The following is a 110,813-nucleotide window of genomic DNA, read 5'->3' on the forward strand; positions in this document are numbered from 1 at the left end:
TCCATGGCGATGCCCAGGCCCTGCTCGGCCAGCGGTTCCTCGCGACCGACCACCCGGGCATCGCCGGACAGCTTCACCGTGGACGGCGGCAGTTCACGCACGCTGATCAGGCCACGCGGCACGCCCACCTTGCCGCTGACGGCCAGATGCTGCTCGCGCAACTGCAGGCGCAGGTCGGGCTCGACCTCCAGCTCGGCGTAGGGCTCCACCTTGACCGGCAGGCGCTGGCCTTGCAGGGTCAGCTCTGCGCTCAGCCCGGCGGCCCAGTTCAGTTGCCCGTTCAGCAGGCCACTGCCCTGCTCCCCACTGCGCCAGTTGCCGGACAGCTGCACCTGCTCACCGGCGATCAGCGCCTGTACCTGCAGTGCCTCGAGGCTCACCGGCAACGCGCTTCCGGCCAGTGCACCGCCCTCCAGACGCAGCTGGCCATCGATCTGCGGCGCCAGCAACCCGCCCGCCAGCCTGCCAGCGCCCTGCAGGCGGCCTTCGAGTGTTTCCGCCATCGGCACGAAGGGGCGCAGCACGGCCAGGTCGAAGCCGCTCAGGCGGAACTCGCCGCTGATCGGCTTGCTCTGCGGCCGTGGGTCGATCCGCGCCTGCAGCGACAGCTCACCCAGGCGCTCGCTGAGGAAACGCAGCTGGCTGTCGACCCGTTGCGGGCGCAGGCTGCTCTCCAGACGCAGGCTGTCATAGGGGAAATCCAGCCACTGCTCCTGCTCCGGCTGCCGGATACGCAGGGTGCCGGCACCGGCGTCGAGGGTGATCTCGCCATTGGGGCCGCTTTCGCGCAGATCGACCTTGAGCCGGCCGTCCAGCTGCCCTTGCCAGGCAAAATCCTCGGGCAGCCAGGGTTGCAGGCTGGCCAGTGGGAAGTCCTGCAGGCGCCAGTCGAGACTGGGCTGCGGCATCAGCCGCTGCTGGCCACCACACAGGCTGGCCGCACCGGACTGCCAGCAGTGTGCACCCAGGTTCAGCCGGCCGCTGGCCAGGCGTTCCAGGCTGGCGGCCTGTTGCAGCTGCCAGTCCTGGCCACCGCTCTGGACACGGCCGCTGGCGATACGCCCTCGCCAGTCGCCCTGCTCACCGAGCCGGCCATCCAGCGCCAGCGCCAGTGTCAGCAACGGCCCTTGCAGGTCCAGCTGCAGCGCCTGGCGTTGCAGGTCGCCACGCGCTTCGGCCTGCAAGCGCCCGAGCAGGGTGTCACCAATGCGGATACCCCGCAGGTTCAAGGCGATGTCCGCCTGCTGGCGGGCATCCAGCGTCGCATCCAGTTGCAGGCGACGCACGCTGGGCTCGCCGAATGCCAGCCGCTCCCCGGTCAAGGCCAACTGCCCCTGTGCAGCCTGCCGGCTGCCGGCCAGCGCCAGGCGCCCCTGCAGCTGCCCCTGCAGGCCGGGCCAGAGCTGCCCGAGACGTGGCAACGCCAGGTCCAGCTGGCCACGCAAGCGCTGCTCGAGCGCGCCCTGGCCGCTGATGCGATTGTCGCCCAGGCGCACCGACAGCCGATCCAGCTGCCAGTGTTCGCCACTCCCGGCCCCCTGCACCTGAAGCTGCGCAGGCTGGCCGCGCAGACGACCGTTGAGGTCGATATCGGCGCGCGCCTGCAATACGTCCGCGGCGAAGCGCCCCGAGGTGTTCAGCGGGCCTGCCAGCCTGCCCGGCATCTCCGCCAGCCAGTAGCCGGGATCGAACTCGCTGAGCTGCAGCATCGCCTGCCAGTCGATGCCCGTGGCGAAGCCAAGCCTGACCACACCCTCCGCTCGTCCCTGCCCGGCCACCAGCTGCAACTGGGGCAGACTGACCTGGCCAAGATCGCCGCTGACCGGGCTGCTCAGGCTGAACTCACCGGCCGGCCCCTGCAGCTGTGCGCTGAAGTTACCCAGGTAGTTGCCCTCGCTGAAACTCATCTCGGCCTGCAGGCGGTGCAGCGCCACCGGGGGCGGCTGGTCCAGCGGGTAGAGGCGCTGCCAGGGAAAGTCCTGCCAGTCCAGCCGCGCATCGATGCTGAACACGTCGCTCCAGTCCAGTGTGCCGTCGAGCTGCACATGCTGCTCCTCGGCCTGGATGCGCAGCGCGTCGATCTTCGCCCCCTGGGCATCGACGCGGCCGCTGAGCTGCACCGGCATGGGCGCCTGCTCGGCCGGCAGGCTGGCCGTGCCGTCGATGCGATAGCCGGCAGCCAGGTCGCCCCTGGCCTGCAGGTCCAGGTCGCGCAGCTGCAGGGTCGCCGGCAAGGCGCTGCTGGCCTGGAACTCGCGACTGCTTAGATGCAGTTCCGCCGGCAGCTGCTCGGCCAGCGCCTGCACCTTGCCCTGAATGCGCGCATCCAGGTAGCCGCTGCTGTTTGCGCTGAGTTGCAGGGTGCCCTGCAGCTCGCCCGCCACCTGCAAGGCGACCTGCCAGGGCCTGTCATCGATCTGCGGCAGTTGCAGACGACCACTCAGGGCCAGCGGCCAGTCGCCCTGTGGCGTCAGTTGACCGCTGACCTCCAGCTGCAGCTCGTCACGCTGCAAGGTCAGGCGCTGCAGATCGACGGCCTGCTCGTTCCAGTTGCCGATCAGCTGCAACTCCGTCAACTGCGACTGTCCGTCCAGGCGCAGCTCACCCAGACGGACATCTCCGAGCTGCAGGCGCAGGGGCAACTTCAGGCTCGGCAGGCGCAGCGGTGCGGCGCTCGCCTCGCTCGGCGGCACGCTCAGCGCGGCCTGCTTGAGATGCACGCGGTCGAGGCACAGGGTCAGGCGCAGCAGGCAGGAAGGTGACCAGGCGAAGTCCACTCGCTGCAACTGCAGCTGCGTATCCGCCTGTTGCCAACGCACACGTTCAGCCTGCCAGGCGCCGCCCAGACGACCGCTGAAGTGCTCGACCTCGAGCCCCGGCACTTGGGCCAGCAGCCAGCGACTGCCTCCCTGCGTACCGAGCAGCCCCGCCAGCGTGGTGCCCAGTACCAGCAGCAGCCCCAGTGAAGCGGCCAGCAGGCCTTTCAGCAGGCGCCGCGTCATAGCTCGGGCCCCATGGAGAAATGCAGGCGGATGTCGCCATCGTCGTCCAGGGCGTGGGCCAGGTCCAGGCGCAGCGGCCCGACGGGCGACACCCAGCGCACGCCGAAGCCGACCCCGGTCTTCAGCGTTGGCAGCTCCAGCGAGTTGAAGGCATTGCCCTGGTCGATGAAGGTCGCCAGGCGCCATTTGTCCGTGAGGCTGTACTGGTACTCGGCGCTGACGGCGAACAGGTAGCGGCCGCCGATCTTGTCGCCCTGGTTGTTCTCCGGCGACAGGGTCTGGTAGTCGTAGCCCCGCACGCTCTGGTCGCCGCCGGCGAAGAAGCGCAAGGACGGCGGCACGGCGGTGAAGCCGTTGGTCTCGGTGCCGCCGAACTGCACGCGACCGAGCAGGCGATGGTTGTCGAACAGCGTGGTCAGCCCCTTGAGCATGACGTTGCCGTGCAGCACATTGGCGTCGGACAGCACCCCGTCCACGGCGCCACGCAGATCGAACTGCAGGCGATAGCCCTGATTCGGATCGAGCCGGTTGTCGCTGCGCAGCAACGAATAGCTGGCGCCCGGCATCAGCAGGGTACTGAGGCCGGAATCGTCGCCCAGGCGATACTCCTCGCGCTGCCACTTGACCGAGAGCACCCGCTGCCAGCCTCCGGAGCGCTGGCTGTGCCATTCCGGCCCCAGGGTGAGCAGGCGGCTGAGGCTGTCCTTGCTGGCCAGTTCCTCGTACTGATAGCCACCCGCCAGGCGCAGCTTGTCCGTCAGCGGCGGATCGCCCGGTATGTCGTACCACAGCCCGACGTTCTGCCGTGGCGCCGACAACTCGCTTTCTATGCCATAGCTATGCCCTTGCGGGTTGCGCCAGTGGCGTGTCCAGTTGGCCCGCAGGCGCGGCCCGACGTCGGTGGAGAAACCCAGGCCCAGCCCCATGGTGCGCGGCTCGCGCACCTGCAGTGCCACCGTGACGGGAATGCGCTGCTGATCAGCCTGCGTGGGGATGGCGTCGACCCGTACCGATTCGAAGTAGCCGCTGGATTGCAACGCCTGGTACAGCTCGGCGATCAGTTCGGAGTCGTAGGGCGTGTCCGCCTCGAACGGCGCCATGCGCCGCAGCAGCGCTTCGTCGAAGGGGAAATCGCCAGTGAAGCTGAGATCACCCAGGCGGTAGCGCGGCCCGCTGACGAACACCAGCTCGATGTCGGCCACCCCGGCGTCCGGGTCGATCAGCAGACTCTGCCGGGAAAAACGGCCATCGAAGAAGCCATAGCGCGAGGCCTGGTTCTGGATCAGTCGCTTGGCATCCTCGTAGCGCCCATGGTTGAGCACCGCGCCCGGCTGCAGACGGCTGGCGCTGGGCACGCGAAAGGCCGCCAGGTCACTCGCCGGCCCCTCGATTCGGATATCGACGGTGCGCAGGCGTACACGCTCGCCGGGCTCGACCTCCAGCACCAGGCGCGGCGGCTCACCGTCGTCAACATGGCTGCGGATACGTGCCTGGTAGTAGCCCAGCGCCTGGGCGGCCTTGTCGGCCTCGCCCTCGACGATGCGCCGCAGACGGCGCAATGCCTGCCGGTCGCGCCCGTCCAGGCTGCCGACATAACCTTCGATATTGGCTTTCAGAGCGGCGTTGCTCGGGGTAATCCGTACGTCCAGTTCGTTCGCGGCGAAAGCCCCCGAACTGATCAGCAACAGCGCCAGGCTGCGCCTGATATGTCCATATACACTCATGGCGGGGGATGCTACCACGGAGCAGAGCCCCAGCCAGAGCCGTCGCGTGCCGGGCAGACAGCCGGGGTTCAGGCGCTGGCGCGCACCACCGGCTGCGGGTTGGGATGAAAGAACACGTGCTCCACCACCGGGCCGAGCGCCAGTTCACCGATTTCCTCGTAGCCCTGGCGGCGATAGAACTCCAGGTGCCTGGCGTTCCCGGTATCCAGCACCACCCCCTGCGACCCGCTGTCCTGCGCGCACCAGTCATGCAGCGCCTCGAGCAGCTGCTCACCACGGTGCTGGCCCTGGAACTCGGGATGAACGCCGAGCAATGGCAATACGTGGTAGGGACCCGGCGGCAGGCAGGCGAGCACGGCATCGTGGTAGTCGAGATAGCGACGGGTGCAGCTGAAGCCGGTGGTCAGCAGCATGCGCAGGCGCCAGCTCCAGCTTTCGGTGATGTCCAGCCGCCGCTGCGGCGGTGCGATCAGGGCCGCACCGATCAGACGATCGTCGATCAGCAGGCCGATGGCCGGCAGGTCCTCGGAAAAGTGCTGCTGCACCAGCTCGCGAATCGTCGCGCGAACGCGCTGATCGAACCCCGGCCGATCCGCGTCGAACAGATAGCCGAAGGTGGGTTCGTGGCGGTAGGCATGGTAGAGCAGCGAGCGCACCTCACGGGCGTAACCACCATCGAGCATGCGCACTTCTGCAGGAGCGTTGTGGGGCATGGCGGACCTCTGTTGTTATAGGTTGTGGGCCAGATGGTTCTCGGATGACTCAGGCGCTGTCCGTTCCGGCCTGTTGATGCACGGCCCGGACTTCGCCCGCTGACTTTTCGTACAGACCCTAGCACCGCCATGCCATGCTCGCCAGGCGCTGGCCGCAGCCGTGAAGGATCGGCTAGCATCGCCTTTTGCCCAGGACCCGCTGCCCATGAAAATCGTTTCTTTCAATATCAATGGCCTGCGCGCGCGCCCTCATCAACTGCAGGCGCTGATCGAGAAACACCAGCCAGACGTGATCGGCCTGCAGGAAACCAAGGTGTCCGATGAACAGTTCCCGGAGGCCGAGATCCGTCAGCTCGGCTATCACGTGCACTACCACGGGCAAAAGGGCCACTACGGCGTCGCCCTGCTCTCGCGCCAGGAGCCGCTGAGCCTGCACAAGGGTTTCCCGGGCGATGACGAGGAGGCCCAGCGACGTTTCATCTACGCCACCTTCGCCGACGCCGCAGGCAAACCGGTCACAGTGATGAACGGCTACTTCCCCCAGGGCGAAAGCCGCGACCACCCCGTGAAGTTCCCGGCCAAGCAACGCTTCTACGCCGACCTGCAGCAGCTGCTGACGGAAGGTTTCGATCCGCAGCAGGCGCTGGTGGTGATGGGCGACATCAACATCAGCCCCGAGGATTGCGACATCGGCATCGGCGAACCCAATCGCCTGCGCTGGCTGAAGACCGGCAAGTGCAGCTTCCTGCCGGAAGAGCGCGAGTGGCTGGCGACCCTGAAGAACTGGGGCCTGGTGGACAGCTTCCGCCACCTCAACCCCGAGGTGAACGACCGCTTCAGCTGGTTCGACTATCGCAGCCGCGGTTTCGAGGACGAACCCAAGCGCGGCCTGCGCATCGACGTGATTCTCGCCAGCCAGGCGCTGCAACCACGCCTGCTCGAAGCCGGTATCGACTACGAACTGCGTGGCATGGAGAAACCTTCGGATCACGCGCCGATCTGGCTGCAGATTGCTGAATGATCCACGCAGGCTAGGCTAATTCGATAACGCCATCATTTTCTCCGGTGGCGATCTCGAGGGTCCGGCCATGAGCAGTTCCGCCACCTCACCTCCCGACGCCCGCCACTGCGCAGCGGGCGTTGCAGCCCTGGTTTGCCTGCTGGTACTCGGTGCTTGCCTGTTGGGTATCCTCACCCGCCCGATCGGCCACCTGGCGGCGCTGTGGCCGGCCAACGCCGTACTGCTCGGTGCCCTGGTCCGGTTTCCCCGCCTGGCTCGTCCGGCCGGCTGGTGCGGCGCGCTGTGCGCCTATCTGCTGGCCGATCTGCTGGCCGGCAGCAGCCTGCAGCAGACCCTGCTGCTGAGCGCCGGCAACCTGTCGGGGGTGGTCGTCGGCTTCCTCCTGCTCAGGCGCCTGCACGCCGGTCATCGCAGCCTGCGCACGCCCGCCTCGGTGCCTTACCTGGTGCTGGCCATCGTCGCGGCGGCCGCTGCCTCCGGCTGCTTCGGCGCAATCACCGACCCGCTGCTGTACGGCGGCAAGCCGATGGGTGGCTGGGTGTTCTGGTTCATGACCGAGCTGGTCAACTACATGCTGTTCCTGCCGGTCATGCTCACCCTGCCCGCATGCCGGGCCGTGCGCACCGAGCGGCGGCGCCGCCCGCTGTGGACGGCCGAACAGGCGCGCAAGCTCCTGCCACTGCTCGGGCTGCTCGTCTCCGCGGCGCTGTGCCTGCTGATCGGCGGCCCCGGCGTGGTCGCCTTCCCGGTGCCGGCGTTGCTGTGGTGCGCCCTGAGCTACCGACTGTTCAGCACCGCCTTGCTGACGTTCCTGGCCAGTGGCTGGGTGCTGGTGTCGATCGCCCTGAACGGCCTGTCGCTGGCGCCGCTGGACGTCAACTCACGGCCGGTGCTGCTGTCGCTGCGCCTGGGCGTGTCGCTGATCGCCCTGGCACCGCTGACCGTGGCCAGTGTGATGTCGGCGCGCAACGAACTGCTGCAACGCATGCGCTACCTGGCCAGCCATGACCAGCTGAGCAGCCTGCTCAACCGCTGGGCCTTTCGTGAGCAGGCCAGCGAACAACTGAGTCTGCTGGCTCAGCAACAGCGCCCCCTGGCGTTGCTGATGCTGGACATCGACCATTTCAAGCGCATCAACGACAACCATGGCCATGCCGCTGGCGACCAGGTCCTCAAGGCCTTCGCCAACCTGGCGGGCAGCGGCCTGCGCAAGGACGAACTGCTGGCGCGCATCGGTGGCGAGGAGTTCGCCCTGCTGCTGCCCGGCTGTGACCTCGAACAGGCACGGGAAATCGCCGAACGCATTCGCCAGCGCTTCGGCGACACCCAGGTGCAGCTGGACAGGCAGACGATCAGTTGCACCCTGAGCATCGGGGCAGTGGTCGCCTGGCCACCCTTCGGCGACCTGGACGGCCTGCTGCTGGCGGCCGACCGCATGCTCTACCAGGCCAAGGCGCTTGGCCGCAACCGCTGCGAGATCACCTTCCTCGGCGGCGCCGCGGAGCCCGGTGCAGAGCCACCCGGCGGCCCGCTGTAACCTGACTGTCATTCAATCGACTTATTCTGCGCGACACTTTCTCCCACCCACTAGAAGGTGCCTGCCGCATGCCGCGCGCCCTGTCCTACGCTGATCGCGACCTCTGGGGTCGTACCCTGTCCCTGCTGCTCATCGGTTTCATCTGCTACGCCCTGCCCCTGTCGGTGTTCGCCGCCCTGCCCGCTTCCCAGGGCAACCAGCCGGTCCTGCGCATCCAGGGCTCCAACACCATCGGTGCCAAGCTCGGTCCGGAACTGGTCAAGGGCCTGTTCGAGGCCCAGGGGCTGCGCGACATCCGCAGCGAAGCCGGCGCCCGGGAAAACGAGCAGCGCATCGTCGGCCGTCAGGCCAACGGCCGCAGCGTGATCGTCGAGGTGGCGGCCCATGGTTCCGGCACCGGCTTCGCCTCGCTGCAGAACGGCAGTACCGACCTGGCCGCCTCGTCCCGCCCGATCAAGGACAGCGAAGCCGCCAGCCTGGCGAGCCTGGGCGACCTGCACAGCCCGCAGAGCGAACAGATCATCGCCATCGACGGCCTGGCGATCATCGTCCACCCCGGCAACCCGATCAGCGCCCTCAGCGTCGAGCAGATCGCCCAGCTGTTCTCCGGCGAGATCAGCGACTGGGCCGCCCTCGGCGGCAAGCCTGGCAAGGTGCAGGCCTACGCGCGTGACGACAACTCCGGCACCTACGACACCTTCAAGGAACTGGTCCTGGCGCCAGGTGGCCGGGCGCTGGCCGCCAGCGCCCGGCGCTTCGAGTCCAGTAACCAGCTCTCCGACCTGGTCAGCGGCGATCCCAACGGCATCGGCTTCATCGGCCTGCCCTACGTTCGCCAGGCCAAGGCCATCGCCGTGGCCGCGGGCGAATCGCATCCGATGCTGCCGAGCACCTCGCTGATCGCCACCGAGGACTACCCGCTCGCACGCCGCCTGTTCATCTACAACGATCCGCAACTGGAAAACCCCTGGGCCCGCGCACTGATCGACTTCGCGCACAGCCCTCGTGGCCAGGCGATCGTCGACAGCGCCGGCTTCATCGCCCAGACCGTGCAGGCGATCAAGGTCACCCCGGAAACGCAGATGCCGAGCGACTACCGCCAGCTCGCCGAGCAGGCGCAGCGTCTGTCGGTGAACTTCCGTTTCCAGGAAGGCAGCGCGACCCTGGACAACAAGGCCTACCGTGACCTGCAGCGGGTCATGGACTACCTCAAGCAGCACGACAAGCTGCGGAACAAGGTGGTACTGGTCGGCTTCGGCGACCCCAAGAGCGACCCCGAGCGCGCCGCACTGCTCTCCAAGCTGCGGGCGATGGCCGTACGTCGGGAACTGGCCAAGCAGGGCGTACTGTTCCGCGAGATCACCGGCCTGGGCAGCGAACTGCCGGTAGCGGCCAACGACCAGGACAGCGGGCGCATCCGCAATCGCCGCGTCGAGGTGTGGGTCTACTGACCACGCCAACAATCCTCGTCAGGGGGCTTGGCAGTTTCTCGGCGCGGCGTTAGCCTTTGCTCCGCGTGACGCCGGGCCCCTCTGGCGGTGAGCTGCTCACCGTGATGTCGGAGTCACTGAGTCGATTTCTTTCAACTCAGGCAGACACAGGGAGGGCTCATGGACGCTCTACTCGCCTTTTTGACATCCCCACTCTTCGGCACACCCGGCTGGTTCTGGCTGGCCTTCCTGCTGCTGATCATCGCCCTGCTGGTACTCGACCTCGGCGTGCTGCACCGCGACCAGCATGAAATCGAGGTGAGTGAAAGCCTGCTGCTGTACGCCGGCTACTTCAGCGTCGGCGTTGCCTTCGGCGGCTGGATCTGGTGGCAGCTCGGCGGCACCAAGGCCATGGAGTACTACACCGGCTTCCTGGTGGAGCAGTCGCTGTCGATGGACAACGTCTTCGTCATGGCGATGATCCTCGGCTACTTCAACATCCCCCGCCGCTACCAGCACCGCGTGCTGTTCTGGGGCATCCTCGGCGTCATCGTGCTGCGCGCACTGATGATCGGCCTGGGCACGGCGCTGGTGCAGCAGTTCGACTGGATTCTCTACCTGTTCGGCGCCTTCCTGCTGTTCAGCGGCGTGAAGATGCTGCGCAGCAACGATGAAGAGGCGCACCCGGACCTGGCGCAGAACCCGTTGCTGCGCTTCGTGCGCACGCGCATCCGCGTCACCGACGACCTGCACAGCGGCCGCTTCCTGGTGCGCCTGAAGGATCAGGCCAGCGGCAGAGCCCTGCTCTACGCCACGCCACTGCTGCTGGCGCTGGTGCTGATCGAACTGGCCGACCTGGTGTTCGCGGTCGACAGCGTGCCCGCCGTCCTGGCCATCTCGCAGGACCCGTTCATCGTCTACACCTCGAACATCTTCGCCATCCTCGGCCTGCGCGCGCTGTACTTTGCCCTGGCCGCACTGATGCACCGCTTCATCTATCTGAAGTACGCCCTGGCGCTGGTGCTGATGTACATCGGCGGCAAGATCTTCCTGCATGACCTGGTCAAGGTTCCCGCCCTGCTCTCACTTGGCGTAACCTTGGGCTTGCTGGCCGGCGGCGTGTTGCTTTCCCTGCTCAAGACACGCGACCGGAAGGCCATCGACTAGCCAGGAGTCGCGATGCCTGACGTCTGCATAGAACTCATCGAGCGCCAGGGTCAACGCCTCTGGCAGGTACGCCTCGGCCGTCGCGCGCTGACGTTCCAGGACGAGCTGGCAGCCCGTCATTTCGCCGCGCAACTGCACATGCGCCTCGGCTGGCTGGGCCAGACCCAGCCAGCCGAAGACCGCCTGCCCTGAGGCGCAAACGCAGAGGCCCGCAGAATGCGGGCCTCTTCATCTACAGCGGCTGATTCAGCGGCTGGCTTTCATCATTTCGCGCGGCACGTACTTGCCGATCTCGTACTTGCCGATCGCCGCACGGTGCACTTCATCCGGACCGTCCGCCAGGCGCAGGGTACGCTGCATGGCGTACCAGTAGGCCAGCGGGAAGTCGTTGGAGACCCCGGCGCCACCGTGCATCTGGATCGCCCGGTCGATCACCTTGAGCGCCACGTTGGGCGCGACAACCTTGATCTGGGCGATCTCGCTGGCGGCGATCTTGTTGCCCACCGTGTCCATCATGTAGGCCGCGTTCAGCGTCAACAGGCGCGCCTGGTTGATCTCCATGCGCGAATCGGCGATGTGATCGATGTTGCCACCCAGGCGGGCCAGCGGCTTGCCGAACGCCGTACGGCTCACGGCGCGCTTGCACATCAGTTCCAGGGCGCGCTCGGCCATGCCGATCGAACGCATGCAGTGGTGGATACGGCCCGGGCCGAGGCGGCCCTGAGCGATCTCGAAGCCGCGCCCCTCGCCCAGCAGCACGCTGTCGTAAGGCACCCGCACGTTCTCGAACAGCACCTCGGCATGGCCGTGCGGGGCGTCGTCATAGCCGAACACCGGCAGCGGCCGCAGTACCGTCACGCCGGGCGCGTCCATCGGCACCAGGATCATCGAGTGCTGCTGATGGCGCGGCGCGTCCGGGTTGGTCAGGCCCATGAAGATCATCACCTTGCAGCGTGGGTCGCAGGCGCCGGACGTCCACCACTTGCGCCCGTTGATGACCCACTCGTCGCCCTCGCGACGCGCATTGGCCTGCATGTTGGTGGCGTCCGACGAGGCCACCCCCGGCTCGGTCATGGCGAACGCGGAGCGGATCTCGCCGGACAGCAGCGGCTCCAGCCATTGCCGCTTCTGCGCCTCGCTGCCGTAGCGCACCAGGACTTCCATGTTGCCGGTGTCCGGCGCCGCGCAGTTGAAGGGCTCCGGGCCGATCAGCGAACGGCCCATGATTTCCGCCAGCGGTGCGTATTCGGTGTTGGTCAGGCCGGCGCCGTAGTCCGACTCGGGCAGGAACAGGTTCCACAATCCCTCGGCCTTGGCCTTGTTCTTCAGCTCTTCCATGATCGCGGTCGGCTGCCAGCGGTCACCTTCGGCCACCTGCTGCTCGAATACCGCTTCGGCCGGATAGACGTGCGCTTCCATGAATGCGCTGACGCGCTCACGCAGCTCTTGAACCTTCGGGGAATAGGCGAAATCCATGGGCAATACCTTCTGGCGGATCGGGTGTGATGTCGGTGTGGAAATGATGCTAGAACAGCGCTTAAGATTTATCTAACCTATTTTCAGCGTGTATGAACATTCATAACCGATATATGATCGATTGATATCGACAGCCCTGGAGTGCTTGCGGCATGAACTTGACCAAGGTGGATCTCAACCTCTTCATCGTCTTCGACGCCATCTACACCGAGGCCAATCTGACACGTGCCGGACAGATCGTCGGCATCACCCAGCCGGCGGTTTCCAACGCCCTCGCCCGCCTGCGCGAAACCTTCAACGACCCGCTGTTCGTGCGCACCGCCCAGGGCATGGTGCCCACGCCGATGGCGCAGAACATCATCGGTCCGGTGCGCAACGCTCTGCAGCTGCTGCGCGTGTCGGTGCAGGAGAGCCGCACCTTCAACCCGCAGCAGGCCGGCAAGACCTACCGCATCAGCATGACCGACCTCTCCGAGCAGATTCTCCTGCCGCCGCTGTTCCAGCGCCTGCGTCGCCTGGCGCCGAGCGTGTGCATCGAGAGTTTCCTGGCCAAGCGCCGCGAAACCACCAAGGAGCTGGCCGCCGGGCGCCTGGACTTCGCCGTCGACGCCCCTCTCAACACCGACCCGCAGGTGCGCCACGTCAAGCTGCTGGATGACCGCTACGTCTGCGCCATGCGCCCTGGCCACCCGCTGGCCAAGGAGAAGATCAGCCTCGACGAATACCTGTCGCTGACCCACATCCACATCTCCAGCCGCCGCAGCGGCCTCGGCTATGTCGACCTGGCCCTGGGCAAGATGGGGATTCAGCGCAAGATCGCCCTGCGCTCGCAGCACTACCTGATGGCCAGCAGCGTGATGCAGCAGACCGATATGGTGATGACCGTGCCGGAGCGCTTCGCCCGCCGCCACAACCTGCACCATGTGACCTTGCCGGTGGGCGACGTGCCGGCACTGGAAACGCACCTGTACTGGCATGAAAGCACCGACCAGGACCCGGCCAACCGCTGGATGCGCGAGCAGATGATCGAACTGGCGCAGCAGGTCGCCGCGCAGGAGAAGAAGGCCGAGCAAGCGCCGGCAGCATGATCGCCCGGCGCTGAACGCAAGAAGGCCCGCATTGGCGGGCCTTCCTGTTGCTGCGGAAGCGAATCAGCCAGCGATCTTGCCGTCGACCGACAGCTTGCCGGCACCTTCGAACACCAGCGCGATGCTGATCGCCAGCAGCGCCAGGGCGAACTCGTAGCCGTTGTTGCTCATGAAGAAGCCATTGGCCAGGTGCACGCTGAAGATCGCCACCAGCATGGTCACCGCCAGCACCGCAGCTGCCGGACGCACCAGCAGGCCGATGATCAGTGCCACACCGCCGAAGAATTCGGCGCTACCGGCCATCAGCGCCATCAGGTAGCCCGGCGCCAGACCGATGCTTTCCATCCACTGCGCGACACCGGCCAGACCATAGCCGCCGAACCAGCCGAACAGCTTCTGCGAACCATGCGCGGCGAAGGTGAGGCCGGCGATCACGCGCAGAATGGTGATACCCATGCCGGCCTGGCTGGCGGTGATGCTCTTGATCAGGTTGTTCATTGCAAGGCTTCCTTTGATGTGTGAGGTAGATGGCGCACAGAATATCCAATTTATTCGATTTAAAAATCGCAAAATACCGCTAACGATAATCGAAAAAATAGATACCTATTTAACCGTCAGACGCTGTCCTTGCGGTTCGAGCAAATAGCGCTCGCGGTCATAAGCAAGGTAGTACTTATTCACCGAGTTCACATAGCTCACGACCCCCATCCCCATCTGCTCCATGGCCACCCGCTCGACCTGGAAGAACCACTGATTGGGATTGAGGCCACGCCGACGCGCTTCCGCCCGCAGGCTCTGCACCCGTTGCGGCCCGAGGTTGTATCCCGCCAGGACGAAGGCCATGCGCTCACGCTCGTTGAGCTGCGGGCTGTTGAAGAAGTTGCGCCGAATCATCGCCAGGTACTTGCTGCTGGCCTGGACGTTGGCGTCGACCTGCGTGATGTTGCTGACGCCGACGCTGCGCGCCGCCGCCGGCGTGATCTGCATCAGCCCGGTCGCCCCGCTGGCACCGCGCGCCGCAGGATTGAGGGTCGACTCCTTGAATGCCAGCGCCGCCAGCAGCAGCCAGTCGAAGCCCTGCTGCTCGGCATGTTTCTGCAATACCGGGCGCACCTTCTCCAGACGCTGGCGCTCGGTTCGCCCCAGGGGCGAATGCACCTTGTACAGGCGCCGATAGACGCGCTGGAAGGCACTGTCCTGATCGGCCGGGGCCTGATAGCTGCTGAAGAAGCGGTCGATACTGGCGCGCAGCATCGGCGCGTCGGGGCGCACGAACCACTTCATCTCGCCGTCACGCGCCAGCACCAGGTGCTTGTCGACACGCAGCCTGGGCATCACCTTGGCCCAACGCTCGGCGATCGGCAGCTCCACCGCCGTGCGTTCGAAGATGCCGGCCTGGACCATTTCCAGAACGTCCTCGACCGCCAGGCTGGGGTCGACCCACTCGACCACGATGGGCGGCAGCTTGCGCTCCGCCAGTTGCTGATTGATCCGCCGCAGCGCCTCGCCGACCGCACTGCCCGCCGGCAGCGAAAGACTGCGCCCGGCCAGCTGTTCGAGGCTGCGGTAATGCCGGTTGCCCTGCTTGGACACCAGCACCAGCGGTACCTGACGGCGAATCGCGGCACTGGCGCTGACGTCATGACCGGCGCGCACGCTGAGCAGCTCCCCGGGGGCGACGAGATCGCCCTCGCCGCGCTGCAGGGCGCCAAGCAACTGGTCCTTGGCCTTGGGGACGATCTTCAGGGTGATGCTGCGCCCGTCGCGGGCGTTGCGATTGAGGTACTGCTCGAACGCGCGCAAACGGTGGTACTCGACACCGATGCTCTGCCCTTTCACCAGACCCGAACTGTTGCGGCTCTGATTGACCAGGACGCGCAGCTCGCCGCTGGCGCGAATCGCCGACAGGTCACGGGCGCTGCGCGTCTGGCTGCCGACCTCGGGCGGGCCTGCCAGGCGTGCGCTGACCGGCAGCGGCAGCGCGACCAGCAGGCACAGGATCAGCAGCAATCGCGACATCGACTCTCCAACAATGGCAGCAGGCCAGCGAAGCCTCGCGGGGGTGCTTGATCTGCTGCTCGCGGATGCGCGACAGACGGCAACTGACTGCGAAGCTGCCAAACAAGTTCCCTGGGCCGACACGGGGGCGCGGAGATTGGCACAGGCGAGCCCCGCCACGCCAGCCCATGCCCCTCCGCCGGTCCTGAAAACAACTACCAAGCCGTTGTTTTCAATCGACTTCCTGACGAACGGATGGCGTCTGCTATTCTGCCCCCCTCGCGCTAATCAGGTGGCACCATGCAACTCGTCGACATCGCCGTCAATCTCACCCACCCCAGCCTGGCCGCCCAGGCCGAGGCGCTGCTCGAGCGCGCCTCTGCAGCCGGCGTCTGCCAGATGGTGCTGACCGGCACCAGTCTGAAGGAAAGCGAGGCCAGCCTGGCACTTTGCCGACAGCTGGACGCCAGCGGCCAGCGACTGTTCAGCACGGCCGGCATCCACCCGCACGATGCCAGCAGCTGGAGCACGACCAGCAGCACCGCCCTGAAAGCACTGCTGAACGAGCCCGAGGTCCGTGCCGTCGGCGAATGCGGCCTGGATTTCGACCGCGACTTTTCACCCCGGCCCATCCAGGAGAAGGTCCTGGAAGAACAGCTGGCGCTGGCGGTGGAACTGCGGATGCCGGTGTTCCTGCACGAGCGCGAAGCCAGCCAGCGCCTGCTGGATATTCTGCGCGGCTATCGTGACCAGTTGCCCGCTGCGGTGGTGCACTGCTTTACCGGCGAGCGCCGTGCCCTCTATGCCTATCTCGACCTCGACCTGCACATCGGCATCACCGGCTGGGTCTGCGACGAACGCCGTGGCACCCATCTGCATCCATTGCTCAAGGACATCCCCGCCGAGCGCCTGATGCTGGAGACCGATGCCCCCTTCCTGCTGCCACGCAGCCTGCGGCCCAAGCCCAGGAGCGGGCGCAACGAGCCGGCCTACCTCGGCGAGGTCCTGCGCGAAGTGGCACTGCATCGTGGCCAGAGCGAACAGCAGCTGGCGGCACAGTCGACGGCATGCGCACGGGCATTCTTCGCCATGCCGACCATACTGGAGAGTGGCAGCACGGACTCTTGATTGACGTCAAGACTCTGACCTTGCCCCAAGGCATACTACTGGCACATAGCCAATAGTGAACGCAGCGAAACGGATAACGACAGCATGGGCGCCTGGATCAGCGATCTTTCTCTCAAGTACAAATTCTGGGCGGTCAACGCCGTCGCATTCGTCATCAGCCTGATGCTGGTGCTGTTCGCCCTGCACACCGAGCAGGCGGCCCGCAGCCTCGATGCGCGCCAGGCAGCCAGCGCCCAGGCACGTCTGCTTCAGCAGTGGCCGCAGCAGGCGACACTGCCCAGCTCCGGCAATATCCAGACACTGCAAGGCGATGCCTCGCTGGCGAATGCCCAGGGTGCGGCCGATGCCAGCGGCTGGCAGGTGCTGAAACACGACACCTGGTTCGACAGCATGCCAGCGGTTGGCGCGCAGCGGGTTTCGCTCGCCGACGGACGCAACCTCGCCGTAGTGGCGCGGGCGCCGAGCCTGTTCGACCTGTTCACCGAGCACGCGCTGTCCTATGCCCTGGCGGTGGCGGTGCTCATGCTGCTGTTGCTGGCGGCCTCGCAGTTGCTGATCCGCTTCCTGCTCAGCCACCTCAACACCCTCAAGGACGTGATGCTGCAGGCAGAACGCAGCGGCGACCTGTCATTGCGCGTACCGCTGGACAGCCGCGACGAGGTCGGCCAGATGGCTGCCGCCTTCAACGCCATGCAGGCCGGCTACCAGCGTGTGGTCGGCACCGTCGGCCAGGTCGCCAGCGAACTCGACAGCGGCACGCGCAACATGGCCCAGCGCATGGGCGCGGTACGCCAGGGCATGCTCAGCCAGCAGAGCGAAACCGACCAGGCCGCCACGGCGATCAACGAAATGTCGGCGACCGTGCAGCACATCGCCGATCACGCCGGCACGACCCGCGACCAGTCGCTCAGCGCCGACCAGCTGGCACGCGCCGGCCAGCAGGTGGTCGAACGCGTGGAGCAGTCCATCGCCGCCCTCTCCCAGGGCGTGCGCCAGAGCGCCGGCAGCATCGAGCGCCTGGCCGAGGATAGCCAGCACATCAGTCGCGTGGTCGGCGTCATTCATGGCATCGCCGAACAGACCAACCTGCTCGCCCTCAATGCGGCCATCGAGGCTGCCCGCGCTGGCGAAATGGGTCGCGGCTTCGCCGTGGTCGCCGACGAGGTGCGCAACCTGGCCAAGCGCGTACAGGACTCCACCGACGAGATCACCCAGATGATCGGCAACCTGCAAGGCGGCACCCGTGACGCCGTGGAATTCATGCGCGAGAGCTCGGAGAACGCCAACCAGTGCGTGCAGCTGGCACAGGAAGCCGGAGAGTCGCTGGAAGCGATCACCGCCGCCGTGGCCCTGATGCGTGACAGCAACACGCAGATCGCCGTGGCAGCTGCGCAGCAGAGCCAGGTGGCCGAGGAAATGAGCCGCTCGGTCGTCGGCATCCGCGACGTCACCGAGCAGACTGTTGGCCAGACGCTGGAATCGGCAGCCACCAGCCAGCAACTGGCCACATTGGCGGCCCAGCTCAACCAGGCGATCCGCCAGCTCAAGCTGTAGGGTCGCTGGAGGCTATGCCGGTCATAGCCAGAAACGATTCGTCGCCCGCGCCGGAGCGCTCATAGACTGGTTGCAACCCCCCGAGGAATGCAACATGAGCGCCCTTCTGCTTGCCCCGTACAGCACCGCCCGCGCCATTCAGCAATTGGCGGCGTGCCTGCTGCTGCTCGCCGTGGCCCTGCTGGTGACGGCCGCCTGCCAGCCCAGCGCGCTGGCCCTGGCTCTGGCCGGCATCGGCCTGCGCGCCGCCTTCGTCCTGCGTCGCCATGCCGGCGCGAGCCAGGCAACGCCCTGAATCCGCGCGCCTCCGTTCGTCGGGCCAATTCAGGCGCCCAGGCTAAACCACGATAGCATCGACAATATATTGACCGATGGCAGCCGCTTTTTTATGTCACGACATTTTATTGTCACATGTTGCGTGACGTTTTTCTGTCTGACCGCGGTCAAGGCGGAGCCCGTTCCCTACCCGCAGGACCGGACGGCACTGCGCCTGTACCTGGCCGACGGCCGCCAGCAGAGTTTCACCCTGCACCAGTTGCAGCGTTTCCCGCAGAGCACCATTCGCCTGCGTGACGCCAGCGGCAAGGAGCAGCTGTGGATGGGCGTGTCCCTGCCGTGGCTGCTGCAATCCATGGATGAAGAAACGCACGACAGGCCGGTGTACACCCGCTCGCTCAATCACTACTCGGTGGTGATCCCGGCGGCCGATATCCAGCGCTACCAGCCGTTGATCGCCTACCAGCGCGACGGCCAGTTCCTCTCCATCCGCGACCTCGGGCCGCTGTACCTCATCTATCCGCTCGACGACTACCCCGAACTGCACCAACAGGTGTTCTACAACCGCTCCGTCTGGCAGCTCAGCGAGATTCACGTCGAATGAGTTCGATTGCAACGCCCCCCGTTTCGCCCTCCCGTCACCGCCTGAAACTGTCCGCCCTGATCACCCTGGTGCTGGCCATGGCACTGGTCACGCTCGGCTCGCTCTGGCTGGTGCAGGAGCAGGCACGCCAACTGGCCCTGCCGACGCTGCACAACGAGCTCTGGCAGGCGTACCAGATCGACAACGAGATGAACCACTTGCTCGACGCGGCGCACAGCCTGCGCAAGGGTGAGCTGGACAGCGACGATCTGGTGGTGCGCATCCAGGTGCTGCGCAGCCTGACCCAGTCACTGGAACGCCACCATCTGTTCGACTTCCTGCCCGAGTCGCAGTCGATCACCCAGGGCACGCTCGATCAGATCATCGGCCTGAGCCGCGACTGGGATGCACGCGCGCGTTGGGGTGACCCGCAGGGTGTCCGGCAACTGGCCGAGGAAATCCATCAACGCCTGCCGCAGCTGCTCAAGCCGATGCACGAGGTGATGGTGGCCAGCAAGATTTCCCTGGCCAACAAGATCGACGCCAAGCGCCAGCTCCTGCACCGCTGCTTCATCGGCCTGGGCTGGACACTGCTCGGCCTTCTGCTCGGCGGCGCCCTGCTGGTGTCGCGCCTGGTCAGCGACTACCGCAAGGCGCGCATGCTGTCGCACAACCTGGCCGAGCTCAACCAGCACCTGGAACAACGCGTCAGCGAACGCACCGCCGAGCTCAGCGAGGGCCAGGCGCTGCTGCGGCAGATCCTCGACACCAGCCCCAGTGACGTGGCGCTGATCAGCGACGACGGCAAGCAGGTGCATTTCGTCAACCAGCGGCTGCGCGAGCGCCTGGAGCTCGATGCCAGCAGCGACTTCTCGCTGAGTCGCCTGTTCAGCAACGCCCGCGAGGCCGTGCATTTCAGCGAGGCCTTGCAGGCCCGCCAGCGCCTGGACGGCTGGGAGACCCAGTTGGCCGGAGCCGAACCTTACTGGGGCGTGGTCTCGGGACGCGTGCTGGAGTATCACGGCAGGCCTGCGTTGCTGATCTGGAGCTACGACATCAGCCTGCGCAAGCAGATGGAACAGGAGCTGCTGGTGCTGGCCACCACCGATGCGCTCACCGGCCTGAACAACCGCCACGCGTTCCTGCAGCGCGCCGGCGAGCTGTTCAAGAGCGCCGAACGCTTCGACCAGCCCTGTACCCTGCTGATGCTCGACATCGACCATTTCAAGGCGATCAACGACAACCACGGCCACCAGAGCGGCGACGAGGCCCTCGCCCGCCTGGGCGAGTTGCTGCGCCAGGTGCTGCGTGAAGTGGACATCATCGGCCGCCTCGGCGGCGAGGAGTTCGCCGCCCTGCTGACCCAGACCGACCGTTGCGATGCCCTGCAGGTGGCCGAGCGTCTGCGCCTGAGTGCCGAGGCACTGGCCCTGAACGGCGCCGACGGCCAGCAACTGGGCATCACGCTGAGCATCGGCCTGGCCGAGCGCCGCCCCGCGGAGCCTCTGGAAGGTGTGCTGGCGCGCGCCGACAGCGCGCTGTACCGGGCCAAGGCAGAGGGCCGTAACCGCACCGCCCAGGCCGTCGACTGAGGCCGCTCAGCCGAACACCGTCACCGTCTGCCGGCTCAGCGCCAGCAGGTCGCCCGCCGGGCTCCACATGGCTGCGGCGACATGCCCATAGCCATCGCGTGCATGCTCGATCTCGGCGCGGTACAGGCACCACTGCTCGGTCGTCAGCGCCTGCAAAGGCTGGACGAACTCGATCGTCCAGGTCAGCGAGCTACCGGGCGCCGGGCTGCTCAGGTGTGGCAGTACCGCCGGCGGCCAGGCGTCGACCAGCGCCAGCAGGTAGGCCTCGTCCAGCGGCTGGGCCGCCTGCTCGCCGCGCAGGCGCACCCAGCCGCCCATCTGCCGCGAAGGATTGTTGCTGAACGGCATGCCGCCAATGCCCCAGCGCATGGCCAGGTAACGGGTGAATTCCGGCGTCACGCCCGGCACGTAAGGCAACTCCTGGCACTGCTCGACCGGCGTGATCTCCGGGGCTGCCAGCGCCGCCACGTCGACCGCGGAGGCACGCGACGCGCCAAAGCTGCCCTGCACCACCGTCACCACCTGGCCATCCTGGACCGCGCGCAGGAGCATCTGGCTGACGGCCTTGCCCTCGCGCAGCACTTCCGCCTGGAAGCTCACCGGCACGTGCGGGGCGACGGGACCGACGAAGGTGATCGCCAGCGAACGCACCGGGCGCCCTTGCGGGACCTTGGCACGCATGGCCTCGAACGCCAGGGCGGCGACCAGGCCACCGAAACTGGCACGCCCCTGGCCCCATTCGGCCGGTATCACCACGGCATCGGGATCGCGGCGCACCGCGTCGAGCAATTGCAAAAGCGTCATACGGACCTCGCGCGTCATCAAGGGCGATGATCTTAGGGGATGGCGCAGCCTGGAAGATAGGCCGGCAAGATGCCGATTCGGTCATATTGCCGGCGAAAATGTCGCCTCATTCGCTCAGGGGAAAGTCGCCGAACAACGCGATCAGGGCCCCGTCCGCACGCTCCTCGGCAGCCAGCTGCCCCTGCAGCCAGGCCTCCCGGCAGGGATGCAGCGCCTCGATCACCTCGCTCTGCGCCAGCCACTGCAGGTGGTCGTGCCAGTCGCCCAGCGCGCTCTGGGCGCGCCTGAGCCGCGCCAGCGCCGCCCTGTCCAGGCCGCTCTGCAAGGGATAGGTCTCGCCCGCGTAGCGCACCCGCTTGATCAGCAGGCGCAGGCGATGGCGGTCGTGCGCAGGATCACGCAGGGCCTGCGCCAGCTGCGCCTGCTGACGCCGCAGGCGACGCTGGATGCGTTTGCTGACGCTACGCAGCTGGCCACGCCGTGCTGCCTCGCGCCAGGCAACCGGCCAGTTGTCGAGCAAGGCGATCAGTTCGGCCAGTTCACGACTGCTGGCCACTGCCGCAAAAGCCCTGGCATGTGCCTCCTGGTCAAAGGCGAGCAAGTCGGTCCGGCCCATGCGCTCGAGTTCGGCCATCAACACCTCGCGATCGCGCAAGGGACCGGTCAGCCGGCCCAGTACCGCGGCGGCCTGCTCCAGGGCATCCACCGTCGCCAGGCCGCGCATGGGGCGCAGCAGGCTGCGCAGCTGGCGCAAGGTGATGCGCAGGTCGTGCAACGCCTCGGCGTCGGTGAATCCGCTCAGGCGGGCCTGGCAGGCATATAGCCGTACCTGCAAGGCCAGCACACGTTGCAGGCTGCGCTCGATCAGATCGCTCATGCTCGCTACTCCTTGACGCTCAGGGTGACGACCAACAAACCCGTCGCGCCCGAAAAATCCTAATTCAGCCAGCGCCAGGGCAACGCCTGGCGCAACTTACCCAGCGCCTGACGCAGCGCGGCCGGCGCCACGGCCTGGCCGGCGTACTGCTGGCGCTCGAAACACGCGGCGAACGCCTGGATCTGCGCCGCCTGCGCCGGCAGTTCCTGGCTGGCGCGCCGGGCGAAGGCACGCATGCCCTCGCCGGCCTGCCGATGCACGCCATGCCGTGCCAGCAGACGCTCGAACCGTCGCAGCACCTGACGCAGAGGGTCACGCCGCTGGTGCCAGGGCTTGAGCAGCCACAGGGCCAGCAGGCCGAGCAGCACCGCACCACCCCCGACCAGCGCCAGGGCGAGACGCTGCCAGTCGAGACTGCCGAACCAGCTCTGCAGCAGGCTGAGCTGTTGCTCCCCCTGATAACCCAGCACCCAGCGCTGCCAACCGTAGTTGAGACGCTCCCAGCTCAGGCGCAACTGGTTGAGCCAGGCCAGTTCCCGGTAACGCAGCGGCGAGAAGGGTTGGTCGTCGAGAAAACCGTCCTCTTCGCTCAACGCCTCCTGCAGGCCCTGCTCGATGCGCTCGGGAGCGACCTGGAAGGTCGGGTCGACGCTGCGCCAGCCGGTCCCGGGTTGCCAGTACTCGACCCAGGCATGGGCATCGAACTGGCGAACCTGGATGTAGTTGCCCGAGGGGTTGAGCTCGCCACCCTGGTAGCCGGTCACGACACGCGCCGGGATGCCGGCGGCACGCAGGACGAAAGTCATGGCCCCGGCGTAGTGGGCACAGAAGCCACTGCGGGTGTCGAACAGGAATTCGTCGACGCTGTCCTGCCCCAGCGTTTGCGGACGCAGGGTGTAGGCGAACGGCTCACGATTGAAATGCCGCAACAGCGCGTCCACCAGCGCATCGGCCTGCGGGTACTGGCGCTGCAGTTGGGCGGCCCAGGCGCGGCTGCGCGGATCGCCCTGCGCCGGCAGTTGCAGGGCATGGCGCAGCGCCGAGGGTTGCGCCTCGGCCTCGCGCAGGGCCTGCGGCCAGGAACGCACCTGGTAGAGCAGGCTGCGGTCCACGGGGCGACGGTTCTGCCAGCGGAAGTCGCTCATCATGCGCGTGCCATCCTGGGCGACCTCGCCGACATCGAGCGCGAACAGCCAGGGTTTGCCGCTGGGCTGCATGATGATGCTGTAGTCCAGCGGTTGCCCGGCCTTGCTCCACTGCGGCGCCCTGGGCAGCTGCGCCAGGCTCGATTGCGACCAGCGCCGACCATCGAATCGGTCCAGCGTCAGCGCCCGCCAGTACAGCTGGTTGCGGGGCGGCACGGCGCCTTCGAAACTGGCGCGAAACGCCAGCTCCGAGGAGCGGCTGAGCTCGGCGATATCGGCTGGTTCCATGCTGTCGGAGAGGCCGGTCCGGCCCTTGTCGCTGGGCATCGGCAACGACCACAGCGGTCCCATGCGCGGAAAGAACACGAACAGCAGCAGCATCAGCGGCAACGCCTGCAGCAGCAGGCCGCCGGCAAGACGCAGGGTGGGCCAGGGCCGCTCGGCAACGCCGCTCTGCTGCAGACCGACCAGGGCAGCCAGCAGCGCCGTGACCGGCAGCAGGCTGTAGAGCGCGGCGACCATGCCATCCTCGAACAGGTAGGCGGTGACCACGCAGAAGAAGCCAAGGAAGACCAGCACCAGCGCGTCACGCCGCGTGCGCATCTCCAGCAGCTTGAGGATGAAGGTGGCGATCAGCAGCACCACGGCGGCATCCAGCCCGACCAGGGTCCCCCGCGAGAACAGGATGCCGATCAGGACCAGCAGCACCAGGCCGCCCTTGACCCAGCCACCGGGGTAGCGCGCACGCATGCGGAAGATCTGCACCCGCCAGCTCGCAGCGCCCAGCCACAGGGCGATCATCCACATGGGCAGATGCACCAGGTGCGGCACGATCACCAGCACCTGCGCCACCAGCAACCAGGTCAGGGCAATGCGCGGAATGCCTGGCAGCCGGCTCATGGACGTTGCCCGAACAGCGCCAGGGCGCGCAGGCAGGCATCGCGATGCGCCTCGCCAACGTCCGCAGCGATCGACGTGCCCGGCAACTGCAGGCCGAAGGGCTGCTGCCGCGCGGAGAACTGCAGCACCCAGTGGCACAGCAGCGACAGGCGCATTTCGCTGTCGCCAGCCAGGCTCTCGTAGTCGAGCCACAGGTCCCGCCCACTGAGCATGGCGAAGTCCTTGACCAGCAGCCCCTGGCCGCGCGAATAGGCCTTCCAGTCCAGCCGCCGCTTGGAATCGCCCGGCTGGTAGTCACGCAGCCCCTGGAAGTCATCGGCACCCTGGCCACGCGCCCGCATGCCTTCGTCATCGTCCTCGCCGAGACCGGCGGACACGGGCAGATCGCCTTCCAGCGGGCGCGGGTAGACCAGTACCGCCTGGTCCAGGTCGACCCAGCTCCACGCCACCAGCAAGCCCAGCGGGAAGCGGCTCTCGACCCGCAGACGACCGGGCCGCAACCAGCCACGTCGCCGCGCCGGCAGGCTCACCTCCACCTCGCACTGGCCTTCGCGCGGCACATCACGCAGCACCAGCTCGGCCGGTGGCCAGCCCAGGGCCACGGCCTGGTGCTCACGCCCGCGACTCTCCAGGCGCACGCGAAAGACGGCCTGCTCACCCACGAACACCGCCCCGCCGCCGCCCGCCTTCAGCACCAGCCCGGCAAGATTGCGATAGGTGTGCAGGATGGCGACGACGAACACCGCCATCAGCAGGAACGTCAGGCCATACGCCAGGCTGTTCTGGTAGTTGATGGCGACCAGCAGCATCAGCACCAGGGCGACGGCGAAGGCCGCCCCGACCCGACTCGGCACGATGAAGATGCGCCGCTGATTGAGGCGAACGCTGGCCGCAGGCGGGATGCGCCGAGCCAGCCAGCGTGCCCAGAGGGGCCTCAGCGCCGTGCGCATCAGAGCGCCGGAACTTCGCGCAGCAGCCACTGCACCAGGCTGCCGCCGCCATGGCCGGCCGGATCGGCGCGTTCGCGCAGGCGGTGACCGACCACAGCGGGCAACACCGCCTGCACGTCCTCGGGAATCACGTAATCACGTTCGGCGAGCAGCGCCCAGGCCCTGGCAGCAGCCAGCAGCGCCAGGCTGGCACGGGGCGACAGGCCCCAGGCGAACTGCGGCTGGCTGCGGGTAGCCTCCACCAGGCGCAGTACGTAGTCGATCAGGGCATCGCTGGCGCGAATCTTCGGCACCTCGGCCTGCAGGCGCGCCAGTTCGGCATGGTCGAGCACCGGCTCGAGCTTGGGCAGGATGTCGCGCCGCGCATCGCCAAGCAGCAGCGCACGCTCTGCCGCCTGGGCCGGATAGCCGAGCGACAGGCGCATGAGAAAACGGTCGAGCTGGGATTCGGGCAGCGCGAAGGTGCCGCCGCTGCTGACCGGGTTCTGCGTGGCGATGACGAAGAACGGCTCGGGCAACGGCCGGGTCGCCCCCTCGATGGTGACCTGCCCTTCCTCCATGGCTTCGAGCAATGCGCTCTGGCTCTTCGGCGTGGCGCGATTGATCTCGTCCGCCAGCACCAGTTCGGCGAAGATCGGCCCCTGGTGAAACACGAACTGCCCGGTGTCCTTGTCGAACACGGAGGTGCCGAGAATGTCGCCCGGCAACAGATCGGAAGTGAACTGGATGCGCTGGAAACTCAGCCCCAACACCCGCGCCAGAGCATGGCTGAGGGTGGTCTTGCCCATGCCGGGCAGGTCCTCGATCAGCAGGTGACCACGCGCCAGCAGACAGGTCAGCGCCAGACGCACCTGCGCCTCTTTGCCCAGTACCACCTGATTGACCGAGTCGAGGCAGGCATCCAGTTTGGTTCGCATCGTTTGCTCCTTGTACGGACTGCCGATGCTACTGGGCCACTCGGCCGGGGCAAAGCGCCATGTAACCTTTGCTCACGAAACTGTGAATGGCCGTCCAAAGTGCGCCGCGGGCGAACAGCGCGGCCTCACAGGCGGAAGTGCCCTGCCATGCCCTGCAGTTCGCGCCCCAGTTCGGCCAGCTGAATGCTGGACGCCGCCGTCTCGTCCATCGCCGTGGCCGACTGATCGGCGATGTCGCGGATCGAGGTGACGCTGCGATTGATCTCTTCGGCGACGGCCGTCTGCTGCTCGGCCGCCGCGGCGATCTGCTGGTTCATCTCGGAAATCAGCGTCACTGCCTCGGCAATGGCCAGCAGGGCGACTTCGGTCTGGCTGGCGTCGTCGACGGTCTTCTCGACCAGGCCGGCGCTCTGCTCCATGTCTGCCACCGCACGCCGGCTGCCCTCGCGCAAGGCGGAGATCAGCGACTCGATTTCCGCCGTCGATTGCTGGGTACGCTTGGCCAGCGCCCGCACCTCGTCGGCGACCACCGCGAAGCCGCGGCCCTGCTCGCCCGCACGGGCCGCCTCGATGGCGGCATTGAGGGCAAGCAGGTTGGTCTGTTCCGCAACGCTCTTGATCACCTCCAGCACCGCGTCGATACGCTGGGTATCCTGGCTCAGGCGCTGGATGCTGGCGGTCGTGGTGTCCATCGCCCGGGCCAGCTGTTCGATGCGCTGCAGGGTCTGGCGAACCACCTGGCTGCCATTGCCCACGCGCTGGTCGGCCTGCTCCGTCGAAGCGGCTGCCGCCTCGGCGTTGCGCGCCACTTCGTGCACGGTGGCGGTCATCTCGCTCATGGCCGTGGCCACCTGATCGGTCTCCAGTTTCTGCCCGTTGACGCCCTGGCGGGTCTGCTCGGCGGTCGCCGAGAGCGACTGAGCCGAGTTGGAAATCTGCGCCACGCCACCCTGCAGGCGGCCGACCATGTCGCGCAGGTTGCCGGCCATGCGCTGCATGGCGGCGAGCAGCTGGCCGATCTCATCGCGGCGGTCCTGTTCGAGGTGCACGCTCAGGTCACCGCCGGCGACCGACTCGGCCAGCGCAATGACGCGCTTGAGCGGCCTGACGATGACCAGGCTGATGATGATCGCCGCCGCAAGGCCGAAGAGCAGCGCCAGCGCCGCAGCCACCACGATCAGGCCGCTGCTGGCCTTGCGCTCCGCCTGCATGGCCTGCTGCTGCGCCTGCAGTGCCTGATCGACACGCTGCAGCAACAGTTCGACCTGGGCGACGAGCTGGGCGTAGACCGCCTTCTGCTGCTGCAACTGGCTGGCGTACTCCTGCAGGCGTTCGTTGAACGAGTCGACGTTGACCACCACCTCACCGAGCACGGCGGAATAGCCGGGGTCGTCCAGCGCATCGCGCAGCTCTGCCGCCAGGGCCTGCGCCTCGCCCGCCTGGGCGATCTCCGCCTGTTCGGTGGTGTCCGCACGGCGGCTGGCTTCCAGACGCTGGCGCGCCTGATCCAGCGCCTGCAGCAGCAACTGGTGGATCTTGCCGACCTGCCCTGCCTGCAGCACCGAGTCGCCGCCCCGCTCGCCCTGGGAGCTTTTCAGCAGGTCGACGCCATCCTCGGACAGCCCCTCCTGCAGCAGGTCCAGGCTGTTGGCCGCAGCGACCACCAGCCAGTCGGCAGCCTGCAAGGACAGCTGCATGTTGTCGGTCAGTTCGACATAGCGCGCGAAGGCCGTGCGGTAGTCGGCCAGGGCCGGCTCGACCTGCGCCAGGATCGCCGCGCTGTCGCTGTCCAGCTCGCCCTGCAGCGCCTGGCTGGCCTGGAGGATGGCATCGGCCTGCTCGTTGAGCCGTTCTGCATGCTGACTGTCGCCGGCCAGGGCGAAGGCCTGCTCGCTCTGGCGCATGCGCAGCACCTGTTCACCGAGAGCGCTCATGCGCTGCTGCAGCTCGGCACCGGCGCTGACCTCGCGCAACGCCAGCAGGCCGGTGGCGGCCACCAGCGCGGTCAACAGCAGCACCAGGGCGAAGCCCAGCATCAGTTTGCTGGCCGTACTCAAGCTGGCCAGCCGCTTGGTCAATGAGCTACCCATGACATCCCCCTGCCTACTGCAGCCAGCCCAGAATCCTGAAACATAGGAGCACCGCCCTGCTGGCGACAAGCCAGCAGGCGGCAGGATGGCCGGAACAGTTAACTGGAGGTCGTTTTCAGAACGAATTCAAGGGCGTTGCATATTGAATACATCGCGCGTGCGGCAATAGGCGCTGCCGCCCAGGCGACCGACCAGATCGAGCTGCAGCGGGTCGAGACGGCCCTGCTCGGTCAGCAGCGCGTCGTCGATATGGGCCAGCAGCACTTCGGCGAAGATCAGGTGACTGTTGGGCTGCTGCGCGGGGTACGGCTGGATCTGCGCGACGCGGCACTCGAAGGTCACCGGGGCGCCGACGACACGGGGCACGTCGATGCGCTCGCAGGGCACGCTGGCGATGGCGCAATGCTCGAACTCGCTGACCTCGTGGGGCAACACCGCGGCGCTGGCATTCATCGCTTCGGCCTGCGCGAAGCTCACCAGCTGAATCGCCAGTTCGCCACTGGCCTGGGCGTTGCGCAGCGTGTCCTTGAGACTGCCGTCGTCACGGGTGTTGACGTTGACCAGCAGCGTGGGTGGATTGTCGCTGATCACCTGGAAGAAACTGAACGGTGCCAGGTTGGCGACGCCCTCGGGCGAACGACTCGACACCCAGGCGATGGGGCGCGGCGTGACGCTGGACGCCAGCCAGCGATAGGCATCCAGAGGGCTCAGGGCAGAGAAGTCGAGCTGCATCAGCGCCCCGCTCGCGATTCGCGGATGTAGAAGCGCGCGCGCTCGGCCTTGCTGGTACAGCCTTCGTAGGCCTCGAACTGCTGCTGGGTCTTGGCGGCCGTCAGCAGCGACAACGCCTTGGAATAGCTCACGGTGCCGGCGAAGCCTTCGGCCTCGGCGATGCTCAGCTCCTTCCAGGCGGCATCCAGCTGGTTGGCGCAGGTATCGCGGTAAACCGTCTTGCCGGCACAGCCGGTCAACGCTACCGCGAGCAGCGGCAAACAGATCCAGTGTTTCATCAACCACACTCCTCGAACGGACATGACTACGGATTGGCCCAGTCTATGACGCTAAGGCCGGGCGAAAGTGCCCGGTTCAGCATTCGCTGCGACTGCGCAGGTACTCCACCACCGCCTGCTGCTCGCCCGCGAACTCGATGCGCCCGGACTTGCTTTCACGTTGGAACACATACATAGGATCGTAGTACTCAACCAGCAAAGCTTCGATCCAACCGCGATGGCTGTCGACCACGCCATCGTTCTGCTGCTCGTGCAGCGCCTGCTCCATGATCGCGGCCAGGCGCTGATAACGCTCGCCGCCCAGGCGCCGGGTGATATTGGCCAGGCTCTCGCGCAGCCGCGCGGCGAATGCGGGAAATCCCTCCTCCGCCCCCTGCACCGCGACGAACTCCGCGCACAGTTCGACGACGTAGGCCTGCAGGATGCGCTCGATGCGGTTCTCCAGGCTGTCTTCCAGCCACACCAGGGGGTAGTTCTGCATGGCCTGGTGCAGCGACAGCGGCAAAGAGCAACGACCGATCAGGCGTGCCTCGTCCTCCAGCACGAACTGGCGCTGGCCAGTCGCCTGGCGCTTGAGCAGATCGATGGCCAGGGCGTTCTCGAAGTCGATCTGCGCCGGCTGGCCACTGGCACGCTTGCCGAAGCTGGAGCCGCGGTGATTGGCATGCGCCTCCAGGTCGAGGCTGTTGCCCAGCTGGCTGATCACCTCGGTCTTGCCGGTACCGGTCATGCCGCCCACGAGGACGAAATCGCACTCCTCCACGGCCTGTTCGGTGATGTGCAGGAGGTAGTTGCGCATCGCCTTGTAACCGCCGACCACGCGCGGATAGTCGATGCCGGCCTCGCTCTTCAGCCATTGCTGGACGATCTGCGAACGCAGGCCGCCGCGAAAGCAGTACAGGTAACCTTCGGGGTTGGCCTTGGCGAAGCGGGCCCAGGCCTCGATGCGTTCGTCCTTGCTGCGCCCGCTGACCAGCTGGTGACCCAGCTCGATGGCGGCCTCCTGGCCATGCTGCTTGTAGCAGGTGCCGACCTTCTGCCGCTCCACATCGTTCATCAGCGGCAGGTTGATCACGCCCGGGAAGGCGCCCTTGTGAAACTCGACCGGCGCACGGGCATCCATCATCGGCCGGTCGTGCAGGAAGATGTCGCGGTAATCGGTGCAGTTGTCACGCATTACAGCACCTCGACCGCGTAACGCTGTCGCTCGACCATCTCGCCGATCGGCGCCAGGTCCAGCCCCAGTTCGGCGGCGACCGCCAGGAACTGCGCCTCGCCCTCCGGCGCCACGGCCACCAGCAGCCCGCCGCTGGTCTGCGGATCGCACAGCAGCAGCTTGCTCAGCTCGGGCAGCGGCGCGATCCGCTCGCCGTAGCTGTCGAAGTTGCGCAGGGTGCCGCCCGGCACGCAACCTTCCTGCAGGTAGTATTCCGCGCTCTCCAGGCGCGGCACGCGGGCGAACTCGATGCGCGCACTGAGGTGGCTGCCGTCCGCCATCTCCACCAGGTGGCCGAGCAGACCGAAGCCAGTGACATCGGTCATCGCCCGCACGCCTTCCAGCTTGCCGAAACGGCTGCCAGGCTTGTTCAGCGTGCACATCCAGTCCCGCGCCAGGCCAATGTCGGCGTCGCGCAGCTTGGCCTTCTTCTCGGCCGTGGTGAGGATACCGATGCCCAGTGGCTTGGTGAGGTACAGCTTGCAGCCGACCGTCGCGGTGTCATTGCGCTTCATGTTGCCCTTGCTCACCAGCCCGGTGACGGCGAGGCCGAAGATCGGCTCGGGGGCATCGATGGAATGGCCGCCGGCCAGTGCGATACCGGCTTCGTCGCAGACCGCGCGGCCGCCACGGATCACCTCGCGGGCGACTTCGGGCGCCAGCACGTTGACCGGCCAGCCGAGGATGGCGATCGCCATCAGCGGGTCCCCGCCCATGGCGTAGATGTCGCTGATGGCGTTGGTCGCGGCGATACGGCCGAAGTCGAACGGATCATCGACGATCGGCATGAAGAAGTCGGTGGTCGACACCACTCCGCGCTCCTCATCGATGGCATACACCGCGGCATCGTCGCGCGATGCATTGCCCACCCACAGCTTGGGGTCGAGATTCTGTGCGCCACTGCCGGCAAGAATCACCTCGAGCACCTTGGGCGCGATCTTGCAGCCGCAACCGGCACCGTGGCTGTACTGGGTCAAACGAATGGGTTCGCTCATGCTTCTCTCTCACTGCGACGACTGGCGACGGATTCTAGCAAAGACCGCCTTGGCGCAGCGTCATCGCGCGAGTAAGGTCGTGGCCTGAACGGGGGATTTTTCACATGAGCAAGAAAGTGGCGCTGGTACTGGGCTCGGGGGGAGCGCGTGGCTATGCGCACATTGGCGTGATCGAGGAGCTGCAGGCACGCGGTTACGAAATCGGCTGCATCGCGGGCTGTTCGATGGGCGCGGTGGTCGGCGGCATCTTCGCCGCCGGCAAGTTGCGCGAATACCGCGAGTGGACGGAGAGCCTGGACTACCTGGACGTGCTGCGCCTGCTCGACGTCAGCTTCCGCCTCGGCGCGATACGCGGCGAACGGGTGTTCGGACGCATCCAGGAGATCGTCGGCGAGGTGGACATCGAGAACCTCGACATCCCCTTCACCGCCGTCGCCACCGACCTGACCAACCAGCAGGAAATCTGGTTCCAGGAAGGCTGCCTGCACCAGGCCATGCGCGCCTCGGCGGCGATTCCCAGCCTGTTCACCCCGGTGGTCCAGGGCAAGCGCATGCTGGTCGATGGCGGCCTGCTCAACCCGCTGCCGATCGTGCCGGTGGTCTCCAGCCACTGCGACCTGATCATCGCGGTCAACCTCAACGCCACCAACCATACCCATTATCAGCTGCCGGTGATCGAACGGCCGGCCGCCCTCAAGGGGCGCATCGACCAGATGATGAGCAGCCTGGGTTCGCGCCTGCCCAGTTTCCGACGCAAGAGCGAGGATGAAGTCCTGCTGCTGGCCGAGGGGCAGCAGCAGGCCGATGACATCAGCCCGGCCGCGGCACCGAGTCATGACGATGACGAAGCGGCGCCGAAATCCGCCAGCGGTTCGCACGTGGCGGAGTTCAGCGGGCCCGCCTCGCTGCTGGAGCTGGTCAACCAGAGCTTCGAAGTGATGCAGACCTCGCTGGCGCAGTACAAGATCGCCGGTTACCCGCCGGACATCCTGATCAACGTGCCCAAGCGCGTGTGCCGCTTCTTCGAGTTCTACAAGGCGCCGGAACTGATCATGCTCGGCCGGCAGATCGCGCGCGACACCCTGGACAAGTACGAAAGCGAGCGCGGCTGACGATCAACCGCGCGTCTCCTCGTCCGCCAGCGGCTTGTCCACCAGGTTCTCGGCAGGCGGCGCGCGGTCCGCCACCCAGTCGCTGAGCAGGCTGTAGGCCACGGCCAGCAGGGTCGGGCCGAGGAACAGCCCCATGAAGCCGAAGGCAAGAATGCCGCCGAACACCCCGAGCAGCACCACCACCAGCGGCAGGTTGCCGCCGCGGCTGATCAGGTAGGGCTTGAGGATGTTGTCCACGCCGCTGATGACGAAGAAGCCCCAGACCCCGAGGAAGATCGCCATGCCGATCTCCCCCTGCCAGACCAGCCAGGCCACGGCCGGCCCCCAGATCAGCGGCGGGATCATGATGAAACTGAAGGCGAAGGTGAGCAGCCCCAGCACCAGCGCACCCGGCACCCCGGCGATGACGAAACCGATATAGGCCAGCACCGCCTGCGCCGCTGCCGTGCCGATCACCCCGTTGACCACGCGCTGCACCGTGCCGGCGACCAGCTCCAGGTAGTGATCGGCGCGGTCACCGATCAGGCGCTCCAGCAGGCTGTGCACGAACACGGCCAGGCGCGGGCCGTCACGGTAGAAGAAGAACACCAGCACCAGGCTCAGCGCCAGCTCGACCATGCCGCCGCCGATTTTCGCACTGCGCGCCACCAGCCAGTTGCCCACCTGGCCCAGGTAGGGTCGCACGGTGTCGAAGAACGCCGCGCCCTGCTGGTCGATGGTGTGCCACATCTCCACCAGGCGCCCGCCCACCAGCGGTATCGCTTCCAGCCAGCTCGGCGGTGGCGGCAGGCCTTCGACCTGCAGGTCCTTGACCAGTGCATTGGCGTCCTTGATGTGATCGGCAAGGTTGAACCCCAGCCAGACCAGCGGCACCGCCACCAGCACCACCCAGACCCCGGTGAGAATCCCGGCGGCCAGCGACATGCGGCCGTTCAGCAGTTGCGTCAGCAGACGCATCAGCGGCCAACTGGCGAACGCCAGCACCGCCGCCCAGAACAGCGCCGACCAGAATGGCGCCAGCACCCACAGGCTGGCCGCCAGCAAACCGAGCAGCAGAATCTGCACCAGCAGACGATCATTAGTGGCCATCAATCGAAACTCCATTCGACGAAACGACAAAGCGCCCGAGATGGGCGCTCTGCAAACTTCCCCCGGTACGCCCCTGCTTAACGCAGCAGCCGCACATTCAGCGTATCGCCTTCGCCCTCGCCCAGTTCGAGCCGGGCCTCGCGCACACGCTGCGCCATCAACGCTTCGCGCCAGGCCGGCGCCTGGCTGCCGGACAGGCTGACGCGCAGGGTGCTGTCCAGATTCAGGCTGCGCGCCAGCACCTCGACCCAGGCGCTGTCGGCCTTGGCATCCACCGGCAACTGCAGTTGCCCATCGCTGCGCAGTTGCCGCAACAGGGTCGCAGGCGTCGGCAGCAAGGCACCCAGCGGCGCGTCGGCATCCAGCTGCTCGGCATGCAGGTATGCCCGACGGTTACCGCGGGTGATGCTGTACAGCGCCAGCAGGCTTTCGTGATTCGGCTCGGCCAGGCGCAACAGGGCATAGGCCTGCTGGTCATCCGAGCCGTACAGGGTGGAATTGCCGAACACCGCATTGGCCCACAGGCTGCTGGAGCCACACTCACGCCCCTGGCACCAGTACAGCAACTCGGCGCCCTGCTTCAGCAGGGCCTCGCGCGATGCGCTGAAGACCTGGTCGGCGCTGTGGGTGCCCGGCAACTCGTAGGTCACGGCCTGATGCCGGCCCTGCGCCAGGATTTCGCGCTCGTAGCGCAGGCGTCCGCTGATGCGCCGGACCGAGCCCTGCGGATAGATGCGCTCGGCCGCGGGCTCCTGTGCGAAGGCCACGATGTGGCTTGCCGGAAAGCGCGGCAACGCCTCGAGGTCACGGCTACCGGGCACATCGGCAGCGGCGGCGAGCAGCGCGCCGCTGAAGACGCTGGCAAACAGCGCAGAGAACAGCTTCATGCCTCCCCTCATCGAGTGAACATCCTCTGAGGGAAAACGGTAGACGGTCTTGCTGAACAATGAGTGGCGACTTCGAAAGAGTCGATCATGCGATCCTCCATGGCAGACCGCCACACCTTTCCCCAGGAGCCGCCGGCAAGTCAAGGCACGCGCAGGAATGGATTGAAACAATCCGCTACGAGTTGCGCCCCCCGCTCGTCGTCGAGGTGCAGGTGGTGACCGCCCGGCAGCGTGTGCACCTCGAACGGCAGGTCCTGAAGCAAGGCCCTGACCGCAGGTTGCGCGCCCATCATGCCCTGCTCCGCCAGCACCAGGCTGACCGGGCATTGCAGCGCGCGGACGAAGGCCTGCGCATGCGCCCAGCTCAGGCGCAATGGCGACGGCAGGGTCAGGCGGCTGTCGGTGCGCCAGGTGTAGCCACCCGGCACCGGCATCAGGCCACGCTGGGCCAGCAGCTCGGCGGCCTCACGGCTGACCGCGCCGACGCCCTTCATGCGCGCCTCCACGGCACGCGAGACCTCGGCATACACCGGCTTGCGCTTGTCACTGAGCTGTTGCCGGGCACGTAGCGCCTCGCCGAGCTTCTCCGGGGCCTGTTCGGCCTCGCCGGTATAGGGCACCAGGCCATCGATCAGCGCCAGGCGCGCGACCCGCTCCGGCAGGGCTGCCGCCAGCAGCACGGCGGTAATCGCGCCCATGGAATGGCCGAGAATGGAAAAGCGCGACCAGCCGAACTGTTCGGCCACCTGCAGCACATCGAAGGCATAGTCCCACAGGGCGTAGCCGGCACCTGCCGCACGGTGCTCGGAATGGCCATGCCCGGCAAAATCCAGGGCGACGATGCGCAACCCTTCGAGCCTGGGCGCCAGGCGCGCGAAGCTCGCCGCGTTGTCCAGCCAGCCATGCAGGGCCAGCACCGGCACGCCATCCTCGGGGCCATACAGGTGCGCCGCCAGTTCGATGTGCGGCAGGCTCAGGCGTACTTCTTCGAAACTGCTGTTCATGCTCTCTCCTCCTGGCCGCCGGCCCAGCGCAGGAACAACTCGCGCAACAGCTCGGCAGTCGCCTGTGGCCGCTCCAGAGGGAACATGTGCCCTCCGGGCAGGCTGTGATATTCGGCCCGCGGCATGCTGCGCAGCAGGCGGGCGTGGTGCGGCAGGACCACACGGCTATGGCGGCCGCGCACCATGGCCAGCGGCACCGCCAGCTGCTGCGGTCGCCCGGGCGAGGTGTGCGGCACGCTGCGATAGATGCTGATCTCGGTGGCCGGGTCGAAACGCAGGCGCAGGCCCTGCTCGTCAGCCTGCAAGCCGTGGCTGACATAGGCATCGAGGCATTCGGGATCGAAGCGGCGGAACAGGCTCTTGCCGGCGAAGTAGTCACGCGCCTCGTCCAAGTCGGCGAATGCTTCACGCCGCCCCAGGGTGCGCCCGGCAGGCGTGATGCGGTCGATGAAGCCGAAGCGTTTGGCCGCACGGATCACCATGCGATCGGCCAGCGTCAGCACCGGCGAGTCGAGCATCACCACGCCGCGATACAGCTCCGGACGGAGCAAGGCGGCGTGATAGTGCAGCACCCCGCCCAGCGAGTGGCCCACGCCCCAGACCGGCTCGTCACTGCACTGCAGGTGATGGATCAGCTCGTCGACCAGGTTGGACCAGTTGTCATTCACCGGGAAACGCGGGTCGTGGCCGTGCTGCTGCAGGTGCCGAATCTGGAAGTCCGGCGCCAGGGCTGCGAACAGCTTGCCGTAGGTCGCGGACGGAAAGCCGTTGGCGTGAGCGAAGAAAAGCGGCTGCGGCATGCATGAAACCCGAGGAAGTCAGTACCAGCGCGATTCTCCGGCAGCCCGCCAGGTACGACAATGACCGTAACCGCCATTGATGGCGGCGCAATGGTCAGGACTATAACAACAGGCGGCCGACGATACTCGCCGCCACCAGCAGGAACACCAGGCCGCAGACGAAATCGATGGTCGGCGCCACCTGCAGCAGGCGCTGGCGCATCAGCGGCCGGCTCAGGGTCATGCCGAGCAGGCTGAACCAGAACAGGCTGAGGCCGAACAGCAGCGCCGCGCAGGCCATCTTGCCGGGCAAGGACATGTCCGCCGGCACCAGGCTGGTGAGCAGCGCGAGGAAGAACACCAGCGCCTTCGGGTTGCCCAGGCTGGTGAACACGCCCCGCAACCAGGGACCGAACACCGAGGGCGCCAGTTCGCCGTCCAGGCGCCGATTGCCCGGGGCCCCGCGCCACCAGGCCTGCACCGCACCGACACCCAGCCAGGCCAGGTACAGCGCCCCGCCGACCTGTAGCAGGTCGAACAGCCACTGCGTGCGACTGAGCAGCAGCGCCACGCCGCTGAGCACCAGGGTGCCGTGCAGGAGAATCCCGCAGGCCAGGCCCAGCGCGCTGAGCAACCCGGCACGCTGCCCCTGGTGCAGCGCCGTACGCACGACCAGCGCCACATCGGGGCCGGGACTGATGAGCGCTACCGCGAACACGGCAGCCAGCGACAGCAAGACGGACGTCTCCTGCATGGTGAACTCCACGAGATTGAAGGGATGAATCGGGGCGGCTGGACTCAGCGCTGACGCAGTCGCGCGGGTGGCAAGCCGTAGGTGCGACGGAACAACCGTGAGAAATGCGCCTGGTCGTAAAAGCCCAGGCGCAGGGCGATGTCGCTGAGCGACTCGCCCGCCAGCACCAGCGGCAAGGCGCGCTGCAGACGCAACTGCGTCAGCCACTGATGCGGCGGCAGGCCGGTGTGCTGGCGAAAACGCCGCAGTGCCTGCCATGGGCTCATCGCGCAGAACGAGGCGATTTCCTCCAGCGAGGGCGGATCGTCCAGGCGACTCTCCAGCCACTCGCGCAGCTGCCGCCAGGTACGGCTGTCGAATACCCGGTCGGGCTCGCTGACACGCAGGGTCGAGCCCATGTCCAGCAGATAGGCCAGCGCTTGCCAGAGCGCGCTTTCCTGCGCCAGCGTCGAACCGTCGAGCATGGCCGCATGAAAACGTTGCAGATGCTGCGACAGCAGCGGATGGCGCAGGCTGGTGGTGGTCAGCCTGGGCGCACCCTGGCGCCCATCGCTGAGGGTCCGGCTGGCCTCGTCGAGCCAGTGCGGGTCGAAGGCCATCACGCGGATGCGATAGCTCTCTCCCTCCAGACACGCTCCATCGTGGATCCCCTCCGGCGCCATCAGCAGCACATCCCCTGCCCCGACCTGGCGCCGCTCACCGCGATAGGCATAGCGATGCTGCCCCTGGATCAACAGGCCAACGTGGTACTCCAGGTGGAAGTGCCGGGGGAAGGCAAAGCGGCGGTACTCGGCATCGATCAGGCGAACGCCGGGCAAACTGCTCTGGATGTGAGTGATCTGGTCCATGGCGCCTACTCTAGCGCCATGTGCCGGGTAAATCTTGGATGAAATTGCAGCCTCGGCACCCGCTAAAGGGCGCCGCTGCCGGGTTCGCAAAGCCTGTTCACGATCTCGACGGCGAAATCACCCGAAGACGCGCGGTTCAGCTGCTGCAGATGCGCATCTTGAGGGGAGTTTCAACACCACTAGGCCACCGCGCAGCAGATCGTCGACAGACGATCAGGCCTTCGGCGGCTGCTCACCCAGGGGCACGATGGCCATGGTCAAGCGCGAGATGCAGCTGGGCTTGCCATCGTCACCGCTCAGGCGGATATCCCAGACGTGCGTGGTGCGCCCCAGGTGCACCGGACGGGCCACGGCATGCACCCGGCCACTGCGCAGACCGCGCAGGTGGTTGGCGTTGACCTCCAGCCCGACGCAGTAGAAACGCCGGTTATCGATGCACAGGTAGCTGGCGGTGGAACCCAGGGTTTCCGCCAGCACCACCGATGCCCCGCCATGCAGCAGGCCATAGGGCTGATGGGTGCGCGCGTCGATCACCATGCTGGCGCTGATGGAGGCGTCGTCGAACGACTCGAAGCGAATGTCCAGCACTTCACCGACGGTGTTCTTCAAGGTCGCGTTGAGTTCATCGAGATCGGGAGTTCGTTGCCACAGGCCCATGCAGGTAGTACCTCACGTCCACTGGAGACCAGGCCGGCACGAACCGGCCCACCCTGTTCAGTCGTGCCAGAGCACCGCTTCGCTGCGCTCCTGCCACTCGGCGAAACGCTCGCCGTAGGTGCCCTCGATCACCGCCCGCTTGATCTTCAGGGTCGGGGTGAGGAAGCCGTTCTCCACCGCCCAGACCTCCTTGACCAGGACCAGCCCCTGCAAGCGCTCATGCTGATCGAGACGGCCGTTGACCTCGCTCAGCAGGGCCTTGAGGCTGCTCTCAAGATCGCTGCGGCTGTCATTGGCCGCCTCCTGCCGCCCCATCTCGGAGAGCACGCACAGGGCGATGGGCTGCGGCAGCCCGTCGCCGACCACGCAGACCTGCTCGATGCGCGAATGTTCGCCGATGCGGTTCTCGATCGGCGCGGGCGCCACATACTTGCCCTTGCTGGTCTTGAAGATTTCCTTGATCCGCCCGGTCAGGCGCAGATTGCCCTCGGCGTCCTGCTCGCCCTTGTCACCGGTGCGCAGGAAGCCGTCGTCGGTCAGCGCTTCGGCGGTCTTGATCGGGTCCTTGTAGTAGCCCTGCATCGTGGCGCCACTGCGCACCTGTACCTCGCCGTCCTCGGCGATGCGCACCTCGACGCCCGGGTTGTTCTGGCCGATCCAGCCCTGCTTGAAACTGCCGGGCCGGCATACATGCGAGTAGCCGCAGTTCTCGGTCATGCCGTAGACCTCCTGGATCTCCATGCCCAGGCGGCGATACCAGTTGAGCAGCGCCTCGGGGACGGGCGCCGCACCGGACAACGCGTAGCGGATGGCATCGAGCCCCAGCCCGGCGAGCACCTTGCGCCCGACCAGTCGGCCGATGATCGGCAGCCTGAGCAGACGGTCGAGCTTCTGTGCGGGCATCTTGCCGTACACGCCCATCTGGAACTTGGTCCAGATCCGCGGCACGCCGAACATCACCGTCGGCCGTGCGCGCTTGAGGTCTTCGAGGAAGGTGTCCAGGCTCTCGGCGAAAAAGATCGTCTGCCCGGCATAAAGAGACGCCAGCTCGACGAACATGCGCTCGGCAACGTGACACAGCGGCAGATAGGAGATCAGGCGATCGTCCTCGCCCACGCCGAACAGCGCGGTGGCGTGGCCGGCAGCGAAGCCGAAGTTGGAGAAATTGTGCATCACCCCCTTGGGCATGCCCGTGGTGCCGGAGGTGTAGATGATGGTGGCCATCTGATTGGCCGCCGGCTTGGGGTCGTCCTGGATCGGCGTGCTGCGCTGCAGGTCGTCCCAGCTGTAGTCGAAGTCGCCCGGCGCATGCAGTGGCAGGCTGATGGTCGGCAGGCCCTGCGGCACGCCCGGTGCCATCGCCGCCCAGTCATCGAGCTTGCCGACGAAGGCCAGCGCCGCTTCGGAGTGCTCCAGCACCTGTTGCATCGACTCGGCGGTGAGGTTGGGATACAGCGGCACGGAGACATGGCCGGCCATCCAGATCGCCAGATCGCTGATGATCCAGTGCGCGCAGTTCTTGGAGATGATGGCGATGCGGCTGCCCTGCGGCAGTTCCCGGCTGCGCAGCCAGCTGGCGGCCCGCCGCGCCTGGTCGCCGACATCGGCCCAGCTCAGCTCCAGCAGCTGACCGCCACCCAGCGGCTGCACCATGTAGCGTTTGTTCGGGTGCCTTGCTTCACGTTCGTAGAACAGCTCGAGCGGCAAACGGATTGCATCAGCCACAGGGCTTCCTCCTTGTTGTTTTTGTAGGAATCAACCAAGCACTTGCTTGGTCGACTATTCCACGCAGACACAGGAGGCGCAAGTTAAGAAATGTTTCTCGACAGGACACATCTCGCCAGGGCTTGCGTCAGTCCGCAGCCCTGGCGGATCAGTGCGGATGGATCAGCGCGAGCAGCTCCATCAGCCCCGCAGCCGGGATGTCGCCTTCCAGCTCGGCCAGGCTCGCGGTACGCATCGGCAATGGATCCTGGCGGTGCCCATGCACCAGCAGGCCACCCAGCGCGCCGATCAGGGGCTGGTGACTGACCAGCAGCACCTCGGCTCGCTCGCGCTCGTCGAGGTACTTCAGCACGTCACGCGGGTCGCTGTCGGGCGTCAGCCAGGGCACGGTGTTCACCTTGCCAGCGAAGCCGAGCGTCTCGCGCACCAGCTCGGCCGTCTGCTGAGCGCGCACGTAAGGGCTGGCGACGATGGCTGTCAGTGGCCGGCCAGCGAGCTGGGCGGCCGCCTGCTGCACCTCGTTGCGGCCATGGGCGGTCAGCTCGCGAGCGGCATCGCTCGCGGCCCGAGGCTCGGCCTCGCCATGTCGCAACAGCCACAGCCTCACAGCTTGGGCTCCTCGTCGCGCACCGGATGCGCAGCGGGTGGAATGCTGTGTGCGGCCTCGCCTTCCGGCGCCCGCGGCGTCGGCCAGTCGGCGAACGGCCAGGGCTTCTCGTCGCTGTTGAAGGTGCCGAAGCGACCGATCTGCGCCAGGTACTGGCTCAGGCTGTCGCCAAAGCCCAGCAGGCTGGCGTTCGGTGCGCCGTAGAACAGGCGATAGCCGAGTTGCAGCAGCACCACGGCGCCGAGCAGCAGCTCGGCCAGTTGCCAGACGATGACGAAGATCACCATCCACAGAATGCGCAACAGAATCGACTCGCGCTCAAGCTCCTGTTTTTCATCGCTCATGCTTCAACTCTCCTTGATTGACTTAGCGCTGCTAGAAACCTGCGGTGGGAATGAAGTCGACGTCGGTCTTGGGTTCACCGGCCATCAACAGTTCGATCACCTGAGCCAGCGTACGCCCCTCGAAGAGGATGGCATGCAGGCCCGCGACCAGCGGCATGTAGACGTCGAGCTCTTCGGCACGCGCCTTGAGGACCTTGAGCGTGTTGACCCCTTCGGCCACCTCGCCCAGGCGCTCCACCGCCTCCTGCAGGCTGAGGCCCTCGCCGAGGGCGAAGCCGACCTGATAGTTACGGCTTTTCGGTGACGAGCAGGTGACGATGAGATCGCCGACCCCTGCCAGCCCCAGGAAGGTCATGGGGTTGGCGCCGAGCTTGACGGCAAAGCGGGTCATCTCGGCCAGGGCACGGGTGATCAGCATGCTCTTGGTGTTCTCGCCCATGCCCAGCGCGGCGGCCATGCCGGACATGATGGCGTAGACGTTCTTCAGCGCACCGCCCAGTTCGACACCGAAGCGATCGGCGCTGGCGTAGACCCGGAAGGTCCGGCCATGCAGCGCCTGTTGCACGCACAGGCACAGCGCTTCGTCTTCGCTGGCGATCACCGTGGCGGTCAGTGCGTGGTCGGCGACTTCCTTGGCCAGGTTCGGGCCGGACAGCACGCCGATACGCGCCTGCGGGGCGATCTCTTCGAGAATCTGGCTCATCAGCTTGAAGCTCTTGGCCTCGATGCCCTTAGTGGTGCTGATCAGCATCTTGTTCGCCAACTGCCCGGCCACGGGCTGCAGGGCGTCGCGCAATGCGCTCGACGGCAACGCCACCAGCACCAGCTCGGCCTGCTGCAGCACGCCGGCCAGATCGCTGGTCGGCTCGATCCCGGGGTGCAGCTTCACGCCCTTCAGGTAGCGCGGGTTCTCGCCACTCTGGCGCATCTGCTCGGCCTGTTCAGGGTCACGCATCCACTGCAGGACACGCTGGCCGTTCTCTGCCAGCAGATTGGCCAGGGCGGTACCGAAGCTGCCGCCACCCAGGACGGCAATGGGTTGAAGCTCTGTCATATGTCTTCCGAATGAGGCCATGGGTGATGGCGGTCTGCGCTCATTATACGGAGCCGAGAGTACCCGGCCAGGGCAAAAGTTCAGCACGGACGGGCAGATAGATGGCACAAACGCGAATTACCGCAGAGTGCGCGCGCCTGCCACTGGTAAAGCCCGGCAGCTGCGTTAACATGCCGGATCGACGTCAGTTGCCAAGGACAATTCGTGCCAACAGGCAAGCCTTTGCCCGAGCCCTGCCCGCCACGCTCAGACGCGGCAGCGCCACATCCAACCAGGGACGGTAGGGCCTCGAGGCAACGCCGTGGCTGGAACATTCATACCCGCACGCAACTGATCAGCGTTGGCCCGGCGCTGCTGCTGACCCTGTTGCTGACGGGCTTTCTCACGTTCACGCGCCTGCAGGACCTGCGCCAGGAGCAGGGCCACACCGGCCAGCTGATCGCCAACCAGCTGGCGCCAGCCACCGAGTACGGTGTGCTCAACGGCGACCTGAGCATCCTGGAAAACCTCCTGCGCGCCACCCTGAGCACGCCCGACGTGCGCTTCGCCGAAGTCCGTGATCGCGACGACAACATCCTGGTGTACGTCGAACGCGCCAAGGAACAGGGGCAGAGCACCCCGCAGGTGGAAGTCTTCCAGGCCGCGATTCGCCTGCACGCCTCGCAGACCCGCGAACAGCTGCCGCTGGGCAAGGTGCTTGGCAACGGTTACCTGGGGCGCGTGGTGATCGGCATGTCCAACGACACCTTCAATGCCCGCCAACAGGAAATCCTGCTCAAGGCCGGCGTGCTCTCGCTGGTCGCCCTGCTGCTGACCTTCCTGCTCGCCAGGCGCCTGGCCAGACGCCTGGCCCAGCCGCTAAGCGCCATGGGTCAGGCGCTGGAGCGCATCCAGAGCGGCGACTACCGACCGGCGCTGGTCGAACGCGGCAACGACGAACTGACCGACCTGGCCCGGCACATCAACAACCTCGCCTGTGCGCTGGAACAGAGCGGCCAGGAACAGCAGCAGGCGATTGCCGAGCTGATCCAGGCACGCGAGGAATCCGAACAGGCCAACCGCGCCAAGTCGGACTTCCTGGCGATGATGAGCCACGAGCTGCGCACCCCCATGAATGGTGTGCTGGGCATGCTGCAACTGCTCGAGACCACCAGCCTCAGCGACGAACAGGCCGAGTACGCGGCGCTGGCCACCGAATCGACCGAGCACCTGCTCAAGGTGATCAACGACATCCTCGACTTCTCCCGCATCGAGCGTGGCGCACTGGAGCTGGAAGCCATTCCCTTCAACCTGCTGGAGTTGCTGCAGAGCTCGATCCAGGTGTTCCAGCACAGCGCCCAGCAGCGCGGCCTGCAGCTGCTGCTGGAGAAGCAGGCCGGCCTGGAGCAGCTGGAAGTGCGCGGCGACCCGACACGCATCCGGCAGATTCTGGTCAACCTCATCGGCAACGCGCTGAAGTTCACCGAAGAAGGCCACATCCGCGTCGAGACCCACTGGCAGCCGCTGGATGAGCAGGTGCTGTGGTTCACCTGCGCCGTCCACGACAGCGGCATCGGCATCGACAGCGAACGCCTGGAACACATGTTCGACGCCTTCCAGCAGGCCGACACCTCGATTTCCCGACGCTACGGCGGCACCGGCCTCGGCCTGCCGATCGCCAGGACCCTGGCCGAGCGCATGGGCGGCACCCTGCGGGCAGACAGCCAGCTGGGCAGCGGCTCGGTGTTCACCCTGGAAATCCCGCTGCCATTTCGCACCTACAGCGAACGGCCGCATGACCATGAGAACCTGCCCCTCGGCCAGGACGCAGGCGATGGCCAGGCCGTGCTGCTGGTGGAGGACAACCCGGTCAACCAGACGGTGATCGAGGCCATGCTGCGCAGCCTCGGCTATCAGGTCAGCCTGGTCGGAGATGGCCAGCAGGCGGTGCAGAGCTGCACGCAGAACGACTATGCGGCGATCCTGATGGACTGCCGCCTGCCCGTCATGGACGGCTACGAAGCGACCCGACAGATCCGCCAGCTGCAACAAGGCCAGGATGTGCCGATCATCGCCCTGACCGCCAACGCCCTGCAGGGTGACCGCGAAGCCTGCCTGGCGGCCGGGATGAACGATTACCTGGCAAAGCCGTTCAAACGTGCGGATCTGCAGCGCATTCTGCAACGCTGGCTACCGGTGCGACCTTAGGCCAGTAGCCCTGATGACGAACACGGGTTACAAGGAGAAATTGCAGGGTCTGTGACATTGCGCGGCCAGCGGAGTACAACTGTACTCACTGCGCTGTGACTTTCACCACAACGCAACAGTCTATGACTAGGCTGCCGGCATATGCCCACCGGGCGTGGCCGGCCAGGACGATTCGCCCAGCCTTAGAAGCGTGGGGACAATTGAGGAGCTCGCATGACAAAACAAAACGCCTACACCCGGGAAGACCTGCTCGCCTGCAGCCGCGGCGAACTGTTCGGCCCGGGGAACGCGCAACTGCCCGCCCCCAACATGCTGATGATCGATCGCATCGCTCACATCAGCGAAACCGGCGGCAAGTACGGTAAAGGCGAAATCGTCGCTGAGCTCGATATCAACCCGGACCTGTGGTTCTTCGGCTGCCACTTCGAGGGCGACCCGGTCATGCCCGGTTGCCTGGGCCTCGACGCCATGTGGCAGCTGGTCGGCTTCTACCTCGGCTGGCAGGGCAACCCCGGCCGCGGCCGTGCCCTGGGCAGTGGCGAAGTGAAATTCTTCGGCCAGGTACTGCCGACCGCCAAGAAGGTCACCTACAACATTCATATCAAGCGCACCATCAGCCGCTCGCTGATCCTCGGCATCGCCGACGGCAGCGTCAGCGTCGATGGTCGCGAGATCTACAGTGCCGAAGGCCTGCGTGTCGGCCTGTTCACCTCCACTGACAGTTTCTGAAGGACTTGCACATGCGTCGTGTCGTGATTACCGGTCTGGGCATCGTTTCCTGCCTGGGCAGTGACAAAGCAAGCGTGGCCAGCAGCCTGCGCGAGGGCAAATCGGGTATCCGTTTCAACCCTGCCTACGCCGAAATGGGCCTGCGCAGCCATGTCTCCGGCTCGGTCAACCTGAACCTGGAAGAGCTGATCGATCGCAAGATCATGCGCTTCATGGGGGATGCCGCCGCATTCGCCTACCTGTCCATGGAACAGGCGATCAAGGACTCCGGCCTGACTCCCGAGCAGGTTTCCAACCCGCGTACCGGCCTGATCGCCGGCTCCGGCGGTGCTTCCACCTTCAACCAGATGGAAGCCCTGGACACCCTGCGCGAGAAAGGCGTCAAGCGCATCGGCCCATACCGCGTCACCCGCACCATGGGCAGCACCGTTTCCGCCTGCCTGGCCACGCCGTTCCAGATCAAGGGTGTGAACTTCTCCATCTCCTCGGCCTGCGCCACCAGCGCGCACTGCATCGGCCAGGCCATGGAGCAGATCCAGCTGGGCAAGCAGGACGTGGTCTTCGCCGGCGGCGGTGAAGAGGAGCACTGGAGCCAGAGCTGCCTGTTCGACGCCATGGGCGCCCTCTCCACCCAGTACAACGAGACCCCGGAAAAGGCTTCGCGCGCCTACGACGCCAAGCGTGACGGTTTCGTCATCGCCGGCGGTGGCGGCATGGTCGTGGTCGAGGAGCTGGAGCACGCTCTGGCCCGTGGCGCGAAGATCTACGCCGAAATCGTCGGCTACGGCGCCACCAGCGATGGCTACGACATGGTCGCCCCGAGCGGTGAAGGCGCCGTGCGCTGCATGCAGCAGGCACTGTCCACCGTCGACACGCCGATCGACTACCTCAACACCCACGGCACCTCGACGCCGGTCGGTGACGTCGCGGAAATCCGTGGCGTACGTGAAGTGTTCGGCGACAAGGCACCGAAGATCAGCTCGACCAAGAGCCTCTCCGGCCACTCGCTGGGCGCCGCCGGCGTACAGGAAGCGATCTACTGCCTGCTGATGATGGAGAACAACTTCATCGCCGGCTCGGCCAACATCGAAGAGCTCGACCCGGAAGTCGCCGACCTGCCGATCCTCTGCAAGACCGAGGAAAACGCCAAGGTCGACACCGTGATGAGCAACAGCTTCGGTTTCGGCGGCACCAACGCCACCCTGGTGCTCAAGCGCTGGAACGGCAAGTGATCGCCACCCGGCTGTAAGCAGAACGGCGCCCCAGGGCGCCGTTTTCTTTTGCCGGCTGCGCTCAGACCTTGAAGCGCGCCACCAGGCCGTTGAGGTCCACCGCCAGGCGCGACAGTTCCTGGCTGGCCGCGCTGGTCTGGTCGGCGCCGGCCGAGGTCTGCATCGACAGATCGCGGATATTGACCAGATTGCGGTCGACCTCGCGCGCCACCTGCGCCTGCTCCTCGGAGGCGCTGGCGATGACCAGGTTGCGCTCGTTGATCGAGGCGATCGCCTGGGTGATCTGTTCCAGCGCCACCCCGGCAGCCTGTGCGACCTCCAGCGTCGAGCGCGCACGCCCGTTGCTGCCCTGCATGGAGGTGACGGCGCGCTCGCTGCCGTCCTGGATGCCACCGATCATCTGCTCGATCTCCTGGGTCGACTGCTGGGTGCGGTGCGCCAGCGCCCTCACCTCGTCGGCGACCACGGCAAAACCGCGCCCGGCTTCCCCGGCACGAGCAGCTTCGATGGCGGCGTTGAGCGCCAGCAGGTTGGTCTGCTCGGCAATGGAGCGGATCACGTCGAGGACCTTGCTGATCTCGCGTACACGTTCGGCCAGCTGCTCCACCTCGGCCGCCGTGCTGCCGACGTCGTCGCTGAGCTGGCTGATCGAGTCGACGGTCTGGCGCACCTGTTCGCGCCCCTGCTGCGCGGTGACGTTCGACTCGCGCGAGGCCTCCGAGGTGCTGACCGCATTGCGCGCCACCTCCTCCACGGCGGCGGTCATCTCGTTCACCGCGGTAGCGGCCTGCTCGATTTCGGTGTTCTGCTGATGCAGGCCGCGGGTCGCATCCTCGGTCACCGCATGCAGCTCCTCGGAGGCCGAGGCCAGCTGGTTGGAGGAATCGGCGATGCCCTGGATGGTGCTGCGCAGGCTCTGCTGCATGCTGCGCAGCGCCAGCAGCAGGCGCGCCGGTTCATCCTTGCCCTCGGCCTCGATGTTCTGGGTCAGATCGCCCGAGGCCACGACTTCCGCCACCTGCACCGCCTCGCTCAGCGGCGCGACGATGCTGCGAGTCAGCAGCATGGCCAGCGCGACGGTGATCAGCGCCGCCACCAGCATCATCACGATGCCCCAGACACGTGCCGACTCGAACACCGCGATCGATTGCGTGGCGGCATCGGCGGCGCCACTGCGATTGAGCGCGGCGAGCGCCGTCAGCGCCCGGGAGATGTCATCGGCATGCTGATTGATCGTACCGCTCATGACCCCCTTGGCCTGCTCGAAATCGTCCTGGCGGACGAATGCGGTGATCTTTTCCTGCTCGCCCAGGTAGCCCGTCTTCGCCTGCTTGAAGCGGTCGTAGAGCGCGCGCTCCTCATCGCTGGAGATCAGCTTCTCGTAGTTGGCTTCGGCCTGGCCGAGCTTGGCCCGCAGCTCCTCGACGGTACGCAGGCTGGCCTGTACCGTCGCCGCATCCTGGCTGACCAGCATGCGCAGGGTGAGTGCGCGCAGACGCTGAGAGTCCTGACTCAGCTCCCCCAGCGCCATGACACTGGGCAGCCAGTTGCTGTCGACCGCAGCGGACTGCTTGCGCATTTCGGACATCTGTAACAGGGAGAACATCCCGAGCAGGATCACCAGCAACGCCACCAGACCGAAGCCCAGGGCTGCTCTAGGTGCAATGGACAGATTACGCAGCGACATGTGGCGAAACTCCTTTTACGCACGGAAATCGAGACCTCCGCCGCGTGATCCGGCGGGGGACCTGGGGAAACCGAAGCCACTCCCTGCGTAACTATCGGCACGCCGCGCCAGCGCTTGATAGCGAACCTGCGCTAACGGCGCAGCGCGCTGGCCATCGCCTGCTCGACCTGGTGACGCCACTCCCGGTCACTGCGCTGCTGATCCCGCGCCCAGCGCCAGTCATCGGCATGTTGCACCTGCTCGCACTGGCGAAAACCGTCATCCCAGCCCTGCGCATACAGCGGCTCCCGCTGATAGCGTAGCGGGGCTTTGTCGAACCCGCCCAGCGGGCCGCCCGTCGCTCGTCCGGAGCTGCAACCGGCCTCGAAGCCGTCCACGTAGGTCGGCGGATAATCGGCCGCGAGCAACTGCTCGCGCAGGCTGGCGCAGCCGCCCAGCAGCGCCAGCGTCAGGATGCCGCCGAGCAGGCGCGATGCGCCCACCTCACACGCCCTCGACCAGCGACGTCAGCTTCGCCTTGAGCGCGCAGAGTGCCCAGGGGCTGGTGCTGCAGGCACCGCTTTCGAGAGCGATGCGCAGCGCGCCGACATCGGCCCCGCGGATATAGCGTTCGGCATCGACCATGCGGTCCTCGCCACCGAAGCCTGCGCCGGCCATCTCCGCCAGCGCCTGCTCCTTGCTCCAGCCCTGGTAGATCACCCGGTACATGGCGGCGATCAGCCCCGTGCGGTTCTGCCCGTGCTTGCAGTGGATCAGCACGGCCCCACGACTTTCGCCCTCGCGAATGCTGCGCAGCGCGGCGATCACATCACTGTCGTCGACACGATCAGTATGCATCGGCAAGTGCACCTGGGTGACCTGCGGATCGCGCAGCCATTCAGCGTCGCTGTGCTGGTAGAAATTGACCACCGTGGTCACGCCCAGCCGTTGCAGGGCCGGCCAGTCAGTGGTCTTCGGCAAGGCACTGCGGTACAGCCCCGGCCCCATGCGGTACAGGTTCAGGTGCGGTTCCAGAGATTGCGCCCAGCCCGCCGGGTGAGCCGGCTCGAGTGGCAGCGCGCTGCTGGCGCCCCAGGCCATGCTCAGTGGCAGCGCCAGCAGAGCGCCGAGGAACACCAGTGCGGCAAGACTCAGTCGAGCCAGTTGCAGATAACCTGTCATTGAAGCTGCCCTCCCATCACCAATCGAGCATCCGCGGAGTGAACGGCCGGCGCGCGGTAGAGCACGAGCCGGTAGGTGACCAGGCAGATGACCCAGTCAATCAGCAAGGTCCAGACGTTGTGCGAGAGGAAGTGCGCGCCTTGCAGCATGCGTCCGAGCGAGAACAGCGAACCCAGGCCCAGCGCCACGGCCAGGGCAACGCGGGCGGCCCGTGGGCGGCGATCACGCAGGACGAAGAACAGCGCCAGCAGCGAAAAACCTGCCGAGGCATGCCCGCCCGGCCAGCAGCGCCCGGGCTTGGCCGTGGGGGCCCGCTCGGCGAGCAACGGGGTGAACTGCTCCTGGCCGCCGAACTCGCTGAGGCTCCAGGGGCAATGCATGCCGGTCAGGGCCTTCAGCGGTGTCACCACCGAGGTCGACAGGCCCAGCGCCAGCACCAGATAGCCCAGCGGCCGGCGCCATGCGCGCAGCCTCGTCGGCAACAGGCTGAGGACGAAGCCGACGATCGCCAGCACACCGACGACGATCACGGCCTGCTTGGCGCGGTCATGCAGAATGTCCTCCAGCCAGAAGCTGTGGCGCCCGATGAAGCCCTGCCCCGGTTCGTAGAACAGGTTGGCCAGGGCGAAGTCCAGCGGGGCCGGGTCGATCAGCAGCAAGGCCGCCATCAGGGCCAGGGGGATGCCCAGGGCCAGGCGAAAGTCCAGATAACGCGAAGTCATTGAGGTCTCCTCGGCGGCACTAGCGCTGGCTGACATGCTGCGCATCGCCGCTGTCGGCCTGCCAGGCGATCAGGCGCTTCTGGTAGGCATGGCTGGCCCCCTGGTAGTAGGCGATGTCACGGCGCAGCAACGGGTCGGTGGTGTCGACACGCGCCTCGTGGCTGAGCCCCAGGGCGTCTTCGTGGCGACGCATGCCCTGCTGCGGGCTGAGAATGGCCAGGTCATGCCCGTCGAACAGCCCCAGGTGCTGGTAGTTGCCCAGCAGGGCGCGGCCCGGCGCGTGGTCCTCGCGCAGCACATTGCGACCGAAGAAGGTGGACACATAGTCGAGGTTGAGCAGGCCCATCAGCGTTGGCGCCACGTCGATCTGACTGACGACGTCGGTGTACTCGGCCGGCTTGACGTGCTTGGGCGAATAGACGAACAGTGGGATGTGGTAGTTGGCCACCGGCAGGTCCTCGCGCCCGGCGCTGCCGGCCGTGTGGTCGGCGACGAAGACGAACAGGGTGTCGTCGAACCAGGGCTTGCTCCGTGCCTCGGCCAGGAACTGGCCGATGGCGTAGTCGGTGTACTTCACCGCGCCTTCGCGACCCTCCCCCGACTTGATATCGATACGCCCATCGGGATAGGTGTAGGGACGATGGTTGGAGGTGGTCATCAGTTGCAGGAAGAAACGCTTGCCACTGGCATGATCGGCATCGGCCACCTTCATGGCCTGGCGATAGAGATCCTCGTCAGCCATGCCCCAGGCGTTCTGGAAGCTCATGTCGGCGTCGGCGACGCTGCTCTGGTCGACGATGCGGTAGCCGTTGCCGCCGAAGAAGGCGTTCATGTTGTCGAAGTAGCCGCGCCCGCCATAGACGAACACGCTGTCGTAGCCCTTGGCGCCCAGTTGCTGGCCCAGGCTGGCGTAACCGGACTCGCGGCCGATGCGCTTGACGATCGACCGCCCCGGGGTCGGCGGAATCGACAGGGTGATCGCCTCCAGGCCGCGATCGGTGCGAGTGCCGGTGGCATACAGGTTGGTGAACACCAGGCTGTGCTTGCGCAGCTCGTCGAGGTTCGGCGTCAGCCCGCGAGTGTCGCCGAAGCTCCCCAGGTACTTGGCGCTGAGGCTTTCGATGGTCACCAGCACCACGTTCAGCGGCTTGGCCTTGCCGGGGTTGTCGATGACCCGGCGGATGTCTTCCGGGTCGCGACCGATGAAGCGCGCATTGGCTTCGCTGACTTCTTCGCGCAGCAGCCCCGCCACCGCGCCGTCCGGCAAGGTGGCGTAGAACTGCCGGTAGTCCAGCTCGTTGTTGCGGAAAGCGGCGAAGAACTGATACGGGCCGTTGCTCGCCAGCTCACGCTGATAGGTGTTGCCGCCCAGGCCGCGCGGCGCGTCCTGGCCGACCAGGCCACTGCACAGACCGATTAGCAGGGCCAGCATCAGCACGCCATAGAGCGACCGGCTGAACGGCAGGCGCGGAGCCTGCAACGCAGCGTGCAGGGTGCGACGCAGGGCGAAGGTCAGGCCGATGGCCACGACCGCCAGCAGCGACAGTAGCGGATAGATCGGATAGGACTCGAGGATGTTGTTCACCACCTCCTTGGAGTACACCAGGTAGTCGACGGCGATGAAGTTGAAGCGCACCCCGAACTCGTCCCAGAACAGCCACTCCGCCACGGCGGTGAAGAACATCACGAACAGGCTGACCGCGACCACGCCGACCAGCATGCGCTGGTGCCAGCGCCGGCGCCACAGCCAGGCCGGGCACAGCAGCAGGTACAGCGTCATGGGGATGACGGCGTAGACCAGGAAGCTCAGGTCATAGACCAGGCCGACGCCGTACAGCCCGAACAGGTCCGTCAGGGACACGCTGGCGTCGCCCAGGTGGCTGAGCAGCAGCACGCTGCGCGTCAGGAAGAAGACCGCCAGCCAGGCCAGCAGAATGATCGACAGGTAACGAAGTTGCGCGTAATGGAGCCGAGGCATCGTATGATCCTTGTGGGATGAACGAGCCGAAGTCTGCTCAGTGCGCCGTGAGCCGTTCGTCAAAGCCGTGTGAAAAATTCGTCAAACCCGGGACTATTCGCCGATGCGCATTCTGGTCATCGAAGACAACCGCGACATCCTCGCCAACGTGCTGGACTACCTGCAGCTCAAGGGTTTCAGCGTCGACTGCGCCCAGGACGGCCTCAGCGGCCTGCACCTGGCCAGCACCGGGCATTACGACCTGATCGTGCTGGACATCATGCTGCCGGGCATCGATGGCTATCAGGTGTGCAAGCGCCTGCGCGAAGACGGCCGCAACGAGGTGCCGATCCTCATGCTCACCGCCCGCGATGCGCTGGACGACCGCCTGCAGGGCCTCAACGCCGGAGCCGACGACTACCTGATCAAGCCGTTCGCCCTCTCCGAACTGGTGGCCCGCATCGAGGCCATCCTGCGGCGCAGTCAGGGCACCCGCAAACGCCAGCTGCAGATCGCCGACCTGCTCTACGACCTCGACACCCTGCACGTCAGCCGCGCCGGCCAGCCGCTCAAGCTCAACCCGCTGGGGCTGAAGCTGCTGGCCATCCTCATGCAGCGCAGCCCGGCCGTGGTGCGCCGCGAAGCGCTGGAGGAAGCCCTGTGGGGCGACGACTGCCCCGACAGCGACAGCCTGCGCAGCCACGTCCACCAGTTGCGCCAGGTGCTCGACAAGCCCTTCCCGACGCCCTTGCTGCACACCATCCACGGCGTGGGTTACCGCCTGGCGGAGAACGAGCATGCTGGCTAAGCAGCCTTTCGAACGGCGCATCCTGATCGCCTTCGTGCTGATGACCGTGATGGTCAGCGGCCTGTTCTCGCTGAGCATCGTCGCCGTGGTGCACTTCATCGAGGAGCACCTGGTCTCACAGGAGATGAGCCGCGAACTGGGCGAAACGCTGAACGAGGACATCCACCACGGGCGCCCGCCGCGTCTCGACTCGAGCACCCGCTTTTTCTCCTCGAGCAACCCCGACTACGCCATCCCGGCCGAGTACGACGGCCTGGCGGAAGGCTTCAACGAGGTCGTCAGCGGCAACGAAGCGCTCTATGTCTACGTGCAGGAGATCAACGGCCAGACCTACATGCTGGTGCAGGAACAAGAGGAATTCGAAGCCCGCGAAAATGCCCTGTTCAACGTCGTGCTGGCGGGTTTCCTGCTCACCGTGGTCGCCGCCTGGGGCCTGGGCCTGATCACCGCACGCAAGGTGATGGCTCCCGTCACCCGCCTGGCCCAGCAGGTGCGCCATCGCGACCAGCTGCATCCACTGGCTCCGCCCCTCGCCCCGGACTATCCGGATGACGAGATCGGTCAGTTGGCCGCCGCCTTCGACAGCACGCTGGGCCAGGTGCGCCAGTCGCTGGAGCGCGAACGCCTGTTCACCAGCGACGTCAGTCACGAACTGCGCACGCCGCTGATGGTCATCGCCACCTCGTGCGAACTGCTCGCCGAAGCGCCCCTGGCGCCGCGCGAGAAGGAGCAACTGGCACGCATCACGCGGGCGACCGAGGAGATGCGCGAGCTGGTACAGACCTTCCTCGAACTGGCGCGCGACAAGTCCAACGAGGCGGTGCTCATGGGCACCCGTCCGCTGGCCACCATCGCCCAGGAGCAGGCCAGTCGCTGGGGCGCACTGATGAAGGAGAAAGGCCTGGACTTCCAGCTGATCGAAGAAGGCCAGGACGACGGTCGCTACAACACCACCTTCCTCGCCACGGTGATGGCCAACCTGCTGCGCAACGCCCTGCACTACACCGAACGCGGTAGCGTGCGCCTGATCCTGGAACGCGGCGCCTTTCGCATCGAGGACAGTGGCGCGGGTATTCCAGCCGAGCAGCACGAGCGCATCTTCCAGCCGTTCGTCCGTGGCGCCCAGGCGCGCGGTGAAGGGCTCGGCCTGGGGCTGTCGCTGGTCAAGCGCATCTGCGCCAAGCAGGGCTGGAGCGTCAGCCTGCAGAGCGAACCGGGCGATACGCGCTTCCGCGTGGCCCTGAGCAGCGAGGCTTGACGTTTTTTTCACATCTCTTTGACATTGCCTTGATGCCGCGACGCCTAGGGTGACGAACGTATCCATCAGCGGACGTTCGTCATGCCCAAGCCAAGCCCCATCGAGCTGGAATTCTCCCGCAAGTACGATCTCGACCACGCCCAGCACTACCTGCACAAGCATCGCGACGGCCTGGCCCGTCGCCTGTCGCACTGGCGCGACGTACAGGTGGCACGCCATGCCCTGAAGCTGGCCGATGAACCCAATCTGGTACTCGACCTGCCCTGCGGCGCCGGGCGATTCTGGCCCATGCTCTGCGAGCAGCCCAACCGGGTGATCCTCGCGGCGGACAACTCCGCCGACATGATCGCCACCGCGCGTGCCGCGCAGCCGCCCGAGGTGGTGGCCCGGATCAACAGCTTCCGCACCTCGGCCTTCGATATCGACCTGGGCGCCAACGCCGTGGATTGCATCTTCTGCATCCGCCTGCTGCACCACATCGAGTCCGCCGAGCACCGCGTCGCCGTGCTGCGCGAGTTTCACCGGGTCAGCCGTGACAGCGTGATCGTCTCGCTCTGGGTCGATGGCAACTACAAGGCCTGGAAGCGTCGCCGCCTGGAAGAACGCCGGGCGGCCGAGGGCCGCGCCACGCAGAACCAGAATCGCTTCGTCGTGCCGCGCGCAGTGATCGAAGGCGAATTCCGCCAGGCCGGCTTCGAGATCATCGGCCACCTGGACTTCCTGCCGGGCTATGCCATGTGGCGCACCTACGTGCTGCGCAAGGAGGCCTGAGATGGGCGTCCTCACCGAGAAGGCCATCGGCGCCCTGCCCGCCACCGAATTCGATCGCTGGTGGCACAGCCCCGGCGAGTGGGTCGAGCCGGCCAATCAGCGCCGTGGTGGCGAAAGTGGCGTGCTGCTCCTGCAGAGCCGGGACAACGTCCGGCCGCCGCTGTACTGCAAGCGCCAGAACGGCCACATCCATCGGTCACTGCGCCATCCCCTCGGGCGCCCGACCATCCTGCGCGAGCTGCAGGCCTACCGGGCCCTCGCCCGCCTCGGCATCCGCACGCCCAACATCGTCTACTGCGCGGCACGCCGTCAGGCCGGAGACTGGCAGGCGCTGCTGGTCACCGAAGCCCTGCAGGGTTTCATCAGCCTGGAGCAGTGGTATGCCCAGCAGATGCCCACCGCGCTGACCCGGGAGATGCTGCGCCAACTGGCCCTGACCCTGGCCCGCATGCACCTGGGCGGCTGGCAGCATGGTTGCTGCTACGCCAAGCACATCTTCGTCAAGGTACGCGGCGCCGACGATGTCGATATCGCCCTGCTGGATCTGGAAAAGGGGCGCCGCCGCTGGCGCGTCGCCAGTGCTTCCCGGCACGACCTCGGCCAACTGCAACGCCACCGTGGCGACATGCCTGACGGCGACGTGCAGTACCTGCAGCAGGCTTACCAGCACGCGCTCAACAACCCCTGGGGAGTGCTGCAGCCATGAGTGAGGCCCCCGACCTCGACGCCCTGTCGTTCAAGGGCCGCAGCGGCCTGACGCGGATCCTCAACGCCACCGGTTACTCGCTGGCCGGCCTGCGCGCGGCCTATCGGGGCGAAGCCGCGTTCCGCCAGCTGGTGTGGCTGAACCTGGTGCTGCTGCCGCTGGCTTGCCTGCTGGATGTCAGCCGCGCCGAACGCGTCCTGCTGATGCTGACGCCGCTGCTGGCACTGGTGGTGGAGCTGCTCAATTCGGCGATCGAAGCGGTGGTCGACCGCATTTCGCTGAACCTGCATCCACTGTCGAAGCAGGCCAAGGACATGGGCAGCGCCGCGCAGTTGCTGGCGCTGCTGATCATTGCCCTGACCTGGGCGCTGATCCTGCTCTGATCAGCGGACCTGGAAGCGCTGCTCGGCCAGCTTGCGATCGCCCTGATAGACGATGAAATGCCACTCGCCGGGCACCACCTCGTGGTGTTCGGTGAACTCGAACGCCATCACGTCCTGCGGCGCCCCGACCACCAGCTTCTGCTGCACTTCGAACTTGTCGTGACGCTGACCATCCGGGGTGACCACGCCAGGCGTCAGGTACAGCAGGGTCAGCGGCAGATCACCCTCGCGCTTGCCGGCCAGGCTGTAGCGCATGCCGAACTTGGTGCCGAGCCTGGCGGGAATCTCCTCGGTACGCTCGATATCCTGATTGCTGCGCGTCAGCACTCGCTCTCCAGGCTGGAAATCCTTGTACTGGCTGCTGAAAACGCCGTACTCGACCGGACCTTCCACACGCACATCGGCCTGGACCAGGCCGGAGCAGGCCAACAGGCCGGCAATCAGAGTCATTCGGGTGTGATGCATGACGCGCTCCTCGTTGAAATGAGCGCGAGCCTATGACGCCCGAATGACAGGTTGATGACAACGGATCAGGGGTCGAGCTCGGCCTGCACCCTGCGCGGCAGCACCGAGAGGAAATTGTCGCGCGCGACCTTGTGCGCCACGTCCTCGGGAAGCGCGTCGAGAAAGGGGTCGAAGCCCGTCATGTAGTCACCCAGGCTGTCGAAGCGCCCCACCACGTCCGAGCCGATCATGAAACGCTCAGGGTAGCTGCTGACCAGGTGGACCCAGTCCGGGTCCGGCTTGCCGTCCGCATCCAGCAGATACGGGCGCAGCATGGTCCAGGACAGGTCGATGTACAGATTGGGGTACTGGCCGAGCATGCGTTCCAGGGTGTCGAGGAGAAAGTCCAGCTTCTGCTGGTGACGGTGAATTTCCGCGCTGGTGCCGGCATGCGCCCAGATGAAGCGCACATGCGGATGATTGCGCAGCGGTGCCTCGATCTCCTCCAGGTACAGCGGCTCCCGCTCGCGCTTGGAGGTGACGTTGGAGTGCAGCATCACCGGCAGGTCGTACTCCGCCGCCAGGTGAAACACGCGGGCCAGGGCTTCGTTGTCGGCGCGCGGGGCACTGCCGTGAATCAGTGCGGTCAGGTCGTCATGCCGGGTGAACACCTCGCCGATGCCCTGCCACAACCCCGGGTCCAGTTCGAGCATGCGGCGGATATGCGCATCCGCGTTCTTGTCGTTGGGATTGAAGCCGGAGAGAAAGGGATGGAAGCGCTTGCGCTGCTCGGCCGGCAGGCGCTTGTAGGCGGCGGCGATGAACACGTCGGTGGCGCTGTACCAATAGGCGTTGGCGTCGTCACCGGCGTAGTAGCGCGGACGCTTGGGCTCGTCCTCGTCCCATTTCTTGGCCACCGGAATACCGGAAAACATCACATGCTCGACATTGTTCTCGGCCATCTTCTCCAGCAAGGCATCCATGCCGGCGCTTTCCTGGAAGAAGTCGACATAGTGCAGGTGAGCATCGCTGTAACGGTAATCGCGCGCCTCGGCGCTGCAGGCAATCGCGGCACTGAGCGCGACTATCCATGACATCTTTCGGCGTATGAGCACGTCGAGTCCTCCTGACGGTACGAGCACCATAGACCCGCGGCAGGTGGGGCAAGTTCGCTGGCCCCTCGCCCGTTCGCCGCACCCCGCTGGAGCGGCCGGCACGACCGGCGCACCAGATTCGCTCGCCGCCACCCGGCACCGCCCGCTGTCAGGGCCATGCGGGCGGTGCGGGATGATGGCACCTGGCTTGCAGTGCGTTGGGTAGACCTCAGAGGGGAACCATCATGCTGCAGTTGCTGCGCAAGCCCGCCCGCAAAGCCAGGGACGAGGCCGCACTGGATGCCTTGTTTCAACAACACGACCTCACCATCCGGTTGCCGGAGCACTATCAGTGGATGACGCGCCTCAACGATTTCAGCGCCGGTCTCCAGCAGCGCATCCGTGCCAGCCTGGGCGCCGCCGTCGGCATCGCCGCGCATGCCCCGCAACTGGCCCGCATCGCCGCAGCCAACCAGCAGAGCGGCCAGACCCTGGCGCAATCGTCGGAGCTGATCGCCAGCGCCAGCGAACAGGTCACCACCACCCTCGACGCGGAACTGGTGCCGGGTGCCGGCGAGGTCGCACGCCTGTCGGCGGAGGTGTCCGCGACCCTGCACCAGTGCCAGGAAAGCGGCCAGGCCGTGTTGCGCCAGGTCGAGGTGATCGATGCCAGCGAGGCGCAGCTGGCCCAGGTCATCCAGCGCCTGGCCGGGCAGCTCGACGAGGTGAGCAAGGTCATCGGCGTGATCGCCAGCATTTCCCAGCAGACCAACCTGCTGGCACTCAATGCCGCGATCGAGGCCGCGCGGGCCGGTGAGCATGGCCGAGGCTTCGCCGTGGTCGCAGAAGAGGTTCGACGCCTGGCAGGCCACACCACCGACGCCACCGGCCAGGTCAGCGACATCATCGAGCGCTTCCGTGAAGGCATGCAGCAGCTCGGCGATGCCGGGCAGCACATGAACCAGGCGGTGGCCGACGGTCGCGCCGGTATCCTCGCCGTCAGCGACGGCCTGGGCAGCACCCGCCAGGCCATGGACCGGCTGGATGCCCAGGTCGGCCAGATCGCCGCAGGCACCGAGCAGATCGGCCAGGCGGTGCGCTCGATCAACGGCGACGTGCAGAACATCGCCCAGGTCGCGGGTGAGCTGCTGGGCAAGGCCGGTCAGGTACTGCACCACAGCAAGGCGGTGCGTGAGGATGGCGACCGCCTGCTCGCCGGCCTGGGTGACTTCCGCCTGGAAATCCACAGCGCGGTACGCGCCAGCGTCGAACAGCTGGCCAGGCAAGCGGCGCTGTCCGGGGATGTGGCGGCTGCCGAACGCCTGCTCGGCGAAACCCTGGCACGCGATGCACGCTTCGAACTCTTCTACCTGGTCGACAGTCGCGGCGTGCAGATCTCCGAGAACGTCTTCGCCGCCGACATCGCACAGGGCAGCGCGGCCAGTTGCCGGGGCCGGGACTGGAGCCAGCGGCCCTGGTTCCGTGCCGTGGCCGAGCAGATGCGCAGCCACATCACTCAGGTCTATCGCTCGTCGGCGACCGACGACTTCTGCTTCACCGTGTCGGTACCCATCGTCGATGCGCAGGGTCGCCTGCTGCGTGTGCTGGGCGCCGATGTGCGGCTGTCGGCACTGGTGTGATCCTGCTGCACTGGGCTAGGCTGGCGGACATTGCCATCCAGCCTCGCATCCTAAGGAAGAGCCATGATCCGCATCCATCACCGCAAGGGCCTGCAACAGGCGATCGAAATCGGCTCGCACCAGCTCCTCGGGGACGTCGCGCCCGAACTCGGCGGAGAAGGTGCCGGCCCCGACCCGCATGACCTGTTCGACGCCTCGCTCGGTACCTGCAAGGCCATGACCCTGCTGCTCTATGCGCGCCAGCGTGGCCTGCCGCTGGAAGGCATCGACGTCAACGTCGAGCGTGACGACAGCGAGGAGCGCGAAGGCAACTACCGCCTGGTCGTCGAGCTGGCGCTCAGGGGGCCGCTGGACGATGCCCAGCGCCAGCAGCTGCTGCGCGTCGCCGACAAGTGCCCGATCCACAAGCTGATGACCAGCACCGACATCCAGGTCGAGACCCGTCTGGCGGGAGCACTGGCATGAGCGAACTGCAGCTGATCCGGCCACGTGCCGAGGACATTTCCGGCCAGCCGATCCTGCGCCCCCTGCCCTCGGCACGCTTTCGCAGCATCGGCCCATTCGTCTTCTTCGATCACATGCTGGAACAGGCGTATCCCGCTGGCAGTGGCATGAACATCGCCCAGCATCCGCACATCGGCCTGTCCACCCTCACCTACCTGTTCGAGGGCCAGCTGCAGCACAAGGACAGTCTCGGCTCCGATCAGTTGGTCGAGCCCGGCGACGTCAGCTGGATGACTGCCGGCGATGCGGTCGCCCACGTGGAGCGCACCCCGCAGGCGCAGCTCGGGCAGAACAAGCGCCTGCACGGGCTGCAGGTGTGGCTGGCATTGCCGGAGGCCGAGGAACGCTGCGCACCCAGCTACAGTCACCACCCTGCGTCCTCCCTGCCATGCAGCGACGCGCTTGGCGTACGCATCACCCTGATCGCCGGCAAGGGCTTCTGCCTCGAATCCCCTGTCGCGGTTCGCTCGCCGACCCTCTACGCCGAGCTGCGCCTGGCCGCCGGCGCCAACCTGGTGATTCCGGCCGAGTACAGCGAGCGCGCCCTGTACCTGATCGACGGCGACGCCGAACTGGATGGCGAAGCGCTGCCGACCCGTGCCATGGCCGTCATCCCTGCCGGAGAAACCCCACTGCTCGGGGCCTGTGGCGAATGCCACCTGGCCCTGATCGGCGGCGAGCCCATCGGCCCACGCCGGATGAACTGGAACTTCGTCGCCAGCAGCGCGGAACTGATCGACCAGGCCCGCCAACGCTGGGCGGCCGGCGACTGGCCGCAGGTACCTGGCGAAACCGCGCGCATCGAACTGCCGCGCTGAAAACACCCATTCACCGGCAGGCAGCAGCGGCTGCCTGCCGACCCGCAAAGGATTGCCGCATGCCCCGACTCCACTCATTGGCCTGGCTGCTGTTCCTGCCCGCCTGTGCCCTGGCCGAGCTGCCTCGCTTCGAACCGCAAAACGGGTTGCAGGCCCAGGTACTGCAACAGGGCGACGGCTACGTTCTGCAGCAGCCCGACGGCAGCCGTATCGAACTGAGCATTCCCGAGGGTAACGAGGTGGACGCCGCGCCCGGCTTCGAGGTCGACGACTACGACTTCGACGGTCATCCCGACCTGGCCATACGCGTGCCCGTGGGCATGGTCAACTCGAGCTACCACCTCTACCTCTATCGCCCCGACCGGCAGGGTTTCGAACGCCTGCACATGCCCGAGGCCCTGCTGGACCGCGCCAACTGCGGCGAGCTGTCGGAGCTGCAGGCCAAGCCGGCCGAACGCGCCATGTACAGCCAATGCCGCAGCGGCCCGCGCTGGTATTACGACGCCTACCGGTTCGATGCCTCCGGCACGCCCTGGCTGTACAAGACGCTGCAGATGCGTCACCACGACCCGGACGCGCCGGTGTTCTTCCACGTATTCGAAAGGACCCTCGACCCGTACGGCAAGGTCATCGCCAGCCGCGCCCTCGACGACGGTGATCAGCCCGTGAGCTGGACCGTCCCCAGCCCGCGCCTGTATCTGCATGCGCGACCGGACGCCAGCAGCCGGAGCAAGGCCTACCTGATCGCCGGTGACGTCTGCGAGGTGCTGGACCAGCAAGGCGACTGGCTGATGATCCGCTACCTCTCGCGCAAGGGCCCGCTGGAGCGCTGGGTCTCGCTCGACGAGGCCTACAGCCGCCCCTGAGGCGGCCTTGCACAGATTTTTTATTGCCTGGCGATGATCCAGTCGTCGTGCTGGCGGGTATAAGCTGCATGAGGATTTCTCAGGCCGACGGACACCCCATGGCTGCGCGCGAATTCGACTATGAAAGTACCCTGGAAGCCTGTGCCCGCCGAGACGAGCGCGCCTTCCAGGCCCTCTACCGCCAGGAAGCCGGGCAACTGCTGGGGCTGGCCATCAGCATGCTCGGCCGTCGTGACGTCGCCGAAGACTGCCTGCACGACGCCTTCGTGCGCATCTGGCAGCACGCCGCACGCTACCGGCGAGAGCTGGGCAGCGGTCGTGCCTGGGTGCACAGCATTCTGCGCTACCGGGTGCTGAACGCGCTGCGCAGCGGCACCCGCCACGTCGAGATGGACGACGGCTTCATCGAGCGTGTACTGGACGATGCCCCCCAGGCCGAAGCACAGGCACTGGAACGCTCCGAGCGACGCCTGCTGCGCCATTGCCTGCAGCGCCTGGAACGGCCACGCCGTCAGCCTATTCTGCTGGCCTTCTATCGCGGCCTGACGCACGAACAGATCGCCCAGCGCCTGAGCACCCCTCTTGGCACCATCAAAGGCCGTATCCGCGCCGGCCTGCGCGCGCTGCAGGAGTGTTTGCAAGCATGATTCCGCATGATCCCGAAGAACGCCGCGCCTTGATCGGCGAATACCTGCTCGGTCTGCTCGACGCGTCTGACGCCGCCGAGATACACCAACTGCTGGAAGAGGATCAGGACGCCGCCCGCATGGCCCTGGAGTGGGAGCGGCATTTCCTCGAACTGAGCGACCAGCTGCCGCCCCAGCAGCCCTCCCCGGCACTCTGGACGCGCATCAGGCACAGCCTGGGGACGACAGACACGCCGCGCAGCGGTCTCGCGGCCAACTGGTGGAACAGCCTGCTGACCTGGCGCCTCACCACTGCGGCTCTGGCCATGGCCCTGCTGGTCGCCATCCTGCTGCCGCTGCTGCTGGCTCCGCAGGTCGAAGGTGAACGCTATACCGTCGTCCTGCAACAGCCAGGGCAAGCGGCTCAGCCCGGCTGGGTGATCCAGGTCGGCGGCGACGGCACGCTGCAACTCGAACCGCTGGTCGCCGATCGCATTCCCGAAGGCCGCACGTTGCAGTTCTGGACGCTGCAGGACCCGGCTGACGGCCCAAGATCGCTGGGGCTGGTCGAGGCTGGCCAGCCACTGCATCTGCCCGCCGAACGGATAGGCGCGGTACAGGCCGGGCAACTGTTCGAGCTCACCCTGGAACCCGCAGGCGGCTCACCCTACAACCGCCCGAGCGGACCGGTGCAATACATCGGCCGTGCCGTGCTGGCCAGCGCCAACTGATGGATCGCCGGCCCTGCGGCCGGCGATTTCACCCTCTGCAAAATATTTTCTGCCTGCCGACATCCAGCGGCGTTCCTCGCGGGTATTGCTATCAGGTGTTTCGTCGAGGCACCTGCGAAGCCACCACGCGGCTTCGTCTCGATGCTGAACCGTTGAGAGGAACCATCATGAAGCGCATCACCCTCCTGTGCACCGCCAGCCTGCTGACCCTGGGTGCAGGTGCAAGCCATGCCACCGAACTGATCGCCCTGGGCACCGATGGCAAGCTGTTCAAGATCAATGTCGCCGACCTCAGGGTCGCAGCCAGCATGAACGTCAGCGGTGCCAGCGACCTGCGCGGCCTGGACGTGCGCCCGGCCAGCGGCCAGCTCTACGCGCTGGGTGGCAACGACCGGCTCTACACCCTGGACGCCAGCAGCGGCAAGGCAACGCCAGCCAGCACGCTGAAGACCGCACTCCCCGGCAACAGTCAGGCCGTGGTCGACTTCAATCCGGTCGCCGACCGCCTGCGCCTGATGAGCCCGGACGGCACCAACCTGCGGGTCAATGTCGACACCGGCGAGGCGGTGGTCGACGGCAAGCAGGCCTACGGGGCGGACGGCCCCTACGCGGGGCAGCAGCCGCAGGTGGTTGCCGGCGCCTACACCAACTCCTATGCCGGTACGCCGAGCACCGCGCTCTACAACATCGACCTGGCCAGCGGCAGCCTGATGCTGCAGAACCCGCCAAACGATGGTGTGCAGCAGCTGGTGGGCAAACTGGCGGATGGCTTGCAGACGGCCGCACTGGACATCGCCAGCGACGGCAAGGGCGGCAATACCGCCTACGTGCTGACAGGCAAGACCCTGCACCGGCTGGACCTGGCCAGCGGCAAGCCGACCACGCTGGGAGATATCGCGAACCTGCCTGACGGCATCATCGACATCAGCGTATTGCCTGCGAAATAGCGCCACCCAGGCTGCGCCCATCGGGCGCAGCCTCCCTCATGACGGATCACGGCTCGGCGAAGACCTCGTCGAACAGGTCGTTCATCGCCTTGAACGCCCGCGCGGCAACCACCGGGTGGTACTGGTTGCGCCCCGGCACGTTGGCCTTGGGGTCGGTGAACGAATGCACCGCGCCACCGTAGCTGACCAGCTGCCAGTCGACCCCGGCGGCCTTCATCTCGGCGACGAAGCCATCCACCTGTGCCTGAGGCACCGCCGGATCATCCGCACCGTGCAGCACCAGCACCGGCGCCTGGATGTTCTTAGCATCCGCCGGGTTTGGGGTGTCCAGATTGCCGTGGAACGAAACGAAACCCTGTAGCGGTGCGCCCGAGCGAGCCAGTTCAAGCACCGCGCCGCCGCCGAAGCAGAAGCCGATGGCGCCCAGCCTGCGGGTATCCAGGGCGACCTCGTCACCCTGCGCCTTGAGCACCTCGACCGCCGCCTGGGCGCGCCTGCGCATCAGCGCGCGGTCGGCGCGCACGCTCGTGGCGGCGGCCCTGGCCTCGTCCGCATTGCTGGGGCGCACCGCCTTGCCGTACATGTCGGCGAGAAACACCACGTAGCGGCTGCCCGCCGCACGGGCGGCCTTGGCCACGGTGTCGTCGTTGACACCCATCCAGTTGGGAATGGCCAGCAAGCCGGGACGTGGCGTGGTGACCGAATCGTCGTAGAGCAGAACGCCCTCGAAGGCTTCGCCGTCGATCTCGTAGGGAACCGCCTTGGCCACGACGGCCGCGTCGGCAAGGCCGGCGAATGCTGCGCACAACAGGGGAACCCATGTCTTCTTCTGCATGCTGAGACCTGCCCTTGGCAATGGTGAGAGTTCAACGATAGACCGCCGGCGGTCGATGACCAAGCCGCAGCACCCGGCAGTGTTGCACAGGACATGTCAGGCGACGGGCTGCTCGGCCCAGCGTTCCTTGATCTGCAGAATCTCCGGCAGGCAGCCGATGAACAGCTCCACCAGGCGCGGATCGAAGTGTCGCCCGCTCTGCTCACGCAGAAAGGCCACCGCCTGCTCGACGGGCCAGGCCTGCTTGTAGGGCCGCACGCTGGTCAAGGCGTCGAACACATCGGCAATCGCGACGATGCGCCCCTCCAGGGGAATGTCCTCACCGCAGAGGCCGTTGGGATAGCCGCTGCCATCCCACTTCTCGTGATGCGACAGGGCAACCCGCTGCGCCGTCCTGAGCAGCCCGGAGCTGTGTTCGCCGATGATCCTCGCACCGATCTCCACATGCTGGCGCATCACCTGCCATTCGGCATCGTCCAGCTTGCCCGGTTTGCGCAGTACCGCATCGGGAATGCCGATCTTGCCGACATCGTGCATGGGCGCGGCGTGCAGCAACTCCTCCGCAGCGCTCTCGGAGAAGCCGGCAGCCAGGGCCAGCACCCTGGAGAAGTGACTCATGCGAATCACATGCAGGCCCGTCTCGTTGTCCTTGTACTCGGCCGCCATGCCCAGGCGCTGGACGATCTGCAGACGGGTGTGGGTCAGCTCGTCGACCCTGACCAGCGACAGGTGGGTACGCACCCGGGCGCGCACGATGGGCGGGCTGATCGGCTTGGTGATGTAGTCCACCGCACCGACCTCGAAGCCGTGCGTCTCGTCCTCCACATCGCCCAGGGCGGTGACGAAGATCACCGGAATCCCCTGCAGCAGCGGGTTGGCCTTGAGCTGCTCGCACACCTGGTAGCCGGTCATGCCCGGCATCATCACGTCGAGCAGGATCAGGGCCGGTTGCTCGCGCTCGGCCATTTCCAGCGCGCGCGCCCCCTCCTTGGCGAACAGCAGGCGGTAGTCATCCTGCAGTACATGGCGCAGCACCTGCAGGTTGGTGGGTTCGTCATCGACCAGCAGCAACAGCGGACGGGTATCGGCGACCGGGCTCATGATGGGGTGGTTTCCTCGTCTTGCAGCTGCAACAACAACCGATCCAGCGCAGCCAGGGCCTGATCGAAATCGAACTCGTCGAGGGCCTGGCGCAACTCGCTCATGCTGTTCGCAAAGGCCGTGCCGCTCAGTGCCTGCTCGAGCGCGGACAACGCCTGGTCGTCCAGCCCGCCCCTGACCAGCACGGCCCGCAAGTGGCCGGCGCGCTCGCGCAGCAGGGCCGGATCAGCGGCCGCGGATTCTAGCGCATTGCTCTCCTCCGGCAACTGCGGCAACGTTTCGATGACGGCCTGCAGGGCCTGTTCGAGTTCGACCAGAAGCGCGCGCAGACTGTCCTCGTCACGCGCCTCGAAACCCTGTTCGAGGCTGCGCCCCAGCTGCGTCAGACGGGTCAGCGCGAGGTTGCCGGCCGCGCCGTGGAAGCGGTGTGCCAGTGCCCGGCCTTCGTCCCACTCGGCGGCCTCGAGGAACTGCCTCATGCTCGCCGCCAGCGCGCCCTGCTCCTTGATGAAGGCGGCAATCGCCTGGGCCATGCGCAGCGGACCACCCCACAGCTGACTGCCGCGCACCCAGTCGAACAGCCCCGTCTCCAGGTGTGGCCCGCTGGTGCCCGCGGCACGGGCGGTTTCTGTCACGCCGAGCAGCCTGGCCATTTCCCAGAGCAAAGCAGTCATGTCCAGCGGCTTCGAGGCGAATGCGTTCATCCCAGCGTCCAGCGCGGCCTGACGGTCGCGATCCAGCACACTCGCCGTCAACGCGATGATCGGTATCGCCTGGCGCCCTTCGCTGGCTTCCAGCTGGCGAATCCGCCGCGTGGCCTCCAGGCCATCGACACCGGGCATCTGCACATCCATCAGAATCAGGTCGAAGCGCTCCTCGCCGAACGCCCGCAGGGCGCTCTCGCCATCGGCAACGCAGCGTACCTGGTGGCCCCGGTACTGCAGATTGAGCTGCAGCAGTTCGAGATTCTGCGGCACGTCATCGGCCGCCAGGATGTTCAGCACCCCCAGCTCCGGCAGCGTGGTCGGTTGCTGAGGCGCAGAGCGTTTACCGACCTGCAGGGGCAACTCGACACTGAAGCAGCTGCCCTGCCCCTCGACGCTTTCCACGCGCAAGCGCCCGCCCATCAGCTCGACGAGCTGACGGGAAATGGTGGTCCCCAGGCCGGTGCCACCGAAACGCCGGCTCATCGAGGCGTCGGCCTGGGCGAAAGGCTCGAAGATCTTCTCCAGGCGGTCGGCGGCGATGCCGATGCCGGTGTCCTTCACCGCCAGGCGGATCGCACCAGGCTCGCCAGAGACCTTCAGGCACACCTCGCCGTGCTGGGTGAACTTGACCGCGTTGCCCAGCAGGTTCGTCAGCACCTGCTGCAGGCGCAGCGGATCGCCGCAGAAGAAGTCGCTGACCGTGGCCGGGTAATCCAGGTGCAGTTGCAGCCCTTTGCCTTCGGCGCCGAGGCGCTGGGTCGTAACGACCTGCTCGCACAGCTCGCGCAGGGAAAAGTCCAGTTGCTCCAGCTCGATCGCGCCACGGTCGAGCTTGGCCGTGTCGAGGATGTCGTTGAGCAGCCCGAGCAGCGAGCGGGAAGACTGCTGCACCGTCGTCAGGTGCCGCCGCTGCTCGGCCGACAGCGAGGTTTCCAGGAGCAGCTCGGTAAAGCCGATGATGGCGTTCATCGGCGTGCGGATTTCATGGCTCATGTTGGCCAGGAAGCTGCTGCGCGCCGCAGCGGCCGCTTCGGCGTGATCACGGGCGGCGCGCAGTTCCTGTTCCATCACCCGCCGCGGGGTCAGGTCAGTGGCCAGCTTGACGACCTTGAATGGCTTGCCATCGGTGTTCAGGATCGGGTTGTAGCTGGCCTGGATCCAGACCTCGCGCCCGCCCTTGCCGATGCGCCGGTATTCGCCCGTACGGAAATGCCCGGCGCGCAGCTCCTGCCATATCTGGCGATACTTCGCACTGGCGACCAGTTCGGGGTCGCAGAACAGCGAATGGTGCTGCCCGAGCACGTCGGCCCGGTCGTAGCCATACAGGGCCAGGGCATTGTCGTTGATATCGAGAATCGTACCGTCGAGGTCGAACTCCGTGAGCGCCATGGCCTTGCTGATGGCCGTCACCTTGCCTTCGTACTCGGCATTGCGCCGCTTGGTCTCGGTCTGATCCAGCAGCACGCCGTCGATCCAGCGCGGCACGCCATGCTCGTCGCAAACCGCACTGCCGCTCTCCCAGATCCAGTGCTCCGCCCCGGCGCTGTCGAACAGCCGGTACTCGACGGTGTAGTTGCGGCCCTGTTCGATCGCCTCCACCACCTCGCTGGCGACTCGCTCGTAGTCATCCGGGTGGTACATGTCGGCGATCGAGCAGCGCCGGCTGATGAAGTCGTCAGCGCTGCGCCCGGTCAGGGTCTGCACCGCATCGCTGATGAACAGCATGGTCCAGTCGCGATCCAGCAGACAGCGGAACGACACCCCCGGAATGTTGCTGATCAACGAGCGGTATTGCTGCTCGCTGTCACGCAGCGCCTTCTCCATGCGCTGCCGCTCGCTGATGTCGGCGATGAACACCACGAACAGCGGCCGACTGTCGACATGGGTGATGCCGACGCTGATGCGTATGGGCTTTTCCTCACCATGGCGCGTCAGGCTGATCAGGTCCTGCTCGCCCCTGGGCAGGCTCAGGTTGCCGGTGCGCAGGTAGCTGGCCAGCCGCTCCTCCACATCGCGCACCAGGCGCGCAGGCACCAGCGAACGGATGTGCATCCCCACCATCTCCTGCGGCGTCCAGCCGAACAGGCCCGTCACTGCCGGGTTGGCGGAACGCACCCGGCCTTCGTAATCGACGGTCACGATGGCGTCCAGGGCGGTGTCGAAGATCGAGCGCAGGTGCTGCTCGCTGGCCTTGAGCTGCAGGCTCAGGCGGCGATAGCGCAGCAGGGTGTTGGCGGCCACCACGAACACCGTCAGCGCCACGGTCAGCAGGGTAATGGCGATGGCGATGTAGCCGCTGTCGACCACGGCCATCGGGCTGTCCGACTCGGGCGTGCCCACGAAGCGAGCGGCCGCCATGCCGGTGTAGTGCATGCCGCTGATGGCCAGGCCCATGACCATGGCACCGATCAGCAGGGCCCAGAGCGCAGGCAGGCGCCCTTCGAGGCCGAAGCGCACCCACAGCGCGATGATGGCCAGGCCGATGGCCACGACGATGGGCAGGGCGAACATCCAGGGGTCATAGCGCAGCAACGGCGCCATCTCCATCGCCGCCATGCCGCTGTAGTGCATCGCCCCGATCCCTGCGCCGACCAGCACGCCGCCGACGCACAGCTGCACCAGGCTCAGATTGGGCCGGGCCAGCAGGCTCAGGGCCACCCAGGAGGCGCCGAGGCTGGGCAGCATCGAGAGCAGCGTGATGCCCAGGTCGAAACGCACGGCGGCACACAGCTCGAACGCCAGCATCCCGAGGAAATGCATGGCCCAGATGCCCCCGCCAAGCGCGAGCGAGCCGGTAAGAATGGTGACCTGTCGGGCGATGGGTTGAGTGCTGTTGCGGGCTTCGCCTGCGAGTTGCAGTGCCATGCCCGCGGCGAATACGGAGATGGCAAGAGACAGCAGTACCAGGACGGGGTCGTAACTGCTGAGTATCAGGACGCTGGGGTCCGCACCCATGATGAAGAACAGCTCGAAAATCGACATACAACCCCAAGGAAAACGCCGACAAATGCTATCGGAATGCAATCATCTGAAACGACGGGATAGTTCTTGTCAATTGCGGCCTGTCTATCGCGCCCCATGAAAAAAGCCCGCCGAAGCGGGCTTTTCACAAGCTTAGCCGGTCAGGCGGACAATTCCACCAGCAGCTTGTTGAGTCGCTGCACGTACGCGGCCGGGTCCTTCAGGCTGTCACCGGCAGCCAGCGCGGCCTGGTCGAACAGGATGCGCGACAGGTCGGTGAAACGGTCTTCGTCCGGCTCGGCATCCAGGCGCTCGATTAGCGGGTGCGCCGGGTTGAACTCGAAGATCGGCTTCGCGTCCGGCACCTTCTGCCCGCTGGCCTCGAGAATCTGGCGCATCTGCAGGCCGAGGTCCTGCTCGCCGATGGCGAGAATCGCCGGCGAGTCGGTCAGGCGGTGCGACACGCGCACCTCGGCGACCTGCTCGCCCAGGGCACCCTTGAGGCGCTCGATCAGCCCTTCCTTGGCCTTGGCGACTTCCTCCTGGGCCTTCTTGTCCTCTTCCGAGTCCAGCTTGCCCAGGTCCAGATCGCCACGCGCCACGTCGACGAACTGCTTGCCGTCGAACTCGGTCAGGTAGCTCATCAGCCACTCGTCGATGCGATCGGTGAGCAGCAAGACCTCGATGCCTTTCTTGCGGAAGACTTCCAGGTGCGGGCTGTTCTTGATCTGTGCGTAGCTCTCGCCGGTGAGGTAGTAGATCTTGTCCTGCCCGTCCTTGGCACGGGACAGGTAGTCGGCCAGCGACACCGATTGCTCGTCGCCTTCACCGGCGGTGGACGCGAAGCGCAGCAGAGCGGCGATCTTCTCCTTGTTGGCGAAGTCTTCCGCCGGGCCTTCCTTGAGCACCTGACCGAAGGCCTTCCAGAACGCCTTGTAGTCGTCCGGCTTGTCCTTGGCCAGTTTCTCCAGCATGTCCAGCACGCGCTTGGTCAGGGCCGACTTCATCGAATCGATGACCGGACCGGACTGCAGGATCTCGCGGGAAACGTTCAGCGACAGGTCGTTGGAATCCACCACGCCCTTGATGAAACGCAGGTACAGCGGCAGGAACTGGTCGGCCTGGTCCATGATGAACACGCGCTGCACATAGAGCTTCAGGCCCTTGGGCGCCTCGCGGTGGTACAGGTCGAACGGCGCGCGGCCCGGCACGTAGAGCAGCGAGGTGTACTCCAGCTTGCCCTCGACCTTGTTGTGGCTCCAGGACAGCGGGTTCTCGAAGTCGTGGCCGACGTGCTTGTAGAACTCCTGGTATTCCTCGTCCTTGATCTCGGTACGCGGACGGGTCCACAGGGCGCTGGCGCGGTTGACGGTTTCCCACTCGACCTCGGCCGGCGCGTCTTCGCCGTGCTGCTCCTTCGGCAACTCGATGGGCAGGGCGATATGGTCGGAGTACTTCTTGACGATGTTGCGCAGGCGCCAGCCATCGGCGAACTCTTCCTCACCACTCTTGAGGTGCAGGACGATGCGCGTACCACGCTCGGCCTTGTCGATGCTGGCGACTTCGAACTCGCCCTCGCCCTTCGACGACCAGTGCACGCCTTCGCTGGCGGCAGCGCCGGCACGTCGCGTGAAGACTTCGACCTGATCGGCCACGATGAACGCCGAATAGAAGCCCACGCCGAACTGACCGATCAGGTGCGAATCCTTCTTCTGGTCGCCGGACAGGTTCTTCAGGAAATCGGCGGTACCGGATTTGGCGATGGTGCCCAGGTGCGCGATCACTTCATCGCGGTTCATGCCGATGCCGTTGTCTTCGAGGGTGACGGTCTTGGCGTCCTTGTCGAAGGACAGGCGAATCTTCAGCTCGGCGCCGCCTTCGAGCAGCTCGGGCTTGGCCAGCGCCTCGAAACGCAGCTTGTCGGCGGCATCGGACGCGTTGGAGATCAACTCGCGAAGGAAGATTTCCTTGTTCGAGTACAGGGAATGGATCATCAGGTGAAGCAGTTGCTTCACCTCGGTCTGGAAGCCCAGGGTTTCTTTTTGAGTTTCCACACTCATGGTCTTCTAACTCCATCTGCAGGACAGGAACCGCTATCGCGGCGGATGTCCTGCAGATGGGGGCAACCTGATGGATTTCAAGGGCCTAGGGTTCCAGCAGCTCCAGGTTGCCGATCTCCTGCGGTTTGAAGCTGAAGCTGGCCTGCCCGCCGCCGCTACCCAGTTGCTGGCTGATGCGGATACTGCCGTCGTCGTCGACGCCGACGAAGCGCCCCTCCACGGTGCCCCCGCTGGCACGCTTGAGGCGCATGCTGAGGTTGCGGTACTGCTCCGGGTTGCGCTGCAGGCGTGCCAGGCTGAAGCGCTGACGACGATCGATACGCCGGCTGAGGCGCTCCTCCGTCGGGGTCGCCTCGGACGGCGGCGCGGCCTGCGCCACGGTGGCCTTGGGCAGCGCCGGGAAATGGTCGCCTTCGACACTCCAGCCCTGGCTGGCGCTCTTGTGCAGGCGCAGCGCCAGGCGCTCGTCGCGCTGCTCGACCCGGGCCTCGACCTCCAGCTCCAGGCGGTCGCCGCCAAAGGTGAACGGCGGTAGCTTCAGGTCATGCACATCGCGGCTGGCGAAGCGTCGTTGCAGGTAGTCCTGCAGGACATGGGCAACGGTGTCGCGCGAGTCGAAACGCCTGTCGACCTGACCGTCGACATAGCGCAGCCGGTCACGATAGAGCTCGACACGGCCACTCAGGCTGGTCTTGAAGCGCGGCGGCAGGACCAGGTGAAAGTCACCGACCAGACGATTCGGCGCCTGCGGCTGCAGATCCAGGTGCAGGGTGTAGCCTCGGCTCAGGCGCCGCGCCTCGGGCAGGTCCTGCTCCGGAAGCAGCCAGCTCAGTTCCACCTCCGGCAGATCGCCGCTGTCCTGCGGCAGAACGTCGATGCGCACGGGGCCCTCGACAGGCTGTGGCAAACGGATGCTCAGTTCGCGCAGGGCAAAGAAGTCGAGCCCTTCACGCAGGCTCAGCACGCCATCGATCAGCTCGCCCTGTTGCGGCCGAAACGCTTGGCCGTTGAGCTCGCCATCCAGGTCGATGGCCAGTTCGGCCGGTGCCTGGGCTGCGGGCTTCAGCCAGTCGAGGCGAACGATCGCGGCAAGCCGTTCGGCATCCTTGCTGGCAAGCAAGGTGAAACCGACCACCAGCGGGATCACCCCCAGGCCGATGAGCATCACGGCACTGCGTGCGCGCACCCAATGGCGCACGACATAGATCAGGGTGAGCGGCGGCAGCAGGCTGCCCCACCCCCACAGCAGGCTCGTGGCGAAGGCCCGCATGACCAGCCAAACCAGACCGGCCAGCATCAACAGCAGACCACCGATTATCAGCAACGCATCCATCTACAGATTCCTTGTCATCATTTCGCTGCGCTACCGATCCGTTCCGTCATGCAAGCAATCACCTCGACAAGGGCTCAGGGCTCATCGACCTTGAAATGGGCACGGGCTGTGGCAATCGGCTCGGTCTGGCTGGTCTGCCAGGCATTGATCGCCACGTTGGCGACCCGTCGCCCCTGGCGCCAGACCTGGCACTGCGCATAGGTGTCACGATAATGGCCGGCGCGCAGGTAATCTATCGAGAAGTCGATGATTTTCGGCAAATGTGGAATTCCCATGAACATCAGCAGATGCAGCATGGCGGCATGTTCCATGAACCCGGCGATCACGCCGCCATGCAGCGCCGGCAGTACCGGGTTGCCGATGCAGTCACGATTGGCCGGCAGGCGAAAGACCATGTCATCGCCCAGGCGCAGGCACTCGATCCCCAGCAGCTTGGCGTAGGGGATCAGGCTGATCAGCGGGTCGTAGTCGTTCTGCTGGTGCGCGCGTGCGACCAGCTGCTCCAGGTTGAGCTCGCTCATGCCGCACCACCCTGCTGAATGTCATGTTTCAGCTCTCCGCCGCCTTGCGCGGCCTTGCCCATGCGCATGAAGGCGCCGACCACGTGGGCGATGGGCTGCTCGGGGTCATCCTGATAGGCGTAGCCACGGGTGAAGATGACGTTGGGCGTCACGCGATAGCACTCGGCGAAACCGAACACATCCTTGCCCGGCTCGGCGGGATGCATGTAGTCGATGCGCAGGTCCAGCGTCGGGCAGATCTCGAACTCGGGTAGCACGCACACGGTGGAGATGCCGCAGGTGGTGTCCATCAGCGTGGTGATCGCCCCGCCATGGATGACGCCGGTATCCGGATTGCCAACGATGTGCGGCGCGTACGGCAGGCGCAGGGTCAGGCCCTTGCTGTCAGCGCGCTCGACCGCCATGCCGAGCACCTGACAATGACGCAATGCAGCAAGAAACCGCTGCGCGCGATCCTCAATCGACTGTTCACTCATCTCTCTACTCCCGACCGCACCAGCAGCAATGCCTGGGGCACTCCTGACGTCCGCATGCGTTGGACAATGAATCGCAGCTGCCAGGCGCGTTTCCGGGCGGCGCCGGCGCGGCGCAACGGCCCGACACGCGCGCTGGCAGGCTGCAAAAAGGGCTGCGCATCATAGCGCCTCGAGGCGCTGCCTCACACCGGCGTCGTGCCAGCGAAACGAAAACGCAGGGAACTTGCGCAGTCGATCAAGGTTCAGAGTGGGTGTGCGCTCTTGGGGTCAACCCAGCCACCTATAACTCTCACACATGGAGTGATGACTGTGAACAAACCTCTGACTTATGCCCTTCTGCTTGCCACCGCCCTGGGTCTCGCCGCCTGCGAGAAAACCCCGGAAGACAAGATGGAGTCAGCCAAGGAGTCAGTCTCCGAAGCCATGGAGAATCTGGGCAATGCGGCCGAGGAAACCGGCGAAGCCATCGAGCAGAAAACCAACGAGGCCCTGGGCAACGAGCCCACCACCGGCGAGAAGATCGAGAATGCGGCCGACGACGCGGCCAACGCCCTCGAAGATGCCGGCAACAAGGCCAAGGACGCCGTGGACGGCGAATAAGCCTCAGGCACCTGCGAAAAGGCCCGCATTGCGGGCCTTTTTTCATTTCAATGCCGGGCTGATCATCAGCAGCAGGCTGCACGCCAGGCCCACGACCCAGACCAGGCTGCGCTGCCAGTGCAGGTCCCACCAGTAGAGCAGCAGGTACAGCACGCGACTGACGACGAAGGTCACCGCCAGCACGTCGACGAGCACGCCGTAGGTCTGGGTGACATGCGCCATCAACACGCCGACGGCGAACAGCGGGAAGGCCTCGATGCTGTTCAGGTGCCCGGCCAGCGCGCGTGCGCCAAAGCCGGTGAGACGCGCCTGCTGCGCGCGCGGATGGTGGTTGTCGTAGCGACCACCACCCTCCTTGGCCATCGCCTTGGCGACCGGCGCCTTGGCGATGAAGATCAACAGGGCACTGATGAACACACACCAGAACGGCAGACTCATTCACTCTTCTCCTTGGCCACGTCCGTAGCCGGTGTTGGGGTATAGACCATCACTTCCAGTACATCCGAATGGAACTCGCGGCGGTAGAGGATCAGCACCACGCCGGTGGTTACCAGCATGAAGAACCAGGGGTTGATGAACCAGGCCAGCGTCGACATCCCGAAATAATAGGCACGCAGGCCGAAGTTGAACTGGTTCGCGGCCATCGAGATGACCCGCGCGGTGCGCTCGGCGAACGCCTTGCGCTCCTGCTCGGTGACATGGCGCTCCCCCACCATCGGCGCGGAACCGACCAGCACCGCCGCGAAGTTGTACTGACGCATGCACCAGCTGAAGGTGAAGAAGGCATAGACGAAAATCACCCCCAGGCACAGCAGCTTGATCTCGGACAGGCCACGGCTGGCCGGTTGCACGAAGGGAATGTCGGCCAGCAGCGAAAGGGCCCGGTCGGACGCACCGAGCACGGTGAGGATACCGGCCAGGATGATCAGCGTGCTGGAGGCGAAGAACGACGCATTGCGCTCCAGATTGCCGATCACGTTGGCATCGGCAATGCGGTTCTCGCGCAGCAGCATGCGGCGCATCCAGTCCTCGCGGTACAGGTGCAGCACGCTGGCGAGACAGGGCGTGGTCCGGCCCTTCCAGGACGCGTAGCGGGTGTAGCCGCCCCAGCACAGGACGAACCAGAGCACGGCGAGAAAGTGAGGCAGGTACGGGTAGCTGTCGAGCATGCCAACTCCTTGTATGACTGCCGCGGATTATAGCCAGAGCGCCAGGCGACTTGTTCGACAAAAAGAAGGCCGCCTCGTGGGCGGCCTTGCTTTGACGGCGACGCGCCTCAGGCAGTGGCGCCCTGGCGCAGACCGAGAATGCGGTCGAGCATCACGACCAGCGCCAGCGTGATCGCCACTGGCAGCAGCCAGCCCAGGCTCTGCCCTGCCAGCGGCAACTGGCCGAACCACGCCGGCACCTTGTCTGCCCATGGTGTCGCTGCGACGCCATCGGCCACGCCGAAGATCAGAGTCACCGCCATCACCGGCACGAAAACCAGGGACTGCGAGAGCCACAGGCGGTTGGCCAGGCTCAGGGCGACCAGCACGATCGCCAGCGGATAGAGGCCGACCAGCACCGGGATGGAGAAGCTGATCAGCTGGGTCAGGCCCTGGTTGGCCACGATCAGGCTGAACAGGCCGAAAACGATCACCACGCTGCGATACGACACCGGCAGCAGATTGCTGAAGAATTCGCCGCAAGCGGTCAGCAGGCCGACGGCGGTGGTCAGGCAGGCCAGGGTGATGACCACGGCCAGCAGCAGGCTGCCGGTAGTACCGAAGGTGTGCTGGACGTAAGTGGTCAGGACCTGCACGCCATTTTCCGCATCACCGGCGATGCCCTGGCTGGTGGCGCCGAGGTAGAACAGCGCCAGGTACACCAGCGACAGGCCGATGGCGGCGATCACCCCGGCGACGATCGAGTAGCGGGTCACCAGGGCGCCGTCGCTGACACCACGGTCACGGATGGCACTGGCGATGACGATACCGAATACCAGGGCACCGAGGGTGTCCATGGTCAGGTAGCCCTGGAGGAAACCCTGCACCAGGGGCGCCTCGCGATAGCTGTCGGCGACCACGCCGATCTCGCCTGCCGGTGCGAACAGCGCGGCACCGCCCAGTACCAGCAGCGCAGCCAGCAATACCGGGGTGATGAACTTGCCGATACGGTCGACCAGTTGCCCGGGGTTGAGCGAGAGGAACAGGACGGCAGCGAAATAGACCAGGGTGTAGATCAGCAGCGGCGTGCCTTCGTTGCCGGCGAACGGGGCGATGCCCATCTCGAACGACACCACCGCCGTGCGTGGCGTGGCGAACAACGGCCCGATGGCCAGGTACACCGCCACGGCCAGGATCGCACCGGCGACCTTGCCCAGCGGCGCGGTGAGCAGGTCCATGCCGCCGCCGACACGGGCCAGCGCCACGACGGTCAGCAGGGGCAGCCCGACACCGGTGAGGAGAAAGCCGACTGCGGCAGGCAGCAGGTTGGCCCCGGCAGCCAGGCCGGCGCTGGGCGGAAAGATGATGTTGCCGGCGCCAAGGAACAGCGCAAATGTCATGAAGCCAAGGGCCAGGAGATCCGAGCCTTTCAAACGAGTCATAGAGGGGAATACCACGGGCAGGAAATCGAAGAGTTGCGGGGGTTTCCTCAGGGATCAGGGAAACGTCGCCCGAGCGTTTTGGCTCGAACCACTGCTGGTATCGCCAGGCGCTTGTGGCGCCACGGACACGATAAGCCGCGCATACTAGCGAAAACCGCGCAGCAGCAGCACAGTTGCCGGACGAGCTGTCGAACTGGCGTAACTGCCTGTCGCCTCAGCAACAGTTACCGTGCATTTCCATGCGGCTGCTCACGCCGCGCCGCACCAGAGCGGGCAGAAAAACAAAAAGGCCACCCGAAGGTGGCCTTTTTGCGAGCATCAGGAACGCTTAGGCGTTCTTGACTTCCCAACCGGTCAGCTCGGCCAGGGCCTTGCCGATGTCAGCCAGGGAACGCACGGTTTTCACACCCGCGTCCTGCAGTGCAGCGAACTTCTCGTCTGCAGTGCCCTTGCCGCCGGAGATGATGGCGCCAGCGTGGCCCATGCGCTTGCCGGGAGGAGCGGTCACACCAGCGATGTAGGAAACTACAGGCTTGGTGACGTTGGCCTTGATGTAGGCAGCCGCTTCTTCTTCAGCCGAACCGCCGATCTCACCGATCATGACGATCGCTTCGGTCTTCGGATCTTCCTGGAACAGCTTCAGGATGTCGATGAAGTTGGAGCCCGGGATGGGGTCACCGCCGATGCCCACGCAGGTGGACTGGCCGAAACCGGCGTCGGTGGTCTGCTTGACGGCTTCATAGGTCAGGGTGCCGGAACGCGACACGATGCCTACCTTGCCTGGCAGGTGGATGTGACCCGGCATGATGCCGATCTTGCACTCGCCGGGAGTGATCACGCCCGGGCAGTTCGGGCCGATCAGGGTAATGCCCAGCTCGTCGCAGATGACTTTGGCATCCAGCATGTCCAGGGTAGGAATGCCTTCGGTGATGCAGACGATCAGCTTGATGCCGCCGAATGCAGCTTCCAGGATCGAGTCCTTGCAGAACGGAGCCGGAACGTAGATGACCGAAGCGTCGGCGCCGGTGGCTTCGACGGCTTCTTTCACAGTGTTGAACACTGGCAGGCCCAGGTGGGTAGTACCACCTTTGCCCGGAGTCACGCCGCCAACCATCTTGGTGCCGTAGGCGATGGCTTGTTCGGAGTGGAAAGTACCCTGCGAGCCGGTGAAGCCCTGGCAGATGACTTTGGTGTCTTTATTGATCAGGACGCTCATTACTTGCCCTCCGCAGCTTTGACGACTTGCTGAGCAGCGTCGGTCAGGCTGGTTGCCGCGATGATGTTCAGGCCGCTTTCAGCCAGGACCTTGGCGCCCAGCTCGGCGTTGTTACCTTCCAGGCGGACGACCACCGGGATCTTCACGCCGACTTCTTTCACGGCGCCGATGATGCCTTCGGCAATCATGTCGCAACGAACGATACCGCCGAAGATGTTCACCAGAACGGCAGCAACGTTGCTGTCGGACAGGATGATCTTGAAGGCTTCGGTCACGCGCTCTTTGGTCGCGCCGCCACCTACGTCGAGGAAGTTGGCTGGCTTGCCGCCGTGCAGGTTGACGATGTCCATGGTACCCATGGCCAGGCCGGCACCGTTGACCATGCAGCCGATGTTGCCTTCCAGGGCCACGTAGTTCAGCTCGAAGCTGGCAGCGTGGGCTTCACGAGGATCGTCTTGCGACGGGTCGTGGAAGGTCTTCAGCTTCGGCTGACGGTACATGGCGTTAGCGTCGATGTTGATCTTCGCGTCCAGGCAGTGCAGGTCGCCGTCGGCCTTGATGACCAGCGGGTTGACTTCCAGCAGAGCCAGATCGTGATCTTTGAACAGCTTGGCCAGACCTACGAAGATCTTGGCGAACTGAGCGACCTGCTTGCCTTCCAGGCCCAGCTGGAAAGCCAGCTCGCGACCCTGGTACGGCTGAGCGCCGACCAGCGGATCGACGGTGGCCTTGAGGATCTTCTCAGGGGTTTCGTGGGCCACTTTCTCGATGTCCACGCCACCTTCGGTGGACGCCATGAACACGATGCGACGGCTGGAGCGGTCCACTACAGCGCCCAGGTACAGTTCCTTGGCGATGTCGGTGCAGGATTCGACCAGGATTTTGCTGACCGGCTGACCATTGGCGTCAGTCTGGTAAGTCACCAGACGCTTGCCCAGCCAGTTGGCGGCGAAGGCTTTGGCGTCTTCCTTGCTCTTGACCAGTTTTACGCCACCGGCTTTACCGCGGCCACCGGCGTGGACCTGGGCCTTGACGACCCACTCGCTGCCACCGATTTTTTCGCAGGCTTCTGCGGCTTCTTCCGGGGTGTCTACCGCGAAGCCCTTGGATACAGGCAGGCCGTATTCAGCGAACAGCTGCTTACCCTGATACTCGTGAAGATTCATGCTTGTCTACCGTCTTCGTTTAGGTATTGCGCATTCGGCGCTGTACTTTTGATACCGCGCCACCTGTGACTGCCGAGGCAGTCCGCCGGGCATTCCGCTGCGAGTCGAGCTCGACGCGGGCCACCCGCCGTGGTTCTGCTTGCAAAAACCACCGCGACGATGAGGCGATTACGCGACGCCCCACCTACCACGGCGGCTTACAACAACTCGGGCGGCCGGCTACTGCCGACCACCTTTCACACTTAGCGCTTCTTGCGGTTGGCGATGTGGATCGCGCCACCGTTCACTGCCAGGGCCGCTTCGTGCAGCGCCTCGGACAGGGTCGGGTGCGAGAAGACCATCATGCCCAGGTCTTCGGCGCTGGTGCCGAATTCCATACCGATGGCGCCTTGCTGTACCAGCTCGGCAGCGCTTGGGCCGATCACGTGAACGCCCAGTACGCGGTCGGTGTTGGCATCGGCGATGACCTTGACCAGGCCGCCGGTGTCGTTGGCAGCCATGGCACGGCCGCTGGCAGCGAACGGGAAGGTACCGATGTTGATGGCAACGCCCTCACCTTTCAGCTGCTGCTCGGTCTTGCCGACCCATGCGATTTCCGGGTGGGTGTAGATGACCGACGGGATCAGGTCGTAGTTCATCTGCGCCTTGTGGCCGGCGATACGCTCGGCGACCATCACGCCCTCTTCCGAGGCCTTGTGCGCGAGCATGGCGCCACGCACCACGTCACCGATGGCGTAGACGCCCGGTACACTGGTTTCGCACTGATCGTTGACGTAGATGAAGCCACGCTCGTCCAGGTCCACACCGCTGTCGGCGGCCAGCAGATCGGTGGTCACCGGGCGACGGCCCACGGCCACGATCAGCTTGTCGAAGACCATCTTCTGCTCGCCGTTGGCGTCGGTGAAGCTGACGGTGACCTGCTTCTTCTTGACTTCCGAACCGGTGACGCGAGCGCCCAGGCGGATGTCCAGGCCCTGCTTGGTCAGGGTCTTCTGGGCTTCCTTGGCGATCTGCTCGTCAGCAGCGGCGAGGAACTTGTCCATCGCTTCCAGCACGGTGACTTCGGAACCCAGACGGGCCCATACCGAGCCCAGCTCCAGACCGATCACGCCAGCGCCGATGACGCCCAGCTTCTTCGGTACGCTCTGGAATTCCAGGGCGCCGGTGGAGTCGACGATGACGTCCTGATCGACCGGAGCCGGCGGAATCTCGACCGGCTTGGAGCCGGAAGCGATGATCACGTGAGCGCCTTCGACCACCTGGGTCTTGCCGTCGGTGCCGGTCACTTCGACCTGCTTGCCAGCCAGCAGCTTGCCGTGGCCTTCCAGCAGGGTCACGCCGTTGGCCTTGAACAGCGAGGCGATACCACCGGTCAGGTTCTTAACGATGGTGGCCTTGCGCCCGATCATCGCCGGAACGTCGATGGTCACGCCCTTGGCTTCGATGCCGTGAACGGCGAAACCTTCCTTCGCTTCGTGGTACTTCCAGGAGCTGTCCAGCAGCGCCTTGGAGGGGATGCAGCCGACGTTCAGGCAGGTGCCGCCGAGGGCGGTCTTGCCGTCCTTGCCCTGATATTTTTCGATACAGGCGGTCTTCAGACCGAGTTGCGCTGCTTTGATGGCGGCAACATAGCCACCAGGGCCGGCACCGATGACTACCACGTCGAATTTCTGGGTCATAACGTATTCCTTCTCGAATAAACCGGACGGCCCTGTAAACAGGGCCGCCGTGGAGGAGACTGGCTTTTAGATGTCCAGCAGCAGGCGAGCCGGGTCTTCAAGCAAGTTCTTGATGGTCACCAGGAAGGTCACGGCTTCCTTACCATCGATCAGGCGGTGGTCGTAAGACAGCGCCAGATACATCATCGGGCGGATCACCACCTGGCCGTTGATCGCCATCGGGCGCTGGATGATGTTGTGCATACCCAGGATGGCGGCCTGCGGCGGGTTGACGATCGGAGTCGACATCATCGAACCGAAGGTACCACCGTTGGTGATGGTGAAGGTGCCGCCGGTCATTTCTTCGATCGCCAGCTTGCCGTCACGGGCCTTCTTGCCGAAGGTGGCAATGCCGTTCTCGATTTCAGCCAGGCTCATCAGCTCGGCGTTGCGCAGAACCGGGACCACCAGGCCACGGTCGCTGGATACGGCGACGCCGACGTCGGCATAGCCGTGGTAAACGATGTCGTTGCCGTCGATCGAGGCGTTGACCGCCGGGAAGCGCTTCAGCGCCTCGGTAGCCGCCTTGACGAAGAACGACATGAAGCCCAGGCGTACGCCGTTGTGGGACTTCTCGAACAGATCCTTGTACTTCGAACGCAGCGCCATGACTTCGGTCATGTCGACTTCGTTGAAGGTGGTCAGCATGGCCATGGAAGACTGCGCCTCGACCAGACGCTCGGCGATCTTGGCGCGCAGGCGGGTCATCGGTACGCGCTTCTCGGTACGGTCGCCAGTGGCGACTACCGGAGCAGCAGCGGCCGGAGCGGCAGCCGGCTTGGCAGCAGCGGCCGGCGCGTTCTTCTTGGCTTCGACGGCGGCGACCACGTCTTCCTTGGTCACGCGGCCACCCTTGCCGGTGCCGGCGATGCTGTTCGGGTCGATGCCGTTCTCTTCGGCCAGCTTGCGCGCAGCCGGGGACAGGATCGCATCGTCACCGCCAGCAGCGGCCGGAGCAGCAGCCTGGGCAGGCGCAGCGGCAGCGGCCGGAGCGGCAGCCGGAGCAGCGGCGGCAGCGCCACCTTCGGTCAGCTTGCCCAGCAGCTCGTTGGACAGAACGGTGTCGCCTTCGTTCTTGATGACTTCAGCCAGGACACCATCGGCCTCGGCCAGGACTTCGATCACTACCTTGTCGGTTTCGATGTCGACGATCAGCTCATCGCGCTTGACCGCTTCGCCCGGCTTCTTGTGCCAGGTGGCCACGGTGCCGTCGGCAACCGATTCCGGGAAGGTTGGGGCTTTGATCTCGATAGCCATTGTATGCGTTTCCTTAAATTCGGTTTTACCGCCAGGTGGCACCTGCCACCTGGCGGATGAAGGCGTTAAACAGTAAAGGCGTCCTGCAGCAGTTTTTCCTGCTGCTCGGCGTGCATCGAGGCATAACCGCAAGCCGGCGCTGCCGAGGCATCACGACCGGCGTACTCGAGGAACAGGGCCTTCTTGTGCGCAGTGGCGACGCGACGCATGTGGTGCTGACTGCAGTACCAGGCGCCCTGGTTCATCGGTTCTTCCTGACACCAGACGATGTGCTTGAGGTTCTTGTACGGTGCCAGCGCCTCGGCCAGGTCCTCTTCCGGGAACGGGTAGAGCTGCTCGATACGCACGATGGCGATATCTTCGCGGCCCTCGGCACGACGCTTCTCCAGCAGGTCGTAGTAGACCTTGCCGCTGCACAGGACCAGACGCTCGACCTTCTTCGGATCCAGCCCATCGATCTCGCCGATGACGGTCTGGAAGGAGCCTTCGGCCAGATCGTCCAGGGTCGAGATGGCCAGCTTGTGGCGCAACAGCGACTTCGGCGTCAGCACCACCAGCGGCTTGCGCAGCGGACGGATCACCTGGCGACGCAGCATGTGGTAGACCTGTGCCGGGGTGGTCGGTACGCAGACCTGCATGTTGTGCTCGGCGCACAGCTGCAGGTAACGCTCCAGACGCGCCGAGCTGTGCTCAGGCCCCTGCCCTTCGTAACCATGCGGCAGCAGGACGGTCAGGCCGCAGAGACGACCCCACTTGTGCTCGCCACTGGAGATGAACTGGTCGAACACCACCTGGGCACCGTTGGCGAAGTCGCCGAACTGGGCTTCCCAGATCACCAGCGCGTTCGGCGTAGTGGTGGCGTAGCCGTATTCGAAGGCCAGTACGGCTTCCTCGGAGAGGTAGGAGTCGTACAGTTCGAACTTCGGCTGACCGTCGTACAGGTTCTTCAGCGGAACGTAGGTCGCGGCGTCCTTCTGGTTGTGCAGCACCGCGTGGCGGTGCGAGAAGGTGCCACGGCCGATGTCCTGGCCGGTCATGCGGATCGGGTGACCTTCGACCAGCAGCGTGGCGTAGGCCATGGTCTCGGCGAAGCCCCAGTTGATCGGCAGGCCACCGGCGCCCATCTTCTGGCGATCCTCGAGAATCTTCGCGACCTGACGCTGGACGACGAAGCCTTCCGGGATTTCCAGCAGCTTGGAGGACAGATCCTGCAGGGTCTTGAGGTCGAAACGCGTGTCGTGACGCGCGGTCCAGGCATGGCCCAGGTACGGACGCCAGTCGACGAACAGTTCCTTGTTGGGTTCCTTGACCAGGCTCTTGACCACGTGCTGACCGTTGTCCAGCGCGGTGCGGTACTCGTCGATCTTGGCCTGCACGTCGTCGTTGCTCTGCACGCCGGCCGCAATCAGGGCATCCGCGTACAGCTCACGGGTGGTGCGCTGCTTGGAGATCTGCTGGTACATCAGCGGCTGGGTGCCGTTCGGCTCGTCGGCCTCGTTGTGACCACGGCGGCGGTAGCAGACCAGGTCGATGACCACGTCACGCTTGTACTGCATGCGGTAGTCGACGGCCAGCTGGGTGACGAACAGCACCGCCTCCGGATCATCGCCGTTCACGTGGAAGATCGGCGCCTGGATCATCTTGGCCACGTCGGTGGCGTACTCGGTGGAGCGCGCATCCAGCGGGTTGCTGATGGTGAAGCCGACCTGGTTGTTGATCACGATGTGGATGGTGCCGCCAGTCTTGTAGCCGCGGGTCTGCGACATCTGGAAGGTTTCCATGACCACGCCCTGACCGGCGAAAGCCGCGTCACCGTGGATGGAGATCGGCAGGACCTTCTCACCACCGGCATCGCTGCGGCGATCCTGACGGGCACGTACCGAACCCTCGACCACCGGGGAAACGATTTCCAGGTGCGAGGGGTTGAATGCCAGCGCCAGGTGCACTTCGCCACCCTGGGTCATCACGTTGGACGAGAAACCCTGGTGGTACTTGACGTCACCGGAGGACAGGCCTTCGGTCTTCTTGCCTTCGAACTCGTCGAACAGGTCGCGCGGGTTCTTGCCGAAGGTGTTGACCAGTACGTTCAGACGGCCACGGTGGGCCATGCCGATGACGATTTCCTTGGTGCCGTAGGAACCGGAGCGCTGGATGATCTCATCCAGCAGCGGGATCAGGCTCTCGCCACCTTCCAGGCCGAAACGCTTGGTGCCCGGGTACTTGGTGCCCAGGTACTTCTCCAGGCCTTCGGCAGCGGTGACGCGCTCGAGCACGTGCGCCTGAACCTCGGCGGAAAACTGCGGGCGACCGCGTACGCTTTCCAGGCGCTGGGCGAACCAGTTGCGCTGACCGGAATCGACGATGTGGGTGAACTCGGCCCCGATGGTGCGACAATATGTCTGCTGCAGCGCATCGCGGATTTCGCGTAGCGTTGCTTCTTCTTTGCCGATGTACAGTTCGCCAGTACGGAACGTGGTATCCAGATCCGCATCGGTCAGACCGTAGTGATTGATCGACAGATCAGACGGCGCAGTGCGCACCCACAGACCCAGAGGGTCGAGCTGGGCGGCCTGATGGCCACGCATGCGGTAGGCCTGGATCAGACGCAGCACTTCCACCTGCTTTTTCTCGTGCTCGCTGCTGACGGCCCCGGCGGAAACCGGCTGGGCACGACGCGAATTCTTGGCGAGCAGGACGAAATGATCGCGAATGGTCGAATGCGATACGTCCGTTGCAGCGCTGCCGTCGGTCGGCAACTTCTGGAAGTAAGTGCGCCACTCTTCTGGCACAGCGTTGGGATCGTGCAGGTAGAGCTCGTAGAGCTCTTCCACGTAGGCAGCGTTGCCACCGGATAGGTGGGCACTGTCCCACATGCGCTGCATCACGCTTTCTTGCATGCTTGGTCACCCTCGGTAAGGGGACACCACCGGCGTGAAAACCGCATGGTCCGATCAGAAGTCATGATGCTGCGACTCGGATACAGCCACTTGGGTTCCCGCAGATAGCCCGGGTACCAGCCCGGATGCCCCTGCTGGTCGTCATGTTTTTCGAGTATGAACCGCGGCTTTGTGGGCTGCGGTTCTGGCTTTTGCTGCGAAACCGACCGGAGTCGGTCCCGCAGGTGTTACAGGTATAGCAACTTGCGAATCAGGTACCGCTCTGCAGCAGCATGTTGCGCACGTGACCGATGGCCTTGGTCGGGTTCAGGCCTTTCGGGCAAACGTTGACGCAGTTCATGATGCCGCGGCAGCGGAACACGCTGAACGGATCATCCAGGGACGCCAGACGCTCGGAGGTCTTGGTGTCGCGGCTGTCGGCCAGGAAACGATAGGCCTGCAGCAGCGCAGCGGGACCGAGGAACTTGTCCGGATTCCACCAGAACGACGGGCAGCTGGTCGAGCAGCAAGCGCACAGGATGCACTCGTACAGGCCGTCGAGCTTCTCACGCTCTTCCGGCGACTGCAGACGCTCGATGGCCGGAGCCGGCGTGTCATTCTGCAGGAACGGCTGCACTTTCTCGTACTGCTTGTAGAAGATGCTCATGTCGACGACCAGGTCACGAATGACCGGCAGCCCCGGCAGCGGACGGATCACCAGCTTGCCACCCTTCAGCCCCGCTGCGGACAGCGGAGTGATGCAGGCCAGACCGTTCTTGCCGTTGATGTTCATGCCGTCGGAGCCGCACACGCCTTCACGGCAGGAACGACGATAGGAGAAACCCTCGTCCTGTTCCTTGATCAGCGCCAGCACGTCCAGGACCATGATGTCCTTGCCGTTGGTGTCGATCTGGAAGTCCTGCATGAACGGAGCAGCGTCTTTCTCCGGGTTGTAGCGATAAACACTGACTTGCAACATATCAGTCACCCTTAATAAGTCCGAACCTTGGGTTCAAACGCCGGAACGGTCTTCGGCGCGAAGTTCACGTCACGCTTGGCTACGCGCTTCTCACCCGGGAAGTACAGGGAGTGGCACAGCCAGTTCTGATCGTCGCGCTCTTCGAAGTCTTCACGAGCGTGGGCACCACGGGACTCCTTGCGAGCCTCGGCGGCAACCGCAGTCGCTTCGGCGACTTCGAGCAGGTTTTGCAGTTCCAGCGCCTCGATACGCGCAGTGTTGAACGCCTGGCTCTTGTCGGAGATCTTCACCGTCGCGATACGCTCGCGCAGGTCGGCCAGTTGTTGGATGCCCTTCTGCATGTATTCGCCGGTACGGAATACACCGAAGTAGTTCTGCATGCACTGTTGCAGCTCGCGCTTGAGCGGCGCGACCTCTTCACCGGTGCTGCGCTCGTTGACGCCGGCCAGACGGGCCAGCGACTGCTCGATGTCGGTTTCGCTGGCGCCACGCACCTCGACACCTTCCTTGAGCGCTTTTTCCAGGTGCAGGCCAGCCGCGCGGCCGAATACCACCAAGTCGAGCAGCGAGTTGCCGCCCAGACGGTTGGCACCGTGCACCGATACGCAGGCGACCTCGCCCACGGCGAACAGACCTTCGATGATGGTGTCCTTGCCGTTGGCGTCCTGAGTGATGGCCTGGCCATGGATGTTGGTGGCCACGCCGCCCATCATGTAGTGGCAGGTCGGGATCACCGGAACCGGGGCAACGACCGGGTCGACGTGCGCGAAGGTCTTGGACAGTTCGCAGATGCCCGGCAGACGGCTGTGCAGCACTTCTTCGCCGAGGTGATCGAGCTTCAGCAGTACGTGGTCCTTGTTCGGGCCCACACCGTTGCCGGCGATCACTTCCTTGACCATGGAACGGGCGACGACGTCACGACCGGCGAGGTCCTTGGCGTTCGGCGCATAGCGCTCCATGAAGCGCTCGCCATGGGCGTTGATCAGGTAACCACCCTCACCACGGCAGCCTTCGGTGACCAGTACACCAGCGCCGGCGATACCGGTCGGGTGGAACTGCCACATTTCGATGTCCTGCACCGGCACACCGGCACGCAGGGCCATGCCCACGCCGTCACCGGTGTTGATCAGGGCGTTGGTGGTGGAGGCGTAGATACGGCCAGCACCGCCAGTGGCCAGGACCACGGCCTTGGAGCGGATGTATACGGTCTCGCCGGTCTCGATGCAGATGGCGATGATGCCGACGATGGCGCCATCCTGGTTCTTCACCAGGTCGACCGCGTACCACTCGTTGAGGAACGAGGTGCCAGCCTTCAGGTTGGCCTGGTACAGGGTGTGCAGCAGCGCGTGACCGGTACGGTCGGCAGCGGCGCAGGTACGAGCAGCCTGAGTCGGATTGTCCGGACCCTTGGACTGACCACCGAACGGACGCTGGTAGATGCGGCCCTGTTCGGTACGGGAGAACGGCAGACCCATGTGCTCGAGCTCGAACACGGCTTCCGGACCAACGGAGCACATGTATTCGATGGCGTCCTGGTCACCGATGTAGTCGGAGCCCTTGACGGTGTCGTACATGTGCCAGCGCCAATCGTCGTTCGGGTCGGCCGAAGCGATGGCGCAGGTGATGCCGCCCTGAGCGGAAACGGTGTGCGAGCGAGTCGGGAACACCTTGGTGACCACGGCAGTCTTGTGACCGCCCTGAGCCAGTTGCAGCGCAGCACGCATGCCGGCGCCGCCGCCACCTACGATGATGGCGTCATAGGAAAGAGTACGGATGCTAGACATGAATCAGAAACCCCACAGAATCTGCACGCCCCAGACGAACATCGCGAACATGGCGATGCCACACACGGCCTGGAACAGGAAACGCACACCAGTCGCCCACTTGCCCAGCGCCATCGGCGTCAGGTAGTCGGTGGAAATGGTCCACATGCCGACCCAGGCGTGCACGCTCAGTGCAACCAGTGCCAGCAGGCTGAAGATGCGCATTGCGGTACTGGAGAACAGGCCGTGCCATTCGGCGTAGCCCATACCCGGATTGCAGATCACATAGCCCAGCAGGAACAGCGTGTAAGCCGCGAGAACGACCGCAGAAACGCGCTGAGCCATCCAGTCATAGAGGCCCGAACGCGAGAAGTTCGTGACATTAGTTACCATATCCATACCCCCAGCAGCACGATCACGACCGCAGCAACGGCGATGACGATTTTCGAGCCCAGCTTGCCGCCTTCCAGCGTCTCACCGATGCCCATGTCCATGATCAAGTGGCGCACACCGGCCACCAGGTGGTACAGCAGAGCGGACAGAAGACCCCAGATCACGAACTTGGCCAGCGGGCTGGTCAGGCATTCTTTCACCTGGGCGAAGCCCTCTTCGGACGCCAGCGACTTGTCGAGGCCGAACAGCAGAATGGCGATACCGACAAAGAGGATGACACCGGAGATACGGTGAAGAATGGACGTGTAAGCGGTGATTGGGAGCTTGATAGTCCTAAGGTCTAGGTTTACAGGTCGTTGGCTATTCACGGCTTTTTATCACACTGAGAGCCCCTAAACTTCAGGGCAAAGTTGTTGGGAAGTGCACTGGTCAGGTACCCATCACCCAAGGAGTGACGACCGCCATGATATGGCCGCAAAGCCCCTGGCGGTCGGGCGCAGAGTATAGACAGTTAGCAGACTAATGACAATGCAATGGCCTACCCCAAAAAGCGCATTGCAGCCTGCAAACAAATGGCGTAAATAGCGGCCTTTTTTCGCTGAAAATCCCGCCCAAACCCTTCTACTGCCTGGGTTCTCGCAAATTGACTTTCGAATTTATCCCACTATAGTGGTGCGGGCCCTGCGTGGGGGGCCGTCTGATGATTTCAAGCATAACTAGGAGGCCACATATGGCTGACAAAAAAGCGCAGTTGATCATCGAGGGCAATGCCCCCGTCGAACTGCCCGTTCTGACCGGCACTGTTGGTCCCGATGTAATCGATGTGCGGAGCCTGACCGCCACGGGTCGGTTCACATTTGATCCTGGTTTCATGTCGACCGCCTCTTGCGAGTCGAAGATCACCTATATCGACGGCGACAAAGGGATTCTGCTGCACCGCGGCTACCCCATCGAACAGCTCGCCGAGCAATCCGACTACCTGGAAACCTGCTACCTGCTGCTCAACGGCGAACTGCCGAGCAAGGAAGAGAAGGCCAAGTTCGTCAGCACCATCAAGAACCACACCATGGTTCACGAGCAGCTGAAGACCTTCTTCAACGGTTTCCGCCGTGACGCCCACCCGATGGCCATCATGTGTGGCGTGGTCGGCGCCCTGTCCGCCTTCTATCACGACTCGCTGGACATCAAGAACCCGCAGCACCGTGAAGTGTCCGCCATGCGCCTGGTCGCCAAGATGCCGACCATCGCCGCGATGACCTACAAGTACTCCATGGGCCAGCCCATGATGTACCCGCGTAACGACCTGAACTACGCGGAAAACTTCCTGCACATGATGTTCAACACCCCGTGCGAGATCAAACCGATCAGCCCGGTGCTGGCCAAGGCGATGGACAAGATCTTCATCCTTCACGCCGATCACGAGCAGAATGCCTCCACCTCCACCGTACGCCTGGCGGGCTCCTCGGGCGCCAACCCGTTCGCCTGTATCGCAGCCGGCATCGCCGCGCTCTGGGGCCCGGCTCACGGCGGCGCCAACGAAGCCGTGCTGACCATGCTCGACGAGATCGGCAGCGTGGACAACATCGAGAAGTTCGTGGCCAAGGCCAAGGACAAGGATGACCCGTTCAAGCTGATGGGCTTCGGCCACCGCGTGTACAAGAACTTCGACCCGCGCGCCAAGGTCATGAAGCAGACCTGCGACGAGGTTCTGGCGGAGCTGGGCATCAACGATCCGCAGCTGGAGCTGGCCATGAAGCTGGAAGAGATCGCGCGCAACGATCCTTACTTCAAGGAGCGCAACCTCTACCCGAACGTGGATTTCTACTCGGGCATCATCCTCAAGGCCATCGGCATTCCGACCTCCATGTTCACCGTGATCTTCGCCCTGGCACGTACCGTGGGCTGGATCTCGCACTGGAAGGAAATGCTCTCCGGTCCGTACAAGATCGGCCGTCCGCGCCAGCTGTACACCGGCTACGAGCAGCGCGACCTGCCCGCCGACCGCGGCTGATCGATCGCTGCACGACAAGAAAGGCTGCCATCCGGCAGCCTTTTTTCATTCCCGCCCGTCAGCGCCCCTCGACCCGGGCACGCAAGCCCTGCAGGGTCTGCAACGGCGCGTCGACGACGAAGCTGTTGGCCAGCCACGAAGGCACGCTCCCGCCCGGCTCGGTATGCACCTCGTAGGTCACCTCTACCCTGCCCTCGCCCATTGGCTGCAGGTGCCACTGGCCGTCGACCCGCTGCACCCGCACGAAATCATCGTTTTCCGGCAGGCGCTGCGGCACCGCCTCCAGCACCCGCGTGACAGCGCCATCGGCATCCGTGCGCGTCGTGACCTCGATCACCGAGTCGCGCGCCTTAACCGGCCAGGGCATGTCGAAGCGCGTGTACACCTCGCTCACCTCCCCCTCGTGCTTGAGCAGGCGCTGCTGCTGACAGCTGAATATCCAGGCACAGGAGCCGGCGACATCCTCCTGGGCGGCCTGCACGGCGGCCAGATCCCCCTTGATCGTCACCACGCCGCGATAGGCCTTGTACTTGGAACCCGGCACGTCGGCCAGATAGACGCGCATGCCATCCTCCTCACGCTCCAGCTGCCATTGCCTTTCGGCAGCCTGGGTGGCGGTTGCACACAGCATCACGGCCAACACGGACATACGGATCATCTTGGAACCTGTTCTCTGGGTAGTGTTTGCGTTTCGACCGCAGCAAGGGGAAACGGGTTCAGCCGTCAGACTGTCGCCTGCTCCAGCCAGCCGAGCATGCGAATGGCGCTGTCGCGACTGTCGCCGCAAAGCTCGACCTCGGCCTTGAACGCCGAGCAGACGGGCGGCCGCTCCGGCTTCCCGAACAGGGCACAGAGCGCATCGACGGACAGATGAATGCAGCGCACACCTGCCGGCTTGCCGTCGGGCATGCCAGGGATGGGCGAACTGATGGAGGGCGCGACGCAACAGGCGCCACAGCCGGCACGGCATTCCATGGGGAACCTCGACGAGGCAGAACGAACGGCGCGATGCTAATGAGCCGCGCGCCGTCAGTCGAGGGCTTTCGTGATCAGCGGTTACGCTGCAGGCGCGCCAGCAGGCTGGAGGTATCCCAGCGTCCACCGCCCATGGCCTGGATGTCGGCGTAGAACTGATCGACCAGCGCCGTCACCGGCAACTGCGCACCGTTGCGGCGCGACTCCTCGAGCAGGATCGACAGGTCCTTGCGCATCCAGTCGACGGCGAAGCCGAAGTCGAATTCCCCGGCCAGCATGGTCTTGTAGCGGTTCTCCATCTGCCAGGACTGTGCGGCGCCCTTGCTGATCACATCGACCACCGCCTGACCATCGAGCCCGGCGCACTGCGCGAAGTTCAGCGCCTCGGCCAGGCCCTGCACCAGGCCGGCAATGCAGATCTGGTTGACCATCTTGCTCAACTGCCCGCTGCCCGCAGGCCCCATCAGACGCATCATCCGCGCGTAACTCTGGATGACCGGCTCGGCCACTGCATAGGTCTCGGCCTCGCCGCCCACCATGACCGTCAGCACGCCATTGACCGCCCCCGCCTGGCCGCCGGAGACCGGCGCATCGAGAAAGCCCAGCCCGCTCTCGGCGGCCATGTTCGCCAGCTCGCGGGCGACATCGGCGGATGCCGTGGTGTGGTCGACCAGGATCGCCCCCGGCGACATCCCGGCGAAGGCGCCCTGCTCGCCCAGGATCACGCTGCGCAGATCGTCGTCGTTGCCCACGCAGCACATCACCAGCTCGGCGCCCAGCGCGGCCTCGCGCGGCGTCGGCGCCGCACTGCCGGCGTACTCGCCGAGCCACTGCTCGGCCTTGCCCGGCGAGCGGTTGTACACCGTCACCTGGTGACCGTTGCGGGCGAGATGCCCGGCCATCGGATACCCCATCACGCCCAAGCCGATAAACGCGACCTTAGCCATAGCAACCTCCTGCGGACATAGGCGGCAGAGCCTAACACGACGTTTGCCCTCGCCGGAAAGCCCTTCCATACTGCCAGCGGACCCGCTCGAACCGGGCATCGGACGCTAAGGAGTGCCAATGGGACATTGGTTGGTCATCGACCTGGAAGCCACGACCGACGAAGGCGGCTGGCCGGTGGAGGAAATGGAAATCATCGAGATCGGTGCCAGCCTGGTCGGAGCGGACGGCCATGAACGCGACCACTTCCAGCGCATCGTCAGGCCGCAACGACGCCCCTGCCTGACCGATTTCTGCCGCCAGCTCACCCACATCACCCAGGCGGACGTCGACAGCGCGGCGCCACTGCCCCAGGTCTGGGCGCAGTTCGAGCGCTGGCTGACGCAGCATGCGCCGCGCCTGGTCGGCTGGAGCAGCTGGGGCGACTACGACCGCCGCCAGCTGCACCAGGAATGGCGCCAGCACCAACTCCTCAGCCTGCTCGCCGACGTGCCCCACCTGAACCTCAAGCAGGCCTTCGCCAAGGCCCGCCAGCTGCAGCGCCCGGTAGGCCTGCACAGCGCCCTGCAACTGGCCGGCATGCAGTTTCAGGGGCAGCAGCACCGTGCGCTCGAGGATGCCCGCAACACCGCTCGCCTGCTGCCGCTGGTACTGCCCATCAAAGGGTGATGACGAAAAAAAGGCGCTTGGGCATACTGGCGCCCCTTTTGTGGCCATGCCCGCCGTGGCGGCCTGCCTTCGGGGCGGCGCCAGGCGACGTTGCAAATGGCTCCCAACAGTTTGTCCACCCACTTCCGAGGAATCGCAGATGTTCAAGGTCAACGAGTACTTCGACGGCACCGTCAAATCCATCGGCTTCAGCATGGCTGAAGGCCCGGCCACCCTCGGCGTCATGGCCCCGGGCGAATACGAGTTCGGTACCAGTCAGTTGGAAGTGATGCACGTCGTGGCCGGCGCCCTGACCGTCAAGCTGCCGGGCACCGACAGCTGGACCACCTTCGAGGCCGGCAGCCAGTTCACCGTCGAGGCCAACAGCAAGTTCCAGCTGAAGGTCGCCGTGGATACCGCGTACCTCTGCGAATACCGCTAAGCCGCAAGCCTCATGAAGAACCGGCCCCTGCGGCCGGTTTTTTCGTTGAACAGCACCAGGACACAGCCTCATGCCCCGCCCCGCCCTCCTTGTCCCCATCGCCCTGCTCGTGGTGGCCATGACCTCGATCCAGAGCGGCGCATCGCTGGCCAAGAACCTGTTCCCCCTGGTCGGCGCCGAAGGCACCACGGCCCTGCGCCTGGTGCTTGGCGCGATCATCCTGTCGCTGGTGATGCAGCCCTGGCGCGCCAGGCTCGACCTGCGCAAGTGTCACGCCCTGCTCGCCTACGGCCTGGCCCTCGGCGGCATGAACCTGTTGTTCTACATGTCGCTGCAGAGCATTCCGCTGGGCATCGCCGTCGCCCTGGAGTTCACCGGGCCACTGGCCCTGGCGCTGTTCTCGTCGCGACGCCTGCTGGATTTCGTCTGGGTGATCCTGGCCATCGCCGGCCTGTGGCTGCTGCTGCCCACCGGCGCGACGCAGAGCGCCATCGACCCGCTCGGCGCGGCCTTGGCACTTGGCGCCGGGGTGTGCTGGTCGCTGTACATCATCTTCGGCCAGAAAGCCGGCGCGCAGCATGGCCGTCATACTGTCGCGCTGGGCACCTGGGTCGCCGCATTGCTGGTCCTGCCGGTCGGCCTCTGGCACGCCGGCGGCGACCTGTTCGACCTCGGCCTGCTGCCCATCGCCCTCGGCGTGGCGGTGATGTCATCGGCGCTGCCGTACAGCCTGGAAATGATCGCCCTGACACGCATGCCCGCGCGCACCTTCAGCGTGCTGATGAGCCTGGAACCGGCGATAGCCGCGCTCTGTGGCCTGATCTTCCTCGGCGAGAAGCTGCTCTGGGGGCAGTGGCTGGCCGTGGCGGCGATCATCGTCGCCTCAACCGGCGCCGCAGCCACCATCAAGCCGCAGCGCTAACTGCCGAACTGCAGCTCTGCCAGACGCGCATACAGCGCGCTGCTGTCGATCAGCTCGGCATGCCGGCCAATGGCGGCCAGACGCCCGCGCTCGATCACCGCGATGCGGTCGGCCTGCTTCACCGTGGCCAGACGATGGGCGATCACCAGGGTCGTGCGCCCGGCCATCAGCGACGGCAACGCCTGCTGGATCAGGTGCTCGCTTTCGGCGTCCAGCGCACTGGTCGCCTCGTCCAGCAGCAAGATCGGCGCATCGGCGAGCAAGGCGCGGGCAATCGCCAGGCGCTGGCGCTGCCCACCGGACAAGCCCAGCCCCGCCTCGCCCAGATGAGTCTGGTAGCCCTGCGGCAGACGCTGGATGAACTCGTGCGCATGCGCGGCGCGCGCAGCGGCCTCGACCTCGGCCTGACTCGCATCCAGGCGACCATAGCGGATGTTGTCTTCGATCGAGCCGTAGAACAGCGCCGGATTCTGCGACACCAGCGCGAAGCAGGCACGCAGCTCACGTGGATCGAGCTGATCGATCGGCACCCCGTCGATGAGGATGCGGCCTTGCTGCGGGTCGAAGAAGCGCAACAGCAGATCGAACAGGGTCGACTTGCCGGCCCCGGAGGGGCCCACCAGCGCCAGCGTCTCGCCTGCGGCCACCTGCAGGTCGACGCCATCGATGGCATAGCTGTCCGCACGTGACGGATAGGCGAAGCGCACCCCCTGCAACTCGATGCGCCCCTGCACTGGCCGCTGCAGCGGCTGCGGCCGTTCCGGCGCCACGATGGCGTTGCGCGAACGCAGCAGCTCGCCGATGCGCTCGGCCGCCCCGGCTGCACGCTGCAGCTCGCCGATCACCTCGCTCAGCGTACCGAAGGACGAGCCGACGATCAGGCTGTAGAACACGAAGGCCGCCAACTCGCCACCGGAAATGCGCCCGGCGATGACATCCATGCCGCCGACCCAGAGCATCACCCCCACCGCGCCGAGCACCAGCACGATCACCACCGTGATCAGCCAGGAGCGCTGGGCGATGCGCTTGCGCGCGACATCGAAGGCCGCCTCGGCGGACTCGCCGAAACGCCGCTTGTCTTCATCCTGGTGGTTATAGGCCTGCACGGTCTTGATCTGCCCCAGCACCTCGCCGACGTAGCTGCCGACGTCGGCCACGCGATCCTGACTCTGCCGCGACAGCGCCCGCACGCGCCGGCCGAACAGCAGGATGGGCGCCACCACCAGCGGCAAGGCCAGCAGCACGATGCCGCTGAGCTTGGGGTTGGTGACCACCAGCAGGATGCTGCCGCCGATGAGCATGATCAGGTTGCGCAGCGCCATCGACAGCGATGAACCGATCACCGATTGCAGCAAGGTGGTGTCGGCGGTCAGTCGCGACTGGATCTCCGAACTGCGGTTGCTCTCGTAGAAACCGGGGTGCAGCTCGATCAGGTGATCGAACACCCGCCGGCGGATGTCGGCGACCACCCGTTCACCGATCCACGACACCAGGTAGAACCGCGTGTAGGTGCCGAACGCCAGTGCCAGCACCAGCACGAAGAACAGCAGCAGGGAATGCCGCAACGCGGCCGGTGACTGCGTGGCCAGGCCCTGGTCCACCAGCAGCTTGATGCCCTGGCCCATGGACAGGGTGATGGCCGCCGTGAACAACAGCGCCAGCAGTGCACCCAGCACGCGGCCGCGATACGGCGCGATGAAGCGCCAGGCCAGGCGGACGGCGCCACGCTGGCGAGAAGAAAGCATCGATGTCATGACAGGTCTCAGGAGTCAGCAGCCGAGGGCGCTTCGGCCAGCCAGGCCACTGCGCACAAGGCCAGCGCAGCCAGGTTGGTGGAAAGCGGGTTGAACGCCTGAAGCAACAGATGGGGACTGAACAGCGCAACATCAAGCCGCAGCACCAGCAATACCGCGACAGCAACCCGCAGCAGCCAGCGCCGGCGACGCATCGTCAGCAGAACGATACCCGGAGTATTTCCCCCACGCCGGCGATGCGGGCGATCAGCTCCGGCGCGAACAGCGGGTGCTGCGGGCGCCCATGGGCACCAATCATCGCCACCTCGTCAGGACTGAGCCAGAGGATCTTCGGCGCCAGCCGATGCCAGATGAACGCCAGCGCCAGGGCCAGGCGATCCGCGCCAGACGCGGCTCAGTCATGCAGGAAGCGTTCGCCATGGTCGGCCTTGGGCAGCAGGCAGACGTCATGCCGACCGAACAGGCGGTAGCGATTCAGCGCGATCCGGTCATAGCACCAGTCACGCAGCGGCCTGGGCACCAGGCGCAGCCAGCTCAACCCGCGCCACGGCCAGGGCAGCCTGGCGAGAATGCGCAGCAGCGCGGAGGAACGCAGGTGCAAGCCCTGCTCGTCGATCAGCGCCATGCTGTCGAAGTGATCGGTCGGCAGGCCGTACCAGGCCAGCAGCGCCTGACCCTGTGCGGACTGCACCGAGGCCAGACGAAAGCGTCGTTCGGGGTCATGCCGGATGAGAAACTTCGCCCAGCCGTTGCACAGCTTGCAGACGCCGTCGAACAGCACGACGCGCTCTCCAGCGGCCAGCCCCGGCGGCAGATTCGACTGCGTCATCGCGCGGCACTCGCCTGTTGCGCCTGCGGGCGATAATGGCCGGTGATCCGGAAGGCGAACAGGATGTCCTCCTCCTGCGTGCCACGGCCGATGTTGTGCAGCACCAGTGGCACGCCGTCCGGTGCCCGACGGTCGCTGACGATGCCGATATGGGTGAGGCCACGCCCCAGATCCCAGGTGACGATGTCACCGGCCGCGTAGGCGGCTGGCTCCTGGCTGACCGGCAGGGACCAGCCCTGGCGCGCGAACCAGGTCATCAGGTTCGGCACGCGGCGATGGTCGATGTTGCTGTCCGCCCGCTTAAGCCCCCAGTGCTGCGGATACACCGCAAAGTTGCCGCGCATGTCGCGGTGCACCGCCTCCTGCAGGTCCAGCCCCTGCTCACGCAACGCCCGGATCACCACATCGGTGCAGACCCCGGTGGCCATGGGCACGTCGCCGCCCGGGTAGCTCAGGCGCCGGTACGCCGGGTCATAGCTCAGGGTCACACCCACCTGCTTGCGCGCATCCAGCACCAGCCGGTCGGCCTCGATGGCTTGCGCGGCGAACGCCAGCGACCAGGCCAGCAGCAGCATCACTACCCGCATTTCGATCTCCTATCGACTCAGGGGATAAAGCAATTCTTCCTTGTAGCCTGCCCAGACCCGCACGGCATCGGGAAAGGCGTCGTCCAGCGTCACGTCGCCGCTGTCGACGAGCAGCGGACGGCCTTCCAGCGTCGCCAGCTTGCGCTTGGTGGCGACCACCCGCAGGCGCTCCAGGCCGACTTCGCGCAGCACGCGCGGGCTGATCTGCTGATTGCCACGGCCGATGACATGCCCCTGGCCGCCGATGGCGGTCACCAGGATGTAGGCGGGATGGCCAGCGACCAAGGCGAACAGTTCGGCCTCGTTGACGTCGCGGGCGATCACCTGACCATTCTCGATCACGTCGACGCCCAGCAAGGTTGTTTCCAGCCCCAGGTTCTGCGCCAGGCCGTGCAGGGTCGAACCGGGGCCGAACACATAGCGCACGCCCAACTCCCACTCCGCTTCCAGCCAGGCAGCAAGGTCGGCCAGCACCAGCTCCTCGGACTCCATGCCGCCCTGCTTGACCGCCTGCACATAGCCGCCCTCCTGCGGCACGCACAGTTCGCCGTACCAGCGCGCGGTAACGCGCCCTTCACGCAGGGCGCTCTCGTCGATATCGCGCACCTCGCCACTGGCCAGGCGCACCAGGCCGCCCTCCACCAGGCGAGCGGTCAACTCGCCCGCCGCGCGCGGGCTGATGGCATAGACCCCGGACTGGATCTTCACCCCGGCCGGGATGCCCAGCACCGGCTGCCCGTCTCGCACCACCGCGCAGACATCGCGCGCCGTCCCGTCACCCCCGGCGAAGAGGATCAGCGCCACACCGGCATCCTGCAGTTGCTGCACGGCGCGCCGGGTATCCTCGGCAGTGGTCGGCTGCGCACCCAGCGAGCCCAGCAGGCGGTGCTCGAAGCCCATCTGCGCCAGCAGATCACCGCCCATGGCACCGGGATAGGTGACGAACTCGATACGCTCATGCAAGCCCTGCAGCTGTTCGAGCGCGGTACGCGTACGCTGCGCCGCCTTGGCCTCGACACCCAGCGCCAGCGCCTGCTCGGCCATGCCATCGCTGCCCTTGAACGCAGCCGGACCGCCAAGCCCGGCCAATGGATTGATGATCAGCCCAACATGAAAACGCGACATGTATTCCTCGTTCCACGCAGGCTGGCACGCAGCCTGCAGTACCACTTTCGCACTGTGTTTCGTGACGGAATTCCGCCGTCGCAGCTGTCACCGCGCCTTCATCTGGACTTCCTAGAATGGCGCGCATCACTGATCAGGAGACAGGCCATGAGCTTGCACGACAACGCCGCCCAACACCCCGACACATCGGCCCGGCAGCTGCCGGTCGGGGGCTTCGTCATCGACGCCGAAGGCCGCGAAGTGCCCATCACCGAAGACATGATCCAGCGCGCCTGCAGCGAACTGGAAGAGAACCACCAGGCCAGCGACAAGCCGGATTGAATCGCACGCCAGACAGGATCGAGCCTGGCGCGCAGGCTCAATCGCGCGGTACCAGCTTCAGCGACAGCGAGTTGATGCAGTAACGCAGCCCGGTAGGCCGTGGCCCATCGGGAAACACATGCCCCAGATGGGCATCGCACTTGGCGCACTTGACCTCGATGCGATGCATGCCGTGGCTGAAATCGTCGACGCTGGCGACCACCTCGTCGTTGACCGGCTGGAAATAGCTCGGCCAGCCACTGCCGGAATCGTACTTGGCAGCGGAATCGAACAGCGCCTCGCCGCAGCAGGCGCAATGGTAGATACCCGGCGTCTTGCTGTCATGGTACTCGCCAGTGAACGGCCGCTCCGTGCCCCCCAGGCGGCACACGTGAAATTGCTCCTGCGACAGCTCTTCGCGCCAGGTTTCCAGGGATTTGTCGACTTTATCCACGGGCTGCTTTCCTCCTCGACGATCAGGTGAACGGTGGCGACGGTGAATCTTCGTGATCGCGGCCAGTCCAGGCGCAGTCCGCACGGCACTGCCGCCATCCTCCGCCTCGTTGCCAGGGTAGCAGGCATGAAAAAAGCCCGACTGGTACCTTTGCCGCGATCAGGTCGCCACGTATGATTCGACCCCAGTCTGTCACCCACGTTACAGGCTGCCAAGACTCACCCACGGGGAATCTCGGCAGCCTGAGCCGGTGGGTTCTTCATAGATCGGGATCCCATACATGCAGGTCAGCAAATCGAACAAGCTCGCCAACGTCTGCTACGACATCCGCGGGCCCGTGCTCAAGCACGCCAAACGCCTGGAAGAGGAAGGCCACCGCATCCTCAAGCTGAACATCGGCAACCCGGCACCGTTCGGTTTCGAAGCACCGGAAGAGATCCTTCAGGACGTCATCCGCAACCTGCCGACCGCACAGGGCTACAGCGACTCCAAGGGGCTGTTCAGCGCGCGCAAGGCGGTGATGCAGTACTACCAGCAGAAGCAGGTCGAAGGCGTCTCCATCGAGGACATCTACCTCGGCAACGGCGTCTCCGAACTGATCGTCATGGCCATGCAGGCCCTGCTCAACAACGGTGACGAAGTGCTGATCCCGGCGCCCGACTACCCGCTGTGGACCGCCGCCGTGGCGCTGTCCGGCGGCAAGCCGGTGCACTACCTGTGCGACGAACAGGCCGGCTGGTTCCCCGACATCGCCGACATGCGCGCCAAGATCACCCCGAACACCAAGGCGCTGGTGCTGATCAACCCGAACAACCCGACCGGCGCGGTGTATTCGCGGGAAGTCCTGCAGGACATCGTCGAACTGGCCCGCCAGAACAACCTGGTGATCTTCTCCGACGAGATCTACGACAAGATTCTCTACGACGAAGCCGTGCACATCAGCACCGCCTCGCTGGCACCGGACGTGCTCTGCCTGACCTTCAACGGCCTGTCCAAGAGCTACCGCGTGGCGGGCTTCCGCTCCGGCTGGGTGGCCATCTCCGGGCCCAAGCAGCGGGCACAGAGCTACATCGAGGGGCTCGACATCCTGGCCAACATGCGCCTGTGCGCCAACGTGCCGAGCCAGCATGCGATCCAGACCGCCCTCGGCGGCTACCAGAGCATCAACGACCTGGTACTGCCCAACGGCCGTCTGCTGGAACAGCGCAACCGCGCCTGGGAGCTGCTCAACGACATCCCCGGCGTCAGTTGCGTCAAGCCCATGGGCGCGCTGTACGCGTTCCCGAAGATCGACCCCAAGGTCTGCCCGATCCACAACGACGAGAAGTTCGTCCTCGACCTGCTGCTCTCGGAAAAGCTGCTGATCGTGCAGGGCACCGCCTTCAACTGGCCCTGGCCCGACCACTTCCGCGTGGTCACCCTGCCCCGTGTCGACGACCTGGAGCAGGCCATCGGCCGCATCGGCAACTTCCTCAAGGGCTACAGCCAGTAAACCGGCATGGACCTGCAGATAGACGATTTCTACAAGGACGCGGCCAGCGGCCTGCTCATGCTCTACCAGGCCTTCCCGCGCAAGATGGCGCTGTACGTGGAAGACCTGATAGGGCGTGAGGAGCCGGACGAGTTCGGCCTGCCCAGCAAACGCCATCAGGCCTGTCTCGGCGCACTGCTGTGGCTGGCCGAGGAAGGCTACCTGCGCTTCGAGTCGACCATCGCCTATGACGCGCTGGATCAGGCGGTGCTGACCGAGAAAGGCTTCCTGCGCCTGTCGCGCTCCATTCCCCACGCCCTGCGCGAAGGCGAAGTGCTGCCGCCGAGCGTGCGCCGCGTGCACGCAACGCTGGCCTTCCAGCTGCGCGAAGCCCTGGCGCAGCGCCACGGCGAGCGCACCGCACGGCTGACTCGCCTGCTGTTCGAGAGCACGCTGCACGGCCAAGAGACATAGTTTGAAATAGTCGCCGGTTGAAAGCCCCGGGGGCGCGCCCTTATATAGCCCGCATTACTCGTACGTCTTTCCCGTGAGGAGTCCGTTCACACCATGATGCGCATTATGTTGTTCCTGGCCACCAACCTGGCGGTCCTGGTTATCGCCAGCATCACTCTCAAACTGCTGGGCGTCGACCGCTTCACTGGCCAGAACCACGGCAGCCTGCTGATCTTCTGCGCCGTGTTCGGCTTCGCCGGCTCGCTGGTCTCGCTGTTCCTCTCCAAGTGGATGGCGAAGATGAGCACCGGCACGCAGATCATCACCCAGCCGCGCACCCGCCACGAACAGTGGCTGCTGCAGACCGTCGAGGAGCTGTCCCGCGAAGCCGGCATCAAGATGCCGGAAGTCGGCATCTTCCCGGCCTACGAGTCCAACGCCTTCGCCACCGGCTGGAACAAGAACGATGCGCTGGTCGCCGTCAGCCAGGGCCTGCTCGAGCGTTTCTCGCCGGATGAAGTACGCGCGGTGCTGGCCCACGAGATCGGCCACGTCGCCAACGGCGACATGGTCACCCTGGCGCTGATCCAGGGCGTGGTGAACACCTTCGTCATGTTCTTCGCACGCATCTTCGGCAACTTCGTCGACAAGGCGATCCTGAAGAACGAGGAAGGTCACGGCATCGGCTATTTCGTCGCGACCATCTTCGCCGAACTGGTACTGGGCATCCTGGCCAGCATCATCGTCATGTGGTTCTCGCGCAAGCGCGAGTACAAGGCCGACGAAGCCGGCGCCCGCCTGGCCGGTACCGGCGCGATGATCGCCGCCCTGCAGCGCCTGCGTGCCGAACAGGGCGTGCCGGTGCAGATGCCCGACAGCCTCACCGCCTTCGGCATCAACGGCGGCCTGAAGAATGGCCTCGCCGGCCTGCTGATGAGCCACCCGCCGCTGGAAGACCGCATCGAGGCGCTGCGCCGCCTCGGCTGATCGACAGCCGCAAAAGAAAAGGCGACCCCAGGGTCGCCTTTTTCATGCCGCGGCCGAATCAGCGCCGCGTGAGGTGGAACACTACCTCGTCCACTGCCTCGAGCTGGTTCTCGCTGAAGCGCGGATTGCCGCTCAGCACATCCTTGCGTTCGACTTCCTGCAGCGCCCAGCCCCCGCTGAAGAGGCGCTCGGCCTCGGCATCCTCGACCGAGAATGGCGGGCCATCCATGCGCTGCTGGTCGTAGACCAGGGTCACCAGCAGCCCCTGACAGGCAGCCGGCAATATCGCCTGCAGGTGCGCGGCGTAGCGCTCGCGCATCTCGGCCGGCAAGGCGATCAGCGCCGCACGGTCATAGAACGCCTGGCAGCCGGCAACGTCCTCGCCAGTCAGGGCGAAGAAATCGCCACAGAGAATCTGCAGGTTGCCGGCGGCATAGACCTTGTACGCACCGCGTTGCGATATCTGCGGCTGCACATCGCGCTCGGCGAAGAAATCCTGCACGGCGCGCTCGGCCAGCTCCACGCCGATCACCGCATGCCCCTGCTCCGCCAGCCAGGCCAGGTCGAGGCTCTTGCCGCACAGCGGCACCAGCACCGTCGCCTGCGCCGGCAACTCCAGGGCAGACCAGTGACGACGCAGGTAGCCGTTGACCTTCTCCTGGTGAAAACCAATCTGGCTACGCGCCCAACGATCCTGCCAGAACGCCTCGTGCATCAGAAACCCTCCATGAAATTCGATAGGAATACTCAATAATTTATACTGGAAGTCGATACATCCAGCACCGAAGATGGCCACATCCTACTTCAGGAGCCAACTTCCATGCTGCCTTCCCTGTACATTTCCCACGGTTCCCCCATGCTCGCCCTGGAGCCCGGCGCCAGCGGCCCGGCACTGGCGCGCCTGGCCAGCGAACTGCCGCGGCCGCAGGCCATCCTGGTGGTCTCGGCGCACTGGGAAAGCCGGCGTCTGCTGCTCACGGCGGCTGAACGACCGGAAACCTGGCACGACTTTGGTGGCTTTCCCGCGGCGCTCTACGCCGTGCAATACCCGGCACCCGGTGCTCCGCAGCTGGCCGAGGCGATCGCCCGGCAACTGAATGCCGCCGGCCTGCCTGCCGAGCTGGACGCACGTCGCCCCTTCGACCATGGCGCCTGGGTCCCGCTGTCACTGATGTATCCGGACGCGGACATCCCGCTGCTGCAACTGTCGCTGCCCAGCCAGCTCGGCCCCGAGCTGCAGACGCGCGTGGGCCGAGCGCTGGCGAGCTTGCGCGAGCAAGGCATACTGCTGATCGGCTCCGGCAGCATCACCCACAATCTCGGCGAACTGGACTGGCGGGCCGGGCCAGATGTCGTCACGCCCTGGGCCAAGGCGTTTCGCGACTGGATGGTGGAGCAACTCGAAGCCGGGGACGAGCAGGCGCTGCACCACTACCGCCAGCGGGCGCCAAGCGCCGTGCGCAACCACCCCAGCGAAGAGCACCTGCTACCGCTGTTCTTCGCCCGTGGCGCTGGCGGCAGCTTCTCCGTGGCGCACACAGGCTTCACCTACGGCGCACTGGGCATGGACATCTATCGCTTCGACTAGCCGCCGTTCCTCACGCTGTCCCAGGCGATCTGCGCCAGCAGCTCACGGCAATCGCGCAGCTCGCTGCGGGTCCGCCCAGCCAGCCAGTTGCGCGCCAGGTCCTGCGTCGGGCCGATCACCACCGAGGCGAAGCAGTCATCCGGCAATGCCTTGAACAGCCCCTGCTGACGGTATTCGGCCAGCGCCGCGAAAATCTGCGCGAAGTGCTCACGGTTGGCCTCGCGCAGCGCATCCCCCATCTCCCCCGCCTCGACCCGGCTGCGGCTGTGCAGAATGAAGCGCGCCCAGTCCGGGTTGGCCACCACCCAGTCGATGTAGCTGGTCACCAGCAGCCTGACGCAGGCCTCGGCGCTGTCTGCGCTGGCGAAACCGCGTTGCAGCATTTGCGCGTACTGCGCGGTGCCGCTCATGTACAGCGCAGCGATGATCCGCTCCTTGTTGCCGAAGTGGTGGTACAGGCTGCCGATGCTCGCACCGGAGCGGTCACGGATCATCTCGATGGTGGTGCCATCGACCCCCTGCTCGGTGACGCAGGCCAGTGCGGCCTGGAGGATTTCGTCTTTGCGTGATGGACGGGCCATGCCGCTCCTTGATGACTAGAATATTTTTCTAGAATAATTTTCCAACGCTCGTATACTGCCTCGGCGCGCGCTCATCTTCAATCGCAGATACGCAGGAGAGAGTCATGAGTCAGATGTTGCAGATGTTCCAGCAGGCCGGCGCTGCCCAGTTCAGCGCGATGATCGGCCAGGTCGCCCCCTACTTCGCCAGCATCGCCCCGCAGATGGTCGAGTTGCGCCCCGGCTACGCCGAGGTGCATTTCGCCAAGCGTCGCGAAGTGCTGAACCATATCGGTACGGTGCACGCCATCGCCCTGTGCAACGCGGCGGAACTGGCCGCCGGCAGCATGACCGATGCCTCGATTGCCAGCGGTTGCCGCTGGATTCCCAAGGGCATGACGGTGGAATACCTGGCCAAGGCCGATGGCGACATCCGCACGGTGGCCGACGGCAGCGCGGTGGACTGGAGCCAGACCGGCGACATCAGCGTGCCGGTGATGGCCTACGTCGGCGACAAGCCGGTGTTCCGCGCCGAGATCACCATGTACGTCAGCCAGGCCTGAAAACACGAGGCCCGTCATCGACGGGCCTCGTGCCTGCATTCAGTCCAGCCGCACCAGGATACGACCGACCATGCCGCCGGAGAGTATGCGCTCGATGGCTGCCGGCAACTCCGCCAGGCCAATTTCCTGGCACAGCGGCGCAAGGTCGAGCTTCCACTGCAGCGAGAGCTTGTCCCACATCGACGCCTTGACCACCAGTGGCAGCTCCACCGAGTCCACGCCCAGCAGGTTGACCCCACGCAGGATGAACGGCAGCACGTTGGCCTGGAAGCCAACGCCGGCCGTCAGACCGCAGCAGGCCACACTGGCGCTGTGACGCAGCGACTTGACCACGTTGAACAGAATCTCGCCGCCCACGGTGTCCACCGCACCGGCCCAGCGCTCCTTGAGCAGCGGACGCTCCCCGCCCTGCTGCAGCTCCTCGCGGCTGACGATCTCGTCGGCCCCGAGCCCACGCAGGAAATCACCCTGCTCGGCCTTGCCGGTTGCGGCGGCGACCCGGTAGCCCAGTTGCTTGAGCAGCACCACGGCAATGCTGCCAACGCCGCCCGTGGCGCCGGTGACCAGCACGGTGCCGGCCTCGGGAACCACACCGGCCTGCTCCAGCTTGTCCACGCACAGCGCGGCGGTCAGTCCGGCGGTGCCGAGGATCATCGCCTCGCGCAACGGCAAGCCCTGCGGGCGCTTGATCGCCCAGGCAGCCGGCACGCGGATGTACTGGCCAAAACCGCCCGCCGTGTTCATGCCCAGGTCGTAGCCGGTGACGATCACCTCGTCGCCCACCGCGAACTCGGCCACGCCGGACGCCTCGACCACCCCGGCGGCGTCGATCCCCGGCGTATGCGGATACGCCTTGGTGACACCACGGTTGCCGCTGGCGGACAGTGCATCCTTGTAGTTGAGCGAGGAGTAGCGCACCCGGATCAACAGCTCGCCCTGCGGCAACTGTTCGACGTTGCGCCCGACCACTTCACGCTTGAAGGCGCCAGTGGCGTCTTCGCTGACCAGCAAGGCCTTGAACTCAGTCATCACCCTCTCCTCTTGTCATTGTTCGCGCTGTACGCCGTACACGAAGCGCTACCAGAAACGCTGCTGATTGAGACGACTCAACCAGGTCAGGACGAAGCGGTCCAGCGCCATGCTGGCAGCCAGGCCGACGCGCTCCTGCAGACTCTTCTTCTGAGCGAAGTGCAGATGGAACAGTTCAGCCTCGGCGGCACGCTCGGCCAGGTACTGGTCGCTGGTCTTCAGCTCATCCACCAGCAACCGCTCCTGCGCCGCCATGCCCAGCCAGACCTCGCCGGTGGCGATGGCATCGATGTCCAGTTGCGGGCGATAGCGCGCGACGAAGCCCTTGAACAGCTCATGCGTGGTTTCCAGGTCTTCCTGGAACTTCTCCCGGCCTTTCTCGGTGTTCTCGCCGAATACGGTCAGCGTACGCTTGTATTCGCCGGCGGTGAGCACTTCGAAGTCGATCTCGTGCTTCTTCAGCAGGCGGTGCACGTTCGGCAACTGCGCCACCACGCCGATGGAGCCGAGGATGGCGAACGGCGCGCTGAGGATCTTCCCGCCGATGCAGGCCATCATGTAGCCGCCGCTGGCCGCCACCTTGTCCACGCATACCGTCAGCGGGATACCGGCATCGCGGATACGCACCAGTTGCGAGGACGCCAGGCCGTAGCTGTGCACCATGCCACCCCCGCTTTCCAGGCGCAGCACCACCTCGTCATCGGCCTTGGCCATCGACAGCAGCGCCGTGACCTCGTGGCGCAGGTTCTCGGTGGCCGATGCCTTGATGTCGCCATCGAAGTCGAGCACGAACACCCGCGCCTTGCTCGACGGTGCCTTCTTCTCCTGCTTGGCTGCCTTGGCCTCGGCCTTGCGCACGGTCTTGAGCTGATCCTTCGACAGCACGCTGTGCTCGAGACGCTCGCGCAGGTCCTTGTAGAAATCGTTGAGCTTCTGCACCTGCAACTGGCCGTTGCCGCGTCGCCCCTTGCCGCGCGTAGCAGCCACCACCAGCAACACCGCGACGATGGCGACCAGCACGGTCAGGGTCTTCGCCAGAAAGCTGGCGTACTCGCTAAGAAACTCCACGGATCCCCCTTGGGTAATACAGCGGCGCCTGGGCGCACAAAGGCCCAAGCATACCGGCGCGGCAACGGGTCGGCCAAGCGCGATGGCGGTTCAGGAATGCCATACAAGCATTTCAAACAAGCGTATGTTTTTTCATTGACAGCCCCCGAGCTTCCTCATAACCTCGCGAAACCTTCAACGTGCCGAGACCGATACGGACGTGGGCAGCATTTACCTGATTCGACATGGCCAGGCTTCATTCGGTGCAGACGACTACGATGTCCTGTCTCCCGTCGGTGTACGCCAGGCCGAAGTGCTGGGCGAGCACCTCGAGCAGCTCGGCATCGCCTTCGATCGCTGCGTCAGCGGCAGTCTGCGCCGCCAGCAGCATACGGCCACGTCGGCCCTGCAGCGCATGAGCAGTGCCCCGGCACTGGACATCGACGACGCCTTCAACGAGTTCGATGCCGACGCGGTGATCCGCAGCCTGCTGCCCGATCTGCTGCCCGAAGAACCCGAGGCGCTGCACATCCTGCGCAACGGCGCACAGAACCGTGCCGAGTTCCAGCGCCTGTTCGCCAAGCTGATCCAGCGCTGGGTATCGGGCGAGCACGACACGCCCGAGCTGCAAAGCTGGCAGGCCTATGTCGAGCAGGTCGCCGGCGGCCTGCAGCGAATTCTCGAACAGGCCCACAGCAAACAGAACATCGCCATCTTCACGTCCGGCGGCACCATCACCGCCCTGCTGCGCCTGATCACCGGCGTACCGGCAGAGAAGGCCTTCGAACTGAACTGGCAAATCGTCAACACCTCGCTCAGCCTGCTGAAATTCCGCGGCAGCGAGGTAAGTCTGGCTTCCTTCAACAGCCATGTGCATTTACAGCTGCTGAAGGCGCCGGAGCTCATCACCTACCGTTGAGCTCCAGCCCACTGCGGCCATCAGGCTGCGCGAAAAACCCGAGAAAAGGATAAGACCATGAGCGTTGCTGACATCGTCCAAACCATGCAATCCAAGTTCAACGCCAGCGCCGCTGCGGGCCTGGATCTGGTATTCCAGTTCAACATCGAAGATGGCGAGAACTACGCGCTGATCGTCAAGGATGGCACCTGCGCCATCGAACAAGGCGACAACCCGAACGCCAACGTGACCCTGATCATGGACAGCGAAACCCTCAAGGGCATCGTCAGCGGCGAAACCGACGGCATGCAGGCCTTCATGGCTGGCAAGCTGCGCGCCGAAGGCGACATGATGCTGGCGATGAAGCTGGGCGAACTGTTCCCGGTCTGATCGGCGAGCCGAGCGCAAGACACGAAAACCGGAGTCCTGGACTCCGGTTTTTTATTGCCCGGCATCCTCTGCGGACTGCCGCCAGGCGACGTCAGAAGCGTTCTCCTGAAATTTTTTCCACACCGGTGCACTGGCGAATGGCTCAGCGCGAAGATGACTGATCAGGCAGTTTGATCGTGGTGCAACACGCCCGCCTATAACGGCGCGTATTGCTTGTGACAGCCTGAGCGCAGCATTAGATTAGCCAATTATCTAGGGCACCCATCATAAGTAGAAGGGATAAGCATGGCGCTCACTGACCAGTCCACCCGTATCCGCTCAGGCGAAGAGCTCGACGCCAGCGTCATCGACGCCTACCTCAAGGCCAACATTCCCGGCCTGAGCGGCGAAGCCAGGATCAGCCAGTTCCCTGGCGGCGCTTCCAACCTGACCTACCTGATCGAGTACCCGCAGCAGGAGTTCGTCCTGCGCCGTCCGCCGTTCGGCCACAAGGCCAAGTCGGCGCACGACATGGGCCGCGAGTACCGCATCCTCAACCAGCTCAACGCAGGTTTCCCCTACTGCCCCAAAGCCTATGTGCACTGCACCGACGACGCGGTGATCGGCGCCGAGTTCTACGTCATGGAGCGCGTCAAGGGCATCATCCTGCGCTCCGAGATGCCGGCCGAGCTGAACTTCACCCCGGAGCAGACCAGTGCCCTGTGCAAGAGCTTCATCGACAAGCTGGTGGAGCTGCACAACGTCGATTACAACGCCTGCGGCCTGGGTGACCTGGGCAAGCCCGAGGGTTACGTCGAGCGTCAGATCAAGGGCTGGAGCGATCGCTACGAGAAAGCCCTGACCCCGGATGCGCCGACCTGGGAACCGGTCAAGGCCTGGCTGAACGACAAGATGCCGGCCGACCATCACAAGCCGGGCATCGTGCACAACGACTACCGCTTCGACAACGTCATCCTCGACCCGAACAACCCGATGCAGATCATCGGCGTGCTCGACTGGGAAATGACCACCATCGGCGACCCGCTGATGGACCTGGGCAACACCCTGGCCTACTGGATCGAAGCCGGCGACCCGGCGCCGGTGCAGCTGATGCGCCGCCAACCGAGCAACGCCCCCGGCATGCTCACCCGCCAGCAGTTCGTCGACTACTACGCCGAGCAGGCCGGCATCGAGATCAACAGCTTCGATTTCTACTACACCTACGGCCTGTTCCGCCTGGCCGGCATCGTGCAGCAGATCTACTACCGCTTCTATCACGGCCAGACCCAGGACAAGCGCTTCGCCCAGTTCATCCACATGAACAAGCTGCTGGAACAGATGTGCCTGCAGGTCATCGGCAAATCCACTCTCTAACCCCGGGGTAACCACCATGTCCAAGACCCAACTGTTCGATCTCGACGGCAAGATCGCCTTCGTCTCCGGCGCCAGCCGTGGCATCGGCGAGGCCATCGCCAAGCTGCTGGCCCAGCAAGGTGCCCACGTGATCGTCTCCAGCCGCAAGATCGAAGGCTGCCAGGCCGTGGCCGACGCCATCGTCGCGGAAGGTGGCAAGGCCACCGCGATCGCCTGCCACATCGGCGAGATGGAGCAGATCACCAGCGTCTTCGCGCAGATCAAGGAGCAGTTCGGTCGCCTCGACATCCTGGTCAACAACGCCGCCACCAACCCGCAGTTCTGCAATGTGCTGGACACCGACCTGGGTGCCTTCCAGAAGACCGTGGACGTGAACATCCGTGGCTACTACTTCATGTCCATCGAAGGCGGCAAGCTGATGAAGGAGAACGGGGGTGGCAGCATCATCAATGTCGCCTCGATCAACGGTGTCTCCCCCGGCGAGTTCCAGGGCATCTACTCGGTGACCAAGGCTGCGGTGATCAGCATGACCAAGGTGTTCGCCAAGGAGTGCGCGCAGTTCGGCATTCGCTGCAACGCGCTGCTGCCGGGCCTGACCGACACCAAGTTCGCCTCGGCGCTGACCAAGAACGACGCCATCCTCAAGCACGCCCTGCAGCGCATCCCGCTCAAGCGTGTGGCCGACCCGAGCGAGATGGCCGGCGCCGTGCTGTACCTGGCCAGCGAAGCCTCCAGCTACACCACCGGTGTGGCCCTCAACGTGGACGGTGGCTTCCTCTCCTGAGGCCCTGGCCAGAATGAAAAAGGCACCCGATGGGTGCCTTTTTCGTTTCAGGACGACCAGCCACACGCACGAACCGGTTTCACTGACGCATCCCGCGACCACTGACCAGCAGGCGGATGCACAGCGTGTAGAGCGCCGCGGTGGCCAGCAGCATGAAACCGATGGCCACGCCGATACGGATGTCCGACACCCCGAGGATGCCGTAGCGGAAGGCGTTGACCATGTGCAGGATCGGGTTGCCCAGCGAGACCGCCTGCCAGAACGGCGGCAGCAGGGTGATGGAATAGAACACCCCGCCCAGATAGGTCAGCGGCGTCAGCACGAAGGTCGGAATGATCGAGATGTCGTCGAAGTTGCGTGCGTACACCGCATTGACGAAGCCACCGAGGGAGAAGATGGTCGCCGTCAGCAGCACCACCAGCACGGTCACGCCGAGGTGATGCACCTGCAGGTGGGTGAAGAACAGCGACAGCATGGTGACGATCACGCCCACCGCCAGCCCGCGCAGCACACCCCCGACGACGAAGCCGATGAGGATGGTGTGCGGCGATACCGGCGACACCAGCAGCTCCTCGACGTTGCGCTGGAACTTGCTGCCGAAGAAGCTCGACACCACGTTGCCGTAGCTGTTGGTGATCACCGACATCATGATCAGCCCCGGGACGATGTACTCCATGTAGGTGAAACCGCCCATGTCGCCGATCTGCCGGCCGATCAGATTGCCGAAGATGACGAAGTACAGAACCATGGTGATCGCCGGCGGCAGCAGGGTCTGCGGCCAGATGCGCAGGAAGCGCCGCACCTCGCGGTGGACGATGGTAC

At 65.4% G+C, this 110,813-nt stretch carries 109 protein-coding genes (2 of these 109 cut by a window edge); 42 read left to right on the forward strand and 67 right to left on the reverse strand.

The window, feature by feature from the left end; genetic code table 11:
* The 3 genes from EPK82_RS04540 to EPK82_RS04550 form a co-directional block, all read right to left on the reverse strand.
* Positions 1-3,002, reverse strand: the 5' portion of a protein-coding gene (locus EPK82_RS04540) for a translocation/assembly module TamB domain-containing protein (RefSeq protein WP_134675892.1). The gene continues 676 nt to the left of window position 1, outside the view; the window shows 3,002 of its 3,678 coding nt (coding positions 1-3,002); it begins with the start codon at positions 3,000-3,002; its stop codon lies off the left edge, out of view.
* On the reverse strand, positions 2,999-4,726 hold the full coding sequence (locus tag EPK82_RS04545; RefSeq protein WP_134675893.1) for an autotransporter assembly complex protein TamA: 1,728 nt from the start codon (positions 4,724-4,726) through the stop codon (positions 2,999-3,001). Before EPK82_RS04545 ends, EPK82_RS04540 begins: the two co-directional genes overlap by 4 nt.
* Positions 4,727-4,794: 68 nt before the next feature.
* Positions 4,795-5,439 (reverse strand): GNAT family N-acetyltransferase, encoded by a 645-nt coding sequence (locus tag EPK82_RS04550; RefSeq protein WP_134675894.1) that lies wholly within the window; start codon positions 5,437-5,439, stop codon positions 4,795-4,797.
* A 205-nt stretch (positions 5,440-5,644) separates the two neighbouring features.
* Between EPK82_RS04550 and xthA the strand changes: the two genes are divergently transcribed.
* From xthA to EPK82_RS04575, 5 genes are all read left to right on the forward strand, one after another.
* Complete coding sequence (xthA, locus tag EPK82_RS04555) at positions 5,645-6,460, forward strand: exodeoxyribonuclease III (RefSeq protein ID WP_037052067.1); 816 nt, start codon at positions 5,645-5,647, stop codon at positions 6,458-6,460.
* A 67-nt stretch (positions 6,461-6,527) separates the two neighbouring features.
* Positions 6,528-7,997, forward strand: a complete 1,470-nt coding sequence (locus EPK82_RS04560; RefSeq protein ID WP_134675895.1) for a GGDEF domain-containing protein — start codon at positions 6,528-6,530, stop codon at positions 7,995-7,997.
* A gap of 68 nt (positions 7,998-8,065) precedes the next feature.
* Positions 8,066-9,448, forward strand: a complete 1,383-nt coding sequence (locus EPK82_RS04565; protein WP_134675896.1) for a substrate-binding domain-containing protein — start codon at positions 8,066-8,068, stop codon at positions 9,446-9,448.
* A 159-nt stretch (positions 9,449-9,607) separates the two neighbouring features.
* Positions 9,608-10,594, forward strand: a complete 987-nt coding sequence (locus tag EPK82_RS04570; RefSeq protein WP_134675897.1) for a TerC family protein — start codon at positions 9,608-9,610, stop codon at positions 10,592-10,594.
* Positions 10,595-10,606: 12 nt separating this feature from the next.
* Positions 10,607-10,786, forward strand: a complete 180-nt coding sequence (locus EPK82_RS04575; RefSeq protein ID WP_037052063.1) for a hypothetical protein — start codon at positions 10,607-10,609, stop codon at positions 10,784-10,786.
* 54 nt (positions 10,787-10,840) lie between these two features.
* On the opposite strand, the gene EPK82_RS04580 is transcribed toward EPK82_RS04575, so the two are convergent.
* Positions 10,841-12,070 carry an acyl-CoA dehydrogenase gene (locus tag EPK82_RS04580; RefSeq protein WP_134675898.1) on the reverse strand — a complete coding sequence of 410 codons (1,230 nt, stop codon included), beginning with the start codon at positions 12,068-12,070 and terminating at the stop codon, positions 10,841-10,843.
* Between the two features lie 152 nt (positions 12,071-12,222).
* Here EPK82_RS04580 and EPK82_RS04585 point away from each other — a divergent pair, with 152 nt between their 5' ends.
* A complete protein-coding gene (locus tag EPK82_RS04585) occupies positions 12,223-13,158 on the forward strand; it encodes a LysR family transcriptional regulator (protein WP_037052061.1) in 936 nt (311 codons plus the stop codon).
* A gap of 63 nt (positions 13,159-13,221) precedes the next feature.
* On the opposite strand, the gene EPK82_RS04590 is transcribed toward EPK82_RS04585, so the two are convergent.
* Both EPK82_RS04590 and EPK82_RS04595 read right to left on the reverse strand, forming a co-directional pair.
* The gene (locus tag EPK82_RS04590; protein WP_134675899.1) at positions 13,222-13,656 is read right to left on the reverse strand and encodes a DoxX family protein; all 435 of its coding nucleotides are present in this window, start codon (positions 13,654-13,656) and stop codon (positions 13,222-13,224) included.
* 105 nt (positions 13,657-13,761) lie between these two features.
* Positions 13,762-15,177, reverse strand: coding sequence for an MltF family protein (locus tag EPK82_RS04595; RefSeq protein ID WP_134675900.1), 1,416 nt, complete (start codon positions 15,175-15,177; stop codon positions 13,762-13,764).
* A gap of 279 nt (positions 15,178-15,456) precedes the next feature.
* Here EPK82_RS04595 and EPK82_RS04600 point away from each other — a divergent pair, with 279 nt between their 5' ends.
* From EPK82_RS04600 to EPK82_RS04620, 5 genes are all read left to right on the forward strand, one after another.
* Positions 15,457-16,284 (forward strand): TatD family hydrolase, encoded by an 828-nt coding sequence (locus EPK82_RS04600; RefSeq protein ID WP_134675901.1) that lies wholly within the window; start codon positions 15,457-15,459, stop codon positions 16,282-16,284.
* A gap of 84 nt (positions 16,285-16,368) precedes the next feature.
* On the forward strand, positions 16,369-17,838 hold the full coding sequence (locus EPK82_RS04605) for a methyl-accepting chemotaxis protein (protein WP_037052051.1): 1,470 nt from the start codon (positions 16,369-16,371) through the stop codon (positions 17,836-17,838).
* Between the two features lie 94 nt (positions 17,839-17,932).
* Positions 17,933-18,133 carry a hypothetical protein gene (locus tag EPK82_RS04610; RefSeq protein WP_037052048.1) on the forward strand — a complete coding sequence of 67 codons (201 nt, stop codon included), beginning with the start codon at positions 17,933-17,935 and terminating at the stop codon, positions 18,131-18,133.
* Between the two features lie 123 nt (positions 18,134-18,256).
* Entirely contained in the window at positions 18,257-18,718 is a 462-nt protein-coding gene (locus EPK82_RS04615; RefSeq protein ID WP_051800579.1) for a hypothetical protein, read from the forward strand.
* Positions 18,715-20,289 (forward strand): GGDEF domain-containing protein, encoded by a 1,575-nt coding sequence (locus tag EPK82_RS04620; RefSeq protein WP_134675902.1) that lies wholly within the window; start codon positions 18,715-18,717, stop codon positions 20,287-20,289. Before EPK82_RS04615 ends, EPK82_RS04620 begins: the two co-directional genes overlap by 4 nt.
* 6 nt (positions 20,290-20,295) lie before the next feature.
* Here the strand turns inward: EPK82_RS04620 and EPK82_RS04625 are convergent, their stop codons facing one another.
* The 10 genes from EPK82_RS04625 to selD all read right to left on the reverse strand — a co-directional run bounded on the left by EPK82_RS04625 (position 20,296) and on the right by selD (position 31,193).
* On the reverse strand, positions 20,296-21,093 hold the full coding sequence (locus tag EPK82_RS04625) for an acyl-CoA thioesterase (RefSeq protein WP_134675903.1): 798 nt from the start codon (positions 21,091-21,093) through the stop codon (positions 20,296-20,298).
* Between the two features lie 106 nt (positions 21,094-21,199).
* Positions 21,200-21,970: a CHAD domain-containing protein gene (locus EPK82_RS04630; RefSeq protein WP_134675904.1), complete on the reverse strand. Its 771-nt coding sequence runs from the start codon at positions 21,968-21,970 to the stop codon at positions 21,200-21,202.
* 59 nt (positions 21,971-22,029) lie between these two features.
* Positions 22,030-24,015 (reverse strand): transglutaminase TgpA family protein, encoded by a 1,986-nt coding sequence (locus EPK82_RS04635; protein WP_134675905.1) that lies wholly within the window; start codon positions 24,013-24,015, stop codon positions 22,030-22,032.
* Positions 24,012-24,965 carry a DUF58 domain-containing protein gene (locus tag EPK82_RS04640; RefSeq protein WP_134675906.1) on the reverse strand — a complete coding sequence of 318 codons (954 nt, stop codon included), beginning with the start codon at positions 24,963-24,965 and terminating at the stop codon, positions 24,012-24,014. The genes EPK82_RS04635 and EPK82_RS04640 overlap by 4 nt, the downstream gene beginning before the upstream one ends.
* On the reverse strand, positions 24,965-25,882 hold the full coding sequence (locus EPK82_RS04645; protein ID WP_047584461.1) for an AAA family ATPase: 918 nt from the start codon (positions 25,880-25,882) through the stop codon (positions 24,965-24,967). The genes EPK82_RS04640 and EPK82_RS04645 overlap by 1 nt, the downstream gene beginning before the upstream one ends.
* A 125-nt stretch (positions 25,883-26,007) precedes the next feature.
* A complete protein-coding gene (locus EPK82_RS04650) occupies positions 26,008-27,972 on the reverse strand; it encodes a methyl-accepting chemotaxis protein (protein WP_134675907.1) in 1,965 nt (654 codons plus the stop codon).
* A 126-nt stretch (positions 27,973-28,098) separates the two neighbouring features.
* Positions 28,099-28,704, reverse strand: a complete 606-nt coding sequence (locus EPK82_RS04655) for a flavin reductase family protein (RefSeq protein ID WP_037052027.1) — start codon at positions 28,702-28,704, stop codon at positions 28,099-28,101.
* Complete coding sequence (locus EPK82_RS04660; protein WP_037052024.1) at positions 28,704-28,982, reverse strand: hypothetical protein; 279 nt, start codon at positions 28,980-28,982, stop codon at positions 28,704-28,706. The genes EPK82_RS04655 and EPK82_RS04660 overlap by 1 nt, the downstream gene beginning before the upstream one ends.
* 76 nt (positions 28,983-29,058) lie before the next feature.
* Entirely contained in the window at positions 29,059-30,159 is a 1,101-nt protein-coding gene (mnmH, locus tag EPK82_RS04665) for a tRNA 2-selenouridine(34) synthase MnmH (RefSeq protein WP_134675908.1), read from the reverse strand.
* A complete protein-coding gene (gene selD / locus EPK82_RS04670; RefSeq protein WP_047584465.1) occupies positions 30,159-31,193 on the reverse strand; it encodes a selenide, water dikinase SelD in 1,035 nt (344 codons plus the stop codon). Before selD ends, mnmH begins: the two co-directional genes overlap by 1 nt.
* A gap of 104 nt (positions 31,194-31,297) precedes the next feature.
* Between selD and EPK82_RS04675 the strand changes: the two genes are divergently transcribed.
* On the forward strand, positions 31,298-32,305 hold the full coding sequence (locus tag EPK82_RS04675) for a patatin-like phospholipase family protein (protein WP_047584466.1): 1,008 nt from the start codon (positions 31,298-31,300) through the stop codon (positions 32,303-32,305).
* Positions 32,306-32,308: 3 nt separating this feature from the next.
* Here the strand turns inward: EPK82_RS04675 and EPK82_RS04680 are convergent, their stop codons facing one another.
* The 11 genes from EPK82_RS04680 to EPK82_RS04730 form a co-directional block, all read right to left on the reverse strand.
* On the reverse strand, positions 32,309-33,394 hold the full coding sequence (locus EPK82_RS04680) for an AI-2E family transporter (protein ID WP_134675909.1): 1,086 nt from the start codon (positions 33,392-33,394) through the stop codon (positions 32,309-32,311).
* A 77-nt stretch (positions 33,395-33,471) separates the two neighbouring features.
* Positions 33,472-34,281 (reverse strand): DUF4892 domain-containing protein, encoded by an 810-nt coding sequence (locus EPK82_RS04685; protein WP_134675910.1) that lies wholly within the window; start codon positions 34,279-34,281, stop codon positions 33,472-33,474.
* Positions 34,282-34,421: 140 nt separating this feature from the next.
* On the reverse strand, positions 34,422-35,285 hold the full coding sequence (locus tag EPK82_RS04690; RefSeq protein ID WP_037052009.1) for an alpha/beta fold hydrolase: 864 nt from the start codon (positions 35,283-35,285) through the stop codon (positions 34,422-34,424).
* Positions 35,282-36,085: an alpha/beta fold hydrolase gene (locus EPK82_RS04695; protein WP_134675911.1), complete on the reverse strand. Its 804-nt coding sequence runs from the start codon at positions 36,083-36,085 to the stop codon at positions 35,282-35,284. The genes EPK82_RS04690 and EPK82_RS04695 overlap by 4 nt, the downstream gene beginning before the upstream one ends.
* 100 nt (positions 36,086-36,185) lie before the next feature.
* Positions 36,186-36,818: a LysE family translocator gene (locus EPK82_RS04700; RefSeq protein ID WP_134675912.1), complete on the reverse strand. Its 633-nt coding sequence runs from the start codon at positions 36,816-36,818 to the stop codon at positions 36,186-36,188.
* A 44-nt stretch (positions 36,819-36,862) separates the two neighbouring features.
* Positions 36,863-37,666 (reverse strand): AraC family transcriptional regulator, encoded by an 804-nt coding sequence (locus tag EPK82_RS04705; protein ID WP_134675913.1) that lies wholly within the window; start codon positions 37,664-37,666, stop codon positions 36,863-36,865.
* 213 nt (positions 37,667-37,879) lie between these two features.
* Positions 37,880-38,323, reverse strand: coding sequence for a hotdog fold thioesterase (locus tag EPK82_RS04710; RefSeq protein WP_037051999.1), 444 nt, complete (start codon positions 38,321-38,323; stop codon positions 37,880-37,882).
* Between the two features lie 57 nt (positions 38,324-38,380).
* Entirely contained in the window at positions 38,381-40,048 is a 1,668-nt protein-coding gene (locus EPK82_RS04715) for an AMP-binding protein (RefSeq protein WP_134675914.1), read from the reverse strand.
* A gap of 148 nt (positions 40,049-40,196) precedes the next feature.
* Positions 40,197-40,655, reverse strand: coding sequence for a phosphohistidine phosphatase SixA (gene sixA, locus EPK82_RS04720; protein WP_037051994.1), 459 nt, complete (start codon positions 40,653-40,655; stop codon positions 40,197-40,199).
* The gene (locus EPK82_RS04725) at positions 40,652-40,999 is read right to left on the reverse strand and encodes a DUF4389 domain-containing protein (RefSeq protein WP_037051991.1); all 348 of its coding nucleotides are present in this window, start codon (positions 40,997-40,999) and stop codon (positions 40,652-40,654) included. The genes sixA and EPK82_RS04725 overlap by 4 nt, the downstream gene beginning before the upstream one ends.
* 31 nt (positions 41,000-41,030) lie before the next feature.
* Complete coding sequence (locus EPK82_RS04730) at positions 41,031-42,053, reverse strand: NAD(P)H-dependent glycerol-3-phosphate dehydrogenase (protein ID WP_134675915.1); 1,023 nt, start codon at positions 42,051-42,053, stop codon at positions 41,031-41,033.
* Between the two features lie 204 nt (positions 42,054-42,257).
* On the opposite strand from EPK82_RS04730, the gene EPK82_RS04735 reads away from it, so the two are divergent.
* The 3 genes from EPK82_RS04735 to fabB all read left to right on the forward strand — a co-directional run bounded on the left by EPK82_RS04735 (position 42,258) and on the right by fabB (position 46,201).
* The gene (locus EPK82_RS04735; RefSeq protein ID WP_037051985.1) at positions 42,258-44,240 is read left to right on the forward strand and encodes a response regulator; all 1,983 of its coding nucleotides are present in this window, start codon (positions 42,258-42,260) and stop codon (positions 44,238-44,240) included.
* A 213-nt stretch (positions 44,241-44,453) separates the two neighbouring features.
* Entirely contained in the window at positions 44,454-44,969 is a 516-nt protein-coding gene (gene fabA, locus EPK82_RS04740) for a 3-hydroxyacyl-[acyl-carrier-protein] dehydratase FabA (protein WP_037051983.1), read from the forward strand.
* Positions 44,970-44,980: 11 nt separating this feature from the next.
* Complete coding sequence (fabB, locus tag EPK82_RS04745; RefSeq protein ID WP_037051981.1) at positions 44,981-46,201, forward strand: beta-ketoacyl-ACP synthase I; 1,221 nt, start codon at positions 44,981-44,983, stop codon at positions 46,199-46,201.
* Between the two features lie 61 nt (positions 46,202-46,262).
* On the opposite strand, the gene EPK82_RS04750 is transcribed toward fabB, so the two are convergent.
* The 5 genes from EPK82_RS04750 to EPK82_RS04770 form a co-directional block, all read right to left on the reverse strand.
* Complete coding sequence (locus EPK82_RS04750; RefSeq protein ID WP_134675916.1) at positions 46,263-47,888, reverse strand: methyl-accepting chemotaxis protein; 1,626 nt, start codon at positions 47,886-47,888, stop codon at positions 46,263-46,265.
* A 131-nt stretch (positions 47,889-48,019) separates the two neighbouring features.
* On the reverse strand, positions 48,020-48,370 hold the full coding sequence (locus EPK82_RS04755; RefSeq protein WP_134675917.1) for a hypothetical protein: 351 nt from the start codon (positions 48,368-48,370) through the stop codon (positions 48,020-48,022).
* 1 nt (position 48,371) lies between these two features.
* Positions 48,372-49,049 carry a phosphatase domain-containing protein gene (locus EPK82_RS04760; RefSeq protein WP_134675918.1) on the reverse strand — a complete coding sequence of 226 codons (678 nt, stop codon included), beginning with the start codon at positions 49,047-49,049 and terminating at the stop codon, positions 48,372-48,374.
* Complete coding sequence (locus EPK82_RS04765) at positions 49,046-49,771, reverse strand: phosphatase PAP2 family protein (RefSeq protein WP_047586462.1); 726 nt, start codon at positions 49,769-49,771, stop codon at positions 49,046-49,048. The genes EPK82_RS04760 and EPK82_RS04765 overlap by 4 nt, the downstream gene beginning before the upstream one ends.
* Positions 49,772-49,790: 19 nt before the next feature.
* Positions 49,791-51,749 carry an LTA synthase family protein gene (locus tag EPK82_RS04770; protein ID WP_134675919.1) on the reverse strand — a complete coding sequence of 653 codons (1,959 nt, stop codon included), beginning with the start codon at positions 51,747-51,749 and terminating at the stop codon, positions 49,791-49,793.
* 103 nt (positions 51,750-51,852) lie between these two features.
* Here EPK82_RS04770 and EPK82_RS04775 point away from each other — a divergent pair, with 103 nt between their 5' ends.
* The 5 genes from EPK82_RS04775 (at position 51,853) to EPK82_RS04795 (ending at position 55,654) form a co-directional block, all read left to right on the forward strand.
* A complete protein-coding gene (locus EPK82_RS04775) occupies positions 51,853-52,536 on the forward strand; it encodes a response regulator transcription factor (protein ID WP_037051958.1) in 684 nt (227 codons plus the stop codon).
* On the forward strand, positions 52,526-53,794 hold the full coding sequence (locus EPK82_RS04780) for a sensor histidine kinase (RefSeq protein WP_134675920.1): 1,269 nt from the start codon (positions 52,526-52,528) through the stop codon (positions 53,792-53,794). Before EPK82_RS04775 ends, EPK82_RS04780 begins: the two co-directional genes overlap by 11 nt.
* 81 nt (positions 53,795-53,875) lie before the next feature.
* Positions 53,876-54,565 carry a class I SAM-dependent methyltransferase gene (locus EPK82_RS04785; protein WP_037051954.1) on the forward strand — a complete coding sequence of 230 codons (690 nt, stop codon included), beginning with the start codon at positions 53,876-53,878 and terminating at the stop codon, positions 54,563-54,565.
* A 1-nt stretch (position 54,566) separates the two neighbouring features.
* Positions 54,567-55,271 carry a lipopolysaccharide kinase InaA family protein gene (locus EPK82_RS04790; protein ID WP_134675921.1) on the forward strand — a complete coding sequence of 235 codons (705 nt, stop codon included), beginning with the start codon at positions 54,567-54,569 and terminating at the stop codon, positions 55,269-55,271.
* Complete coding sequence (locus EPK82_RS04795) at positions 55,268-55,654, forward strand: diacylglycerol kinase (RefSeq protein WP_037051950.1); 387 nt, start codon at positions 55,268-55,270, stop codon at positions 55,652-55,654. The genes EPK82_RS04790 and EPK82_RS04795 overlap by 4 nt, the downstream gene beginning before the upstream one ends.
* Here the strand turns inward: EPK82_RS04795 and EPK82_RS04800 are convergent, their stop codons facing one another.
* Entirely contained in the window at positions 55,655-56,119 is a 465-nt protein-coding gene (locus tag EPK82_RS04800; protein WP_037051948.1) for a DUF3859 domain-containing protein, read from the reverse strand.
* Between the two features lie 65 nt (positions 56,120-56,184).
* A complete protein-coding gene (locus EPK82_RS04805) occupies positions 56,185-57,195 on the reverse strand; it encodes an amidohydrolase family protein (protein WP_047586474.1) in 1,011 nt (336 codons plus the stop codon).
* Between the two features lie 242 nt (positions 57,196-57,437).
* Between EPK82_RS04805 and EPK82_RS04810 the strand changes: the two genes are divergently transcribed.
* The 7 genes from EPK82_RS04810 (at position 57,438) to EPK82_RS04840 (ending at position 63,324) form a co-directional block, all read left to right on the forward strand.
* Positions 57,438-58,832: a methyl-accepting chemotaxis protein gene (locus tag EPK82_RS04810; protein WP_134675922.1), complete on the forward strand. Its 1,395-nt coding sequence runs from the start codon at positions 57,438-57,440 to the stop codon at positions 58,830-58,832.
* A 63-nt stretch (positions 58,833-58,895) separates the two neighbouring features.
* Entirely contained in the window at positions 58,896-59,297 is a 402-nt protein-coding gene (locus EPK82_RS04815; RefSeq protein WP_037051940.1) for an OsmC family protein, read from the forward strand.
* Complete coding sequence (locus tag EPK82_RS04820; protein ID WP_134675923.1) at positions 59,294-60,154, forward strand: pirin family protein; 861 nt, start codon at positions 59,294-59,296, stop codon at positions 60,152-60,154. The genes EPK82_RS04815 and EPK82_RS04820 overlap by 4 nt, the downstream gene beginning before the upstream one ends.
* Positions 60,155-60,213: 59 nt before the next feature.
* Positions 60,214-61,020 carry an XAC2610-related protein gene (locus tag EPK82_RS04825; RefSeq protein WP_134675924.1) on the forward strand — a complete coding sequence of 269 codons (807 nt, stop codon included), beginning with the start codon at positions 60,214-60,216 and terminating at the stop codon, positions 61,018-61,020.
* 98 nt (positions 61,021-61,118) lie between these two features.
* On the forward strand, positions 61,119-61,667 hold the full coding sequence (locus EPK82_RS04830) for a sigma-70 family RNA polymerase sigma factor (protein WP_134675925.1): 549 nt from the start codon (positions 61,119-61,121) through the stop codon (positions 61,665-61,667).
* Positions 61,664-62,377, forward strand: coding sequence for an anti-sigma factor (locus EPK82_RS04835; protein WP_134675926.1), 714 nt, complete (start codon positions 61,664-61,666; stop codon positions 62,375-62,377). Before EPK82_RS04830 ends, EPK82_RS04835 begins: the two co-directional genes overlap by 4 nt.
* 167 nt (positions 62,378-62,544) lie before the next feature.
* Positions 62,545-63,324: a DUF4394 domain-containing protein gene (locus tag EPK82_RS04840; RefSeq protein ID WP_134675927.1), complete on the forward strand. Its 780-nt coding sequence runs from the start codon at positions 62,545-62,547 to the stop codon at positions 63,322-63,324.
* A 46-nt stretch (positions 63,325-63,370) separates the two neighbouring features.
* Here the strand turns inward: EPK82_RS04840 and EPK82_RS04845 are convergent, their stop codons facing one another.
* The 7 genes from EPK82_RS04845 to EPK82_RS04875 all read right to left on the reverse strand — a co-directional run bounded on the left by EPK82_RS04845 (position 63,371) and on the right by EPK82_RS04875 (position 73,318).
* Positions 63,371-64,159, reverse strand: coding sequence for a dienelactone hydrolase family protein (locus EPK82_RS04845; protein ID WP_134675928.1), 789 nt, complete (start codon positions 64,157-64,159; stop codon positions 63,371-63,373).
* Between the two features lie 96 nt (positions 64,160-64,255).
* Complete coding sequence (locus EPK82_RS04850; RefSeq protein ID WP_037051920.1) at positions 64,256-65,260, reverse strand: response regulator; 1,005 nt, start codon at positions 65,258-65,260, stop codon at positions 64,256-64,258.
* Complete coding sequence (locus EPK82_RS04855; protein WP_134675929.1) at positions 65,257-68,949, reverse strand: PAS domain S-box protein; 3,693 nt, start codon at positions 68,947-68,949, stop codon at positions 65,257-65,259. The genes EPK82_RS04850 and EPK82_RS04855 overlap by 4 nt, the downstream gene beginning before the upstream one ends.
* A gap of 140 nt (positions 68,950-69,089) precedes the next feature.
* Complete coding sequence (htpG, locus tag EPK82_RS04860) at positions 69,090-70,988, reverse strand: molecular chaperone HtpG (protein WP_134675930.1); 1,899 nt, start codon at positions 70,986-70,988, stop codon at positions 69,090-69,092.
* A gap of 85 nt (positions 70,989-71,073) precedes the next feature.
* The gene (locus EPK82_RS04865; protein WP_134675931.1) at positions 71,074-72,321 is read right to left on the reverse strand and encodes an MFS transporter; all 1,248 of its coding nucleotides are present in this window, start codon (positions 72,319-72,321) and stop codon (positions 71,074-71,076) included.
* Between the two features lie 74 nt (positions 72,322-72,395).
* Positions 72,396-72,842, reverse strand: a complete 447-nt coding sequence (locus tag EPK82_RS04870) for a PaaI family thioesterase (protein WP_037051907.1) — start codon at positions 72,840-72,842, stop codon at positions 72,396-72,398.
* On the reverse strand, positions 72,839-73,318 hold the full coding sequence (locus EPK82_RS04875; RefSeq protein WP_134675932.1) for a PaaI family thioesterase: 480 nt from the start codon (positions 73,316-73,318) through the stop codon (positions 72,839-72,841). Before EPK82_RS04875 ends, EPK82_RS04870 begins: the two co-directional genes overlap by 4 nt.
* A gap of 303 nt (positions 73,319-73,621) precedes the next feature.
* On the opposite strand from EPK82_RS04875, the gene EPK82_RS04880 reads away from it, so the two are divergent.
* Positions 73,622-73,918 (forward strand): hypothetical protein, encoded by a 297-nt coding sequence (locus EPK82_RS04880; RefSeq protein ID WP_134675933.1) that lies wholly within the window; start codon positions 73,622-73,624, stop codon positions 73,916-73,918.
* Positions 73,919-73,960: 42 nt separating this feature from the next.
* Here EPK82_RS04880 and EPK82_RS04885 read toward each other — a convergent pair whose 3' ends face one another.
* The 12 genes from EPK82_RS04885 to sdhC all read right to left on the reverse strand — a co-directional run bounded on the left by EPK82_RS04885 (position 73,961) and on the right by sdhC (position 88,244).
* Positions 73,961-74,356, reverse strand: a complete 396-nt coding sequence (locus EPK82_RS04885) for an MAPEG family protein (RefSeq protein WP_037051896.1) — start codon at positions 74,354-74,356, stop codon at positions 73,961-73,963.
* Complete coding sequence (locus EPK82_RS04890; protein ID WP_037051894.1) at positions 74,353-75,087, reverse strand: DUF599 domain-containing protein; 735 nt, start codon at positions 75,085-75,087, stop codon at positions 74,353-74,355. Before EPK82_RS04890 ends, EPK82_RS04885 begins: the two co-directional genes overlap by 4 nt.
* A 107-nt stretch (positions 75,088-75,194) precedes the next feature.
* Positions 75,195-76,508: a branched-chain amino acid transport system II carrier protein gene (gene brnQ / locus EPK82_RS04895; protein WP_134675934.1), complete on the reverse strand. Its 1,314-nt coding sequence runs from the start codon at positions 76,506-76,508 to the stop codon at positions 75,195-75,197.
* Between the two features lie 328 nt (positions 76,509-76,836).
* Positions 76,837-77,724, reverse strand: coding sequence for a succinate--CoA ligase subunit alpha (gene sucD / locus EPK82_RS04900; protein WP_037051890.1), 888 nt, complete (start codon positions 77,722-77,724; stop codon positions 76,837-76,839).
* Positions 77,724-78,890 carry an ADP-forming succinate--CoA ligase subunit beta gene (gene sucC, locus EPK82_RS04905; RefSeq protein WP_037051889.1) on the reverse strand — a complete coding sequence of 389 codons (1,167 nt, stop codon included), beginning with the start codon at positions 78,888-78,890 and terminating at the stop codon, positions 77,724-77,726. The genes sucD and sucC overlap by 1 nt, the downstream gene beginning before the upstream one ends.
* 242 nt (positions 78,891-79,132) lie before the next feature.
* On the reverse strand, positions 79,133-80,569 hold the full coding sequence (lpdA, locus tag EPK82_RS04910) for a dihydrolipoyl dehydrogenase (RefSeq protein ID WP_037051888.1): 1,437 nt from the start codon (positions 80,567-80,569) through the stop codon (positions 79,133-79,135).
* Positions 80,570-80,635: 66 nt separating this feature from the next.
* A complete protein-coding gene (gene odhB, locus EPK82_RS04915) occupies positions 80,636-81,865 on the reverse strand; it encodes a 2-oxoglutarate dehydrogenase complex dihydrolipoyllysine-residue succinyltransferase (protein WP_037051887.1) in 1,230 nt (409 codons plus the stop codon).
* A gap of 65 nt (positions 81,866-81,930) precedes the next feature.
* The gene (locus tag EPK82_RS04920) at positions 81,931-84,762 is read right to left on the reverse strand and encodes a 2-oxoglutarate dehydrogenase E1 component (RefSeq protein WP_037051886.1); all 2,832 of its coding nucleotides are present in this window, start codon (positions 84,760-84,762) and stop codon (positions 81,931-81,933) included.
* Positions 84,763-85,012: 250 nt separating this feature from the next.
* Positions 85,013-85,720 (reverse strand): succinate dehydrogenase iron-sulfur subunit, encoded by a 708-nt coding sequence (locus tag EPK82_RS04925; protein ID WP_037051885.1) that lies wholly within the window; start codon positions 85,718-85,720, stop codon positions 85,013-85,015.
* A gap of 11 nt (positions 85,721-85,731) precedes the next feature.
* Positions 85,732-87,504 carry a succinate dehydrogenase flavoprotein subunit gene (gene sdhA, locus EPK82_RS04930; RefSeq protein WP_037051884.1) on the reverse strand — a complete coding sequence of 591 codons (1,773 nt, stop codon included), beginning with the start codon at positions 87,502-87,504 and terminating at the stop codon, positions 85,732-85,734.
* A gap of 3 nt (positions 87,505-87,507) precedes the next feature.
* Positions 87,508-87,876, reverse strand: coding sequence for a succinate dehydrogenase, hydrophobic membrane anchor protein (gene sdhD / locus EPK82_RS04935; RefSeq protein ID WP_037051883.1), 369 nt, complete (start codon positions 87,874-87,876; stop codon positions 87,508-87,510).
* On the reverse strand, positions 87,870-88,244 hold the full coding sequence (gene sdhC, locus EPK82_RS04940) for a succinate dehydrogenase, cytochrome b556 subunit (protein ID WP_037051882.1): 375 nt from the start codon (positions 88,242-88,244) through the stop codon (positions 87,870-87,872). Before sdhC ends, sdhD begins: the two co-directional genes overlap by 7 nt.
* Before the next feature lie 362 nt (positions 88,245-88,606).
* Here sdhC and gltA point away from each other — a divergent pair, with 362 nt between their 5' ends.
* Positions 88,607-89,887 carry a citrate synthase gene (gene gltA, locus EPK82_RS04945; protein ID WP_037051881.1) on the forward strand — a complete coding sequence of 427 codons (1,281 nt, stop codon included), beginning with the start codon at positions 88,607-88,609 and terminating at the stop codon, positions 89,885-89,887.
* Positions 89,888-89,945: 58 nt separating this feature from the next.
* On the opposite strand, the gene EPK82_RS04950 is transcribed toward gltA, so the two are convergent.
* From EPK82_RS04950 to EPK82_RS04960, 3 genes are all read right to left on the reverse strand, one after another.
* Positions 89,946-90,545, reverse strand: a complete 600-nt coding sequence (locus EPK82_RS04950) for an START domain-containing protein (RefSeq protein WP_134675935.1) — start codon at positions 90,543-90,545, stop codon at positions 89,946-89,948.
* 65 nt (positions 90,546-90,610) lie between these two features.
* Complete coding sequence (locus tag EPK82_RS04955; RefSeq protein WP_037051879.1) at positions 90,611-90,862, reverse strand: YkgJ family cysteine cluster protein; 252 nt, start codon at positions 90,860-90,862, stop codon at positions 90,611-90,613.
* 74 nt (positions 90,863-90,936) lie between these two features.
* The gene (locus EPK82_RS04960) at positions 90,937-91,809 is read right to left on the reverse strand and encodes an NAD(P)-dependent oxidoreductase (RefSeq protein ID WP_134675936.1); all 873 of its coding nucleotides are present in this window, start codon (positions 91,807-91,809) and stop codon (positions 90,937-90,939) included.
* 118 nt (positions 91,810-91,927) lie between these two features.
* Between EPK82_RS04960 and EPK82_RS04965 the strand changes: the two genes are divergently transcribed.
* The 3 genes from EPK82_RS04965 (at position 91,928) to rhtA (ending at position 93,819) form a co-directional block, all read left to right on the forward strand.
* Positions 91,928-92,476 carry an exonuclease domain-containing protein gene (locus EPK82_RS04965; protein ID WP_037051877.1) on the forward strand — a complete coding sequence of 183 codons (549 nt, stop codon included), beginning with the start codon at positions 91,928-91,930 and terminating at the stop codon, positions 92,474-92,476.
* A gap of 139 nt (positions 92,477-92,615) precedes the next feature.
* Positions 92,616-92,897 carry a pyrimidine/purine nucleoside phosphorylase gene (ppnP, locus tag EPK82_RS04970; RefSeq protein ID WP_037051876.1) on the forward strand — a complete coding sequence of 94 codons (282 nt, stop codon included), beginning with the start codon at positions 92,616-92,618 and terminating at the stop codon, positions 92,895-92,897.
* Positions 92,898-92,967: 70 nt separating this feature from the next.
* On the forward strand, positions 92,968-93,819 hold the full coding sequence (rhtA, locus tag EPK82_RS04975) for a threonine/homoserine exporter RhtA (RefSeq protein ID WP_134675937.1): 852 nt from the start codon (positions 92,968-92,970) through the stop codon (positions 93,817-93,819).
* Here rhtA and EPK82_RS04980 read toward each other — a convergent pair.
* From EPK82_RS04980 to EPK82_RS05000, 5 genes are all read right to left on the reverse strand, one after another.
* On the reverse strand, positions 93,816-95,573 hold the full coding sequence (locus EPK82_RS04980) for an ABC transporter transmembrane domain-containing protein (protein WP_037051874.1): 1,758 nt from the start codon (positions 95,571-95,573) through the stop codon (positions 93,816-93,818). The two genes, rhtA and EPK82_RS04980, sit on opposite strands and share 4 nt — an antisense overlap.
* A gap of 8 nt (positions 95,574-95,581) precedes the next feature.
* Positions 95,582-95,767: a DoxX-like family protein gene (locus EPK82_RS25185; protein ID WP_394346183.1), complete on the reverse strand. Its 186-nt coding sequence runs from the start codon at positions 95,765-95,767 to the stop codon at positions 95,582-95,584.
* Between the two features lie 200 nt (positions 95,768-95,967).
* The gene (locus EPK82_RS04990) at positions 95,968-96,402 is read right to left on the reverse strand and encodes a thiol-disulfide oxidoreductase DCC family protein (RefSeq protein WP_037051873.1); all 435 of its coding nucleotides are present in this window, start codon (positions 96,400-96,402) and stop codon (positions 95,968-95,970) included.
* Positions 96,399-96,989, reverse strand: a complete 591-nt coding sequence (locus tag EPK82_RS04995) for a DUF1287 domain-containing protein (RefSeq protein WP_134675938.1) — start codon at positions 96,987-96,989, stop codon at positions 96,399-96,401. Before EPK82_RS04995 ends, EPK82_RS04990 begins: the two co-directional genes overlap by 4 nt.
* Positions 96,990-96,998: 9 nt before the next feature.
* A complete protein-coding gene (locus tag EPK82_RS05000) occupies positions 96,999-98,114 on the reverse strand; it encodes an ATP-NAD kinase family protein (protein ID WP_134675939.1) in 1,116 nt (371 codons plus the stop codon).
* A 147-nt stretch (positions 98,115-98,261) separates the two neighbouring features.
* Here EPK82_RS05000 and EPK82_RS24740 point away from each other — a divergent pair, with 147 nt between their 5' ends.
* Entirely contained in the window at positions 98,262-98,435 is a 174-nt protein-coding gene (locus EPK82_RS24740) for a PA1571 family protein (protein WP_167494325.1), read from the forward strand.
* A 37-nt stretch (positions 98,436-98,472) separates the two neighbouring features.
* Here the strand turns inward: EPK82_RS24740 and msrB are convergent, their stop codons facing one another.
* Positions 98,473-98,868 carry a peptide-methionine (R)-S-oxide reductase MsrB gene (msrB, locus tag EPK82_RS05005; protein ID WP_037051870.1) on the reverse strand — a complete coding sequence of 132 codons (396 nt, stop codon included), beginning with the start codon at positions 98,866-98,868 and terminating at the stop codon, positions 98,473-98,475.
* Between the two features lie 280 nt (positions 98,869-99,148).
* Between msrB and EPK82_RS05010 the strand changes: the two genes are divergently transcribed.
* The 3 genes from EPK82_RS05010 (at position 99,149) to htpX (ending at position 101,779) form a co-directional block, all read left to right on the forward strand.
* Entirely contained in the window at positions 99,149-100,360 is a 1,212-nt protein-coding gene (locus tag EPK82_RS05010) for a pyridoxal phosphate-dependent aminotransferase (protein WP_134675940.1), read from the forward strand.
* A gap of 6 nt (positions 100,361-100,366) precedes the next feature.
* Positions 100,367-100,813 (forward strand): hypothetical protein, encoded by a 447-nt coding sequence (locus EPK82_RS05015; RefSeq protein ID WP_037051868.1) that lies wholly within the window; start codon positions 100,367-100,369, stop codon positions 100,811-100,813.
* A 93-nt stretch (positions 100,814-100,906) separates the two neighbouring features.
* Positions 100,907-101,779 (forward strand): protease HtpX, encoded by an 873-nt coding sequence (htpX, locus tag EPK82_RS05020; protein WP_037051867.1) that lies wholly within the window; start codon positions 100,907-100,909, stop codon positions 101,777-101,779.
* A 58-nt stretch (positions 101,780-101,837) separates the two neighbouring features.
* On the opposite strand, the gene EPK82_RS05025 is transcribed toward htpX, so the two are convergent.
* On the reverse strand, positions 101,838-102,494 hold the full coding sequence (locus tag EPK82_RS05025) for a thiopurine S-methyltransferase (RefSeq protein ID WP_134675941.1): 657 nt from the start codon (positions 102,492-102,494) through the stop codon (positions 101,838-101,840).
* 105 nt (positions 102,495-102,599) lie between these two features.
* Here EPK82_RS05025 and EPK82_RS05030 point away from each other — a divergent pair, with 105 nt between their 5' ends.
* Entirely contained in the window at positions 102,600-103,367 is a 768-nt protein-coding gene (locus tag EPK82_RS05030; RefSeq protein WP_134675942.1) for a DODA-type extradiol aromatic ring-opening family dioxygenase, read from the forward strand.
* Here EPK82_RS05030 and EPK82_RS05035 read toward each other — a convergent pair.
* The gene (locus EPK82_RS05035) at positions 103,364-103,948 is read right to left on the reverse strand and encodes a TetR/AcrR family transcriptional regulator (RefSeq protein WP_037051864.1); all 585 of its coding nucleotides are present in this window, start codon (positions 103,946-103,948) and stop codon (positions 103,364-103,366) included. The two genes, EPK82_RS05030 and EPK82_RS05035, sit on opposite strands and share 4 nt — an antisense overlap.
* A gap of 104 nt (positions 103,949-104,052) precedes the next feature.
* Between EPK82_RS05035 and EPK82_RS05040 the strand changes: the two genes are divergently transcribed.
* Positions 104,053-104,490 (forward strand): hotdog fold domain-containing protein, encoded by a 438-nt coding sequence (locus EPK82_RS05040; RefSeq protein ID WP_134675943.1) that lies wholly within the window; start codon positions 104,053-104,055, stop codon positions 104,488-104,490.
* A gap of 39 nt (positions 104,491-104,529) precedes the next feature.
* On the opposite strand, the gene EPK82_RS05045 is transcribed toward EPK82_RS05040, so the two are convergent.
* Both EPK82_RS05045 and sohB read right to left on the reverse strand, forming a co-directional pair.
* Positions 104,530-105,519, reverse strand: a complete 990-nt coding sequence (locus tag EPK82_RS05045) for a YhdH/YhfP family quinone oxidoreductase (RefSeq protein WP_037051862.1) — start codon at positions 105,517-105,519, stop codon at positions 104,530-104,532.
* A gap of 48 nt (positions 105,520-105,567) precedes the next feature.
* A complete protein-coding gene (sohB, locus tag EPK82_RS05050) occupies positions 105,568-106,587 on the reverse strand; it encodes a protease SohB (protein ID WP_037051861.1) in 1,020 nt (339 codons plus the stop codon).
* A 199-nt stretch (positions 106,588-106,786) separates the two neighbouring features.
* Here sohB and EPK82_RS05055 point away from each other — a divergent pair, with 199 nt between their 5' ends.
* The 4 genes from EPK82_RS05055 to EPK82_RS05070 all read left to right on the forward strand — a co-directional run bounded on the left by EPK82_RS05055 (position 106,787) and on the right by EPK82_RS05070 (position 109,991).
* Entirely contained in the window at positions 106,787-107,485 is a 699-nt protein-coding gene (locus EPK82_RS05055) for a histidine phosphatase family protein (RefSeq protein WP_037051860.1), read from the forward strand.
* A gap of 57 nt (positions 107,486-107,542) precedes the next feature.
* Complete coding sequence (locus tag EPK82_RS05060; RefSeq protein WP_037051859.1) at positions 107,543-107,854, forward strand: SCP2 sterol-binding domain-containing protein; 312 nt, start codon at positions 107,543-107,545, stop codon at positions 107,852-107,854.
* Between the two features lie 285 nt (positions 107,855-108,139).
* Positions 108,140-109,207, forward strand: coding sequence for a phosphotransferase family protein (locus EPK82_RS05065; protein WP_037051858.1), 1,068 nt, complete (start codon positions 108,140-108,142; stop codon positions 109,205-109,207).
* Positions 109,208-109,223: 16 nt separating this feature from the next.
* Complete coding sequence (locus EPK82_RS05070) at positions 109,224-109,991, forward strand: SDR family oxidoreductase (RefSeq protein WP_037051857.1); 768 nt, start codon at positions 109,224-109,226, stop codon at positions 109,989-109,991.
* Between the two features lie 79 nt (positions 109,992-110,070).
* On the opposite strand, the gene EPK82_RS05075 is transcribed toward EPK82_RS05070, so the two are convergent.
* A protein-coding gene (locus EPK82_RS05075; protein ID WP_037051856.1) for an ABC transporter permease crosses the window boundary here: on the reverse strand, positions 110,071-110,813 show its 3' portion. The gene runs 52 nt beyond the window's last position; the window shows 743 of its 795 coding nt (coding positions 53-795); its start codon lies beyond the right edge, outside the window; the stop codon is at positions 110,071-110,073.

Source organism: Ectopseudomonas khazarica (genome assembly GCF_004521985.1).
GTDB classification, from domain to species: domain Bacteria; phylum Pseudomonadota; class Gammaproteobacteria; order Pseudomonadales; family Pseudomonadaceae; genus Aquipseudomonas; species Aquipseudomonas khazarica.

What these genes read in the sequence shown, in the direction of transcription:
- EPK82_RS04545 (WP_134675893.1), bottom strand. Translation starts at nt 4,726, where the DNA reads ATGAGTGTATATGGACATATCAGGCGCAGCCTGGCGCTGTTGCTGATC.
- EPK82_RS04550 (WP_134675894.1), bottom strand. Translation starts at nt 5,439, where the DNA reads ATGCCCCACAACGCTCCTGCAGAAGTGCGCATGCTCGATGGTGGTTAC.
- xthA (WP_037052067.1), top strand. Translation starts at nt 5,645, where the DNA reads ATGAAAATCGTTTCTTTCAATATCAATGGCCTGCGCGCGCGCCCTCAT.
- EPK82_RS04560 (WP_134675895.1), top strand. Translation starts at nt 6,528, where the DNA reads ATGAGCAGTTCCGCCACCTCACCTCCCGACGCCCGCCACTGCGCAGCG.
- EPK82_RS04565 (WP_134675896.1), top strand. Translation starts at nt 8,066, where the DNA reads ATGCCGCGCGCCCTGTCCTACGCTGATCGCGACCTCTGGGGTCGTACC.
- EPK82_RS04570 (WP_134675897.1), top strand. Translation starts at nt 9,608, where the DNA reads ATGGACGCTCTACTCGCCTTTTTGACATCCCCACTCTTCGGCACACCC.
- EPK82_RS04575 (WP_037052063.1), top strand. Translation starts at nt 10,607, where the DNA reads ATGCCTGACGTCTGCATAGAACTCATCGAGCGCCAGGGTCAACGCCTC.
- EPK82_RS04580 (WP_134675898.1), bottom strand. Translation starts at nt 12,070, where the DNA reads ATGGATTTCGCCTATTCCCCGAAGGTTCAAGAGCTGCGTGAGCGCGTC.
- EPK82_RS04585 (WP_037052061.1), top strand. Translation starts at nt 12,223, where the DNA reads ATGAACTTGACCAAGGTGGATCTCAACCTCTTCATCGTCTTCGACGCC.
- EPK82_RS04590 (WP_134675899.1), bottom strand. Translation starts at nt 13,656, where the DNA reads ATGAACAACCTGATCAAGAGCATCACCGCCAGCCAGGCCGGCATGGGT.
- EPK82_RS04595 (WP_134675900.1), bottom strand. Translation starts at nt 15,177, where the DNA reads ATGTCGCGATTGCTGCTGATCCTGTGCCTGCTGGTCGCGCTGCCGCTG.
- EPK82_RS04600 (WP_134675901.1), top strand. Translation starts at nt 15,457, where the DNA reads ATGCAACTCGTCGACATCGCCGTCAATCTCACCCACCCCAGCCTGGCC.
- EPK82_RS04605 (WP_037052051.1), top strand. Translation starts at nt 16,369, where the DNA reads ATGGGCGCCTGGATCAGCGATCTTTCTCTCAAGTACAAATTCTGGGCG.
- EPK82_RS04610 (WP_037052048.1), top strand. Translation starts at nt 17,933, where the DNA reads ATGAGCGCCCTTCTGCTTGCCCCGTACAGCACCGCCCGCGCCATTCAG.
- EPK82_RS04620 (WP_134675902.1), top strand. Translation starts at nt 18,715, where the DNA reads ATGAGTTCGATTGCAACGCCCCCCGTTTCGCCCTCCCGTCACCGCCTG.
- EPK82_RS04625 (WP_134675903.1), bottom strand. Translation starts at nt 21,093, where the DNA reads ATGACGCTTTTGCAATTGCTCGACGCGGTGCGCCGCGATCCCGATGCC.
- EPK82_RS04630 (WP_134675904.1), bottom strand. Translation starts at nt 21,970, where the DNA reads ATGAGCGATCTGATCGAGCGCAGCCTGCAACGTGTGCTGGCCTTGCAG.
- EPK82_RS04635 (WP_134675905.1), bottom strand. Translation starts at nt 24,015, where the DNA reads ATGAGCCGGCTGCCAGGCATTCCGCGCATTGCCCTGACCTGGTTGCTG.
- EPK82_RS04640 (WP_134675906.1), bottom strand. Translation starts at nt 24,965, where the DNA reads ATGCGCACGGCGCTGAGGCCCCTCTGGGCACGCTGGCTGGCTCGGCGC.
- EPK82_RS04645 (WP_047584461.1), bottom strand. Translation starts at nt 25,882, where the DNA reads ATGCGAACCAAACTGGATGCCTGCCTCGACTCGGTCAATCAGGTGGTA.
- EPK82_RS04650 (WP_134675907.1), bottom strand. Translation starts at nt 27,972, where the DNA reads ATGGGTAGCTCATTGACCAAGCGGCTGGCCAGCTTGAGTACGGCCAGC.
- EPK82_RS04655 (WP_037052027.1), bottom strand. Translation starts at nt 28,704, where the DNA reads ATGCAGCTCGACTTCTCTGCCCTGAGCCCTCTGGATGCCTATCGCTGG.
- EPK82_RS04660 (WP_037052024.1), bottom strand. Translation starts at nt 28,982, where the DNA reads ATGAAACACTGGATCTGTTTGCCGCTGCTCGCGGTAGCGTTGACCGGC.
- mnmH (WP_134675908.1), bottom strand. Translation starts at nt 30,159, where the DNA reads ATGCGTGACAACTGCACCGATTACCGCGACATCTTCCTGCACGACCGG.
- selD (WP_047584465.1), bottom strand. Translation starts at nt 31,193, where the DNA reads ATGAGCGAACCCATTCGTTTGACCCAGTACAGCCACGGTGCCGGTTGC.
- EPK82_RS04675 (WP_047584466.1), top strand. Translation starts at nt 31,298, where the DNA reads ATGAGCAAGAAAGTGGCGCTGGTACTGGGCTCGGGGGGAGCGCGTGGC.
- EPK82_RS04680 (WP_134675909.1), bottom strand. Translation starts at nt 33,394, where the DNA reads ATGGCCACTAATGATCGTCTGCTGGTGCAGATTCTGCTGCTCGGTTTG.
- EPK82_RS04685 (WP_134675910.1), bottom strand. Translation starts at nt 34,281, where the DNA reads ATGAAGCTGTTCTCTGCGCTGTTTGCCAGCGTCTTCAGCGGCGCGCTG.
- EPK82_RS04690 (WP_037052009.1), bottom strand. Translation starts at nt 35,285, where the DNA reads ATGAACAGCAGTTTCGAAGAAGTACGCCTGAGCCTGCCGCACATCGAA.
- EPK82_RS04695 (WP_134675911.1), bottom strand. Translation starts at nt 36,085, where the DNA reads ATGCCGCAGCCGCTTTTCTTCGCTCACGCCAACGGCTTTCCGTCCGCG.
- EPK82_RS04700 (WP_134675912.1), bottom strand. Translation starts at nt 36,818, where the DNA reads ATGCAGGAGACGTCCGTCTTGCTGTCGCTGGCTGCCGTGTTCGCGGTA.
- EPK82_RS04705 (WP_134675913.1), bottom strand. Translation starts at nt 37,666, where the DNA reads ATGGACCAGATCACTCACATCCAGAGCAGTTTGCCCGGCGTTCGCCTG.
- EPK82_RS04710 (WP_037051999.1), bottom strand. Translation starts at nt 38,323, where the DNA reads ATGGGCCTGTGGCAACGAACTCCCGATCTCGATGAACTCAACGCGACC.
- EPK82_RS04725 (WP_037051991.1), bottom strand. Translation starts at nt 40,999, where the DNA reads ATGAGCGATGAAAAACAGGAGCTTGAGCGCGAGTCGATTCTGTTGCGC.
- EPK82_RS04730 (WP_134675915.1), bottom strand. Translation starts at nt 42,053, where the DNA reads ATGACAGAGCTTCAACCCATTGCCGTCCTGGGTGGCGGCAGCTTCGGT.
- fabA (WP_037051983.1), top strand. Translation starts at nt 44,454, where the DNA reads ATGACAAAACAAAACGCCTACACCCGGGAAGACCTGCTCGCCTGCAGC.
- fabB (WP_037051981.1), top strand. Translation starts at nt 44,981, where the DNA reads ATGCGTCGTGTCGTGATTACCGGTCTGGGCATCGTTTCCTGCCTGGGC.
- EPK82_RS04750 (WP_134675916.1), bottom strand. Translation starts at nt 47,888, where the DNA reads ATGTCGCTGCGTAATCTGTCCATTGCACCTAGAGCAGCCCTGGGCTTC.
- EPK82_RS04760 (WP_134675918.1), bottom strand. Translation starts at nt 49,049, where the DNA reads ATGACAGGTTATCTGCAACTGGCTCGACTGAGTCTTGCCGCACTGGTG.
- EPK82_RS04765 (WP_047586462.1), bottom strand. Translation starts at nt 49,771, where the DNA reads ATGACTTCGCGTTATCTGGACTTTCGCCTGGCCCTGGGCATCCCCCTG.
- EPK82_RS04770 (WP_134675919.1), bottom strand. Translation starts at nt 51,749, where the DNA reads ATGCCTCGGCTCCATTACGCGCAACTTCGTTACCTGTCGATCATTCTG.
- EPK82_RS04775 (WP_037051958.1), top strand. Translation starts at nt 51,853, where the DNA reads ATGCGCATTCTGGTCATCGAAGACAACCGCGACATCCTCGCCAACGTG.
- EPK82_RS04780 (WP_134675920.1), top strand. Translation starts at nt 52,526, where the DNA reads ATGCTGGCTAAGCAGCCTTTCGAACGGCGCATCCTGATCGCCTTCGTG.
- EPK82_RS04785 (WP_037051954.1), top strand. Translation starts at nt 53,876, where the DNA reads ATGCCCAAGCCAAGCCCCATCGAGCTGGAATTCTCCCGCAAGTACGAT.
- EPK82_RS04790 (WP_134675921.1), top strand. Translation starts at nt 54,567, where the DNA reads ATGGGCGTCCTCACCGAGAAGGCCATCGGCGCCCTGCCCGCCACCGAA.
- EPK82_RS04795 (WP_037051950.1), top strand. Translation starts at nt 55,268, where the DNA reads ATGAGTGAGGCCCCCGACCTCGACGCCCTGTCGTTCAAGGGCCGCAGC.
- EPK82_RS04800 (WP_037051948.1), bottom strand. Translation starts at nt 56,119, where the DNA reads ATGCATCACACCCGAATGACTCTGATTGCCGGCCTGTTGGCCTGCTCC.
- EPK82_RS04805 (WP_047586474.1), bottom strand. Translation starts at nt 57,195, where the DNA reads ATGTCATGGATAGTCGCGCTCAGTGCCGCGATTGCCTGCAGCGCCGAG.
- EPK82_RS04810 (WP_134675922.1), top strand. Translation starts at nt 57,438, where the DNA reads ATGCTGCAGTTGCTGCGCAAGCCCGCCCGCAAAGCCAGGGACGAGGCC.
- EPK82_RS04815 (WP_037051940.1), top strand. Translation starts at nt 58,896, where the DNA reads ATGATCCGCATCCATCACCGCAAGGGCCTGCAACAGGCGATCGAAATC.
- EPK82_RS04820 (WP_134675923.1), top strand. Translation starts at nt 59,294, where the DNA reads ATGAGCGAACTGCAGCTGATCCGGCCACGTGCCGAGGACATTTCCGGC.
- EPK82_RS04825 (WP_134675924.1), top strand. Translation starts at nt 60,214, where the DNA reads ATGCCCCGACTCCACTCATTGGCCTGGCTGCTGTTCCTGCCCGCCTGT.
- EPK82_RS04830 (WP_134675925.1), top strand. Translation starts at nt 61,119, where the DNA reads ATGGCTGCGCGCGAATTCGACTATGAAAGTACCCTGGAAGCCTGTGCC.
- EPK82_RS04835 (WP_134675926.1), top strand. Translation starts at nt 61,664, where the DNA reads ATGATTCCGCATGATCCCGAAGAACGCCGCGCCTTGATCGGCGAATAC.
- EPK82_RS04840 (WP_134675927.1), top strand. Translation starts at nt 62,545, where the DNA reads ATGAAGCGCATCACCCTCCTGTGCACCGCCAGCCTGCTGACCCTGGGT.
- EPK82_RS04845 (WP_134675928.1), bottom strand. Translation starts at nt 64,159, where the DNA reads ATGCAGAAGAAGACATGGGTTCCCCTGTTGTGCGCAGCATTCGCCGGC.
- EPK82_RS04850 (WP_037051920.1), bottom strand. Translation starts at nt 65,260, where the DNA reads ATGAGCCCGGTCGCCGATACCCGTCCGCTGTTGCTGCTGGTCGATGAC.
- EPK82_RS04855 (WP_134675929.1), bottom strand. Translation starts at nt 68,949, where the DNA reads ATGTCGATTTTCGAGCTGTTCTTCATCATGGGTGCGGACCCCAGCGTC.
- htpG (WP_134675930.1), bottom strand. Translation starts at nt 70,988, where the DNA reads ATGAGTGTGGAAACTCAAAAAGAAACCCTGGGCTTCCAGACCGAGGTG.
- EPK82_RS04865 (WP_134675931.1), bottom strand. Translation starts at nt 72,321, where the DNA reads ATGGATGCGTTGCTGATAATCGGTGGTCTGCTGTTGATGCTGGCCGGT.
- EPK82_RS04870 (WP_037051907.1), bottom strand. Translation starts at nt 72,842, where the DNA reads ATGAGCGAGCTCAACCTGGAGCAGCTGGTCGCACGCGCGCACCAGCAG.
- EPK82_RS04875 (WP_134675932.1), bottom strand. Translation starts at nt 73,318, where the DNA reads ATGAGTGAACAGTCGATTGAGGATCGCGCGCAGCGGTTTCTTGCTGCA.
- EPK82_RS04880 (WP_134675933.1), top strand. Translation starts at nt 73,622, where the DNA reads ATGACTGTGAACAAACCTCTGACTTATGCCCTTCTGCTTGCCACCGCC.
- EPK82_RS04885 (WP_037051896.1), bottom strand. Translation starts at nt 74,356, where the DNA reads ATGAGTCTGCCGTTCTGGTGTGTGTTCATCAGTGCCCTGTTGATCTTC.
- EPK82_RS04890 (WP_037051894.1), bottom strand. Translation starts at nt 75,087, where the DNA reads ATGCTCGACAGCTACCCGTACCTGCCTCACTTTCTCGCCGTGCTCTGG.
- brnQ (WP_134675934.1), bottom strand. Translation starts at nt 76,508, where the DNA reads ATGACTCGTTTGAAAGGCTCGGATCTCCTGGCCCTTGGCTTCATGACA.
- sucD (WP_037051890.1), bottom strand. Translation starts at nt 77,724, where the DNA reads ATGAGCGTCCTGATCAATAAAGACACCAAAGTCATCTGCCAGGGCTTC.
- sucC (WP_037051889.1), bottom strand. Translation starts at nt 78,890, where the DNA reads ATGAATCTTCACGAGTATCAGGGTAAGCAGCTGTTCGCTGAATACGGC.
- lpdA (WP_037051888.1), bottom strand. Translation starts at nt 80,569, where the DNA reads ATGACCCAGAAATTCGACGTGGTAGTCATCGGTGCCGGCCCTGGTGGC.
- odhB (WP_037051887.1), bottom strand. Translation starts at nt 81,865, where the DNA reads ATGGCTATCGAGATCAAAGCCCCAACCTTCCCGGAATCGGTTGCCGAC.
- EPK82_RS04920 (WP_037051886.1), bottom strand. Translation starts at nt 84,762, where the DNA reads ATGCAAGAAAGCGTGATGCAGCGCATGTGGGACAGTGCCCACCTATCC.
- EPK82_RS04925 (WP_037051885.1), bottom strand. Translation starts at nt 85,720, where the DNA reads ATGTTGCAAGTCAGTGTTTATCGCTACAACCCGGAGAAAGACGCTGCT.
- sdhA (WP_037051884.1), bottom strand. Translation starts at nt 87,504, where the DNA reads ATGTCTAGCATCCGTACTCTTTCCTATGACGCCATCATCGTAGGTGGC.
- sdhD (WP_037051883.1), bottom strand. Translation starts at nt 87,876, where the DNA reads ATGGTAACTAATGTCACGAACTTCTCGCGTTCGGGCCTCTATGACTGG.
- gltA (WP_037051881.1), top strand. Translation starts at nt 88,607, where the DNA reads ATGGCTGACAAAAAAGCGCAGTTGATCATCGAGGGCAATGCCCCCGTC.
- EPK82_RS04950 (WP_134675935.1), bottom strand. Translation starts at nt 90,545, where the DNA reads ATGATCCGTATGTCCGTGTTGGCCGTGATGCTGTGTGCAACCGCCACC.
- EPK82_RS04955 (WP_037051879.1), bottom strand. Translation starts at nt 90,862, where the DNA reads ATGGAATGCCGTGCCGGCTGTGGCGCCTGTTGCGTCGCGCCCTCCATC.
- EPK82_RS04960 (WP_134675936.1), bottom strand. Translation starts at nt 91,809, where the DNA reads ATGGCTAAGGTCGCGTTTATCGGCTTGGGCGTGATGGGGTATCCGATG.
- EPK82_RS04965 (WP_037051877.1), top strand. Translation starts at nt 91,928, where the DNA reads ATGGGACATTGGTTGGTCATCGACCTGGAAGCCACGACCGACGAAGGC.
- ppnP (WP_037051876.1), top strand. Translation starts at nt 92,616, where the DNA reads ATGTTCAAGGTCAACGAGTACTTCGACGGCACCGTCAAATCCATCGGC.
- rhtA (WP_134675937.1), top strand. Translation starts at nt 92,968, where the DNA reads ATGCCCCGCCCCGCCCTCCTTGTCCCCATCGCCCTGCTCGTGGTGGCC.
- EPK82_RS04980 (WP_037051874.1), bottom strand. Translation starts at nt 95,573, where the DNA reads ATGACATCGATGCTTTCTTCTCGCCAGCGTGGCGCCGTCCGCCTGGCC.
- EPK82_RS25185 (WP_394346183.1), bottom strand. Translation starts at nt 95,767, where the DNA reads ATGCGTCGCCGGCGCTGGCTGCTGCGGGTTGCTGTCGCGGTATTGCTG.
- EPK82_RS04990 (WP_037051873.1), bottom strand. Translation starts at nt 96,402, where the DNA reads ATGACGCAGTCGAATCTGCCGCCGGGGCTGGCCGCTGGAGAGCGCGTC.
- EPK82_RS04995 (WP_134675938.1), bottom strand. Translation starts at nt 96,989, where the DNA reads ATGCGGGTAGTGATGCTGCTGCTGGCCTGGTCGCTGGCGTTCGCCGCG.
- EPK82_RS05000 (WP_134675939.1), bottom strand. Translation starts at nt 98,114, where the DNA reads ATGTCGCGTTTTCATGTTGGGCTGATCATCAATCCATTGGCCGGGCTT.
- EPK82_RS24740 (WP_167494325.1), top strand. Translation starts at nt 98,262, where the DNA reads ATGAGCTTGCACGACAACGCCGCCCAACACCCCGACACATCGGCCCGG.
- EPK82_RS05010 (WP_134675940.1), top strand. Translation starts at nt 99,149, where the DNA reads ATGCAGGTCAGCAAATCGAACAAGCTCGCCAACGTCTGCTACGACATC.
- EPK82_RS05015 (WP_037051868.1), top strand. Translation starts at nt 100,367, where the DNA reads ATGGACCTGCAGATAGACGATTTCTACAAGGACGCGGCCAGCGGCCTG.
- htpX (WP_037051867.1), top strand. Translation starts at nt 100,907, where the DNA reads ATGATGCGCATTATGTTGTTCCTGGCCACCAACCTGGCGGTCCTGGTT.
- EPK82_RS05025 (WP_134675941.1), bottom strand. Translation starts at nt 102,494, where the DNA reads ATGCACGAGGCGTTCTGGCAGGATCGTTGGGCGCGTAGCCAGATTGGT.
- EPK82_RS05030 (WP_134675942.1), top strand. Translation starts at nt 102,600, where the DNA reads ATGCTGCCTTCCCTGTACATTTCCCACGGTTCCCCCATGCTCGCCCTG.
- EPK82_RS05035 (WP_037051864.1), bottom strand. Translation starts at nt 103,948, where the DNA reads ATGGCCCGTCCATCACGCAAAGACGAAATCCTCCAGGCCGCACTGGCC.
- EPK82_RS05040 (WP_134675943.1), top strand. Translation starts at nt 104,053, where the DNA reads ATGAGTCAGATGTTGCAGATGTTCCAGCAGGCCGGCGCTGCCCAGTTC.
- EPK82_RS05045 (WP_037051862.1), bottom strand. Translation starts at nt 105,519, where the DNA reads ATGACTGAGTTCAAGGCCTTGCTGGTCAGCGAAGACGCCACTGGCGCC.
- EPK82_RS05060 (WP_037051859.1), top strand. Translation starts at nt 107,543, where the DNA reads ATGAGCGTTGCTGACATCGTCCAAACCATGCAATCCAAGTTCAACGCC.
- EPK82_RS05065 (WP_037051858.1), top strand. Translation starts at nt 108,140, where the DNA reads ATGGCGCTCACTGACCAGTCCACCCGTATCCGCTCAGGCGAAGAGCTC.
- EPK82_RS05070 (WP_037051857.1), top strand. Translation starts at nt 109,224, where the DNA reads ATGTCCAAGACCCAACTGTTCGATCTCGACGGCAAGATCGCCTTCGTC.